At 57.2% G+C, this 114,979-nt stretch carries 102 protein-coding genes and 4 pseudogenes; 36 read left to right on the top strand and 70 right to left on the bottom strand.

The features are described 5' to 3' along the window. Positions 1 to 233 precede the first annotated feature (233 nt). Positions 234 to 1,121, top strand: a complete 888-nt coding sequence (gene htpX / locus GNF76_RS17405) for a protease HtpX (RefSeq protein WP_155584360.1) — start codon at positions 234 to 236, stop codon at positions 1,119 to 1,121. Between the two features lie 57 nt (positions 1,122 to 1,178). Here the strand turns inward: htpX and GNF76_RS17400 are convergent, their stop codons facing one another. Further along, positions 1,179 to 1,835, bottom strand: coding sequence for a thiopurine S-methyltransferase (locus GNF76_RS17400; protein WP_155584359.1), 657 nt, complete (start codon positions 1,833 to 1,835; stop codon positions 1,179 to 1,181). Positions 1,836 to 1,939: 104 nt separating this feature from the next. On the opposite strand from GNF76_RS17400, the gene GNF76_RS17395 reads away from it, so the two are divergent. Beyond that, complete coding sequence (locus GNF76_RS17395; protein WP_155584358.1) at positions 1,940 to 2,707, top strand: DODA-type extradiol aromatic ring-opening family dioxygenase; 768 nt, start codon at positions 1,940 to 1,942, stop codon at positions 2,705 to 2,707. 332 nt (positions 2,708 to 3,039) lie between these two features. On the opposite strand, the gene GNF76_RS29605 is transcribed toward GNF76_RS17395, so the two are convergent. Together GNF76_RS29605 and GNF76_RS17385 are read right to left on the bottom strand one after the other, a co-directional pair. Further along, on the bottom strand, positions 3,040 to 4,059 hold the full coding sequence (locus GNF76_RS29605) for a hypothetical protein (protein ID WP_246211935.1): 1,020 nt from the start codon (positions 4,057 to 4,059) through the stop codon (positions 3,040 to 3,042). A gap of 688 nt (positions 4,060 to 4,747) precedes the next feature. Then, positions 4,748 to 6,421, bottom strand: a complete 1,674-nt coding sequence (locus GNF76_RS17385; RefSeq protein ID WP_155584357.1) for a DEAD/DEAH box helicase — start codon at positions 6,419 to 6,421, stop codon at positions 4,748 to 4,750. Between the two features lie 423 nt (positions 6,422 to 6,844). Here GNF76_RS17385 and GNF76_RS17380 point away from each other — a divergent pair, with 423 nt between their 5' ends. Then, a complete protein-coding gene (locus tag GNF76_RS17380; RefSeq protein WP_155584356.1) occupies positions 6,845 to 7,636 on the top strand; it encodes a crotonase/enoyl-CoA hydratase family protein in 792 nt (263 codons plus the stop codon). A 9-nt stretch (positions 7,637 to 7,645) separates the two neighbouring features. On the opposite strand, the gene GNF76_RS17375 is transcribed toward GNF76_RS17380, so the two are convergent. Next, entirely contained in the window at positions 7,646 to 8,401 is a 756-nt protein-coding gene (locus GNF76_RS17375; protein ID WP_155584355.1) for a spermidine synthase, read from the bottom strand. Between the two features lie 143 nt (positions 8,402 to 8,544). Between GNF76_RS17375 and GNF76_RS17370 the strand changes: the two genes are divergently transcribed. Then, entirely contained in the window at positions 8,545 to 9,891 is a 1,347-nt protein-coding gene (locus GNF76_RS17370; protein WP_155584354.1) for a class II 3-deoxy-7-phosphoheptulonate synthase, read from the top strand. Here the strand turns inward: GNF76_RS17370 and GNF76_RS17365 are convergent. Next, on the bottom strand, positions 9,871 to 11,100 hold the full coding sequence (locus tag GNF76_RS17365; protein WP_155584353.1) for a winged helix-turn-helix domain-containing protein: 1,230 nt from the start codon (positions 11,098 to 11,100) through the stop codon (positions 9,871 to 9,873). The two genes, GNF76_RS17370 and GNF76_RS17365, sit on opposite strands and share 21 nt — an antisense overlap. 64 nt (positions 11,101 to 11,164) lie before the next feature. Beyond that, positions 11,165 to 11,371, bottom strand: a complete 207-nt coding sequence (locus GNF76_RS17360; RefSeq protein ID WP_321210584.1) for a DUF1127 domain-containing protein — start codon at positions 11,369 to 11,371, stop codon at positions 11,165 to 11,167. 70 nt (positions 11,372 to 11,441) lie between these two features. Here GNF76_RS17360 and GNF76_RS17355 point away from each other — a divergent pair, with 70 nt between their 5' ends. Next, positions 11,442 to 12,323, top strand: coding sequence for a LysR family transcriptional regulator (locus tag GNF76_RS17355; protein WP_155584351.1), 882 nt, complete (start codon positions 11,442 to 11,444; stop codon positions 12,321 to 12,323). On the opposite strand, the gene GNF76_RS17350 is transcribed toward GNF76_RS17355, so the two are convergent. Next, positions 12,313 to 13,062: a TSUP family transporter gene (locus GNF76_RS17350; protein ID WP_178123387.1), complete on the bottom strand. Its 750-nt coding sequence runs from the start codon at positions 13,060 to 13,062 to the stop codon at positions 12,313 to 12,315. The two genes, GNF76_RS17355 and GNF76_RS17350, sit on opposite strands and share 11 nt — an antisense overlap. A gap of 109 nt (positions 13,063 to 13,171) precedes the next feature. Between GNF76_RS17350 and GNF76_RS17345 the strand changes: the two genes are divergently transcribed. The 3 genes from GNF76_RS17345 (at position 13,172) to GNF76_RS17335 (ending at position 15,224) form a co-directional block, all read left to right on the top strand. Continuing rightward, complete coding sequence (locus tag GNF76_RS17345) at positions 13,172 to 14,122, top strand: LysR family transcriptional regulator (protein ID WP_155584350.1); 951 nt, start codon at positions 13,172 to 13,174, stop codon at positions 14,120 to 14,122. A 77-nt stretch (positions 14,123 to 14,199) separates the two neighbouring features. Beyond that, positions 14,200 to 14,652, top strand: coding sequence for a MarR family winged helix-turn-helix transcriptional regulator (locus GNF76_RS17340; protein WP_155584349.1), 453 nt, complete (start codon positions 14,200 to 14,202; stop codon positions 14,650 to 14,652). A 152-nt stretch (positions 14,653 to 14,804) separates the two neighbouring features. Then, positions 14,805 to 15,224 (top strand): organic hydroperoxide resistance protein, encoded by a 420-nt coding sequence (locus GNF76_RS17335; RefSeq protein WP_155584348.1) that lies wholly within the window; start codon positions 14,805 to 14,807, stop codon positions 15,222 to 15,224. Between the two features lie 86 nt (positions 15,225 to 15,310). Here GNF76_RS17335 and GNF76_RS17330 read toward each other — a convergent pair whose 3' ends face one another. Both GNF76_RS17330 and earP read right to left on the bottom strand, forming a co-directional pair. Continuing rightward, positions 15,311 to 15,883 carry an elongation factor P gene (locus tag GNF76_RS17330; protein ID WP_003172723.1) on the bottom strand — a complete coding sequence of 191 codons (573 nt, stop codon included), beginning with the start codon at positions 15,881 to 15,883 and terminating at the stop codon, positions 15,311 to 15,313. 49 nt (positions 15,884 to 15,932) lie between these two features. Next, positions 15,933 to 17,066, bottom strand: a complete 1,134-nt coding sequence (earP, locus tag GNF76_RS17325; RefSeq protein WP_155584347.1) for an elongation factor P maturation arginine rhamnosyltransferase EarP — start codon at positions 17,064 to 17,066, stop codon at positions 15,933 to 15,935. Positions 17,067 to 17,197: 131 nt separating this feature from the next. Here earP and GNF76_RS17320 point away from each other — a divergent pair, with 131 nt between their 5' ends. Continuing rightward, positions 17,198 to 17,569, top strand: coding sequence for a hypothetical protein (locus GNF76_RS17320; RefSeq protein ID WP_155584346.1), 372 nt, complete (start codon positions 17,198 to 17,200; stop codon positions 17,567 to 17,569). Positions 17,570 to 17,584: 15 nt separating this feature from the next. After that, positions 17,585 to 18,067 carry a GreA/GreB family elongation factor gene (locus GNF76_RS17315; protein ID WP_155584345.1) on the top strand — a complete coding sequence of 161 codons (483 nt, stop codon included), beginning with the start codon at positions 17,585 to 17,587 and terminating at the stop codon, positions 18,065 to 18,067. Between the two features lie 5 nt (positions 18,068 to 18,072). On the opposite strand, the gene cysB is transcribed toward GNF76_RS17315, so the two are convergent. The 5 genes from cysB to GNF76_RS17290 form a co-directional block, all read right to left on the bottom strand. After that, on the bottom strand, positions 18,073 to 19,047 hold the full coding sequence (gene cysB, locus GNF76_RS17310; RefSeq protein WP_155584344.1) for an HTH-type transcriptional regulator CysB: 975 nt from the start codon (positions 19,045 to 19,047) through the stop codon (positions 18,073 to 18,075). A 104-nt stretch (positions 19,048 to 19,151) separates the two neighbouring features. Next, complete coding sequence (locus GNF76_RS17305; protein ID WP_155584343.1) at positions 19,152 to 19,652, bottom strand: universal stress protein; 501 nt, start codon at positions 19,650 to 19,652, stop codon at positions 19,152 to 19,154. 70 nt (positions 19,653 to 19,722) lie between these two features. Further along, positions 19,723 to 20,640 carry a 5'-nucleotidase gene (locus tag GNF76_RS17300; RefSeq protein ID WP_155584342.1) on the bottom strand — a complete coding sequence of 306 codons (918 nt, stop codon included), beginning with the start codon at positions 20,638 to 20,640 and terminating at the stop codon, positions 19,723 to 19,725. A gap of 14 nt (positions 20,641 to 20,654) precedes the next feature. Continuing rightward, entirely contained in the window at positions 20,655 to 21,617 is a 963-nt protein-coding gene (locus tag GNF76_RS17295) for a putative 2-dehydropantoate 2-reductase (protein ID WP_155584341.1), read from the bottom strand. Next, the gene (locus GNF76_RS17290) at positions 21,614 to 22,000 is read right to left on the bottom strand and encodes a YbbN family protein (RefSeq protein WP_155584340.1); all 387 of its coding nucleotides are present in this window, start codon (positions 21,998 to 22,000) and stop codon (positions 21,614 to 21,616) included. Before GNF76_RS17290 ends, GNF76_RS17295 begins: the two co-directional genes overlap by 4 nt. On the opposite strand from GNF76_RS17290, the gene GNF76_RS17285 reads away from it, so the two are divergent. Then, positions 21,999 to 22,445: a PilZ domain-containing protein gene (locus GNF76_RS17285; RefSeq protein ID WP_155584339.1), complete on the top strand. Its 447-nt coding sequence runs from the start codon at positions 21,999 to 22,001 to the stop codon at positions 22,443 to 22,445. The two genes, GNF76_RS17290 and GNF76_RS17285, sit on opposite strands and share 2 nt — an antisense overlap. A 132-nt stretch (positions 22,446 to 22,577) precedes the next feature. After that, positions 22,578 to 23,654, top strand: coding sequence for a 3-deoxy-7-phosphoheptulonate synthase (locus GNF76_RS17280; RefSeq protein ID WP_155584338.1), 1,077 nt, complete (start codon positions 22,578 to 22,580; stop codon positions 23,652 to 23,654). 78 nt (positions 23,655 to 23,732) lie between these two features. Here the strand turns inward: GNF76_RS17280 and GNF76_RS17275 are convergent, their stop codons facing one another. Then, the gene (locus tag GNF76_RS17275; protein WP_155584405.1) at positions 23,733 to 24,014 is read right to left on the bottom strand and encodes a GNAT family N-acetyltransferase; all 282 of its coding nucleotides are present in this window, start codon (positions 24,012 to 24,014) and stop codon (positions 23,733 to 23,735) included. 614 nt (positions 24,015 to 24,628) lie between these two features. Here GNF76_RS17275 and oprI point away from each other — a divergent pair. Continuing rightward, complete coding sequence (oprI, locus tag GNF76_RS17270) at positions 24,629 to 24,880, top strand: outer membrane lipoprotei OprI (RefSeq protein WP_003172710.1); 252 nt, start codon at positions 24,629 to 24,631, stop codon at positions 24,878 to 24,880. A 134-nt stretch (positions 24,881 to 25,014) separates the two neighbouring features. Here the strand turns inward: oprI and GNF76_RS17265 are convergent, their stop codons facing one another. The 3 genes from GNF76_RS17265 to GNF76_RS17255 all read right to left on the bottom strand — a co-directional run bounded on the left by GNF76_RS17265 (position 25,015) and on the right by GNF76_RS17255 (position 27,012). Next, a complete protein-coding gene (locus GNF76_RS17265; protein ID WP_155584337.1) occupies positions 25,015 to 25,983 on the bottom strand; it encodes a L,D-transpeptidase family protein in 969 nt (322 codons plus the stop codon). A 71-nt stretch (positions 25,984 to 26,054) separates the two neighbouring features. Continuing rightward, positions 26,055 to 26,348 (bottom strand): hypothetical protein, encoded by a 294-nt coding sequence (locus GNF76_RS17260; protein ID WP_003218723.1) that lies wholly within the window; start codon positions 26,346 to 26,348, stop codon positions 26,055 to 26,057. A 58-nt stretch (positions 26,349 to 26,406) separates the two neighbouring features. Next, on the bottom strand, positions 26,407 to 27,012 hold the full coding sequence (locus GNF76_RS17255; RefSeq protein ID WP_178123386.1) for an arylesterase: 606 nt from the start codon (positions 27,010 to 27,012) through the stop codon (positions 26,407 to 26,409). Positions 27,013 to 27,022: 10 nt separating this feature from the next. Between GNF76_RS17255 and GNF76_RS17250 the strand changes: the two genes are divergently transcribed. Together GNF76_RS17250 and GNF76_RS17245 are read left to right on the top strand one after the other, a co-directional pair. Further along, a complete protein-coding gene (locus tag GNF76_RS17250) occupies positions 27,023 to 27,706 on the top strand; it encodes an ABC transporter ATP-binding protein (protein WP_155584335.1) in 684 nt (227 codons plus the stop codon). Beyond that, a complete protein-coding gene (locus tag GNF76_RS17245) occupies positions 27,706 to 30,216 on the top strand; it encodes an ABC transporter permease (RefSeq protein WP_155584334.1) in 2,511 nt (836 codons plus the stop codon). The genes GNF76_RS17250 and GNF76_RS17245 overlap by 1 nt, the downstream gene beginning before the upstream one ends. 39 nt (positions 30,217 to 30,255) lie before the next feature. Here GNF76_RS17245 and greB read toward each other — a convergent pair whose 3' ends face one another. Together greB and GNF76_RS17235 are read right to left on the bottom strand one after the other, a co-directional pair. Next, the gene (gene greB / locus GNF76_RS17240; RefSeq protein ID WP_155584333.1) at positions 30,256 to 30,732 is read right to left on the bottom strand and encodes a transcription elongation factor GreB; all 477 of its coding nucleotides are present in this window, start codon (positions 30,730 to 30,732) and stop codon (positions 30,256 to 30,258) included. Positions 30,733 to 30,874: 142 nt separating this feature from the next. Further along, on the bottom strand, positions 30,875 to 32,128 hold the full coding sequence (locus tag GNF76_RS17235) for a hypothetical protein (protein ID WP_246211933.1): 1,254 nt from the start codon (positions 32,126 to 32,128) through the stop codon (positions 30,875 to 30,877). A 313-nt stretch (positions 32,129 to 32,441) separates the two neighbouring features. Here GNF76_RS17235 and GNF76_RS17230 point away from each other — a divergent pair, with 313 nt between their 5' ends. From GNF76_RS17230 to GNF76_RS17220, 3 genes are read left to right on the top strand one after another with little or no spacing between them, the layout of a single operon-like run. Then, entirely contained in the window at positions 32,442 to 33,368 is a 927-nt protein-coding gene (locus GNF76_RS17230; protein ID WP_155584332.1) for an ABC transporter ATP-binding protein, read from the top strand. Then, the gene (locus GNF76_RS17225) at positions 33,365 to 34,090 is read left to right on the top strand and encodes an ABC transporter permease (protein WP_155584331.1); all 726 of its coding nucleotides are present in this window, start codon (positions 33,365 to 33,367) and stop codon (positions 34,088 to 34,090) included. The genes GNF76_RS17230 and GNF76_RS17225 overlap by 4 nt, the downstream gene beginning before the upstream one ends. Positions 34,091 to 34,105: 15 nt before the next feature. Continuing rightward, a complete protein-coding gene (locus tag GNF76_RS17220) occupies positions 34,106 to 35,908 on the top strand; it encodes a Gldg family protein (RefSeq protein ID WP_155584330.1) in 1,803 nt (600 codons plus the stop codon). Positions 35,909 to 35,914: 6 nt separating this feature from the next. On the opposite strand, the gene GNF76_RS17215 is transcribed toward GNF76_RS17220, so the two are convergent. The 3 genes from GNF76_RS17215 to GNF76_RS17205 form a co-directional block, all read right to left on the bottom strand. Then, on the bottom strand, positions 35,915 to 36,223 hold the full coding sequence (locus GNF76_RS17215) for a class I SAM-dependent methyltransferase (RefSeq protein ID WP_155584329.1): 309 nt from the start codon (positions 36,221 to 36,223) through the stop codon (positions 35,915 to 35,917). 248 nt (positions 36,224 to 36,471) lie between these two features. Beyond that, positions 36,472 to 36,906, bottom strand: coding sequence for a DoxX family protein (locus GNF76_RS17210; protein WP_155584328.1), 435 nt, complete (start codon positions 36,904 to 36,906; stop codon positions 36,472 to 36,474). A 104-nt stretch (positions 36,907 to 37,010) separates the two neighbouring features. Continuing rightward, on the bottom strand, positions 37,011 to 38,432 hold the full coding sequence (locus GNF76_RS17205) for an MltF family protein (RefSeq protein WP_155584327.1): 1,422 nt from the start codon (positions 38,430 to 38,432) through the stop codon (positions 37,011 to 37,013). Positions 38,433 to 38,667: 235 nt separating this feature from the next. Between GNF76_RS17205 and GNF76_RS17200 the strand changes: the two genes are divergently transcribed. The 3 genes and pseudogenes from GNF76_RS17200 to GNF76_RS17190 all read left to right on the top strand — a co-directional run. Further along, positions 38,668 to 39,474: a TatD family hydrolase gene (locus tag GNF76_RS17200; RefSeq protein WP_155584326.1), complete on the top strand. Its 807-nt coding sequence runs from the start codon at positions 38,668 to 38,670 to the stop codon at positions 39,472 to 39,474. A gap of 96 nt (positions 39,475 to 39,570) precedes the next feature. Beyond that, complete coding sequence (locus GNF76_RS17195; RefSeq protein WP_155584325.1) at positions 39,571 to 41,052, top strand: methyl-accepting chemotaxis protein; 1,482 nt, start codon at positions 39,571 to 39,573, stop codon at positions 41,050 to 41,052. Positions 41,053 to 41,141: 89 nt separating this feature from the next. Then, positions 41,142 to 41,399, top strand: a pseudogene (locus GNF76_RS17190) (terminase); the annotation flags it as partial. A 19-nt stretch (positions 41,400 to 41,418) separates the two neighbouring features. Here GNF76_RS17190 and GNF76_RS17185 read toward each other — a convergent pair. The 3 genes from GNF76_RS17185 to GNF76_RS17175 all read right to left on the bottom strand — a co-directional run bounded on the left by GNF76_RS17185 (position 41,419) and on the right by GNF76_RS17175 (position 43,458). Next, entirely contained in the window at positions 41,419 to 42,216 is a 798-nt protein-coding gene (locus GNF76_RS17185) for an acyl-CoA thioesterase (protein WP_155584323.1), read from the bottom strand. Positions 42,217 to 42,313: 97 nt separating this feature from the next. Further along, positions 42,314 to 43,087: a CHAD domain-containing protein gene (locus tag GNF76_RS17180; RefSeq protein WP_155584322.1), complete on the bottom strand. Its 774-nt coding sequence runs from the start codon at positions 43,085 to 43,087 to the stop codon at positions 42,314 to 42,316. Between the two features lie 92 nt (positions 43,088 to 43,179). Next, complete coding sequence (locus GNF76_RS17175) at positions 43,180 to 43,458, bottom strand: hypothetical protein (protein WP_155584321.1); 279 nt, start codon at positions 43,456 to 43,458, stop codon at positions 43,180 to 43,182. 217 nt (positions 43,459 to 43,675) lie between these two features. Here GNF76_RS17175 and GNF76_RS17170 point away from each other — a divergent pair, with 217 nt between their 5' ends. Beyond that, positions 43,676 to 44,713, top strand: a complete 1,038-nt coding sequence (locus GNF76_RS17170) for a patatin-like phospholipase family protein (protein ID WP_155584320.1) — start codon at positions 43,676 to 43,678, stop codon at positions 44,711 to 44,713. 140 nt (positions 44,714 to 44,853) lie between these two features. Here GNF76_RS17170 and GNF76_RS17165 read toward each other — a convergent pair whose 3' ends face one another. The 6 genes from GNF76_RS17165 to kdpF all read right to left on the bottom strand — a co-directional run bounded on the left by GNF76_RS17165 (position 44,854) and on the right by kdpF (position 52,842). Further along, a complete protein-coding gene (locus GNF76_RS17165) occupies positions 44,854 to 45,549 on the bottom strand; it encodes a response regulator (protein ID WP_155584319.1) in 696 nt (231 codons plus the stop codon). Between the two features lie 37 nt (positions 45,550 to 45,586). After that, positions 45,587 to 48,238: a sensor histidine kinase gene (locus GNF76_RS17160; RefSeq protein WP_155584318.1), complete on the bottom strand. Its 2,652-nt coding sequence runs from the start codon at positions 48,236 to 48,238 to the stop codon at positions 45,587 to 45,589. A gap of 128 nt (positions 48,239 to 48,366) precedes the next feature. Next, a complete protein-coding gene (gene kdpC, locus GNF76_RS17155) occupies positions 48,367 to 48,912 on the bottom strand; it encodes a potassium-transporting ATPase subunit KdpC (protein WP_155584317.1) in 546 nt (181 codons plus the stop codon). A gap of 67 nt (positions 48,913 to 48,979) precedes the next feature. Continuing rightward, positions 48,980 to 51,037: a potassium-transporting ATPase subunit KdpB gene (gene kdpB / locus GNF76_RS17150; RefSeq protein ID WP_178123385.1), complete on the bottom strand. Its 2,058-nt coding sequence runs from the start codon at positions 51,035 to 51,037 to the stop codon at positions 48,980 to 48,982. Positions 51,038 to 51,049: 12 nt separating this feature from the next. Then, positions 51,050 to 52,744: a potassium-transporting ATPase subunit KdpA gene (gene kdpA, locus GNF76_RS17145; RefSeq protein ID WP_155584315.1), complete on the bottom strand. Its 1,695-nt coding sequence runs from the start codon at positions 52,742 to 52,744 to the stop codon at positions 51,050 to 51,052. An 8-nt stretch (positions 52,745 to 52,752) separates the two neighbouring features. After that, positions 52,753 to 52,842 carry a K(+)-transporting ATPase subunit F gene (gene kdpF, locus GNF76_RS17140; RefSeq protein ID WP_003218754.1) on the bottom strand — a complete coding sequence of 30 codons (90 nt, stop codon included), beginning with the start codon at positions 52,840 to 52,842 and terminating at the stop codon, positions 52,753 to 52,755. Positions 52,843 to 53,235: 393 nt separating this feature from the next. Here kdpF and eat point away from each other — a divergent pair, with 393 nt between their 5' ends. Both eat and GNF76_RS17130 read left to right on the top strand, forming a co-directional pair. After that, on the top strand, positions 53,236 to 54,600 hold the full coding sequence (eat, locus tag GNF76_RS17135; protein WP_155584314.1) for an ethanolamine permease: 1,365 nt from the start codon (positions 53,236 to 53,238) through the stop codon (positions 54,598 to 54,600). Between the two features lie 109 nt (positions 54,601 to 54,709). After that, entirely contained in the window at positions 54,710 to 54,877 is a 168-nt protein-coding gene (locus tag GNF76_RS17130; protein WP_155584313.1) for a DUF2897 family protein, read from the top strand. A gap of 6 nt (positions 54,878 to 54,883) precedes the next feature. Here GNF76_RS17130 and GNF76_RS17125 read toward each other — a convergent pair whose 3' ends face one another. After that, entirely contained in the window at positions 54,884 to 55,732 is an 849-nt protein-coding gene (locus tag GNF76_RS17125; protein ID WP_155584312.1) for an urea carboxylase-associated family protein, read from the bottom strand. Next, entirely contained in the window at positions 55,699 to 56,391 is a 693-nt protein-coding gene (locus tag GNF76_RS17120; RefSeq protein ID WP_155584311.1) for a GntR family transcriptional regulator, read from the bottom strand. The genes GNF76_RS17125 and GNF76_RS17120 overlap by 34 nt, the downstream gene beginning before the upstream one ends. 157 nt (positions 56,392 to 56,548) lie before the next feature. Here GNF76_RS17120 and GNF76_RS17115 point away from each other — a divergent pair, with 157 nt between their 5' ends. The 5 genes and pseudogenes from GNF76_RS17115 (at position 56,549) to GNF76_RS17095 (ending at position 60,189) form a co-directional block, all read left to right on the top strand. Continuing rightward, positions 56,549 to 57,142: a TetR/AcrR family transcriptional regulator gene (locus GNF76_RS17115; protein ID WP_155584310.1), complete on the top strand. Its 594-nt coding sequence runs from the start codon at positions 56,549 to 56,551 to the stop codon at positions 57,140 to 57,142. 69 nt (positions 57,143 to 57,211) lie between these two features. Next, a complete protein-coding gene (gene tnpB / locus GNF76_RS17110; protein WP_052966798.1) occupies positions 57,212 to 57,571 on the top strand; it encodes an IS66 family insertion sequence element accessory protein TnpB in 360 nt (119 codons plus the stop codon). 18 nt (positions 57,572 to 57,589) lie between these two features. Further along, a pseudogene (gene tnpC, locus GNF76_RS17105) lies at positions 57,590 to 59,043 on the top strand (IS66 family transposase). Positions 59,044 to 59,112: 69 nt separating this feature from the next. After that, positions 59,113 to 59,373 (top strand): DUF6429 family protein, encoded by a 261-nt coding sequence (locus GNF76_RS17100; RefSeq protein ID WP_155584309.1) that lies wholly within the window; start codon positions 59,113 to 59,115, stop codon positions 59,371 to 59,373. A gap of 294 nt (positions 59,374 to 59,667) precedes the next feature. Then, positions 59,668 to 60,189: a GNAT family N-acetyltransferase gene (locus GNF76_RS17095; protein WP_155584308.1), complete on the top strand. Its 522-nt coding sequence runs from the start codon at positions 59,668 to 59,670 to the stop codon at positions 60,187 to 60,189. Positions 60,190 to 60,298: 109 nt separating this feature from the next. Here GNF76_RS17095 and GNF76_RS17090 read toward each other — a convergent pair whose 3' ends face one another. The 24 genes and pseudogenes from GNF76_RS17090 to mtnA all read right to left on the bottom strand — a co-directional run bounded on the left by GNF76_RS17090 (position 60,299) and on the right by mtnA (position 89,089). Further along, the gene (locus GNF76_RS17090; protein WP_155584307.1) at positions 60,299 to 60,631 is read right to left on the bottom strand and encodes a ComEA family DNA-binding protein; all 333 of its coding nucleotides are present in this window, start codon (positions 60,629 to 60,631) and stop codon (positions 60,299 to 60,301) included. A 111-nt stretch (positions 60,632 to 60,742) separates the two neighbouring features. Continuing rightward, a complete protein-coding gene (locus GNF76_RS17085; RefSeq protein WP_155584404.1) occupies positions 60,743 to 62,737 on the bottom strand; it encodes a polysaccharide biosynthesis protein in 1,995 nt (664 codons plus the stop codon). Between the two features lie 93 nt (positions 62,738 to 62,830). Continuing rightward, on the bottom strand, positions 62,831 to 63,844 hold the full coding sequence (locus GNF76_RS17080; protein ID WP_155584306.1) for an MraY family glycosyltransferase: 1,014 nt from the start codon (positions 63,842 to 63,844) through the stop codon (positions 62,831 to 62,833). A gap of 191 nt (positions 63,845 to 64,035) precedes the next feature. Beyond that, positions 64,036 to 65,040 carry a WaaS/CpsH family glycosyltransferase gene (locus GNF76_RS17075; protein WP_155584305.1) on the bottom strand — a complete coding sequence of 335 codons (1,005 nt, stop codon included), beginning with the start codon at positions 65,038 to 65,040 and terminating at the stop codon, positions 64,036 to 64,038. Between the two features lies 1 nt (position 65,041). Beyond that, positions 65,042 to 65,587, bottom strand: a complete 546-nt coding sequence (locus GNF76_RS17070) for a serine O-acetyltransferase (protein WP_155584304.1) — start codon at positions 65,585 to 65,587, stop codon at positions 65,042 to 65,044. A gap of 27 nt (positions 65,588 to 65,614) precedes the next feature. Next, positions 65,615 to 66,751, bottom strand: a complete 1,137-nt coding sequence (locus tag GNF76_RS17065; RefSeq protein WP_246211932.1) for an NAD-dependent epimerase/dehydratase family protein — start codon at positions 66,749 to 66,751, stop codon at positions 65,615 to 65,617. Positions 66,752 to 66,770: 19 nt separating this feature from the next. Continuing rightward, positions 66,771 to 67,964, bottom strand: a complete 1,194-nt coding sequence (locus tag GNF76_RS17060; RefSeq protein WP_155584302.1) for a hypothetical protein — start codon at positions 67,962 to 67,964, stop codon at positions 66,771 to 66,773. A 69-nt stretch (positions 67,965 to 68,033) separates the two neighbouring features. Continuing rightward, positions 68,034 to 68,999, bottom strand: coding sequence for a glycosyltransferase family 2 protein (locus GNF76_RS17055; protein WP_155584301.1), 966 nt, complete (start codon positions 68,997 to 68,999; stop codon positions 68,034 to 68,036). A 69-nt stretch (positions 69,000 to 69,068) separates the two neighbouring features. After that, positions 69,069 to 70,337, bottom strand: coding sequence for an O-antigen translocase (locus tag GNF76_RS17050; protein WP_155584300.1), 1,269 nt, complete (start codon positions 70,335 to 70,337; stop codon positions 69,069 to 69,071). 7 nt (positions 70,338 to 70,344) lie between these two features. After that, positions 70,345 to 71,469, bottom strand: coding sequence for a DegT/DnrJ/EryC1/StrS family aminotransferase (locus GNF76_RS17045; RefSeq protein WP_155584299.1), 1,125 nt, complete (start codon positions 71,467 to 71,469; stop codon positions 70,345 to 70,347). Between the two features lie 94 nt (positions 71,470 to 71,563). Beyond that, positions 71,564 to 71,962 (bottom strand): sugar 3,4-ketoisomerase, encoded by a 399-nt coding sequence (locus GNF76_RS29600; protein ID WP_246211937.1) that lies wholly within the window; start codon positions 71,960 to 71,962, stop codon positions 71,564 to 71,566. 30 nt (positions 71,963 to 71,992) lie between these two features. Next, positions 71,993 to 72,547 (bottom strand): annotated as a pseudogene (gene rfbC / locus GNF76_RS29595) (dTDP-4-dehydrorhamnose 3,5-epimerase); the annotation flags it as partial. Next, positions 72,544 to 73,437 (bottom strand): glucose-1-phosphate thymidylyltransferase RfbA, encoded by an 894-nt coding sequence (gene rfbA / locus GNF76_RS17035; protein WP_155584297.1) that lies wholly within the window; start codon positions 73,435 to 73,437, stop codon positions 72,544 to 72,546. The gene rfbA and the pseudogene rfbC, both read right to left, overlap by 4 nt. 813 nt (positions 73,438 to 74,250) lie before the next feature. Beyond that, complete coding sequence (locus tag GNF76_RS17030) at positions 74,251 to 75,591, bottom strand: Wzz/FepE/Etk N-terminal domain-containing protein (RefSeq protein ID WP_178123384.1); 1,341 nt, start codon at positions 75,589 to 75,591, stop codon at positions 74,251 to 74,253. 287 nt (positions 75,592 to 75,878) lie between these two features. Continuing rightward, entirely contained in the window at positions 75,879 to 76,118 is a 240-nt protein-coding gene (locus tag GNF76_RS17025; RefSeq protein ID WP_155584296.1) for a lipopolysaccharide assembly protein LapA domain-containing protein, read from the bottom strand. Between the two features lie 25 nt (positions 76,119 to 76,143). Continuing rightward, complete coding sequence (gene ihfB / locus GNF76_RS17020) at positions 76,144 to 76,440, bottom strand: integration host factor subunit beta (RefSeq protein WP_032888918.1); 297 nt, start codon at positions 76,438 to 76,440, stop codon at positions 76,144 to 76,146. 325 nt (positions 76,441 to 76,765) lie between these two features. After that, positions 76,766 to 78,454: a 30S ribosomal protein S1 gene (gene rpsA, locus GNF76_RS17015; RefSeq protein ID WP_155584295.1), complete on the bottom strand. Its 1,689-nt coding sequence runs from the start codon at positions 78,452 to 78,454 to the stop codon at positions 76,766 to 76,768. Between the two features lie 121 nt (positions 78,455 to 78,575). Further along, the gene (cmk, locus tag GNF76_RS17010) at positions 78,576 to 79,265 is read right to left on the bottom strand and encodes a (d)CMP kinase (RefSeq protein ID WP_169353705.1); all 690 of its coding nucleotides are present in this window, start codon (positions 79,263 to 79,265) and stop codon (positions 78,576 to 78,578) included. Continuing rightward, positions 79,262 to 81,472, bottom strand: coding sequence for a bifunctional prephenate dehydrogenase/3-phosphoshikimate 1-carboxyvinyltransferase (locus tag GNF76_RS17005; protein ID WP_246211936.1), 2,211 nt, complete (start codon positions 81,470 to 81,472; stop codon positions 79,262 to 79,264). The genes cmk and GNF76_RS17005 overlap by 4 nt, the downstream gene beginning before the upstream one ends. A gap of 28 nt (positions 81,473 to 81,500) precedes the next feature. After that, the gene (gene hisC / locus GNF76_RS17000) at positions 81,501 to 82,613 is read right to left on the bottom strand and encodes a histidinol-phosphate transaminase (protein ID WP_155584294.1); all 1,113 of its coding nucleotides are present in this window, start codon (positions 82,611 to 82,613) and stop codon (positions 81,501 to 81,503) included. Positions 82,614 to 82,622: 9 nt separating this feature from the next. Next, the gene (gene pheA / locus GNF76_RS16995) at positions 82,623 to 83,717 is read right to left on the bottom strand and encodes a prephenate dehydratase (RefSeq protein ID WP_099169125.1); all 1,095 of its coding nucleotides are present in this window, start codon (positions 83,715 to 83,717) and stop codon (positions 82,623 to 82,625) included. Then, entirely contained in the window at positions 83,717 to 84,802 is a 1,086-nt protein-coding gene (serC, locus tag GNF76_RS16990; protein WP_178123382.1) for a 3-phosphoserine/phosphohydroxythreonine transaminase, read from the bottom strand. Before serC ends, pheA begins: the two co-directional genes overlap by 1 nt. Before the next feature lie 243 nt (positions 84,803 to 85,045). Then, complete coding sequence (gyrA, locus tag GNF76_RS16985; protein WP_155584292.1) at positions 85,046 to 87,709, bottom strand: DNA gyrase subunit A; 2,664 nt, start codon at positions 87,707 to 87,709, stop codon at positions 85,046 to 85,048. Positions 87,710 to 88,012: 303 nt separating this feature from the next. After that, positions 88,013 to 89,089: an S-methyl-5-thioribose-1-phosphate isomerase gene (mtnA, locus tag GNF76_RS16980; RefSeq protein WP_155584291.1), complete on the bottom strand. Its 1,077-nt coding sequence runs from the start codon at positions 89,087 to 89,089 to the stop codon at positions 88,013 to 88,015. A gap of 109 nt (positions 89,090 to 89,198) precedes the next feature. On the opposite strand from mtnA, the gene GNF76_RS16975 reads away from it, so the two are divergent. From GNF76_RS16975 to GNF76_RS16955, 5 genes are all read left to right on the top strand, one after another. Beyond that, positions 89,199 to 90,530, top strand: coding sequence for a TRZ/ATZ family hydrolase (locus tag GNF76_RS16975; protein ID WP_155584290.1), 1,332 nt, complete (start codon positions 89,199 to 89,201; stop codon positions 90,528 to 90,530). A gap of 62 nt (positions 90,531 to 90,592) precedes the next feature. Beyond that, a complete protein-coding gene (gene ubiG, locus GNF76_RS16970) occupies positions 90,593 to 91,291 on the top strand; it encodes a bifunctional 2-polyprenyl-6-hydroxyphenol methylase/3-demethylubiquinol 3-O-methyltransferase UbiG (protein WP_155584289.1) in 699 nt (232 codons plus the stop codon). 4 nt (positions 91,292 to 91,295) lie between these two features. Beyond that, complete coding sequence (gene mupP, locus GNF76_RS16965) at positions 91,296 to 91,967, top strand: N-acetylmuramic acid 6-phosphate phosphatase MupP (RefSeq protein WP_178123381.1); 672 nt, start codon at positions 91,296 to 91,298, stop codon at positions 91,965 to 91,967. Positions 91,968 to 91,994: 27 nt separating this feature from the next. Next, positions 91,995 to 92,735: a YciK family oxidoreductase gene (locus GNF76_RS16960; RefSeq protein ID WP_155584288.1), complete on the top strand. Its 741-nt coding sequence runs from the start codon at positions 91,995 to 91,997 to the stop codon at positions 92,733 to 92,735. Positions 92,736 to 93,110: 375 nt separating this feature from the next. Next, positions 93,111 to 94,037 carry a GGDEF domain-containing protein gene (locus GNF76_RS16955; protein ID WP_155584287.1) on the top strand — a complete coding sequence of 309 codons (927 nt, stop codon included), beginning with the start codon at positions 93,111 to 93,113 and terminating at the stop codon, positions 94,035 to 94,037. A gap of 21 nt (positions 94,038 to 94,058) precedes the next feature. Here the strand turns inward: GNF76_RS16955 and GNF76_RS16950 are convergent, their stop codons facing one another. The 7 genes from GNF76_RS16950 to GNF76_RS16920 all read right to left on the bottom strand — a co-directional run bounded on the left by GNF76_RS16950 (position 94,059) and on the right by GNF76_RS16920 (position 101,878). Then, on the bottom strand, positions 94,059 to 94,817 hold the full coding sequence (locus GNF76_RS16950) for an iron-containing redox enzyme family protein (RefSeq protein WP_155584286.1): 759 nt from the start codon (positions 94,815 to 94,817) through the stop codon (positions 94,059 to 94,061). A 78-nt stretch (positions 94,818 to 94,895) separates the two neighbouring features. After that, on the bottom strand, positions 94,896 to 97,358 hold the full coding sequence (locus GNF76_RS16945; RefSeq protein WP_155584285.1) for an EAL domain-containing protein: 2,463 nt from the start codon (positions 97,356 to 97,358) through the stop codon (positions 94,896 to 94,898). A 187-nt stretch (positions 97,359 to 97,545) separates the two neighbouring features. Continuing rightward, complete coding sequence (locus GNF76_RS16940) at positions 97,546 to 99,366, bottom strand: ABC transporter ATP-binding protein (RefSeq protein WP_343037831.1); 1,821 nt, start codon at positions 99,364 to 99,366, stop codon at positions 97,546 to 97,548. Beyond that, positions 99,359 to 99,961 (bottom strand): DsbA family protein, encoded by a 603-nt coding sequence (locus GNF76_RS16935; RefSeq protein WP_178123394.1) that lies wholly within the window; start codon positions 99,959 to 99,961, stop codon positions 99,359 to 99,361. Before GNF76_RS16935 ends, GNF76_RS16940 begins: the two co-directional genes overlap by 8 nt. 36 nt (positions 99,962 to 99,997) lie before the next feature. Continuing rightward, positions 99,998 to 100,939, bottom strand: coding sequence for an oxygen-dependent tRNA uridine(34) hydroxylase TrhO (gene trhO / locus GNF76_RS16930; RefSeq protein ID WP_155584283.1), 942 nt, complete (start codon positions 100,937 to 100,939; stop codon positions 99,998 to 100,000). Between the two features lie 117 nt (positions 100,940 to 101,056). Next, positions 101,057 to 101,353 carry a BolA family protein gene (locus GNF76_RS16925; protein WP_155584282.1) on the bottom strand — a complete coding sequence of 99 codons (297 nt, stop codon included), beginning with the start codon at positions 101,351 to 101,353 and terminating at the stop codon, positions 101,057 to 101,059. Positions 101,354 to 101,359: 6 nt separating this feature from the next. Next, positions 101,360 to 101,878 (bottom strand): DUF2059 domain-containing protein, encoded by a 519-nt coding sequence (locus GNF76_RS16920; RefSeq protein ID WP_155584281.1) that lies wholly within the window; start codon positions 101,876 to 101,878, stop codon positions 101,360 to 101,362. 194 nt (positions 101,879 to 102,072) lie between these two features. On the opposite strand from GNF76_RS16920, the gene GNF76_RS16915 reads away from it, so the two are divergent. Beyond that, positions 102,073 to 103,449: a class II fumarate hydratase gene (locus GNF76_RS16915; protein WP_155584280.1), complete on the top strand. Its 1,377-nt coding sequence runs from the start codon at positions 102,073 to 102,075 to the stop codon at positions 103,447 to 103,449. 127 nt (positions 103,450 to 103,576) lie between these two features. On the opposite strand, the gene GNF76_RS16910 is transcribed toward GNF76_RS16915, so the two are convergent. The 4 genes from GNF76_RS16910 to GNF76_RS16895 all read right to left on the bottom strand — a co-directional run bounded on the left by GNF76_RS16910 (position 103,577) and on the right by GNF76_RS16895 (position 112,486). Then, positions 103,577 to 104,530, bottom strand: coding sequence for a DMT family transporter (locus GNF76_RS16910; protein ID WP_155584279.1), 954 nt, complete (start codon positions 104,528 to 104,530; stop codon positions 103,577 to 103,579). A 212-nt stretch (positions 104,531 to 104,742) separates the two neighbouring features. Next, on the bottom strand, positions 104,743 to 105,927 hold the full coding sequence (locus tag GNF76_RS16905; RefSeq protein WP_155584278.1) for a thiolase family protein: 1,185 nt from the start codon (positions 105,925 to 105,927) through the stop codon (positions 104,743 to 104,745). Between the two features lie 100 nt (positions 105,928 to 106,027). Then, the gene (gene pap, locus GNF76_RS16900) at positions 106,028 to 107,548 is read right to left on the bottom strand and encodes a polyphosphate:AMP phosphotransferase (protein WP_155584277.1); all 1,521 of its coding nucleotides are present in this window, start codon (positions 107,546 to 107,548) and stop codon (positions 106,028 to 106,030) included. Positions 107,549 to 107,650: 102 nt separating this feature from the next. Continuing rightward, entirely contained in the window at positions 107,651 to 112,486 is a 4,836-nt protein-coding gene (locus GNF76_RS16895) for an NEL-type E3 ubiquitin ligase domain-containing protein (RefSeq protein WP_155584276.1), read from the bottom strand. Between the two features lie 220 nt (positions 112,487 to 112,706). Here GNF76_RS16895 and mnmC point away from each other — a divergent pair, with 220 nt between their 5' ends. Further along, positions 112,707 to 114,710: a bifunctional tRNA (5-methylaminomethyl-2-thiouridine)(34)-methyltransferase MnmC2/FAD-dependent 5-carboxymethylaminomethyl-2-thiouridine(34) oxidoreductase MnmC1 gene (gene mnmC / locus GNF76_RS16890; RefSeq protein ID WP_155584275.1), complete on the top strand. Its 2,004-nt coding sequence runs from the start codon at positions 112,707 to 112,709 to the stop codon at positions 114,708 to 114,710. A gap of 10 nt (positions 114,711 to 114,720) precedes the next feature. Here mnmC and GNF76_RS29590 read toward each other — a convergent pair. After that, a pseudogene (locus GNF76_RS29590) lies at positions 114,721 to 114,979 on the bottom strand (hypothetical protein); the annotation flags it as partial.

Raw genomic sequence — 114,979 nt, 5'->3', positions numbered from 1 at the left:
ACCTTCGGCCCTGCCGGCCTCAATCTTGGTAACCTGCCACTCAATGATTACAGGACTGTAAGGCCACGGGGCGAGCGTAACGACCAGTATCCGGGATCGGAATATCCCTTCAAGGCTCTACATTCAGGCTGTAGGACACAGTTTGAAATAGTCGCTCGGTTGAATAGCCCCGTGCCGCACCTTATATACCCCGCAGTACGCGACATATTAAGCATGAGGAGAACTCTACAACCATGATGCGCATCCTGCTGTTCTTGGCCACTAACCTGGCGGTCGTGCTGATTGCCAGCATCACCCTGAGCCTTTTCGGCTTCAACGGGTTCATGGCGGCCAACGGGGTTGATCTCAACCTCAATCAGCTGCTGGTTTTCTGTGCGGTCTTTGGTTTCGCCGGCTCGATTTTCTCGCTGTTCATCTCCAAGTGGATGGCGAAGATGAGCACCAGCACCCAAATCATTACTCAGCCACGCACCCGGCATGAGCAATGGTTGCTGCAAACCGTCGAGCAATTGTCCCGTGAAGCCGGAATCAAGATGCCCGAGGTCGGAATCTTCCCGGCGTATGAAGCCAACGCTTTTGCCACCGGCTGGAACAAGAACGATGCTCTTGTAGCCGTTAGCCAGGGTTTGCTGGAGCGTTTCTCACCCGATGAAGTCAAGGCCGTGCTGGCCCATGAAATCGGCCACGTGGCCAATGGTGACATGGTCACCCTGGCGCTGGTTCAGGGCGTGGTGAACACCTTCGTGATGTTCTTCGCACGAATCATCGGCAACTTCGTCGACAAGGTGATCTTCAAGAACGAAGGTGGCCAGGGTATCGCCTACTATGTAGCAACGATCTTCGCCGAACTGGTATTGGGCTTCCTCGCCAGCTCGATCGTGATGTGGTTCTCACGCAAACGGGAGTTCCGCGCTGACGAAGCCGGTGCGCGCCTTGCAGGCACCAACGCGATGATCGGCGCCCTGCAGCGCCTGCGCTCCGAACAGGGGCTGCCAGTGCACATGCCCGACACCCTGAACGCCTTCGGCATCAACGGTGGCGTCAAGCAAGGCCTGGCTCGCCTGTTCATGAGCCACCCGCCGCTGGAAGAGCGGATCGACGCCCTGCGTCGTCGGGGCTGATAGTCCGCAGCAATACAGAAAGGGGCGATTGAATCGCCCCTTTTTTGTGGGCGCGTTTCAGGTCTTGGTCAATCGATAAACCCGCTCTTCCAGGCTCGTGACGCCGTCCTGCACAAACTTCCAGCTCTCTCCAAGAATATCCCGCTCATCCACTACAGACATTTGCCAACTCCCTCCAAAGAGCAACCGGACTTCTTGATCGGTCACGGCAAACGGCGGGCCTGCCTTCCGAGCCTGGTCATAATCAAGGGTGATCAACATTCCCTGACAACCCGAGACCAGGATCCTATTCAGGTGCGCGGCATACTGCTCCCGCATCAAGGGTGGCAAGGCAATCAGCGCTGCGCGATCGTAAAGCGCGGTGCAATCGGCCACCATCCCCGCCTCCAGGGCGAAGAAATCACCGCACCACAGCTCGATAAACCCCGCCTGATAAACCTTGAAAACAGCCTGCCGGCTGATCTGCGGCGTCAGCCCCTGCTCGCTGAAGAACTCCTCGATGGCTTTTTCCGATAGCTCGACACCCAGAACCCGGTGCCCTTGACTGGCCAGCCACAACAGATCCAGGCTTTTTCCGCACAGCGGCACCAGCACCCTGCTCCCTCCCGCCAAATCCAGGCCGGACCAGTGTTGCAGCAAATAGGGATTAACCTCGGGCAGATGAAAACCAATCTGATTGCGCGACCAACGCTCATGCCAAAATTTCGGCTCCATGATTCCACCCTGAAAATTCGATCAAATAGCGCTAAAACTTATATTAGATTTAGATCAATGATCTGATTGAAGATAGGTCCATCTTACTCCTCAGGACCCTGCCCATGCTTCCCAGCCTGTTTATCTCACACGGTTCTCCCATGCTCGCCCTGCAACCTGGCGCCAGCGGCCCGGCACTCAAGCGATTGGCTGCCGAGATGCCACGCCCCAAAGCTATTGTGGTGGTGTCCGCACATTGGGAAAGTCAGGAACTGCTGGTCAGCGGCAACCCGGCTCCAGAGACCTGGCACGACTTCGGCGGCTTTCCACAGGAGCTGTTTGCCGTGCAATACCCTGCCCCCGGCCAACCACAACTGGCCGCGCAAATCGTCGAACTGCTGACGGCAGACGGCTTGAGTGCGCGTATCGATAACCAACGCCCATTCGACCATGGCACCTGGGTGCCGCTGTCGCTGATGTATCCGGACGCCGACATCCCCGTGGTGCAAGTGTCGTTGCCCAGCCGCATGGGACCCGCACTGCAAACCCGAGTCGGGCGAGCACTCGCCAGCCTGCGCGAACAAGGCGTACTGCTGATCGGCTCAGGCAGCATCACCCACAACCTTGGCGAGCTGGACTGGCGCGCCGGCCCGGAAAGCATCGAGCCTTGGGCTCGGGACTTCCGGGACTGGATCGTCGACAAACTCACGGCCCTGGATGAAGCCGCCTTGCACGACTACCGGCGTCAGGCCCCCCATGCGGTGCGCAGCCATCCCAGTGATGAGCATTTGTTGCCGCTGTATTTCGCCCGAGGCGCGGGTGGCCCCTTCAGCGTGGCGCACCAGGGCTTTACCATGGGTGCGCTGGGCATGGACATTTACCGCTTCGGCTGACGCAGATCCGAAAGCGAATGAAGCTCAAAAAATCGAAAATACTCACTTGCGCGGGCCTTCCAGACTTTCTAAATCGCCAAGGAATGGGGGGTCGCGCCGAACCAGAAGAAAAACCGACACGCTTACGTGCAGCTTGCCATCTGCTAGATCTTGCTGAGTGTTTACGCTAAAAATCTGGAAGTGCTAACAGCGTTCACGCTATTGATCGGAAGGGATCTGCGATGTGCACGACTCTAACAAGCTCAGAATTGAAACTGCCACCCAAGATCTTATTAACTCCATTGGTATCAGATTATGCAGCCGTCTCAAAATAGCTTCTATAGCTCCATATTTCAGATCTTCTTCTCATAACCAACCCCCTGAAAAGAAAAACTTACCTCCTTACCTTTACCCGCCTCCTTGATGACCAGTTGCTTGCCAACCATCGAATTCCTATATCGGCCATATAACCCATTACTCTTTATTTCACCAACCTTAACATCACCCTTATCATCTCGAGTAAATGGTGCAAAAAAACCACCACTAGTAGGAGCAATCTGCGAGCTTCGGCTTATTTTCGATCCGTAGTGTTCGACAAACCCTGATTCACTACCGGACAACGCAACCTTCTGATCGACATAAATATCTTTGACATGCTGCTTTGGCCCAAGGTTATCAGGGTCCGTGACATCCTGAACAAATCCCTTCAGTTTATGGGGGTCCTCAGAATCTAGTTCCACTGTAAGGTTATATTTATTCCCAAACTTAAAATCTACCAGTGTGCTATTGCTGGCTCCCTTTCCTCCATCAAACTCGGAGCGACCTTGTGGCGCGTTAAAATGCGAGCCACTTCCAGAAAACACAATCAGCGCCTTGCCATCCTCGCGTGGCTGCATCCCAATATAACCGCGAGCAAGAGGTTTACCCTCCTCATTATTAACGCCAAACTGCATTGCGTAATAAATCCCCGCATCCTTGCTACTCTTTCTTTGAAGGCCTTCATCGATACTCATCGGAAACGTGATGTTGCTCAACCCAGAGCCAGGCGCGGAAAGTGAGTAAGTCACACCATACAGCCCATTGGGCGACGTGGCCTCTTTCTTAATTTCGAGTTTTGGATCACTTACCCTATCAAGCCTTGAGGTCTCGGTGGTGTTCGCAGACGAAATAGGTACTGATGGTGCATTTCTTCTTGAGCGACTGACCGCAGCATCCGAACCGATTGTGTGCGCCCTCAACTGCGGGCTACTCCTATGCTCTTCGCTCTGGCCGCTCCGTTGTTCTCCAGTTACATTCACTGACGGCAGCATTGGAGGTTCAACAAAAAATTCAGGAATTTTTTGTGGAAAAAACTGCGAACATTCAATAGACATAACAGGCACAAACCTCTTCTGGAAAAATTAATCAATAGCCGTCAAATCATGTGCCTATCCATTGGTATAATTACAAGCGAACCATTCCATTTTGAACAACAAAAACGTGAGATACATTAGATAGATAGTAGGTATTTTACGCCTAAGCAGGCTGCCGGAAAGTCCGCTCAGACGTTCGGACTTTTCCTAAAACCAATAAGGTCAGTAGCTGACAGTTGCGGCTGATATTGCTGAAAATACCCCATCACTCTCCTCCCCATATTGACGTCCTCTGCCGCCAACACCACTGCGTCCTCAGAGGACTGCATGCTATCTACCCCTTCAATCGCAATCGAGTAGGAGGCGGATTCATAGGCGTCCTCCTCTCACACCACCGTACGTACGGTTCCGTATACGACGATTAAAATTATGCGGATAAACCGTTTACCGTTTTACCCCCGCTCAGCGTACCCGGCTCCGCGCCCGTACACGCCACAGACTCCGTCGATGCCTTCGCACTGCCAATCACAAACCCCGCTACACCACCTCATCCGGCTTCCTGCTCATCAGGCCAGCATTTTGCCTCCAGCATCTTCCAAATTCGCAGCCCCCCCCACGAGACCACCACCGGTAAGCGAGTTGCACGGCAAAAAAAATCCCCGAACCAGTCGGGGATTTTTTATGTTCGATCAATCAGCCCGAAAGCGGATCAATCTTCGCGATAGCGACGCAGCTTCAGCTGCTTACCGGCAACACGAGTGTCCTTCAGCTTGGTCAGCAACTTCTCCAGGCCATCTTCCGGCAGCTCTACCAGAGAGAAGCTGTCACGGACCTGGATACGACCGATCGCTTCACGTGCCAGGCCACCCTCATTGAGGATTGCGCCCAACAGGTTCTTGGCAGCGATACCGTCACGCGCGCCCAGCGCGGTACGGCAGCGAGCACGACCTTCGGCCAATGGAACCGGAGCGCGGCGCTCACGATCACCACGGTCCGGACGATCACCGGAACGCTCTGGACGATCACCGCGCGGAGCGTTGTTCGGCACCAATGGGCGTTCTTTCTCGATTGCAGCCAGGGTCAGTGCTTGACCGTTGGTAGCCTTGCGCAGCAGGGCTGCCGCCAGGGCACGCGGGGTGCAACCGATATCGGCGGTCAGGCGATCCAGCAGGTCGCCGTGGGTCGATTCAGCATCAGCTACCAGTGGCGCCAAGCTGTTGGTCAGTTTCTTGATGCGGGCATCGAGAACGGCCTGGGCATCCGGCAGGCGAACTTCGGCAACCTTCTGACCGGTAACACGCTCGATCACTTGCAGCATGCGGCGCTCACGTGGAGTCACCAGCAGCAGGGCACGGCCTTCGCGACCGGCACGGCCAGTACGTCCGATACGGTGAACGTAGGACTCTGGATCGTAAGGCATGTCAACGTTGAACACGTGAGTGATACGTGGAACGTCCAGACCACGAGCAGCAACGTCGGTCGCCACAACGATGTCCAGACGGCCATCCTTGAGGGAGTCGATGACGCGCTCACGCTGGTTCTGGGCAATGTCACCATTCAGCGCAGCGGCTTTGTAGCCTTTGGCTTCCAGGGCACTGGCCAGGTCCAGGGTCGCTTGCTTGGTGCGCACGAACATGATCAGGGCGTCGAAGTCTTCGACTTCCAGCAGGCTCAATACAGCCGAGGTCTTCTGGTCAGCGTGAACCAACAGGTGAGCCTGTTCGATCGCAGTAACGGTCTGAGTCTTGGTCTGGATCTTCACGTGTTGCGGATCGCGCAGGTGGCGTTCAGCAATGGCACGGATCGACTGCGGCAGGGTGGCCGAGAACAATACGGTCTGACGGGTCGCTGGCAGTGCCTTGAAGATGACTTCCAGGTCGTCCATGAAGCCCAGCTTGAGCATTTCGTCAGCTTCGTCGAGAACCAGGTGGTTCACGGTCGACAGGACTTTTTCGTCGCGACGCAGGTGGTCGCACAAACGGCCCGGGGTGGCGACAACGATCTGTGCACCATTACGGATTGCTTTCAGTTGTGGGCCCATAGGCGCGCCGCCGTAAACGGCCACAACGGTAACGCCTGGCATTTGCTTGGCGTAGGTTTCGAAAGCAGTTGCTACTTGCAGCGCCAACTCACGGGTTGGCGCCAGGATCAGGGCTTGCGGCTCGCGCTTGGCAGGATCGATGCAGTGCAGGATAGGCAGAGCGAACGCGGCGGTTTTACCGGTACCGGTTTGCGCCTGGCCAATCATGTCCTGGCCGGCCATGATGATCGGGATCGATTGCTGCTGAATAGCCGAAGGCTCTTCGTAGCCAGTCGCGATGACGGCTGCAAGAATATTCGGGTTAAGATTAAAAGCGGCGAAGCCGCCGGTTTCCTGGGTCATGGGTCTGCCTCTAAGTGCATCCGCAAAGACCCATGCTCCAAAGCTGCGCATGCCGTGTTGAGACTCAAGAGTCGCCCTGGCTGCTTTGTCGGCGGGGATTTGCGAAAACGAATGAATGGAAAAGATTCGTCAAGGAAGAGTCCGCTGTGCGGACGAGCAGCCGAAGCTGGCTTCGGGGAATTGCACTACCTAAACGCGGCCCGGTTAAAGGCCGGCGCGCACTATACCGGAAATCGCTGAAAAAGGGAGCTTTTTTTATCGGAAAGACCCGATAAACAGCTCTGTATCAAAGGCTTTGCACATCCTGATAGCAACGTCTATTTTTCAAAGGCCCGGCCCTGTTGGTCATGACACTTAAACGGTTCACCTTTCGCAGCGGGCCCTTCGGTCCGAACGCCCCCTTTGCGCCCGAGGACACACCCCATGAATCAAGCCAGCAGCAGCCGTGTCAGCCGTGAACAGCAAGGCCATGTCCTGTTGCTGGGGCTGGACCGGGTGGCCAAACGCAATGCCTTTGACCTGGAGCTGCTCAACGAACTGAGCCTGGCCTATGGCGAATTTGATCGTAATGATGAAGCACGGGTGGCGATTGTCTTTGGCCACGGCGATCACTTTACCGCCGGACTGGACCTGGCAAACGTCGGACAGGCGATGGCCCAGGGCTGGCAGCCGCCGCTGGGAGGTTGCGATCCCTGGGGCGTATTCGCAGGCCCCAGGGTCAGTAAACCGGTAATTGTCGCCGCCCAGGGTTATTGCCTGACCATCGGCATCGAACTGATGCTGGCGGCGGATATCAACCTGTGCGCCAGCAATACTCGCTTCGCGCAGATGGAAGTGCAGCGTGGGATCTTTCCCTTTGGCGGCGCAACCTTGCGCTTTCATCAGATTGCCGGTTGGGGCAATGCCATGCGCTGGCTGCTCACCGGGGATGAGTTTGATGCTCACGAAGCCCTGCGACTGGGCCTGGTGCAAGAAGTGATGGCCAGTGAAGACCTGCTGCCGCGCGCGCTGGAGCTGGCCAATCGTATTGCCCGGCAGGCACCGCTGGGCGTGCAGGCCACCTTGATGTCGGCACGCCAGGCCCGAATCGAAGGTGAAACCGCCGCTGCGGCCGGCTTGCCCGTGCTGGTGGAGAAACTGCTGAACAGTGAAGACGCCAAGGAAGGTATCCGGGCCATGATTGAAAAGCGGCCCGGTGTATTCAAAGGACTTTGACGCCACGCCTTACGTTGCCGGCCGAATCGCCTTGATCAACGATTGCAGCGAATACCCCAATCGTGGCGCAAGGCTCTCGGCCCGGGCGGACAGCGCCACCAGATCGAGTTCCTGATCCAGGTCCGCCGGCACAATCAGGATCACATTGCCCTCTTTCACCGGCAACTCCCAATAATGCCGGTGATACAAGCCGCGCAATAAGGCAGCGCCCAACGGTTTGCCATCATCGGTCGCCCACTGATTGATCACCAGCCAGCCACCGGGGTTGAGCTTTTTCTGGCAGTTCTCCAGGAAGGTCCAGGCCAGATGACCGACACCCGGGCCGACGTCGGTATAAAGGTCGACAAAAATCAGGTCCGCAGGCTCGGCCGTTTCCAGCAACTGCAGGGCGTCGCCGACACGGATATACAAACGTGGATCGTCATCCAGCCCAAGGAATTCGATGGCCAGGCGCGGCACATCGGGGCGCAGCTCAATGGCTTCGACATCCTCCAGGGGCAGGAACTTGAGGCAGGCCTGGGTCAAGGTGCCAGCACCCAACCCAAGGAACAGCGCGCTTTCCGGCTGTTCATGGCACAACGCGCCAATGAGCATGGCGCGGGTATAGTCATACTCCAGCCAGCTCGGATCAGCAGTAAACACGCAGCTCTGCTCGATGGCGTCGCCAAACTCAAGAAAGCGGTAATCAGCCACTTCCAGCACACGGATCATGCCGAAGTCATCATGGACCTCGGCCAGCAGGCGCTCGACGCGCTCCTCAGTCATGACTACTCCTAACGTCCACCCACAAAATCCAGCCGCCTGTTCCCAAGCGGGAAAGGCGCGATTGTCCGCGAACCGACCGCAGCAGGTCACGCACTAAATTGCTGCTAACATGGCCCTCCGACTATAAATCACTTGAGTTCATGATGAGCCAACCCTGGAGCCCCGATAGCTGGCGTGCCCTGCCGATCCAGCAGCAACCCCAGTACCCTGACGCCGCACACTTGTTGCAGGTCGAGCAGACCCTGGCCAGTTATCCGCCCCTGGTATTCGCCGGGGAAGCCCGCGAGTTGCGCCGTCAGTTTGCCGAGGTGAGCAACGGTCGGGCCTTCCTGCTGCAAGGCGGTGATTGCGCGGAAAGCTTTGCCGAATTTTCGGCGGCGAAAATCCGCGATACCTTCAAGGTGTTGCTGCAGATGGCCGTGGTCATGACCTTCGCCGCCGGCTGCCCGGTGGTCAAAGTCGGGCGCATGGCGGGTCAGTTCGCCAAGCCGCGCTCGGCCAACGATGAGATCATCGACGGCGTGACCCTGCCGGCTTACCGAGGCGACATCGTCAACGGTATCGGCTTCGACGAAAAAAGCCGGGTGCCGGACCCTGATCGCCTGTTGCAGTCTTACCACCAGTCCACCGCCACCCTGAACTTGCTACGGGCCTTTGCCCAGGGCGGCTTTGCCGACCTGCACCAAGTGCACAAGTGGAACCTGGACTTTATCGCCAACTCCGCCCTGGCCGAGAAGTACAGCCAACTGGCCGACCGCATCGATGAAACCCTGGCCTTCATGCGCGCCTGCGGCATGGACAGTTCACCACAACTGCGCGAGACGAGCTTCTTCACCGCCCACGAAGCCCTGTTGCTCAACTTTGAGCAAGCGTTCGTGCGCCGGGACAGCCTGACCAACGACTACTACGACTGCTCGGCCCATATGCTGTGGATTGGCGATCGCACCCGTCAGTTGGACGGTGCCCACGTCGAGTTCCTGCGCGGGGTGAACAACCCGATCGGGGTCAAGGTCGGCCCGAGCATGAAGCCGCAGGACCTGATTCGCCTGATCGACATCCTCAACCCGGACAATGATCCGGGCCGTCTCAACCTGATTGCGCGCATGGGCGCCAACAAGGTCGGCGACCACTTGCCCAACCTGATCCGCGCCGTACAGCGCGAAGGCAAGCAGGTGCTGTGGAGTTCCGACCCGATGCATGGCAACACCATTAAGGCCAGCAGCGGCTACAAGACCCGCGACTTCGCGCAGATCCTCAGCGAGGTGAAGGAGTTCTTCCAGGTGCATCAAGCCGAGGGCACCTACGCCGGCGGGATTCACATCGAGATGACCGGGCAGAACGTGACCGAGTGCATCGGTGGTGCGCGACCGATTACCGAAGATGGTTTGTCGGACCGCTACCACACCCATTGCGACCCACGGATGAACGCCGATCAGTCACTGGAATTGGCCTTCTTGATTGCGGAGACGTTAAAACAGGTCAAGCGCTGAGAGCGCCACTCGCAACCGCGCCGCACTGGCCCGCGGGCAATTGAGTTGTATCCGCTCAAGCCCCAGCCAGTCGGCCATCTGCCGCAAATTCAAAGCCAACGCCAACATCCCCTCCTCATCCAACCCCGGTTCCTCTTCGTGCACCGCATGCACCGCCAATCGCCCGGCCGCACGCTCGGCTCGCAGGTCGACCCGCGCGGCGATTCGTTCATTGTGCAAAAACGGCAGCACGTAATAGCCATACACCCGTTTGTGCTGTGGGGTGTAGATCTCCAGCCGGTAGCGGAAATCGAACAGGCGCTCGGTGCGGCTGCGCTCCCAGATCAGCGAATCAAAGGGTGACAGCAACGCACTGGCGGGCACCTTACGCGGGACTTTCGGCTCAGGCGCGCAATAGGCCAATTGCTTCCAGCCCTGGACCTGACACGGGACCAATAGCCCCTCCTCCACCAACTCTGCCAGGCGTGTGCGACTGTCGCCGGGTTCCAGGCGGAAATAATCGCGCAGGTCTTTTTCAGTCCCCACACCCAACGCACTCGCCGCCTGCAACAACAAACCTCGCTGCGCCTGAGCCTCACTCAAGGGCGCCTGCTGGAGAATTTCGGCGGGAATCACACGCTCCGGCAGATCATAAAGCCGCTCAAATCCACGACGTCCGGCGACCGTCACCAAGCCGGCCGCGAACAACCATTCCAAGGCATGCTTTTCATCGCTCCAGTCCCACCACGGGCCGGCGCGCTCCTCACGCGTCGACAAACTGCCAGCCCCCAAGGCACCCCGCTGCTCAACGACCGCCAGGACTCGGCGAATAGTGGCCTGTTGTTCACGTCCAAAGCGCGCCATTTGCTGATATATCCCTTCACCCTGCTCTGCCCGCGCCATGCGCCAGCGCATCAACGGATAAAGCGCCATCGGCAACAGCGAGGCTTCATGCCCCCAATACTCAAACAGCGAGCGCCGTCGGCCCTGGCTCCAGGCTGCTTGCTCAAGAATGGAAGGGGCATAGTTGCCCAAGCGGGAGAACAGCGGAAGGTAATGGGAGCGCACCACGGCATTGACCGAGTCAATCTGCAGCACGCCGAGGCGCTCGATCAGACGATTGACCTGCGCAGCCTTGATCAGCGCTGGCGGCTGGCGCCCGGAAAAGCCTTGGGCCGCCAGCGCCAGACGCCGGGCTTGCTTGAGGGAAAAGGACAGTTCTGCAGGCATGTGCATCTCCTTGTATGCTCGCAAACTACCCTACTGCATCCCGTGTTGTGTAGAGACATCCGTGTCATTTTCGCAGCGGGTCCTCCCAGAAGTGACGATGGGTTTCCAGCTCGACATCGGCGCGGCTCAGGCCGATATCCTTTAATGCATCGTCGCTCATGCCGGCCAACTCCACACGCTCGCGGCGCAGCGTCTGCCAACGAGCCATCCTCTGAAACAGACCACGAAACGGCTGCTTCACCATCAATACGTAACCTTTTTGACCTTTCATCATTTCGCCCTCCAGTGGGGATGACTGAAGTCTGTGCCTGGGGCTATGATCAATCCAACGAATGTTTCTTATGCAATACATCTCGGAGATTGATCGATTGTCCAGCTACCCGAGTATTGACACCGAAGTGCTGCGCACCTTCGTTGCCATCGCTGATCAAGGCGGCTTTACCCGTGCGGGCGAGCAGGTCAACCGCACCCAGTCGGCGGTGAGCATGCAGATGAAGCGCCTGGAAGAAGATGTGCTGCAGCGCAAACTGTTCGAACGCGATGGTCGTCAGGTCAGGTTGACGCCAGAGGGCCAGGTTCTACTGGGCTATGCCCGCAGGATCCTGAAATTGCACAGTGAGGTGTTCAATACCCTGCGCGAGCCGCACATGGTCGGGCTGGTGCGCATCGGCACACCCGATGACTACGTGATGCGGTTTTTGCCGGGCATCCTCAAGCGCTTTTCCAAGGCTTACCCACTGATCCAGATTGAAATGCATTGCGAATCGTCAACGGTGCTGATGCAACGCCGAGACCTGGACCTGACCGTTGTCAGCCGCGAACCGGGGAATGAAATCGGTGAATTGCTTCGCCATGAACGCATGGTCTGGGTCGCTGCACCCTGCTTCTGTGTGGATGAACACACCGCGCTGCCCCTGGCCGTTTCCGGCATGGACGGCTTCTGCACCCAATGGACGCGCGCGGCTCTGGATGCTGATGGGCGCGAATATCGCCTGGCCTATCACAGCTCAAACGGCGCCGCGATCCAGGCCGTGGTGGGTGCCGGCCTGGCAGTCACGGTCACCATGGAAAGCCTGGTGACCGAAGACCTGCGGATATTGGGCGCTGCCGAAGGTTTCCCGCCTTTGCCATCGGTCAATCTGCGGTTGCTGCGTAATGCGCGCACAACCTCCCCGATTACCGAGTGCCTGGCCGAGTACATCATCGACGGCTTCAAACTTTAAAGGTCAGCATCACCGCACAAACCACCAGAAAGCCGCAAAACAGGCCACGCAGCAACCGTTCTGGCATGGCATGGGCAACCTTTACGCCCCAACTGATACTGAGCAGGCCACCAACCGCCAACGGCACACCAATCGCCCAGTCCACCTCATGGTGGTAGGCATAGGTCACCAGGGTCACACCGGTACTGGGCAGGGCCAATGCCAGCGACAAACCTTGTGCAACCACCTGGCTGGTACCGAAAATACTGGTCAATACCGGCGTCGCAACCACCGCACCGCCCACGCCAAACAAACCACCCATGGACCCGGAAGCCGCGCCCAACACGCCGAGCCACGGCCACGAATAACGCATCTGCGCCGAGGGCGGCGTATTGCTGGTGAACATACGCAGCAGGTTGTAGGCCGACAACGCCAACAAGAAGCCAATAAAACCGACCCTCATCACGCCCGCATCAATGCCCACCGCCCATATCGACCCCAGCCAGGCAAAGCAGAATCCCATCACACCCAGCGGCAGCGCATGACGCAGTTCAATCCGGTTGCGCTGGTGGTAGCGCCACAATGCGAGCATCACATTGGGTACAACCATCACCAGCGCCGTGCCTTGGGCGATTTGTTGATCCAGGCCAAACAGCACGCCCAGCACAGGGATGGCGATCAATCCGCCACCAATGCCAAACAAACCGCCAACCGTGCCCAACAGCGCACCCAGCAGCCAATACATTGCTAAATCTGCCACCACTTGCTCCTTCGCAATCCAGTGTCTTGCATGCTACGCAGTCCACTCTGGCGCGGAAACGCACAGCAACGCACAATGGCTATGCCTATTTCGCACAAGCAGCACTGCCATGAACCCCAATACCCTGACCGATCAGTTAAGCCTGTTTCTTGACGTGCTTGAGGCGGGAAGCTTTTCCGCAGCGGCTCGACGTCATCCGCTGACGCCTTCCGCCGTCGCCCGCCGGATCGACAGCCTGGAGACTTCAGTGGGCAGCCGCCTGTTTTTGCGCAGCACTCACGCCGTGCTACCAACGCCAGCCGGGCTAGCCTTTGCCGAGCGGGCACGGCGGATCGTCAGCGAACTGCAACTGGCGCGGGCGGAAGCGGTGTCGTTGAGTCATGCACCAGAAGGTTTGATTCGTGTAGACGCTCCGGCGGCTTTTGGTCGACGCCACCTTGCACCGGTGATCGCTGACTTCCTCAATGTCTACCCAGGCCTCGATGTGCACCTGCACTTGATCGACAGCTTCGTCGATATGCAAGGAGCCCACCTGGGTAAAGTTGACCTGGTGTTGCGTGCCGGGCATATCGTCGATACCCGGTTGATCGCCACGCCCCTGGCCAGCATCGTACGTATCGCCTGCGCCAGCCCGGCCTACCTGAAAAGTCGCGGCACACCCACTCACCCCCGCGAGTTGAGCAAGCATGACGGGCTGGATTGGGAGGGCCTTGCGCCGTTGTTCGCCTGGCGCTTCGAGCTGGACGGACGCAAGACCACCTATCGGCCACAACGCATCCGCATGAGTGCCAACAATGCCGAAGCGTTGCTTTCGGGCGCCCTGGCAGGGTTGGGTATCGCGCACTTGCCGACCTGGCTGGCCAGCGAATACCTGGTGCGTGGGGAATTGGTGCCGCTGTTCTGCGAAAACGGCCTGCCCTCCCCGGAAACCGCCGGGATTTATGCGCTGCGCCTGGAACAGCATGCCAACGCCCGCAGCCGGTTGCTGCTGGAATACCTCAAGGCACGTTTCAGCCCCGTCCCGCCATGGGATCTGGCCTTGCAGAGCGGCTTGGGCTGACCGCCCGGGCAGAATTGTCTGGCGCGTTAAAGGTTTGCCCGCTAGATTCCTGATCAGACACGTTTTAAGGCATTGCCATGACCCCCCTCCCCGACACCTGTGAATCCTTGCTGCTCGACAACCAACTGTGCTTCGCCTTGCACTCCACCTCGTTATTGATGACCAAGGTGTACAAGCCCTTGTTGCAAGCCCTTGGCCTGACCTACCCGCAGTACCTGGCCATGATGGTGCTGTGGGAAGAGGACGGCTTGACCGTGGGCGAAATCAGCAGCCGTCTGCTGACCGATCCTGGATCACTGACGCCGCTGCTCAAACGCCTGGAAGTGGAGGGCCTGTTGAGTCGCACCCGTAGCCGGGAAGATGAACGGGTGGTGGTAGTTGAACTGACCGACACCGGGCGTGCCCTTCGGGACAAGGCCATGGATATTCCTCAGTGCATCCTCGGCGCCAGCGGGCTGGACATTGAGCAGTTGCGCAAGCTGCAGGTCGATTTGCTGGCGTTGCGGGGCCATTTGCAGGCCAGCGTGTAACCCTTTGACTCCACTGTAGAAGCAGGCTTGCTTCGGCAGTGGATGGTTTTTTTTGTAATTTTATCTTGTGCACTAAATATTAGCGCGATACATTTATGTCGCAAATTACTTAGCGCGCAAACTTTTAGCGCATAACCCGCGAGGAATACATCATGCAAACTCTCTATACCGCAGTAGCCACCGCCACCGGCGGCCGTGATGGTCGTGCCGTTTCCAGCGACAACATCCTTGATGTCAAACTCTCCACCCCAAAAGAACTGGGTGGTGCCGGTGGCCAGGCCACCAACCCGGAGCAACTGTTCGCTGCCGGTTACTCCGCCTGTTTCATCGGCGCCCTGAAATTCGTCGCCAGCCAGACCAAACGCAAAATCCCGGATGACGCTTCGATTACCGCCCACGTCGGCATCGGTCAGGTCCCTGGCGGTTTCGGCCTGGACATCGACTTGCATGTGAGTCTGCCAGGCCTGGCCCAGGATGAAGCTCAAAACCTGGTTGATGCCGCACACCAGGTTTGCCCGTACTCCAACGCCACCCGTGGCAACGTCGATGTACGCCTGCACGTCATCGTGTGACGCCAGTCACGCCCGAAGTAAAAACTGACGCGCACAAAAAAGCCCGACTCATGGTCGGGCTTTTTCTCGTATCGGTGTCGCCAGAATTACTTCTTGGCGCGACCTTTGTACGAACCACCTTCGCGGGTGTCGATCTCGATCAGGTCGTCGATTTCGATGAAATCGGCTACTTGCAGTTCGGTACCGTTGCTCAGCTTGGCAGGCTTCATCACCTTGCCCGAAGTGTCGCCGCGAGCGGAACCTTCGGTGTAGGCAACCTTACGCACGATAGTGGTCGGCAGCTCTACGGAAACCAGACGCTCTTCGAAGAAAATGGCTTCGCAGACGTCTTCCATGCCTTCTTCGATGAACGGCAGAACGGCTTCGATGTCTTCAGCGTTCAGCTCGTACATGGTGTAGTCGGTGGTGTCCATGAACGTGTAGGTGTCGCCGCTGATGAAGGACAGGGTCGCTTCTTTGCGGTCGAGGATCACGTCGTCCAGTTTGTCATCGGCGCTGTAGACGATCTCGGTCTTGTAACCGGTCAGCAGGTTCTTCAGCTTGGTCTTCATGATGGCGCTGTTACGACCAGACTTGGTGAACTCAGCTTTCTGAACCAGCCAAGGGTCGTTTTCGAGACGGATCACTGTACCGGGTTTCAGTTCTTTACCAGTTTTCATTGCGTATATCCGAAATTTGGATGGGATTTACAAAAATCAAGGTCGCGTATCATATCCAATTTACATAAAACTGTACCAGCGCCGTCGCAAGATCGGGCCGGGAGCCTTGTTCCAGACACCATTTTTCAGCGTGAACGGTCAATTCTGGCCAATGCTCCAGGAGCTTTTTCCAGCTATGTGCCATATTGCCATCAGCGTTCCACGCCTGCCAAAGGCTGACCAGCGCGGTTCTCGCGGGCGCTGACAAGCCCTCGGTGTACAGCTCGAGGAAGGCGTCGAGCTTGTCCAGGTGGATGTCTTCATCCTGACGGTAGATGTGCCACAAGAATGGGCGACCGGCCCATTGCGCCCGTACAAATGAGTCTTCGCCACGCACTGCGTTGAAGTCACAGCACCACAGTAGGTGGTCATATTGCGTCTGAGGTACGAACGGCAGTACTTGCACGGTCAAGGCACCCCGTTGCTGCACATCGCCCACACTCAACGACTCAATACCCAGCCAGCGCTGCACATCACCCAGGATCCGCCCTTCCGGAATCAGCAGATGAGTTGTGCACCCGTCGGCTGCCAGCACATCGAGCCAACTGGCCAACCCGGCGTTTTCATAGGCAAACAGCGACATCAACCGCGCACCCGCCGCCGGAAAAACCCCGAGTGTTTGCAGAAACTGTTGCTGCCAGGCGGCGTTCCGCTGAAAGGCCAAGCGCCGGCCCAGCAACCCTGCCTCACGCAACAAGCCACCTGTACCCGCACGAAAGCCCGGAAAGAAGAAGTACTTTTGTACGCCCTTGAATTTCACTGACGGCAGACCGTGGCAGCCGACCACCCAATCCTCGGCGCTTAGATAGTCCAGATTCATCCACAGCGGCGTGCGCGCGCGCGCGGCCATTGCTTCCATATAGCCAGGCGGCAATTGGCAGGCGAATGCGGCGATCACCACGTCTGCCGCCTCGGTCGCTGGCCAGTCCGCAGGCCAGCGACGCACATCGACACCCTCTTGCACCTGTCGGTCCAAGCGTACATCCACCTCGGGACACAGGCGCTCGAATGCACGTAGATCATCCACCCACAGGCGCACCCCACAGCCGTGCTCCGCGACCAGTTGCCGGGCCAGGCGCCAGGTCACGCCGATGTCACCGTAGTTGTCGACGACGCTACAAAAAATATCCCAGCGGGCTTTCATTCCGGGCTCCAACGCTCAAAGGCTCGATTGTCCGCATAAATGCACCGATGCAGAAGAGTTGATCGCGATTATTCTGCCCGCTGCTGTGGGACAATCGGCGCCATGCCGCAAATGCCCGCCAGGAGGCCATCATGTCTGATCGTCCGCTCTCGCTGTTCAAACTCAGTATCGCCGTGGCCTTAGGGCTGTGGCTGGGGTTTATCGCCATAGTGCTGACCGTATGGCTGGCGTCCCGTTATTTACCGCAGCAAACCATAGCGCCGGTAGCTCGGGTCGTGCAGCAGCAGTTGGACAAACCTGTGGTCGTTACACCGCAACCACCGAACCGTATGTTCGAGCAATACCAGGAGAACCTGCGCAAACAGGAGCAACAACAGACGCTGGACCAGGCGCGCAACAACCCGCGCAACCTGTCCAACCCCAAATGCCAGTTCTGGCTGCAACAAGACCAGAACGCCCCCAGCGACAAGAGCCGGGCCAACGTCCTGCAATTTTGCGACTGATGACCAAGCAGACCCATGAATAAACACGCCGTCCACCAATTGATCCTGGAAAAGCTCGCGATCGATCTTGATATCGCCCAGCGCGCCGCACAAACCGCTTACGAAACCGCGACCCATGAAGAAAACATCGCGGAGAACAAATACGACACCCTCGGGCTCGAAGCGTCTTATCTGGCGGCCGGCCAAGCCCGGCGGGTCGAGGAAATCAAGCTGGCACTGACACTCTGTCAGAACATGAACCTGCGTGCTTACGATGAGCAACGGGGCATTGAGGTGGGTGCATTGCTGGGGCTGGAGGATGACAACGGTCGCCAGCAATGGCTGTTTTTAGCAGCGGACGCTGCTGGCTTGAAGGTCGAAGTCGTCGGGCAACCGGTAACCGTCATTACCCCCCGCTCGCCCCTGGGCAAAAGCCTTCTGGGCAAGTTCGAGGGCGATGAGGTGGAGATTCTGGTGGCTGGCACTCGGCAACAGTTTGCTGTTACCGAGGTCAAGTGAGCCGATCAGTGAACCGGTAGTTCAACGCCATCGAACAGCTCTTCCAGTTCCTGCTTGTTGTGGCACTGGATGGCCTTGGCCATGACTTCGCGGGTCAGGTGCGGGGCGAACTTCTCGATGAAGTCGCACATGAACCCACGCAGGAAGGTACCGCGACGGAAACCGATCTTGGTCACGCTGGACTCGAACAGTTCACTGGCGTCGAGCACCACGAGGTCTTTATCGAGGGTGGCATCGACTGCCATCTTGGCGACGATACCGACGCCCAACCCAAGACGCACGTAGGTTTTGATCACGTCGGCGTCGGCGGCAGTGAAGACTACTTTCGGTGTCAGGCCACGATGGCTGAACGCCTCGTCAAGTTTCGAGCGGCCGGTAAAACCGAACACGTAGGTAACGATCGGGTATTCAGCCAGGGCTTCCAGCGTCAGCTTCGCCAGCTTGGCCAGCGGGTGGCCTTGCGGGACCACGACGCAGCGGTTCCAGCGGTAGCACGGCATCATCACCAGGTCGCCAAACAACTCCAGGGCCTCGGTGGCGATGGCGAAATCGACGGTGCCGTCTGCGGCCATCTCGGCGATCTGCATCGGCGAACCCTGGTGCATGTGCAGGGCAACGTCCGGGTACTGCTTGATAAAGCTGCTGATCACCGGCGGCAGCGCATAACGAGCCTGGGTGTGGGTGGTGGCGATCGACAGGGTGCCCTTCTTCTCGTTGGAGAATTCCTGGGCGATCTGCTTGATGCTTTCGACTTTGCGCAGGATTTCGCCTGCGGTGGTGATGATGCGCTCGCCGGCCGGAGTGACGCGGGTCAGGTGCTTGCCACTGCGGGCAAAGACTTCGACGCCCAACTCATCTTCGAGCAGGCGGATCTGCTTGCTGATACCCGGTTGCGAGGTGTAAAGGCTTTGAGCAGTTGCGGAAACGTTGAGGTCGTGGTGCGCCACTTCCCAGATGTAGCGCAGTTGTTGAAGCTTCATATGTGTCCCTCAAAGCAGATAGACGCCACGGGTATCAGCGACGGTATATAACTATATTAAAGGTTGAACAGATAAATCTAGAACTTTTTATCCTTTTCCACCAATCACACGTCATCATTGCGTCGACGCTGCAACAGCGGCACCAGGTACACCGGCACCAGCGACAGCTGCAGCACCCGTGCAGCGGTTCGCCCCAGGGGCGTTGCCACACCGACGGCCTGGCTATGACTACCTACGATCAACAAATCCACCGAGAGTTTCTGCGACTGGTCGAGAATCACCTCGCAGGGATCGCCTTGAATCACTCGCACCGACCGGATCAACTTGAGGTCCTGCTCGCCATCCCCCAACTCCTCGCGAAAACTGTCCAGTACCCGCTGCTCGATATTGGCCATTACCGTCGCCAGCCCCTGGCTCTGCCACTCACTCATAGCCTGCTCATCAAGGTAGCTCTGCAACACCGATTCAGCGAACAGGCCGATGGGCTCCACCACATGAATCACATACAGCTCGGCATTGAATGTTCGCGCCAGCGCCAGCGCATGCTGCATCACATAAGGCGCATACAGGCCGAGATCAGTGGCATACAGCATCGAACCAATCATAGGACCTCCTGGGCTGCCAGGATGGCGAGGATTGATTCAGCTTAGCAGCGCCTTCGGGAGTTCGATGGACTTAGCTCTCTGTGTGTATTTTCAGCTCATTGCTGATGCCATGAGGAACGTGACCCGTGGCCACCACTTCCCTGGCTTTCTCGCAATGACCGGCCTGATCATCGAAAAAAACGTCGGCAGCAAAGGCCTCGAGAAACGCCGATTTTTCCAGGCCTCCGAGGAACAGCGACTCATCCAGCCGGATATCCCACTCGCGCAACGTGCGAATCACTCGCTCGTGAGACGGTGCCGAACGCGCCGTCACCAATGCCGTACGGATCGGGCAAGCATCATCAGGGAATTCACGCTGCAACAGGTTAAGTGCCGCCAGGAAGCCCTTGAACGGGCCTCCGCGCAAAGGCTCCCGCGCCGATTCGCGCTCGCTGGCCTGGAACGCTTCCAGACCCGCCGATTGATAGACTCGCTCCGACTCGTCGGAAAACAGCACCGCGTCGCCATCAAAGGCGATCCGCAATTCCGCGCTGGACGCTCGGCGGGCGCCACCCGACAGAATGGTTGCCGCAGCAAACCCGGCGTCCAGGGCGCTGCGCACATCATCAGCGTGAGTGGAGAGAAACAGATGACACCCAAAGGCAGCCAGGTACGGATAGGGACTACGCCCACCGACGAACGCAGCACGGGAAATATCCAGGCCGTAGTGCTGGATCGAGTTGAACACGCGCAAACCGGTGTCGGCGCTGTTGCGTGACACCAGCACCACCTCGACCCGGGCACGACCCAGGCTGGCGTTGAGGCTCAATAGTTTTTTGACCAGCGGGAAGGCGTCGCCCGGTTCGAGGGTTTCCTCTTCATGGTCAATCTGGTACTTGCGGTAAGCCTCGACGCCTTGCGCCAGGTAGACCTTGTGGCTTTCGCTCAGGTCAAACAGTGCCCGCGAGGAGATCGCCAGCACCAGTTTGTCGCCCATTCCCTTAGCCATGTTGTTTCCCCCGATCAGCTGTTACGTCGATCAATAAAGCTCAAGGCCTGGTAGAGCGCCTGCATTCGCGGTAATTCGCAACCTGCGGCCCTGGCAGCGGCCAAGGGTCGAGCGTAGATGGCGGCCAGTTCCAACGGGCGCTTGTGCAGATAATCGTGGTACATGCTTGGCCAGTAGTCAGTCAGGCTCTCGGTCATGGTGAACATCTGCTCAGCATAACTGGCAGCAATTTCATGGCCACACGCTCGCGCGCCTTGCACCACTTCGGCCATCAACGCCTGGATCAGTTCACGGCTGGACTCGTCGGCCATCAATGCCGTGGTGCCTGCCCCCAGCAAGACCGAAAGACCGTTATACGGCACATTCCACACCAGCTTATGCCAGCGTGCCTGATGCAGGTTGGGCATTGCCTGGGAATCGATGCCCGCCTGATGAAACAGCGCGGCGCCCTCCTCGACAATCGCTTGTCGCCTGACCTCATCATTCGCGGCGGTGCCACTGTGATAACCGAGATTGACCCGGCCCATCGCCTGATGCTCGACGACACCGGGGCCCGAGCGATGGACACAGATATAACAAAGGCCGCCGAGCAAATGCAGCGAGTCCGGCAGGTGCTCACGCAGGCTGTCTTCGACATCCAGGCCATTTTGCAGTAGCACCACCTTGGCATCCGGCGCCGCAACTTGCGCAATAGTGGGTGCCAACTCGACGTTACCGGTGGTTTTCGTACCCACCAGCAGCCAGTCGCACGGCGGCATGTCCGCCGCATTGGCATAAGCCTGCACCGGGTTCAGGCTCAACGCGCCATGCACCGCACTATTGAGTTGCAGGCCTCGATCACTCACCGCCGCGTATTCGCTGCGTAACAAAAAGTGCACGTCAAACCCGGCACGCGCCAGCATCAACCCGTAAAAGCCCCCGATAGCACCGGTGCCGATAATCCCGATCCGTGGCGACTGCGTGATTGCTCCGCTCATGGTAACTCCTCTGGTGTACGCGTAAACGCCTGATGCACGGCGGCGTCAAGATCATGAGCCGTCAGACGTGCCTGTAACTGCCCGTAGAATTGACCCTCGCACACCACAAACAACGCCGGCAAATGAAAAATCCCATAGCGCGCGACCGCTCCGCCATTGCGGCCGGCATCAACCCAGCACACTCGGTCCACCGAGAGGTTCCAGCCTGGCAGTTGCTGGCGCGCCCAGCGACAGCTGGAACAACCAACACTGGTGAACACCAGCAGCGACGTGCCTGGCAGCGCCAACAATTGCTGATCGACATCCAGATCGGTCAACTCCAGTTCCTTCACTATACTGCTGCCACCGCCGTCAATTGGACGGTGCTCGGAGTCCGTGTGCATGGGTCGTTTCTTGCCTCACCCTGATGATGTTTCTGTTGAGCTGACACAACGCCCCTACCCCGGCATTACCCGCCAACGGCTGCACACTATCGGCCTGGGCGGCGTCGCATGCAATTACCCGCGTGCCTGGCGCCAAGGCACTGCCATTGAGATGCACATTCCCTCACTCGGTGAAGCGGCGCGCTATCGCGGCTATGTCGCCTGGTGCCGTAAACATGGAAATGGCTATCGGATCGGCATTGCCTTTACCGATGAACAAGCCTTGTTCGGCGCACGAATGGGGGAACAGGTGTGCCAGATTGAACGCTACTGCCGCCTGCATCAAGACGCCGAAACGACCCCGCAATGCGTAGAAGCCTTAGCCCGGGAATGGGTCGCGCGCCATGCCGGCGAGTTCTCCCACGACACCCTCCACCAAGCCCTTGTGCAGCCAACGCTGGATTAAAGCGGCCTTTGCCCATTGTCGAGCAGGCTTGTTACGCGCTAAGGTTCCTCCCCCCTTGCACTTAAATCATGCTGTGCTCCGCCGCACGGGGATCGCTGGCGGCCGGCACCCGTGACCCTGACGAGTAACACGATGGCTGATTTACCGATCAACGACCTTAACGTCGAATCCAACGAGACCCTGATCACACCCGATCAGCTCAAGCGCGAAATCCCTTTGAGCGACGCTGCCCTGCAGACCGTCACCAAGGGCCGCGAAGTCATTCGTGACATTCTCGACGGCACCGACCACCGCCTGTTCGTGGTCATCGGGCCTTGCTCGATCCACGACCTCAAGGCCGCCCACGAGTACGCCGAGCGCCTTAAGGTACTGGCAGCGGAAGTGTCCGACACCTTGTACCTGGTCATGCGCGTCTATTTCGAGAAACCGCGCACCACCGTCGGCTGGAAAGGCTTGATCAACGATCCGTACCTGGACGACTCGTTCAAGATCCAGGACGGCCTGCATATCGGCCGTCAGTTGCTACTGGACCTCGCAGAAATGGGCTTGCCGACAGCGACCGAGGCCCTGGACCCTATTTCGCCGCAGTACCTGCAAGACCTGATCAGTTGGTCGGCCATTGGTGCTCGTACCACTGAATCCCAGACTCACCGGGAAATGGCCTCCGGCCTGTCCTCGGCCGTGGGCTTCAAGAACGGCACCGATGGCGGTCTGACCGTGGCGATCAACGCCCTGCAGTCAGTTTCCAGCCCACACCGGTTCCTGGGGATCAACCAGGAAGGTGGCGTATCCATCGTTACCACCAAGGGCAATGCCTACGGTCACGTGGTATTGCGCGGCGGCAACGGCAAGCCCAACTATGATTCGGTCAGCGTCGCCCTGTGCGAACAGGCGCTGAACAAGGCGAAGATCAAGCCGAACATCATGGTTGACTGCAGCCACGCCAACTCCAACAAGGACCCGGCCCTGCAACCGCTGGTGATGGAAAACGTTGCCAACCAGATCCTCGAAGGCAACCAGTCGATCATCGGCCTGATGGTCGAGAGCCATCTGAACTGGGGTTGCCAGGCGATTCCAAAGGACCTGGCCGACCTGCAATACGGCGTGTCGATCACCGATGCCTGCATCGATTGGTCTGCCACCGAGAACACCCTGCGCAGCATGCACGCCAAGCTCAAGGACGTGCTACCCAAGCGCACGCGCGGCTGAAGAGATTGCGGACACAAAAACGCCGGGCTCTTAGCCCGGCGTTTTTTTGCCGCTCACTGCATGATGGCTCTATGGAGCTCAGAGCTTTGCGGCATGACGCTGGTGACGCTCCATGTAGCGCTCTACATAGGAGCAGGATGGGATCACCGTGTAGCCTGCCTCTTCGGCATATTTCAATGCTTCCTCGGTGAGCGCAGCGGCAATGCCGCGACCTCGCAAGGCATTCGGCACGAATGTCCGATAGATATCCAGGGTCTGCTTCCCGAGGTCCATATAGGTCAGGTAGGCACGATGACCGTCCACATTGGTCTCGAACTGATGACCAGCCTGGTCATGGTGGATGGACAACGCCTCGCTCATCACTACTCCTCGCGGGTCTTGGTTACTGACCCCTACCTTACCGATGTTTTTCCGGCGAAGGAACATCTACGCCACCCGGTGCCGGTTTCGACAACGAGAAAAGCCTTACAGCGCTCACAACCCGCACGTAGGAATAGTAGGCGCCAATCGCGCAATTGCTCAAGGCAAACTCGTCATCCTCCCGCGCTGGCGGACATAGAAACGGCCAATCGAGCATCCTTAGGTCGATGGCCTGAACATTGCCGGCAGTTGAAGCTTGAGACGAACACTCGCTCTTAAAGTCACCTCAACATGCACAAAAGATACCGGCTGACGCAAAGAGAATCTGAACAAAAGTGTCAACGCTGATATATAAATTGACTTGTGTTTACAAGGCTTAACACATGCTGGCTGGCCCTTTCAGCCTGGATCCAATTTTTGCCAGAGTGCAAAAAATTGGATAATTTTTATACAAAGTCTCAAAAGATTAGCCAAAATAGATTCAGCACAAGAATTTTTTTTGCTTCTTGCGCTACGTCAGTTTACTTACTACAAGTAATGGGTAGTATGTACGCCGGCTATTAGCTCACTCTGAGAAAGTAGCCCTTAATAGAAAGTCCTTGAAGGGGAACACGATGAACAACGTTCTGAAATTCTCTGCTCTGGCTCTGGCCGCAGTTCTGGCTACCGGTTGCAGCAGCGTCTCCAAAGAAACCGAAGCTCGTCTGACTGCAACTGAAGACGCAGCAGCTCGCTCCCAGGCCCGTGCAGACGAAGCCTACCGTAAAGCTGATGAAGCTCTGGCTGCTGCTCAAAAAGCACAACAGACTGCTGACGAAGCTAACGAGCGCGCTCTGCGCATGCTTGAGAAAGCAAGCCGCAAGTAATAGTCCTTCGGGGTTATTATCAAGCCGATCCATTTTTGGATCGGCTTTTTTATTGCCCGCAATCTCGTATCAAATAGGGGCAATAAAAAACCCGTCATCGCGCAAGGCCATGACGGGTTGTTGATCCTGTGGCGTTACTGCTGCAAGTCGACCGGCGCGCTCGAAGCCACCGGCGCCCCACCCGGCACACCAATTTCCGTCGGCAGGCCATCTTCCGCCGCGACCACGTCACGCACCTGATCCCAATTGACCCGAAGCTTATTGGACAGGTCTTCACGCTTGAGCAACGCGTTGATCACTGCAGTGTGCTTGTCCACTACCGACGGAGTGCCATCGTCGTTCAATGGCGTGTGCGCTTCCAGATAGACCTTGCCACCGGCCGAGCCAAACTTGTACGCGTCGTTGATGATCCGCACAGAAGTACCCACCGGCACCATGCCGGCCATTTCCAGCACGTTATTGTTGAACATGCGGAAACAGCCGTGACTGGTGCGGGTACCGATGCCAAATTTCATGTTGGAACCGTGAATCAGGTAGCCCGGCGTGCCCAAGGTAAACTTGAAAGGTCCCAGCGGGTTGTCAGGACCAGCTGGCACCACGTTGGGCAGCGGGTCACCGTTGGCGGCGTGCTCAGCCTTGATCGAAGCCGGAGGGGTCCAGGTCGGGTTAGGCGTCTTGGCGATGATGCTGGTGTGGGCAATCGGCGAGCCCCAGCCTTCACGGCCAATCCCCAGTGGGAAGGTGTAAACCACGTTCTGGCCCTTGGGGTAGTAGTACAACCGGTACTCCGCCAGGTTGATCACAATGCCTTCACGGGGACCCGGCGGCAGGATGAAGCGCGTCGGCAGTACGATTTCGGTACCCGCGCCCGGCAACCAGGCATCAACGCCGGGGTTGGCCGCGACCATCTCCGAGTAGCCCAGGTCGTAAGTGGTACCCAGATCGGCAAAGGTATCTTCGTATTTGGCCTTGATCACCTGGACCTGGCCGACAATGTCTTCACCCGGTGGCGGTAAAGGTAACTGCAGGGCAGCAGCAGGACCGGCTGCGCAAAGCGCGGCGAGGGACAGGCAGCAGGTGACAGCGGAAAGGCGAGACAACATCCGGGAATACCTTCGCAGATCGACGGGTAGTAAATATTGATTGTACACGGGTGCCCGGCGGGCACCCACATTCAAAGCTCGAAGCGCAGCTCCGGCCAGATCGGCGGAGTGCCGCGCTTCTGGGATTCGAGGATCGCCCGGCACAACGGGCACAAACGCTGGTCCTGGAAGATCGAGCGATCCACCGATGACCAACGTGGCTGGGCAGGCAACAACGTGCCACAGAGGGTGCGATCGATCGAGCCGCCCAACTCCAATTGACGCGTCACCAAATGCACCCGGACTTCCTGGCAGGCGAACAGATCCAGCTGCTCGTCAGGCTCGATCAGTTGATAGGCAAACAGGGACCAGGCAGGGCGCGACATCGAGGGCTCCAAATCGGGGGGGCGCCACCTTAGCCGAAAGACCGCTGCTAGAAAAGCGTCATAGCAGCGGTTTTAGCGTCGGCCAGACATTTTCCAGCAACTTGCCCTGGGCACCGACCGCCGGATGCAGTTGATCGGCCTGCATCAGCTCCGGATGGCCGCCGACTCCCTCGAGGAAAAACGGCACCAGCGGGATCGCTTTTTCCTTGGCTAACGCGCCATAGACCTCGGCAAACGCCGTGGTGTATTTAGGACCGTAGTTGGGCGGCAACTGCATGCCCAGCAGCAGCACTTTGGCACCACCGGCCCTGGACTGGTCGATCATCGACGCAAGATTTTGTTTCAATTGAGCGGGCGGCTGCCCACGCAGCCCATCATTGCCTCCCAGCTCAAGGATCACCAGGTCCGGCTTATGCTCTGCAAGCGCCGCCGGCAGCCGCGCGAGGCCGCCCGCGCTGGTGTCACCGCTGATGGAGGCATTGACTACCTTGTCGTCAAAACCTTCGCTCTTGAGCCGCTGCTCAAGCAATGCGACCCACCCTTTGCTGGTATCCAGGCCGAAACCGGCACTGATACTATCGCCAACGATCAGGACTGTACCCGCCGCTGCGTTCTGGGCCATGCACATCAAGGCCAGGCCAGCACTCAAAAACCACATTCGCATCGGATTCTCCATGGGCGCAAGCATTCTCACCGCGCGAAACCTTAGCAAAGTGGTTCCCAGCGCGGAAGGTGAACTGACCATCCTGCACCAACTCAGCCTGGAACTGAACAAGGGCGATAGCCTGGCCATCGTCGGCAGCTCCGGTTCCGGCAAATCCACACTCCTGGGCCTGCTGGCCGGGCTCGACCTACCCAGCAGCGGCGAAGTCACGCTCGCAGGGCAAGCCCTCAGCACCCTCGACGAAGACCAGCGCGCGCGAATTCGTGCCGAACACGTCGGCTTCGTCTTCCAGTCCTTCCAGTTACTGGACAGCCTCAACGCCCTGGAAAACGTCATGCTGCCCCTGGAGCTGGACGGCCGCAAGGACGCCCGCGAGCGTGCCAAACACCTGCTTGAACGGGTCGGCCTGGGCCAGCGCCTGACCCACTCACCGCGCCAGCTCTCCGGTGGCGAGCAACAACGGGTGGCCATTGCCCGGGCCTTCGCCGCCGAACCGGACGTGCTGTTTGCCGATGAGCCCACCGGCAACCTCGACAGCCACACCGGCGAGCGCATCAGTGACCTGTTGTTCGAACTTAACCAGGAAAACGGCACGACCCTGGTATTGGTGACCCACGACGAGCGCCTGGCCCACCGTTGCCGACGCCTGATCCGTCTTGAAGCCGGCCTGATGGTCGCGCCCCTGGAGCCTTGATGGCACGTTTGCCGCTGTTGCGCCTGTTCAGCCTTGCCCTGCGCCAATTGTTGCGTGACGCCCGCGCCGGCGAGTTGCGCGTGTTGTTCTTCGCCTTGCTGGTGGCCGTCGCCGCCAGCACTGCCATTGGTTACTTCGGGGCACGCCTGAATGGCGCCATGACGTTGCGCGCCACCGAGTTTCTCGGCGCCGACCTGGTACTGGAGGGCAGCTCGCCAGCCCGGCCCGAGCAAATCAAAAGCGGGACCGAACTGGGCCTGGAACATGCCAGGGTCGTGGAGTTCTCCAGCGTCATTGCCACCGACAACGGCATCCAGCTGTCCAGTATCAAGGCCGTCAACGAGCAGTACCCGCTGCGGGGCCAGTTGAAAAGCGCCGCTGAGCCCTTCGGCGAGGAAACCCCCGGGGGCGGTCCGAAATCCGGCGAGGCCTGGGTTGAAGCACGCCTGCTGACCGCGCTGGACCTGAAGGTTGGTGACAGCATCGACGTCGGCATGAAGACGCTGCGCATAAGCCGCGTGCTGACCTATGAGCCGGATCGCGCGGGCAATCTGTATAGCCTCACCCCTAGGGTGATGATCAACCTGGCCGACCTTGAGGCCACCGGCGTGGTTCAGCCTGGCAGTCGGGTCAGCTATCGCGAGCTCTGGCGCGCGCCGCAAGTGGGCACGGCCCTGCAAACCTATCGAGACCTGGTCAAACCCGGTCTCGCCGCCAACCAGCGCCTGCAGGATGCGCGAGACGGTAACCAGCAAATCGGCGGCGCCCTGGGCAAAGCCGAGCGCTACCTGAACATGGCCAGCCTGGTGGCCGTGTTGTTGTCCGGAGTAGCCGTGGCACTCTCGGCAAATCGCTTCGCCAGCAGGCGTTTTGATGCCAGCGCGCTACTGCGCTGCCTCGGCTTGTCGCGTCGCGAAACCATGCTGTTGTTCAGCCTGCAACTGACCGTGCTGGGACTGCTGGCCAGCCTTGCAGGTGCCCTGCTCGGCTGGCTGGCGCAATTGGGCCTGTTTTATCTGCTGCATGACCTGCTACCGGCAGATGTTCCGCCGGGTGGCCTGTTACCTGCTGTCGCAGGGATCGGCACCGGGCTGGTTGCCCTCGCCGGCTTCGCTCTGCCGCCGTTGGCGGCATTGGGTCGAGTGCCGCCGCTGCGGGTATTGCGGCGCGACCTGCTGCCAATCCCTTCCAGCACCTGGATGGTCTATGGCGCGGCACTGTTCGCCCTGGGCCTGATCATGTGGCGCTTGAGCCTGGACCTGGTACTGACCTTCGCCCTGCTCGGCGGTGGCGTGGTGGCTGCATTGATCCTTGGTGGCCTGCTCCTGTTGCTATTGCAGAGCCTGCGGCGGTTGCTGGCCCGTGCATCCCTGCCCTGGCGCCTTGGGCTGGGGCAGCTGTTACGCCATCCTCTGGCGGCGGCGGGACAGTCCCTGGCCTTTGGCCTGATCCTGCTCTCCATGGGATTAATCGCATTGCTGCGGGGCGAACTGCTGGACACCTGGCAAAACCAGCTCCCCAAGGACGCTCCCAACTACTTTGCCTTGAACATCCTGCCAGCAGACAAGGACGCCTTCGGCGCTCGCCTGCTGGAGTTACAGGCACAGTCGGCGCCCTTGTATCCCGTGGTGCCCGGCCGTCTGATCAGTATCAATGGCGAGCCGGTCCAGGAACTTGTCAGCAAAGACTCCAGCGGTGATCGCGCAATCCAGCGCGACTTGAGCCTCACCTGGGCCGCCGACCTGCCACCGGGCAACAGCCTGACGGCCGGTTCCTGGTGGTCGGCGCAACCGAGCGACGATATTCCCGGTGTTTCGGTGGAGGCCAAGGTTGCCGAAAGCCTGAAGCTGAAACTCAACGATCACCTGATCTTCACCGTTGGCGGGGAAAACCGCGAAGCGCGGGTCACCAGCCTGCGAGAAATCAACTGGGACAACTTCCAGCCCAATTTCTTCATGATCTTCCAGCCGGGCACCCTGAAAGACCTGCCCGCCACCTACTTGACCAGTTTTTACCTGGCTGCCGGCCATGACCAGCAGATCGTCGACCTGTCCCGGGCCTTCCCGGCAGTGACTATCCTGCAAGTCGAAGCCCTGCTTGCCCAACTGCGCAGCATTCTGGCCCAGGTCACCCTGGCGGTGGAGTATGTGCTGTTGTTTGTACTGGCGGCGGGAATGGCAGTGCTGTTCTCCGGCCTGCAAGCCACCCTGGATGAGCGTATCCGACAAGGTGCCCTGCTGCGTGCCCTGGGGGCCGAGCGTAAGTTGCTGGTCACGGCTCGGCGTATCGAGTTCGGATTGCTGGGGGCTGTCAGTGGCTTGCTGGCAGCGCTGGGAACAGAGCTGGTAACCCTGGTGTTGTACCGCTACGCCTTTGACCTGCCCTGGCACCCTCACCCATGGTTGCTGGCTCTTCCCGTCATCGGTGCGGTGCTGATTGGGGGTGCTGGCGTATTCGGTACGCGGCGGGCCCTGAACGCCAGCCCGTTGACTGTTCTGCGCGAAGGCTGAATAAGCTGATGGCCCGCCGTCCACACTGACCGCAGGCCATCACTGCTTCACGTACTCGATAGCGGTAATCCACCAGCACACCTCACCACCGGGGGTCTGCACCATGGCCTCATCATCCACTTCCTTTCGGAGCAACGCCCTGGCCATGGGTGAATCAATGGAGATGTAATCCATGCGCTCGTAAATCTCGTCGTAGCCGACGATGCGAAAGCGCTTGGTCTCACCCTGCTCGTTCTCAATGTCCACCCAGGCACCGAAAAACACCCGCCCCTCTTGCTCCGGCATGTACTCGACCACGCGCATGTCTTCCAGGCGCTTGCGCAAGTAACGCACGCGACGATCGATCTCGCGCAACAGTTTCTTGTTGTACTGATAATCAGCGTTCTCGCTTCTGTCCCCCAACGAGGCAGCCCACGTCACTTTACGGGTGGTATCGGGGCGTTTTTCTCGCCACAGGTAATCAAGCTCTTTCTTTAACGCTTTATGACCTTCTTTGGTAATCAGCTTGGTACTCAAAAGCTATACACCCCCCTGGGAATTTCCATTTATCAGGCCACATTGCGACGCCAGGCATAAGGCCGCAACTGCCCCACTTCAACTGACTGACATGGAGGATAAATGAACGGGGAAAAGTAGCCAGGCCTGCTTCACCCAGCCGTTACACAGGCACCTCCCCATCAGCTTGAGATTGCCGCCATACAACCTCTTCCGGGCCATAAGCAGGGCCGAGTACTTCGTCCATATTATGGAGCACCCCCCTGAGGCCAATCCTGAGACGGGATAACTGCGACAGCCCTACGGCCAGTTGCTCCTCCCTATGCCGAACTGCCAGGTCATGGCTGTGTAACTGAATGGCCTGACGCTCCAGATCCTGCGCCCACTCCTCTAGCCGGTGCTGTTCTGCCTGTTGCCCCTCTGCACGCCCCAGCAATTGCTCCTCACGAGAATTCAACGTCTGGGCCTGCCGCTGCAGGGCGAGCTCTTTTTCGCCGGCCCGTCCGTCCTCCTGCTGCTTCGTCAGCTCCCAATTGGCTTTTTCCTGCTGTAACAGACTGCGAGACTGGCCAAGCTCCTCCTCCTGCTTGAGCACGGCATTTTTCTGCTGCGTCAACTCTTGAGCCACCCGAGCAAGATTGGTCAGCGTATCGTCCACCTCAAAGCGCGAGACCCGCTCCTCCTTGATAAGAGAAGCCGATGCAGCTTCACGCTCAGGAGCTTCCCGCACCTGCGGGTCCGGCACAGGATGCAAGATAACTGGAAAGGGTTCATCCAGAACCGTTTCAACCATGGGTTCAACCTGTGCTTGCTGCTGCACCGACTCAGCAGGTTGCTGCGCTATAGGTGCAACCACAGGTGCCTGTAACAGCCTCTCACGCGGTTCCGGCTCGGCTTGTCTCACTGCCTTGGGCGGAGCCACCATTTGTGAGGAAAATCGAATCGAAGGGACAATCAGCGAGGTACTTTCGATAGCTGGCAAACCCGGTACCGAAGTCCCCAGCGTGATGACTTTCATCACCAGCGTCTTTTTGATCGTCAACGAGTGGTGCTCCTCTGGACGCGCCGGCGGCAGCTTGCACCCCTTCAAATCAACAAAGTGGTAGGGAATCTGGGGCTCCGACGCACCTCCCGACTTACTGCCTGCCCCGGCAGCCAACGTGAGAATCTGCTTGAACACTGACATCGCTACCTGTAAGTCGCTCTTGGAATCAACTCTCCCCAAAAAATACCGTTCAGACTTCTTACGTAACTCTGCAACGTATACCCGAGAACTGCCGGGCTCCATCTCTTCATCCAGGCTATAGGCCAGAAAGTTCGAAGACACCTGGGCCACGGAAAAGCTACAGAGCAATGCACCATTCACCGGCGTGTCATGACCAGAGCGTTCAAGAACAAGAGTACGTAGAAGCATCATGAAAATCAGGTTCCCTTTTGAATTATTAGAACTTAAAACCCATATAACACACCAAACAAACAGCAAAGATCAGCCGAAACATCCTAATCACTTCATTAATTAACCGGCCTACACGTAGGAGTTATCCTATTTAGCTTTCCCGGCATATCCAACAGCGGGTTTTGAACGTACCATTTTTATACTACCGGCACCTCACATCACCTGATCACAACCTTTAAATCTTTTATACCTCATAACACTACCGCCTCATCCGGACCGTTAAAAAATCAGCCAACCCAGCGCCCCCACTCGTACCAACCCAACAGAAAACATAATGATCGAGATAACAAATCTAACAAAAACCACCAATGGAACAGCCATCATCCGAGATATTTCTTTTCGTAGCGAACACAAAGAAATCCTAGGACTTCTTGGGCATGACGGAGCAGGCAAAACAACACTAATGAAAATACTATCAGGAGCAATAACGCCCTCATCAGGCCAGATAAAAATATCTGGAATCGATATAGGCATTGAAGCGCTACAAGCGAAAAAAATAATCGGCTACCAACCAGAAACTCTGAGCACCCATCACACAATTACGGTGAAGACCTTTCTTGACTTTATTGCTGACGTTCGCGGATTCCGTGGCAAGAACAAACGAAAAATGGTGGATCGCGCCGTTGATCGACTGGACCTCAGGCGCACCCTCAAATACTCAATTGATACCCTGCCCACGGGACTGAAACGCCAAGTGGCGATTGCCCAAGCCATCCTTCATGACCCTGTCTTGCTGCTGCTGGATGAACCCACCGAGGGTCTTGCCCCTCATCAAAAACACAACATCAGATCCCTCATCGACTCGCTGAGGAGTGAGATGAGCATCATCATTGCCTCCCGTAATCCTGATGAAGTTGCCTGTGTCTGCGACCGCGCACTGATCATCGCTGACGGTCGCTTAATGGCAGATCTGCCTGTGTCAGCACTGAAGCACAGCTCCCGTCATTTTCAAGCAGTCACCCTGACAGCCGAGGGTCCGCTCGACCTGCTCGCGCTGGCCGTGCTACCGGGAGTTGCTGGAATCGAGGAGCACCGGCAAACACCAGACACCGTGACCGTGCTGGCAATGCCAGGGCAAATCATCTATCCCCATATCAACGCCCTGATCGCCAACCGTCGCTGGAAAATCAACTCGCTGCAGGTGGAGTCTGGGCGCCTGGATGATGTGGTTCACCACCTGAGCCAAGAGGTGCCACATTGAGACTGTTACCCGTTATATTCAAACGCCAACTCGGCAGTTATTTTTCCTCACCTGCCACTTATCTCTGTCTTGCCGTGTTCTTGCTGGTGTCCTCTATTGCTGGCTTTCAGCTAGGTACGTTTCTGGAACATGACAGCACCGACCTGTATCATTTTTTCCGCTTTCACCCCTGGCTTTATCTTTTCCTTACGCCTGTACTTTGCACACAGCTTTGGTCAGATGAAGGAAAAGAAGGTGCACTCGACTTCCTGAACACCTTACCCATAAACGTTTTCGAACTGGCACTTGGAAAGTTTCTCGCTGCATGGGCGATTTCAGGAGTGGCCCTATTATTGACGTTTCCGATAGTAGCCACCGTCAACTATTTAGGATCTCCCGAAAATACAACCATTGCAGCGCAGCTCTTCGGGAGCTGGTTATTAGCAGGTGCTTATCTAGCGGGAGGTTGCTTTATCTGTGCGATAACCGGCCACCGCTTTATCATCTTCACTTTAACTTTCTTCTTATTACTCGCCGCCAGTGGACTGTCATCCGTTCTCGACGCCCTTGACTATCACACCCCCGCCTGGGTCATTGACAATTTAATTTCACTAAGCCCATCAGTTCGCTTCGACACGATCGCCAGCGGCGCTCTAACACTGCGAGACTCTTCCTATTTCCTCAGTATGATTCTTGCATTTCTTGCTGCAACAATCGCCACCCTAAAATTTAGAAAAGGCTGAGAAGGAAAGACCTCAATGAAACCGCTCATAAGTGTCGGCGTAAAACTGATCGTCATACTATTACTCTTTCTCGCTTTCAATCTGGTATGGGTGCAGAAACTCCCCAATATCCGGCTGTACCTGTCAGAACAAAAAAACCACACGTTATCCGAACCCACAAAAACCATGCTCGACACACTCGAGAGTTCCATGGAACTGTACTTTTTCAACTCTAGAAAACACCCTCAAAAGAGCGCCGTGATGGAGCGCTACGGCAGGGATGTCGAGACACTGCTCAAGGAATACGAAAAAGCCGCAAACGGCAAAATCAGATTGCACCTCATCGATCCCGTACCTTTTTCCGAAGATGCATACAAAGCCGGGCTGCTGGGTCTGGACGGCAAACACGGGTTCTTTGGCCTTGTCGGGACCAATGCGAACAATGGTGCACAAAAAATCGAGTCATTCAGCCCCGACCAGGAGCCGTTACTGGAATATGAGATCAGCCACCTGATCTATAAGGTGGCCCATCCTGAGCAGCCCGTTATAGGCCTGATATCAGGGTTGCCGATGGACGGCGAACGGAATGGGCATAACCTGACCATTTCTCCTCCCTGGCGATTACTGCAGGAAATTCGTCGGCACTTCAATCTGATGAGCCTGGGGAACAATATTGAACATATTCCCGACCATGTTAAAACCCTGATGCTGGTTCATCCCAAACAATTACCCGATCAGACTTTGTATGCAATTGACCAGTTTGTACTGGGTGGTGGCAAGCTGATGTTATTTATTGATCCGTTGAGCGAACTGGATTCCAGCCCGCAAATATCAGACAAATACTCTAACCTGCCGGGAATGTTGACCGCGTGGGGGGTGCAGATGCCTGCCGATAAAGTACTTGCCGATCGCCTCTACGCCACCTCGGTCATTCTCACCGATGGGCATCCACCCATCCGCCACCCGGCAGCGCTTACCTTGCCGCGCCAGGCAATGGCACAGAACGACGCCAGCACCTCGAAGCTGGGCACTGTGACCGTGTTAAGCAGTGGTGCACTGAATGCGATTAAAAAGAGCCGTACCACCTTCACGCCCCTGCTCCAAAGCTCGGGCCAAGCCGCTTTGTTTGATGTTGGCCGCGTCGTCAGCCCATCCGAATTTGACTCATTGAGCAGCGAGGCCGTAGCCCGCGGCCAACGCCATGTCATTGCCGCCCGTATTCAGGGGCCCGCGTACTCGGCGTTTGCGGACGGTATCAACGACCAGAATACCGGTTTGCAAAAGGCAGCCCATATTCATGTGGTAATAGTCGCCGACACCGACCTGCTCACCGACCGCGTATGGAGTTCGATACAAGACAGCAATGGGAAAAAGAGCACGTACTCAGATAACGCGAGGTTTGTCCTCAATACACTGGACAACCTTTCCGGCCCCGATACGCTGATGAACATTCGGCCCCATGCAGGCATCCGCCGGCCACTGCAGGTACTGGAAAAATTACGCAACGACGCTGCGCAGGATTACTGGGAAAAGTCCGCCGCACTGGAACTGCGCCTGAACCAGACGGAAAAGGAATGGCAGTCCTTGCAACAACCCTCGTTCGGCACAGAGTTCGTCACATCCAACCCGGTGCTGCAAGCGCTCAACAAAGAACGTCTGCGCTTGCCCATGGAGCTTCACGCGTTGAGGACTCAAGCCTATGCGAAGGTCTACACTCTGGAACGAAACGTGAAGCTGCTCAACATCGTTACGCTACCGCTGATACTGAGCCTGATTGCCTTGGGTGTTTTCCTGTCCCGCCGATTTCGCCGGTTCCCACCCTCGGCCATTCATTACTGAGACAGCTCAACGCCGGGTAATCAACCCTTGCCGTGAGATACGGGTCAATTGCAGGATAACTTCGCCAGCCTCGCTGGCACTGGGCGCTTGAATGACCGCCAGGTCAAAACTGTCGGTGGCAAAGCGGGAAAGAGAATCACCGTCGTCGACAAACTGGATCAGAAAGGCCGAGGGCCTGCCGGTGCGGCGTGGCCAACCATCCAGATAACGCAACAGCGTAGGCTGATGTTTGCCACCCAACAGGATTTTCGGATTGCGCTGAGTAAGCCCCGCAGTGATCGGGGCCAAGCGTATGAGAGGGCGTAGTGCATTCATCGTGTCGTGTCTCTGCCTCAAAAGTCTGCGGGCAGGTGAGAGGCAACACCGAACCAGCGCTTTAGCGGTATTTCGAAACCTGGATCAGGTTTCTGTCGGGACTGTTCTCAGTCACCTGTGGCGCCCCGCAATTAGCTGTTTAAATCGGCGCATGAACAACATCCTAGAGAAGGCTGTGGGGCAGTGTCAAGAATCCCGAGCAACGAAAAGGCCCGCACGGGCGGGCCTTTTAAGGGATTTGCAAGATCTCAGTTGGCGATTGCGCGGTCGGCAGACAACTTGCCAGCACCTTCCAGCATCACGGCGATCGTGCCGCCCAGCAAGGCCAGTGCAAACTCATAACCGTTGTTGGCCATGAACAGCCCGTTATGGATGTGCACCGAGAAGATCGCCACCAGCGAAATAATGCTCAGGCCCAGTGCCGCAGGCCGCGCCAACAAACCGATGATCAGTGCCAGGCCCGCGAAGAATTCCGTACCACCCGACAACAGCGCCATCAAGGTGCCCGGCGCCAGACCAATACTTTCCATCCACTGCGCCGTACCGGCCAATCCGCCACCACCGAACCAACCGAAGAGTTTTTGCGAACCATGGGCGGCGAAGATAATGCCGACAAAAATCCGCAGGACGGTCAGGCCGTAGCCGGCGCGGGTGGACAGAAGGCTTTTGATCATTGGGCTCATGCTGGTAAATCCTTTTCAAGACAGGGGTTGGTTGGCCGCTATATTAATCAGTTTAGATAATGATAAAAGCCGAAAAAATGCCGAATTAATATCGATTTAATCGATTATTTTCGTGAGGCGATCTTCGGCGCCGACGGTTCAAGGGAGCCCCGCTCCCGATCAAACGCCAAGTAGTATTTGTTGACGCTATTAACATAGCTGACCCCGCCCATTCCCACCTGCTCCATGGCAATGCGCTCGACCTGGAAGAACCACTGGTTGGGATTCAAACCCCGGCGCCGGGCCTCGGCGCGCATGCCTTGTACCCGTTCCGGCCCCATGTTGTAGGCCGCCAGGATAAACGCCATGCGCTCACGCTCGTTGAGTTTGGGGCTGGCGAAGAACTTGCGACGGATCAGCGCCAGATAACGCGCGCTCGCCTGCACATTACTGTCCAGGCTCTGGATATTGTTGACCCCTACACGCTGAGCTGCCGACGGCGTGATCTGCATCAAGCCGGTGGGGCCGCTGCCGCTTTTGGCATTGGGGTCAAGGGACGATTCCTTGAACGCCAGCGCGGCGAGGTTCAGCCAGTCCATCCCCTGTTCCCGGGCATGTTTTTGCAACACCGGCCGCAGCTTTTCCAGGCGCTGGCGGTCGGCTCGGGCCAATGGATAACGCACTTGATACAGGCGCCGATAAACACGCTGGAAAGCAACGTCCTGATCGGGCGGGGTCTTGTAGGTCTTCAGGAAGCGGTCAATGCTGGCTCGCAACATTGCGGCATCCTGGCGTACAAACCAGTACTCTTCGCCCGGCTCCTTGATCGTCACTTGCCGATCAAAACGCAACTTGGGCAGAACCTTCGACCAGCGCTCGGCAATCGGGCGCTCGACGATAGTCAGGTGGAAAATCCCGGCCTGAACCATCTCCAGCACATCCTCCACCGCTAAACTGGGATCGACCCATTCCACTTTCACCGGTGGCAACTTGCGCAACGCCAGCTTCTGGTTGATCTGGTTCACGGCCTCCCCCGCCGCACTGCCAGTGGTCAGGGCCAGGGTCCGGCCGGACAACTGCTCCAGTCGGGTAAACCGTCGCTCACCCTTGACCCCGACAAGCCACAGCGGCACATCACTGACAATCGGGTCGCTGGCGCTGATCTTGTGCGTGGCCTTCACATCCAGCAGTTCGCCGGGCGCTACCAAGTCCCCTTCGCCACGCGCCAGCGCGCCCAACAATTGATCCTTGGCCTTGGGAATAATCTTAAGGTTGATTGCCTGGCCGTCACGGGCGTGGCCGTTGAGGTATTGCTCGAAGGCGCGCAAGCGATGGTATTCGGCACCGATGGCCTGGCCCTGGACTTCACCGGAACTGTTGCGGCTCTGGTTGACCAATACACGCAAGGTACGGCTGTTGCGAATTTCGGCCAGGTCGCGGACCTTGCCCGGCTTGGCTGCTTCCGGCGGCCCGGCCAGACGCGCAACCGCCGCCGTAGGCAGCAGTAACGTCAGGCACAGCATGAGCAACACCGAGGGTCGGATCATCCGCTCTCCGGAAAGAATACTGCCCAACCGCTCATCGACGACAAGGCGTTGGGGAACAGAAACAGAGCGCCATGAGCGCTGGCAAAGTTCGTAAGGAAAGCACAGCAACAGGCACTCGACCCACCACGGCGTTACTCACGACATTCAAAGACAGCTTCAACTGGTTGTAGTTCTTGGCTTTTCTTATAAATCTACAGCTCTGATATGCTTTCCGACCGCAGGCGGAGATAGCACCATGCAACTCATTGATATCGGCGTCAACCTGACCAACCCAAGTTTCGACGACAAGCACCAGGCCGTACTGGACCGTGCGTATGCCGCCGGGGTCAGCCAATTGGTGCTCACCGGTACCAGTGTGGAGGGCAGCGAACAAGCCCTGGAACTCTGTCATCGACTGGATGAAACTGACCAACGGTTATTCGCCACAGCAGGCATTCACCCCCATAGCGCCAGTGATTGGAACGCCGATAGTGCACAACGCCTGCGAGCACTGCTCAAGGAAAACCGCGTACGCGCCGTGGGTGAATGCGGGCTGGATTTCAACCGGGATTTCTCGCCGCGCCCACAACAGGAAAAAGTCCTCGAAGAACACCTGGCCCTGGCCGTGGAGCTCAAGTTACCGGTGTTTCTCCATGAGCGGGATGCCAGCCAGCGCTTACTGGAGATCCTGCGGGACTATCGTGATCACCTGTCCGCCGCCGTGGTGCACTGCTTCACCGGCGAACAGCGCGCCCTGTTCAGCTACCTCGACCTGGACCTGCATATCGGCATCACCGGGTGGATCTGTGATGAGCGTCGCGGGACACACCTGCACCCGTTAGTCCGGGAAATTCCCCGAGGCCGCCTGATGCTGGAAAGCGATGCGCCATACCTGCTGCCGCGCACCCTGCGCCCCAAACCAAAGAACGGCCGCAATGAACCCGCCTACCTGCCGGAAGTGTTGCGCGAAGTCGCCTTGCATCGAGAAGAAAGCACAGACGATCTGGCCCAACACAGTACCGCCTGCGCCCGTGCCTTTTTCGGATTGCCTGTGCCGGATTGACGCGGCACATTGACCCATATCAAGACCCTTTCCCTGAGTAGCGGCACAATAATGGCACCTTGCCAATGCTGTTTCCGCTATCAGAGAAAACCTTCCATGGGTGCCTGGCTTAGCAACATCTCACTGAAGTACAAATTCTGGGCCGTCAATGCGGTCGCCTTCATCACCACCCTGCTGCTGGTGCTGTATGCCGTGCAGCTCGAACAACAGGCCCGCAGCCAAGCCTCCCAAGCCTCTGCGCAGGCTCAGGGGCAGTTGCTCGGTGCATGGCCGGCTGGCCAGGCGCTGCCCAAAAGCGGGCAATGGCTGACGTTCGCACGAGGCCAAGTCCCACAGCTGGCAGACGAGGATCTGTCAGCCCTGAGTACGGCCAGCGGTTGGGTCGAGTTCAATCACATGCCGCTGTTCGGTGAAAACCCGTTGATAGGCGCCGAAGTAATCGCCCGACTCGACGGCCAGCAGGTGGCGGTACTGGCTTATGCGCCGAGCCTGAGCCAGCTGTTCACCGAACGTTTCGCCCACTACGCCGTGGCGGTGCTGATTCTGATGCTGGCCATGCTCGGTGCCTCGCAGTTACTGATCCGCTTCCTGCTCAGCCAGCTCAACACCTTGAAAGACGTGATGCTGCATGTGGAAAAAACCGGCGACTTGTCGGCCCGTGTTCCGCTGGCCTGTACCGACGAGGTCGGGCAGATGGCCAGTGCGTTCAACGCCATGCAAGCCGGCTATCAACGCGTGGTCAATACTGTGGCGCGCACCGCCAGGCAACTCGATGAAGGGGCCGCACGCCTGGCCAGCAGCATGAATGAAGTCCAGCACGGCATGCTTGGCCAGCAAAGCGAAACCGACCAGGCCGCCACGGCGATCAATGAGATGACCGCCACCGTGTATCACATTGCCCAACATGCCGGCGCCACCCGTGACCTGTCACAGACCGCCGACACCTTGGCCGGCAGTGGCCAGGAAGTGGTAGGCCGTGTGCAACGCTCGATTGCCGGGCTGTCCACAGGCGTTCAACAAACCGCCGAGATGATCCAGAAACTGGCCGAGGACAGCCAGAAAATCAACGGTGTAGTTGGGGTGATTCACAGCATCGCTGAACAAACCAACCTGCTCGCTCTCAACGCCGCCATCGAGGCCGCCCGTGCCGGGGAAATGGGACGAGGGTTTGCAGTGGTCGCCGACGAGGTGCGTCACCTGGCCAAGCGGGTACAAAGCTCCACCGACGAAATCACCCGTATGGTATCGGACCTGCAGGCCGGTACCCGGGATGCGGTGGACTTTATGCAGGAAAGCTCGTTCAAGGCCGACGACTGCGTGCAGCAGGCCCAGGAAGCTGGCGCTGCACTCGTGCAGATCACCGGTGCGGTCGCGCAAATGCGTGAAAGCAACACCCAGATCGCCGTTGCCGCCGAACAGCAAAGTCACGTGGCCGAAGAGATGAACCGGGCAGTGGTGAGTATTCGTGACGTCACCGAAAACACCGTACAACAGACCGTGAACTCGGCAACCACCAGCAATGAGCTGGCCACGTTGGCCGGGGAATTGAGCCGGGCAATCGGTCAATTGAAGTTATAGCTATAACCTCGATAGCCAGCCTTGATTCGCCTGGCTATCCAGCCCAACCTAAACTCTGCTCAAGTTGTTTCAGAACAGAGGATTCGATCATGGGCAAACGTCATCCCAACATTCCCGCCTGGCAATGGCGCAATCACCCACAGAGCCATCAGCATTCGGCCAACCAGGTCCTGCAACTGATTGCACTGCCACTCTTGATCATCGGTTTTCTGCTGGTGGCTTCTGGTGTGTTCAGCTTGAACCTGGCCAGCGTCGCTGTCGGCGTTGTCGGGTTGCTGGCGGCCATGGCCCTGCAACACCATGGCCGCAGCCTGGAGGCACGTAAAACCGACGCCTCCAGCGATCAACATCTGTGGGTCTGAGGGCCTAAGCGAACACCACCACAGTCTGTCGACTCAGGGCTATCAACTGACCGTCAGGCCCCCAAAGCGCAGCGGCGGCATGACCATAGCCATCGCGGGCATGTTCGATCTGCACCCGGTACTGGCACCAGTCCAGCGTGGTGAGGTCCTGCAAGGGTTGAACGAATTCGATGGTCCAGGTCAACGTGCTGCCCGGTGCAGGCTTGGTCAGATGCGGTATCAGGGCGGGCGGCCACGCATCCACCAACGCAAGAATGTGGGCCTCGGTCAACGGCTCTTCTTTCACATCTCCTCGCAACCGCACCCAGCCACCCATTTCGCGAGACTTGTTACCGGTGAATGGCAGGCCACCCACACTCCAGCGCATGGCCAGATGGCGCATGAACTCGGGGGTCACGCCTTTGATATAGGGCAGTTCCTGGCACTCGTCCCAATGTTTGAAGACAGGGGCCGGTTCGGCCACGACGTTAACCTCTGAAGGCCGCGAGGCACCGAAGCTGGCTTGCACCAGGGTCATCACTTCGCCATTTTGCACCACCCGGCCCAGCAACTGGCTGACGGCCTTGCCTTCACGCAGCACTTCGACTTGATAACTGGCCGGCACATCCGGCGCCACCGGCCCGACAAAAGTAATGGCCAACGAACGCAGCGGTCGATCCGACGGCACCCTGGCACGCAAGGCTTCGTACTGCAAGGCGGCAACCAAGCCACCAAATGTGGCTCGCCCCTGGGCCCATTCGGCCGGGATCGTCACGTCCAGGGGATGGCTACGGGCAGCGTCGAGCAAATCACAAAAGCGCATGGCGACCTCAATTCAACGAAAAACGATTGAAGGATCTTAACCAGCACACGGCAACGGCACACCACCTATTCCGGCCAAACACGCGGACAGATAAGCCTCAGGCCTTAGTCGTGAAACAGTCGGTGCTCAATTTATCCAGCACTCGATCCGCCCGCCCTTCAGCTTCGGACATGGTCCGATGCCACACGGCGACGCAGGGTTGCAAGTCCGCCTGGTGTTCAGCCTGGGCCAGCCATTGCCAGCAATCGTGCCAGTCACCCAGCGCGCCCTGAGCAGCTTTGAGCCGCGACATGGCTTTGTCCGGTAACTTGCCCAGTTGCGGATAGGCCTCCGCCGCGTAGCGCACCCGCTTGATCAACAAGCGTAAGCGATGACGGTCATGGTCGGGATCGTGTAACGCTACATCCAGTTTCTGCCATTGCTTGGCCAAGCGTTTTTCAATGCGCGCACGCAATCCATTGAGCAGCTTTTGCCGCTGGGACGCACGGATAAATCGCGGGAATGCATCGAGGATCAACAACAGTTGCGCCAGTTCCGGCCCTTTGGCCACCTGGCGATACGCATCCGGCTGTTGAGCCATACGGCGGGCAGCGGCCTCACGGTGGCCGTGCTGGTGAAGATAGGCCGCCAGGACTTCACGGTCCCGCAGCGGCGTGGTCAGTTGACCGACACCACTGGCGGCGGCTTCCAATTGCTCTACACCGGGTAATCCGCGCAACGGGCGTAACAGGCTGCGCAAGCGGCGCACGGTGGTGCGCAGGTCGTGCAGGGCTTCATCATCGGTAACCGCTGCAAGGCGAGCCTGGCAGTTCAGCAACCCAACTTCCAGGCCAATGACCTGAGCGACTAACTGATCCACCAAGGCAGACATGCAGACTTCCCCTGTTCATCATCGGGGCGCCTGATGAGGCCAGCGCCACGAGCCACCTTAACGACTACCACTCCATGACACGGTGACCGGGATCAACGCCCGGCGCGGGACTCACGAATGTAGAAGCGGGCTTTCTCGGCCTTGTTGGAGCAGCCTTCGAAGGCTTCGAATTGCTGCTGGGTCTTGGCGCCGGTCAGCAGGGACAGCGCCTTGGAGTAACTCACGGTGCCAGCGAACCCTTCAGCCTTGGCCAAGTCCAGCTCTTTCCAGGCCGAATCCAACTGCGAGGCGCAGCTATCACGATAGGCAGTTTTTCCTGCACAACCGGCCAACGCCAACACGATCACAGGCAAACACATCCAGGCTTTCATCAATGACACCTCAAAAAAAGAAAAACAGTCGTGGTAAGTAGACGTTGCCTACAACAAAAAGTGCCTTGTCAGGCGGCCTGAAATCCAAAGACTCTATTGCCAGAGCATACCCGAGCAGAATGGTACCTTCGCAAAAATAATCCACCCGGGCGGCGAAGATTGAAGCCACTCCTTGATGAGTGCATTGTGGGCAACTGTTTTGCGGAGAACTCAGATCATGAAGAAACGTGTTGCATTGGTGCTGGGCTCCGGCGGTGCCCGGGGCTACGCCCATATCGGCGTGATTGAAGAGATCGAAAAACGCGGCTATGACATCGCCTGTGTCGCGGGTTGCTCCATGGGCGCGGTGGTGGGTGGGATCTACGCGGCGGGCAAGCTGGACGAGTACCGAAACTGGATCGAAAGCCTGGATTACCTGGATGTGCTGCGCCTGGTGGACGTGAGCTTTCGCCTCGGCGCCATACGCGGCGAGAAGGTCTTCGGGCAGATTCGCAAAATCGTCGGCGAGATCAATATCGAAGACCTGCGTATCCCCTACACCGCCGTGGCCACCGACCTGACCAACCAGCAGGAAATCTGGTTCCAGGAAGGCTGCCTGCATCAAGCCATGCGCGCTTCGGCAGCCATTCCCAGCCTGTTCACCCCGGTGATGCAAGGCAACCGCATGCTGGTGGACGGCGGCCTGCTTAACCCGCTGCCCATCGTGCCGGTGGTGTCGAGCCATTGTGACTTGATCATCGCGGTCAACCTCAACTCCACCAACCAGAAACAGTACCAACTGCCGGTGATCCAACGTCCACCGGCGTTCAAGAGCCGCTTTGACAATTTGGTGCGCTCACTGGGTTCGCACTTGCCGTTTCGCCGCAAGCAGGCCGAGCAGTTGTTGTTGCTGGAGCAAGAAGCGCTGCAGGCCCAGGCCGCCGACATCAACCCATGGCTGGAGTCTGCCGAACCCGAAGCACAACAGCCTGCCGCCGCACCGGAAAAGGCCGGGGCGCCGAAGTCCGCCACCGGTTCATTCATCATCGACAACGTTGGCCCCGCATCGCTGCTGGACTTGATCAACCAGAGCTTCGAGGTGATGCAGACTTCACTGGCGCAATACAAGATTGCCGGTTACCCGCCGGACATTCTGATCAATGTGCCGAAGCGGGTGTGCCGATTTTTCGAGTTCTACAAGGCGCCGGAACTGATCGCCCTGGGGCGGGAGATTGCCAGCGATACGCTGGACCGGTACGAGAGTGAGCAATCTTAAAATTTCTGTGTCGCTACTGACGCCTTCGCGAGCAAGCCCGCTCCCACATTCGATCGAGTTCCATCGTTGTAATGCGGTCGAATGTGGGAGCGGGCTTGCTCGCGAAGGCGCCCAGACAGGCACCACACATCTATCAGGTATCAGCCCTCGGTGTTCAACAACCTATAACCCACCCCCGCCTCGGTCACGATAAACCGCGGCTGGGTGGGGTCGTCCGCCAGCTTCTGACGCAAATGCCCCACCACAATCCGCAGGTAATGGCTGTCTTCGGTATGGGTCGGGCCCCAGATATCCTTGAGCAATTGCTGCTGGGTGATCACCCGTCCCGGGTGCCGTGCCAGTTGCGCCAGCACCGCATATTCCTTGCGGGTCAGCGCCACTTCGGCCCCATCCAGCAGCACCCGGCGATAGGCGAGGTCTACGGTCAGCAGCCCGAACCGCAATGCTGCTTCCTGGGCCTCCCCCGCCGGAGCCTGACGTAACAAGGCCCGCACACGAGCAAGAAACTCCTGGATGCCGAAAGGCTTGGTCACGTAGTCATTGGCGCCGTTATCCAGCGCTTCGACCTTCTGTACTTCACTGGCGCGTACCGACAGCACCAGCACCGGCACCGTCGACCATTCGCGAAACTCACGCAGCACTTGCTGGCCGTCCATGTCCGGCAGGCCAAGGTCGAGGACCAGCAGGTCCGGTTTACTCAAGGCAGCCTGGGCCAGGCCTTCGTTGCCGGTCCCGGCCTCGATTACTTTGTAGCCCTGGGAGGCCAGGCTGATGCGCAAGAACTTGCGGATCTGCGGTTCGTCGTCAATGACCAATATCGTCGCAGTCTGGCTCATGGTGTCCAATCAAAATCCGTGAAAAAAAGAGGGTAGCTCAAGGTTCGCTTTCCAGGCCAGGCTGGGCCTGCAAAGGTAGAAATAAGGTAATGCACGTGCCTCGCCCGTCAATGCCCTCGGTCACACTGATATGCCCGCCGTGGGCACCGACCATCCCTTGGCAGATCGCCAGGCCAAGCCCTGTGCCCTGCCCGCCACGATCACCACGGGCGGCGGTGTAGAACATGTCGAAAATCTTTGCCCGCTCGTCCTCGGGAATTCCCGGACCTTCATCGCTGACCGCAAAAAACAGCTGCTGGTCGACGACCCCGGCGCGTAATTGCAAACGGCCGTGGGGCGGCGAGAAGCGCGCGGCGTTTTCCAGCACATTGACCAGGGCCTGTTCGATCAATGCGGCGTGCACGTACAACAACGGCAGTTCGGCCGGCACATCGGTCCTGACTTGCAACGGTGCCAGCACCGCGCGCAAACGGCCCAACGAGCTGCCGACGATATCGCCGGGTGACACCCAATCCCGCGCCAGTTTCAAGGCGCCGTGGCCCAGGCGTGTCATGTCCAGCAGGTTCTGGATATAGCGGTCCAGGCGCTCGGCTTCGTCGCGGGTACCTTCCAGCAACTCCCGGCGGTCTTCCAGGGGGATGGCCTCGCCGAGCGCCAGCAGGCTGTCGATGCTGCCGCGCATGGAGGTCAGCGGCGTACGTAAATCATGGGAGACCGAGGCCAGCAAGGCACTGCGCAATTGTTCGGTTTCACCGTGCAGGCGAGCGGCCTCCAGCTCCTGGGCCAATTGCGCCCGGGCCAGTGCCTGGGCCAGTGGCTGGCTCAACGCAGTAAGCAAGCGACGGCGTTGGCCGCTCAACTCCAGGCCGGCTTTCGGGCTGACACCCAACAAGCCCAACGGACCTTCTTCGCCGGACAATGGCCACCACCACCAGCGCCCAAACGGCAAGGTGCCGGTGCCCATGCCCGCGGGCTGATCGTGCTGCCAGGCCCAATCGGCAGCTGCGCGCTCAGCCTCGGTGAAGGTGATCGGACCGCCGGTCTCTACCTTCCAGTCACCCTGCCCGTCGCGATTGACCAGGCACAGTTGCAGGTCGTTCCAGTCTTCAAGGTGGTGGGCCGCCGCACTGATCACCGCCTGGCGGTCAGTGGCGGCAGTGAGTTTTCGCGACAGGTCGAGCAGTTCGCTGGTTTCTTCCTGGGTGTCACGCAAGGCCTGCAATTGCCGGCGTTGGCGAGCGGCCAGGTTACCCGTCAGCGCGGCCATCAACAGGAAGAACAACAGGGTCAGCACGTCCTCTTCACGCTGGATGGCGAAGGAGAAGTTCGGTGGAATAAACAGAAAGTCGTAGGTCAGGAATGACAACGCTGCACACGCCAGCGATGGGCCCAGGCTGCTGCGCACCGCGACCAGCAACACGGCGGCGAGGAACACCAACGAGATATTGGGCAATGGCAAGACGCTGGACACCGCCCAGGCAACGCCAGCGGCCAACACCGTCGCCAGCACCGCGAGGGCATAGTCAAACCACACCAGGCCGCGTACGTCCGGCATCCTCGGCGGGGCCGGTGCTTCGTCGCTGTCGAGAACGTTGATTTCCAGGCCACGCGCATTGCGCAGCAGCCGCGACGCCAACCCGCCACCGAACACTGCACGATGCCAGCGCGGCCGCGATTGACCCACCAACACCAGGCTGGCACGTCGTTCGGCGGCATGCTGGATCAGGGTCTTGGCCACTTCTCCCGCCCGCAGTAACACCACCTCACCGCCCAGACGTTCGGCCAATTGCTGGGCGTTTTGCAGGCGCAGTCGCGATTGCTCATCCCGCACCCGGCCGTTGTCCACATGCACCAGGCTCCAGGGCAAATGCCGACGCTGAGCCACGCGGCTGGCGTGACGCACCAGGCGCTCGGCCTGGGCATCGCCGTCCACGCCCACCAACAAGCGTCCGCGCACCGTCGGCGCAGCCTGGCCCAGTTGCCGATAGCCCTGGGTCAAATCGTCATCGACGTGGGCCGCAGCGGTCTGCATCGCCAGCTCGCGCAAGGCCATGAGATTGGTCTGGGTGAAGAACGCATCGATGGCCGCCCGAGCCTGTTCCGGCACGTAGACCTTGCCGTCTCGCAGGCGCTCCAGCAGCTCACGGGATGGCAGGTCGATCAGCAGCAGCTCATCGGCTTCCTGCAAGACCCAATCCGGTAGCGTCTCGCGCACCTGCACGCCGGTGATGCCACGCACCTGATCGTTGAGGCTTTCCAGGTGCTGGACGTTGACCGTGGTGAACACATTGATACCGGCGGCCAACAGCTCCTGGATGTCCTGCCAGCGTTTTTCGTGGCGGCTGCCGGGGGCGTTGCTGTGGGCCAGTTCATCCACCAGCACCAGCTTGGGCTTGGCGGCGAGCAGGCCATCAAGGTCCATTTCCTCCAGCATCACACCGCGGTACTCCGAACGCACCAACGGCTGTTGCGGCAGGCCGCTGAGCAAGGCTTCGGTCTCGGCACGGCCGTGGGTTTCCACCACGCCGGCGATCAGTCGCACGTCTTGGCGCAGCTGGGTGTGGGCGGCCTGGAGCATGGCGTAGGTCTTGCCGACTCCTGGGGCCGCACCCAAGAACACTTTGAGTCGGCCACGGCCGTCCCGAGGCAGATCGGCTAACAGGGCATCGGCGCGGCCGGAGTCGCTCATGCGGGCACTCTTCCTTCAGGTGTTGATGTGGATTTCTTGAGTCCGTCATCGCGGGCAAGCCCGGCTCCCACACTGGAATGCATTTCCCTGTGGGAGCCGGGCTTGCCCGCGATTGGCGGTGCCACTGCTTACAACTTTTCCAAAGCCATGTTCAATGCCAGCACATTCACCACCGGCGGGCCCACCAGCGGGCTTTCGATGTGCTCATCCATCAAGCGCTCCAGGGTCGACACCGGCAGATTACGCGCCGCCGCAACCCGCGCCAGTTGATAGGCAATTGCTTGCGGTGGCAAGTGTGGATCAAGACCGCTGCCAGAGGTAGTCAGCATTGCCAGAGGCACGGGCCCCTGACTCGATACCAGCAGTTTATTGGCATCGTCGAACACGCGAGTAGCCAACGCCGGGTTGCTTGGCCCCAGGTTACTGGCGCTACTGGAGACCGTGGCAAATGCCCCGGCAGATGGCCGTGGATGGAACCAGCTGTCACCGGTGAAATCCTGGGCAATCAAGCTGGAACCGCGAACCTTGCCACTGGCATCGCGTACCAGGCTGCCGTTGGCTTGATCAGGGAACGCCACTTGCGCCACGCCGGTGACGACCAAGGGATAAGCCACGCCGGTGATCAGGGTCATCAACACCAGCAGGCTCAGGGCCGGGCGGATCATGTTGGACATTTCATACTCCTCAATTCGGTCATTGCAACCTGCAGGCATCGGCATGCCGGCGCCTGCAGGGATCGGATTACACCAAGTGCAGTGCGGTCAACAGCATGTCGATCGCCTTGATCCCCACGAACGGCACCAGAATCCCGCCCAGGCCATAGATCAGCAGGTTGCGTCGCAGCAACGCCGCCGCACTCGCCGCCTGCACACGCACACCGCGCAGCGCCAGTGGAATCAGCACCACGATGATCAGCGCGTTGAACACGATGGCCGAGAGGATCGCGCTCTGCGGGCTTTGCAGGTGCATCACGTTGAGCACACCCAACTGCGGGTAGATCGAGGCGAACAACGCCGGCAGGATCGCGAAGTACTTGGCCACGTCGTTGGCAATGGAAAAGGTCGTCAGGGCGCCACGGGTTACCAGCAATTCCTTACCGATCTGCACCACGTCCAGCAGCTTGGTAGGGTCGCTGTCGAGGTCGACCATGTTGGCCGCTTCACGGGCGGCCTGAGTGCCGTCGTTCATGGCCATGCCGACGTCAGCCTGGGCCAGCGCCGGGGCATCGTTGGCGCCGTCGCCGCACATCGCCACCAGACGACCGTCGTTCTGTTCATGGCGAATACGTGCCAGCTTTTTCTCCGGTGTGGCTTCGGCCAGCACGTCATCGACACCCGCTTCAGCGGCAATCGCAGCGGCGGTCAATGGGTTATCGCCGGTCACCATCACCGTACGAATCCCCAGCTTGCGCAGCTCGGCGAAACGCTCACGGATGCCGGGCTTGACCACGTCCTTGAGGTGAATCGCCCCGAGCAACTTGCCATCGGCGCACACCAGCAACGGGGTGCCGCCACTCTGGGCGATCTTGTCGATTTCACGGGACAGCGCCGGTTGCAGATCACTGCGTTGCAGGCCGATAAACGCCAGCAGCGAATCCACGGCGCCTTTACGGAACACACGGCCTTGGTAATCGACACCCGACAACCGCGTTTCGGCGCTGAACGGCACCACAGTCAGCTCTTCACCCGACGGCTCGGCCTGAGGATGCAGGGCCCGCAGGTACTCGACGATGGATTTGCCTTCAGCGGTATCGTCGGCCAGCGAGGCAAACAACGCCCCCTCGGCCAGTTCCTTGCCGCTGACACCGGGTGCTGCAACTACCGCCGTGCAACGACGGTTACCAAAGGTGATGGTGCCGGTCTTGTCCAGCAACAGCACGTGCACGTCCCCCGCCGCTTCCACGGCGCGGCCGGATTTGGCGATCACGTTCAAGCGCACCAGGCGATCCATGCCGGCGATGCCAATGGCCGACAACAGGCCGCCGATAGTGGTAGGAATCAGCGTGACCAACAGCGCCACCAGGAACACCAACGGCAGGCTGCCATTGGCGAAGTGGGCGAACGGCTGCAGGGTCACCACCACCAGCAGGAAGATCAGCGTCAGGCCGATCAGGAGGATATCCAGCGCGATTTCGTTGGGGGTTTTCTGGCGCTTGGCGCCTTCCACCAGGGCAATCATGCGGTCCAGTGTCGACTCACCTGGGTTGGCAGTGATCCGGATCATCAACCAGTCCGAAACCAGGCGAGTGTTGCCGGTAACGGCCGAGCGGTCGCCGCCGGACTCACGGATCACCGGCGCAGACTCGCCGGTGATCGCCGCTTCGTTGACCGCAGCAATACCTTCGATGACCTCGCCATCACCGGGGATCATTTCCCCGGCGGCAACCCGCACCACATCGCCTTTACGCAGGCTGGTGGCCGGCACGACCTTGAAGCTGCCATCGGCTTCCTTGCGGCGCGCACTGAGGCCTTCGCTGCCGGCCTTGAGGCTATCGGCACGGGCCTTGCCGCGACCTTCGGCCAAGGCTTCGGCAAAGTTGGCGAACAGCACGGTGAACCACAACCACACGGCGATTTGTACGGCGACGTAGGTTGGCACTGCGGTGTCCGGTACAAAGCACAGCACGCTGGTAAGGATTGCGGTCAATTCGACCACCAACATCACCGGCGAACGTTGCAACTGGCGTGGGTCCAGCTTGACGAACGCCTGGATCATCGCCGGCCGCCACAGGGCCGAGATTGCGGTTTTAGCCGGCTCCTGAGCTTTCACGGGAGCTGCGTTTTTTGCAGGCATATTCATTTTCATATCCCTTTAGAAGCCCATGCTCAGGTGTTCAGCGATAGGGCCCAGTGCCAATGTCGGCAAGAAGCTCAGGCCGCCCACCAACAAGATGGTCACGGTCAACAGGGTCACGAACAGCGGGCCATGGGTCGGGAAGCTGTTCTGGCCAATCGGTGCGGTTTTCTTCATCGCCAGGCTGCCGGCCAGGGCCAGTACCGGGAGGATGTAACCGAAACGACCGATCAACATGCCAAGACCCAGCATCAGGTTGTGGAACGGGGTGTTGGCGCTGAAGCCGCCGAACGCCGAACCGTTGTTGGCACTGGCCGAGGTGTAGGCATAGAGCAACTGGCTGAAACCGTGCGGGCCGGGGTTGCTGATGGCACTGGCCGGGCCAGGCAGGCTCGCGGCGATGGCGCCCAGCACCAGTACACCGACAGGCATCACCATCAAGGTCACCACCAGCAATTGCACCTCCTTGGCCTGGAGTTTCTTGCCCAGGTATTCCGGGGTGCGTCCGATCATCAGGCCGGCAAGGAATACCGCAATCAACACGTTGAGCAGCATGCCGTACATACCGGCACCAACGCCGCCGAAGATCACTTCGCCGACCATCATGTTGACCAGCGCAACCATCCCGCTCAGGGGATTGAGGCTGTCCTGCATGCCGTTCACCGAGCCGTTGGACGCGGCGGTGGTAGTGACCGACCACAACACTGTGCCAGTGGTACCGAAGCGTGCTTCCTTGCCTTCCTGCGATGCAGCCTGTTCGACAACCGGGTTGTTCAGGGTCGGGTTGGGCTGGTATTCGGCCCACAACGAGGTCGCGCCGCCGATCAGGAACAGGGCCAGCATGCAACCGAGAATCGCCCGGCTCTGACGCAGGTCTTTCACGTAGTGGCCGAAGGTGAACACCAGCGCCACCGGGATCAGGATGATGGCCGCCAGCTCAAACAGGTTGGCCCAGGCGGTCGGATCCTCGAACGGATGCGCCGAGTTGACCCCGAAGAAACCACCCCCGTTGGTGCCCAGTTGCTTGATCGCAATCTGGCTGGCGGCCGGGCCCAGGGGGATCACTTGATCCACGCCCTGCATCGTCACCGCATCAACGTAATGGGCGAAGGTTTGCGGCACGCCCTGCCACACCAGGAACAACGCAAACACCAGGCACAACGGCAACAAGCCGTAGAGGGTGGCGCGGGTCATATCGACCCAGAAATTGCCCAGGGTCTTGGTGGACTTGCGACCGATACCACGGCACAACGCAACCAGAACCGCCAGACCGGTGGCGGCACTGACGAAGTTCTGCACGGTAAGGCCGGCCATCTGGCTGAGGTAGCTCAGGGACGCTTCACCGCTGTAGGACTGCCAGTTGGTGTTGGTCATGAAACTGATTGCGGTGTTGAAGGCCAGGGTCCATTCCTGACCCGGCAATTTCTGCGGGTTGAGGGGCAGGTAGTCCTGGAACAACAGAATCGCGAACAGCAATACAAAACCGGCGAGGTTGAAGGCGAGCAAGGCCAGGGCATATTTCTGCCAGCTCTGCTCTTCCTGCGAGTCAACGCCTGCAACGCGATAGCACGCGCGCTCCACCGGGCCTAAAACCGGCGTCAGCCACGTGCGCTGGCCTTCCATGACCTTGTAGTAAAACCGTCCCAAAAAGGGCGCCGGAATCAGTACCAAGGCAAAGAAGGCGATGATCAGCCAATAGTCATAACTGTGCATAGCCGCTCCTAGTTCCGATCCGCGCGTAACAGCGCAACCAGCAGATAAATGAACAGCGCCACGGCTAACAGCAGTGACACCCCGTCCAGAACGCTCATGGAAGTTTCTCCGTCGTACGGCGATTGCCGCGTGTAGGGGCATTGTCCGCAGGTGCGCCGTAAAGGAACGAGAGCGAGGGTATGGGCGGGGCGTAAAGAGCGCGTAAAGAGTGGGTTTATGCGGGGTTTACACTGGGGTTTTGGGGGACTTTGAGGGCCTCATCGCGGGCAAGCCCGGCTCCTACATTGGAGTGCTGTCACCTGTGGGAGCCGGGCTTGCCCGCGATGGCGCCGTCAGCATCACCACCGCACTTATCTGGTGCAGCAAGGAACGTATTCAAACGCAAAACCGTCCCCCAGGCGACAGCGGAACCGCTTTACGACACCGTTGCCGGGAATGGCATGACCACTGCAACGCCCTGAAACATTCCACACCGTTCAGGGAGCAATGCGATGAACACACAACTCAAACCAACCTTGGGCACCTTGCATTTATGGGGGATCGCCGTCGGGCTGGTGATTTCCGGGGAGTACTTCGGCTGGAGCTATGGCTGGGGCGTGGCCGGTACGCTGGGTTTTCTGGTGACCTCGTTGATGGTTGCCGCCATGTACACCTGCTTTATCTTCAGCTTTACCGAGTTGACTACCGCTATTCCCCATGCCGGAGGCCCTTTTGCCTACAGCCGACGGGCCTTCGGAGAGAAAGGCGGCTTGATCGCCGGGTTGGCAACGCTGATCGAGTTTGTCTTCGCCCCACCGGCCATTGCCCTGGCCATCGGTGCCTACCTGAATGTGCAGTTTCCGGCCCTCGACCCGAAACACGCGGCCGTGGGCGCCTACATCGTGTTCATGGGCCTGAATATTCTCGGAGTCAAACTGGCAGCGACCTTTGAGCTGGTGGTGTGCGTGCTGGCCGTCGCCGAGCTATTGGTCTTCATGGGGGTAGTCGCACCCGCCTTCAGTTTCAGTCACTTCGCCCTCAACGGCTGGGCCGGCTCCGATACCTTCGGCGCGCCCGCGATTGCCGGAATGTTTGCAGCGATTCCATTTGCCATCTGGTTCTTCCTCGCCATCGAAGGCGCCGCCATGGCCGCCGAAGAAGCCAAGGATCCGAAACGCACAATCCCCAAGGCCTATATCAGCGGCATCCTGACCCTGGTGTTCCTGGCCATGGGGGTGATGTTCTTCGCTGGCGGCGTGGGCGACTGGCGCACCCTGTCGAACATCAACGATCCGTTGCCACAAGCGATGAAAACCGTGGTCGGTGACAGTTCAGGCTGGCTGCATATGCTGGTGTGGATTGGCCTGTTTGGCCTGGTGGCCAGTTTCCACGGCATCATCCTTGGCTACTCCCGTCAGTTCTTCGCGTTGGCACGTGCCGGTTATTTGCCCTCTTTCCTCGCCAAACTGTCGCGCTTTCAGACACCTCATCGGGCAATCATCGCCGGGGGTGTCGTCGGTATCGCTGCGATCTACAGCGATGGCCTGATCAACCTGGGCGGCATGACGCTCACCGCAGCGATGATCACCATGGCGGTGTTCGGCGCCATTGTGATGTACATCATGAGCATGCTCAGCCTGTTCAAACTGCGCAAAACCGAACCGCTGCTGGAGCGTACCTTCCGTGCACCGGGTTACCCCATCATCCCCGGTATCGCGCTGGTACTGGCCATGGTGTGCCTGGTGGCCATGGCCTGGTTCAATACGCTGATCGGGCTGATTTTCCTCGGTTTCATGGCAGTAGGTTTTGTCTACTTCCAACTGACTGCGCAAGATCGCGCCGACGCGCCGGCTGACGCAATGTTGACCGGGCTCTGAGTCTCGAGGCATAACGGGGCTACAATGGAACCACTGATAAACCCCGTAGCTCAAAGATGTTATTGCCGTGGGAAACCCTCCCACAGCAAGCTGCCTCAAGGAGAGTGTTATGCCCTGGTATGCCTGGTTGATTCTGGTGGTTGCGATCGGCTCGATCGTCGGTGGGTTGTTAATGCTGCGTGACAGCGCCAACAAGGTGGAGTTGACGGACGAACAACGCAAACGTGTGGCCGAGCGCAATGCCCAGGCGGATGCCAAGGACACGCAGGATCGCTGATCAGGATTATTCCCAATCCGCCTTGGCGATATGCAACCCGTGCTGGCCATTATAGGCAGCACGTTCGGGCTGGCTCCAACCCGCGAGCAACCCGTCTTCCAATCGATAAATTTCCACTCCCAACGGACGGCACACGGTCAGCGGATCCTGTGCATCCGGCCCCCACATCGGCAACGACAGGTCCCCGCCCGGGCACGTCGACAAGGCACACAACAAATCAATCTCGGCAAAGAACTCCAGGTAATCACCTTTCTGCGCCGGGCAGGCCTTCATGAAGTACATGTCGTCGTGATTCAGGCCGGTGCACTGGAAGATATTCAGCACGTCATGCACATCGAACTCCGTCAGCCCATGGGGCAACACAGCGCGGGTCAGGTTTGAATGGCAATGATGGTGGAAGTCCTCCCCCGTCAGCATCTTGTTCACATAGGGATCGCAGCGCGTGCCCAGCAAATCGTGCAAACGCCCACCGTGTTCATCAATGCCATAGCTGGCCAGGCTGTCATCCGTGATCGTCACCAATGGCCGCAAGAACGGCAGGTTCGACCAAAGTCGATCGTGGGTACTGACATGGGCACCCTGCAACTGCCGGGTACGGGCTGCCCATAAACGTTCGCGGGGGTCGTTGGCATTCCACACGTTGAAATCACCGACCTGCGGCCCCACTGGCGTGGTCACCCGAAACACGTGACCGGCCGGGACCTTCCAGGCCCGCCCGGTGCGGATCGGCACTTCAAACTGCTCGATCAACGTGCGTTGATCAACAGCATCGCGAATCCGCTCGTAGAACGCCTTGTCGACCTGCAAGGCCGAGCCTTTGCTCACCTGGTAAGCGGCGGGATAGTCTTTATACATGGTGAACGTCCTCCATCAGAATGAGTAAACAGGGCCAACGACAGGCGCTCCGAGTCGTCCAGGTACAAGCTCATCGCCTCCCCTGCCGCCGGCTTATCGTCTTGTGCCAATAACGCGTAAATCTCTCGATCCCGTTCCAGCCAGGGTGACTGGAAACGTTGTTCATCCGGGGCTGCACAAAACACCAGGCGTAACTGCGCGATCACCTGGGCAAAGAACTCATCGAACAACGGGCTGCACATCAAGCCAACAATCTGCTGGTGAAAGCCCAGGCTGTGAGTTGCCACAGAGCGCCAGTCCTCACGCTCCCGAGCCAGGGTGGTGGCTTCTATCGCCACCTGCATGCGGTCAGACTGCTCACCCGACAAAGGTCGACCCACAGCAATGGCCTGCAACTCCAAGGTACGGCGGACGACAAACAGGTCACGCACTTCCTTGAGCTCGAGTCGCCGGACCATCACCCCTTTGTTACGCACATAGCGGGTCAAGCCCTCTTGGCCGAGGCGATGCAACGCCTCGCGAATGGTATTGCGTGAGACGCTGTACGCCTTGACCAGTTCTGCCTCAACTAACGCCATGCCAGGCAACAGTCGCCCACCGGTGATGTCGGCTCGAAGCTCCAGCGCAATCTGATCAGCCAACGACAATGTGATACCCATGGCTACCTTTTGATTGTTCAACAATCGTCGTGTCAGAGGTAATCACTATTCGTGCCAACCCAGGTACCGATGAACGCGGGCCGACACATATTTGTAAAGAGCAGCGAACGTTCAGCCAAGCTTGGATAATATGGCCCGATGTTTCGGAGGCAGTCCCATGCGCTACTCACAAGACCACAAAGCTCAAACCCACCAGCGCATCATCAAGGAAGCTTCAGTACGATTTCGTCGTGACGGGATTGGCGCCACCGGCCTGCAACCGCTGATGAAAGCGCTGAACCTGACACACGGTGGGTTCTACGCGCATTTCAAGTCCAAGGACGAGTTGGTGGAAAAGGCGCTGCATGCAGCGGCAGAGGAACTGGACGCCCATTGCGCCATGCTGTTTAGTCAGGAGCGACCGCTGGAAGCGTTTATTGACAGCTACCTTTCCGAGTGGCACCAGACATCGCCAGACCAGGGTTGCCCATTACCGACCATGTCTTCGGAGTTGGGACAGCGGGGACAAAGCAGCCCAACGACCGATACCGTGCTCACCGCCCGGCTCAAGCAGGTTGAAGCCGCACTGGCCAGCCCGAATGCCGAAGAGCAAAGCCTGGTAATGATGTCGACACTGGTGGGAGCGCTGGTGTTGGCGCGCAGCGTCAACAGCGCAGAGCTGGCAACGCGAATTCGGGACGTAGTGAGCCGTAACCTGAAAACACAAGTAGACCTGCAAATCAGAGACAAAAAGAAGGTAAGCGCTCCATGAACCCCACATTCAAAGCGCTTAGCTGATCCCGGATGCTGTGCTCCCGATTCCCTCAGGAGCCAGCCCGCCATGATGCGACCCGATGCTAAAGTCGAAAAAGTCTATCTCTACCCCAAGCCCGTCGACTTTCGAAAATCCATTGATGGCCTGGCGGCGCTGGTCGAACTGGATATCAAAGTCGCGGTATTCGACCCAGTGCTTTTCGTCTTCCTCAACAAGCCACGCAACCGCGTGAAGATTTTGTATTGGGAACGCAACGGCTTCTGCCTCTGGCTCAAGCGCCTCGAATCCGAACGATTTAAAACATCGCCCGATGCCAACGATGAAGCGATCATCCTGACCGTCCAGGAACTGAACTGGCTACTTGATGGTTTTGATCTGTGGCGTAACCGTCCTCATCAAGTTTTGACGCCTCGATACGTGGCCTGATTCGGTATAATCCAGGGCATGATTTCCATGCCCGAAAACCTCCCCGATGATCCTGAATTGCTCAAGCAGATGCTTGCGAAAATGCAGTCCAGAGTCGGTTTCCTCGAAGAAGAAAACGTACTGCTGCGTCAGCGCCTGTTCGGACGTAAGTCCGAGCAAGCGGCTGATCCGGCAACGCCGCAGCTGGCCCTGTTCAATGAGGCGGAAAGCGTCGTCGAGCCCATTGATGAAGCCGCAGAAGAGGAGGCTGTTGCGCCGACCCAGCGGCGTGGCAAACGCAAACCGTTGCCGGCCGATCTCCCCCGCATCGAAATCATCCACGAACTGCCCGAACATGAACTGACCTGTGCCTGCGGCTGCCGCAAACACGCCATCGGCGAGGAGGTCAGCGAGCAGCTTGAAATCGTGCCGATGCAAATCCGCGTGATCAAACACGTCCGTAAGGTCTATGGTTGCCGTGCCTGTGAAACGGCTCCGGTCACTGCGGACAAGCCCGCTCAGTTGATTGAAAAAAGTATGGCCAGCCCAAGCGTGCTGGCGATGCTGCTGACCACCAAATACGTGGACGGTTTACCGCTTTACCGTTTTGAAAAAGTGCTGGGCCGCCATGGCATCGATATCCCGCGTCAGACCTTGGCCCGCTGGGTTATCCAGTGCGGTGAACACTTGCAACCACTGCTGAATTTAATGCGCGACCCGTTATTGGAAAGCCGCGTCATCCACTGCGATGAAACCCGCGTGCAGGTGTTGAAAGAGCAGGATCGGGAGCCCAGCAGCCAGTCCTGGATGTGGGTGCAAACCGGCGGCCCACCCGACAAACCAGTGATCCTTTTCGACTACTCCACCAGCCGGGCTCAGGAGGTGCCGACGCGCCTGCTTGATGGCTATCGCGGCTACGTGATGACCGATGATTACGCCGGTTACAACGCGCTGGGCGCGCAGGAAGGAGTGGAGCGTTTAGGCTGCTGGGCGCATGCACGGCGCAAATTCGTCGAAGCGCAAAAAGTGCAGCCCAAAGGCAAGACGGGTCGTGCGGACATCGCGCTGAACCTGATCAACAAGCTTTATGGCATCGAGCGCAACCTACAGGCCGGCAACGACGGCGAGCGAAAAACCGGTCGTCACGCGCACAGCCTGCCGGTGCTGGCTCAGTTGAAAAGCTGGATGGAAAAGACCCAACCCCAGGTCACCGCTCAAAACGCCCTGGGCAAAGCCATCAGCTACCTGGCGAGCAACTGGAACAAACTTGAACGGTACGTCGAGGAAGGTTACTTGCCGATCGACAACAACGCTGCCGAACGCGCCATCAGGCCCTTCGTGATCGGAAGAAAGAACTGGCTGTTTAGCCCCCCCAAAAGGTGCGACGGCCAGCGCTCAACTTTATAGCTTGGTCGAGACTGCCGATGGCTTCTTCGGTTAAGGATTATGAAGCTTTACTCCCCTGGCACTGCTCATCGGTATCGCGTAGTTAAACACGCTATCCATCTTGAAGGCTGGTAGGGTTTACGGTGAGCTTAAAGAATACGAGCGGAGCAACGATCATGAAATACAACGATAAACTGATTCAAGAAGCCGTGCTGGCCCTGTTGGCAACCTTCAGTTTTGATAACGGCAATGCTTGGAAAGGGTTCGACTTCGAGACCATGAGCCGATTACATGAACATGGTTTCATCAGTAATCCGGTGAACAAGAACAAATCGATTTGGTTGACGGTTGAAGGGTTGGAGCGAGGTCGGCAGATAGCCGACCGGTTGTTTGGGGTAAGAACTCAAGTGGAGCATGTATCCGACTCGGATATCTGACTTCATACCGCGGCCATATGGTAGGTGGGGTTTATGGATCGCATACGTTGCTCCACGAGCAGACAGCAGACCAAAAGTAGAGTTGGCTCATCACGCCGCTCCTTAATATCGGAAGGTCTTGGCGACACGTGAGGCCAGCTTGATATAAACTGCCCGGCACCAAAGAGTATCAGCCAGGCTGGCCTGGTAACGCCATCGCTAGATATCAACACTATTTAATCCCTGCCGATGGCTTTTCAGGCCCCATCGAAGGCAGGCATCATACTTCGCCACACAGCCCGATAGGAGAACAGCATGGATTTGAAATCAAAGACTATAGGACTTCGATTGATTGATGAAAGTGATGCTGAGTTCGTTCTGACTCTACGTCTCGATGAAAAATATAACCAATTCTTGTCTTCAGTAAACCCAAGTATCGAAGCACAAAGAGAGTGGATAAAAAAATACAAACTTGATGAAAAAGCGGGAACTCAATATTACTTTATCATTGAGAGAAACGATGGGGTCCCTTGCGGAACAGTCCGAATATATGATTTGACAGAAGACTCATTCTGCTGGGGAAGCTGGATACTCAATGAAGACAAAACAAAATACGCTGCCCTAGAAAGCACATTCCTAGTATATAAATTTGCATTTGAGTACCTCAATTTCAAGCAATCACATTTCGATGTGAGAAAAGGAAATGAGCGGGTTATATCTTTCCATGAAAAAATGGGAGCTATTAAAACAGGAGAAACTGAACTGGACTTCCTATTCACTATTACGAAAGAGGCTGTAGAACTGACAAAGCAGCGTCTATCAAGCAAAATTTCGTAACCTAAAATAGCATTTCAAACAGAAACCTAACATCATAGTTTGATAAGCGAATATTTCCATAACTCTTAAAATAGCCAGTCAGATGACTGGCTATTTTTGCATCTCTCTATCAGTGAACACTCAACTTATTACGATTTTTCTCCAAGAGTGACTTCCCAATACCGTTGACCTGAAGTAACTCGTCTACCGAAGCGAAAGGTCCATGGTTGTCACGATAGTTAACTATTGCCATCGCCTTGGCGGCACCAACTCCCGATAGGTCACGCTTTAGTGTTTCAACGTCCGCCGTATTGAGATTGACATTGCCGACTTGCTCGTTCGAAAACACCGGCACTACAACAGTCGCCGGAACAGGCGGTGTGACAGCAGGTGCGGCACCAACCATTGCCGAACTTCCAACCAGAAAAGCAAAAAACAACGAGGAAAAAATAGTGTTATGCATGCTAGAGACACTCCATGACATCAATAAAGGAAAGCAGCTTTCCAAAGCTGCTTTCCAAACTTAGACGATGTAATAGATATGTCAAAGATGAACATATTACAACATATGAATTCAGGGTTCTGAACGGCGCTGTTGATAAATCCAGTCAACGATTTCATCATCGGGTGTATAACCACTGACCGTCTCACGTAACAATTGCCGAACCCGCACGTAGTCGTCCTGGTCGACAGCGAGCAGTAACTCATTCAACTTAGCCTTTAGCACCTCCCAGGGCAAATGATCCTCGTTGGCGCTCATGATCATCGGGTGCTGGGTCGCCACAACGTTGTCACCAATCAGTAATTCCTCGTAAAGCTTTTCACCAGGACGAAGGCCACTGAATTCGATGGCAATATCGCCATGCGGGTTCTTGTCAGTACGTACACTCAGCCCGGAAAGATGGATCATCTTCTCGGCCAACTCCACAATCTTTACCGGCTCGCCCATATCCAAAACAAACACATCTCCGCCCAACCCCATAGAGCCGGCCTGGATGACCAACTGCGCGGCCTCTGGAATGGTCATAAAGTAACGCGTAATCTTCGGATGGGTCACTGTCAAGGGCCCCCCAGACTTGATCTGCTTGTGAAAAAGCGGAATTACCGAACCCGAAGAACCGAGAACATTGCCAAAGCGCACCATAGTAAAACGAGTCTTGTTGACCCGCGAGACATTTGACTTATCGCCAAACAACACGGGGGCCAATTCTCGACTCAGGGCTTGTAAGGTTAATTCGGCCAACCGTTTGGTGCTACCCATTACATTAGTTGGACGTACTGCCTTGTCTGTGGAGATCAATACGAAGTTATCAACCCCGGCCTGCAGCGCAGCTTGGGCAGTATTCAACGTACCGATCACGTTGTTCAATACACCTTCAGCGATATTGTGCTCAACCATAGGGACATGTTTATAAGCAGCAGCATGGTAGACCGTATCCACATGCCACATCTTCATGACATCCAGTAACTTGTCCTGATTGCGCACCGAACCCAGTATCGGGAGCAAGCGAACAGGCAACGACTCACGACCAATGCGTTGTTCCAGCTCAGACAAAATGCTGTAAAGATTGAACTCGCTGTGCTCAAACAACAGCAGTGCTTTGGGACGAAGAGCCAGGATCTGTCGACAAAGTTCAGAGCCGATAGAACCGCCCGCACCTGTCACCAGGACAGTCTGGTCCTTGATGCAATGTTCGAGCAAATCTCCTTGCGCCGGAACGGCATCACGACCTAGAAGATCGGCAATGTCTACTTCCTGAATATCATCGACCTTGACTCGGCCGCTGGCAAGATCCATGAATCCCGGGACGCTACGCACGTGCAACGGAAAACCTTCGAGAAAGCCGAGTATTTCACGACGACGACCGCGATTGGATGATGGGATCGCCAGGAGGATTTCCTGAGCTCCCGTCGCATCTATCATGCGTTGAATATGTTTGGGCTTATAGACCTGAAGACCCGAAATCACACGATCAGAGATACTCAGGTCATCATCGATAAAAGCGACGGGCCGCATCACCCGTCCCATTCGCAATGCGGCTACCAATTGGTTGCCAGCAGCACCTGCACCATAAATAGCAACCCGGGACAATCCATCGTCACGACTGGTAAAGGGGACGTGCTGAGTGGCCGAGAACCAGTCACCCAGAAAGTACTGACGCATGGCCAAGCGTAGGCCACCGATCATGATCAGGCTGAGCCACCAGTAATTGAACACAATGGACCGTGGAACAATATTTTGATGATTGCTGTACCAGTAGACGACGACACCCAGTATCAACGATGAAAGACTGACAGCCTTAATGATGGCTATCAGCGCATCATTGCCAAAGTATCGCATCACGGCACGGTACATGCCGAAGCGGATAAACAAAGGAATGGCAACCACGGGCGCGGCCAGGAAGAGCCAAAGGTGAAGCTGCAACGGGTTGACCATTTCGTCAATGCCAAGGCGCACTACAAACGAAAGCCAAAGCGCCAGCCAGACCAGAACGACATCAGCCGAAACCTGTATCAATCGTTTCTGCCGCCTTGGAAGCTCAACCAAAAAAGCTCGTAACCTATCCATATACATCTTGAGCACCTAGTCCCATTTTTTCGTGTACACCGTCAACACTTCAACCTGAAGGCTCATATTGCTACAAACCCAAGGACAAACTGCTTAACGCACCTCAGCCTCTCCAGCCCTGAACTTTAAGGCCAAGAGCACCAAAGGTACATAAGCAATCAACACCCCAGTCAAACCATCTAAACCGGTCTTTACAACCAGGTAGGCTATAGGCAACAGCCAAACGACGTTGATCAGTCCGGTCACCAATGTTACCGGCAGGTGCCTGCCATATCGACGAGATGCAAATTGGTAACCGTGGCTACGGTGCGCCTCATAAACTTTCTCCCCCCGAATGAGCCGGCGCACAAGCGTGACGGTAGCGTCGACAATAAAAACGCCCAGCAAAATCAACCAAGCCCAGAAGTATACGGAAGAGCTCCAGCCTCCCTGCAAAGAAAGTGCAGCGAGGGTAATGCCTAGAAATCCGCTTCCCGCGTCTCCCATGAAAATCTTCGCTGGAGGGAAATTCCAGTAAAGAAAACCCAGGACAGAGAACGCAAGCAACATCGGCCCCCACAGTAAATCAAAAGCCCCGCCAATACTGTAGAGCAGCGCAATGCTCAAACACACACAAACAGCCTCGACGCTTGCAATGCCATCAATGCCATCCATAAAATTATAAAGATTGAGCATCCACACCAGATATAAGGCTGCCAGCGCATAACCCAGTGGGCCTAGCTCGAGAATGAATCCGAAGATAGAAACAGGCGCCAAACCACCCAACCAGAACAAAACCCAAAATGCAGCAGTGAAATGCCCGAGCAGCCTCCAACGAGCGGCGATGTGACCGTGATCATCCAGGAACCCCAAAACGGCTACCAGTGCACCCGCCCCAAGAAATGCCCACACTCCCTCCCACGGCATTCTGTCCATAAGCCCCAAAACAGGCAGTGCGGCCAGAAAGCTCAGAACGATCGCAACGCCCCCCCCCCGCGGAGTCGGAACGGTATGGGAACTACGTGCATTCGGCACATCAATTAAACTGCTGGCCAGCGCGTAACGGCGAAGCATCCAAGTCAGCCCCAGGGAGACCACGGCCAGAACAGGCAGAAACCACCACAACATATAAAACTCCATTACGTTCGCCCTAATACGCCCGGAACAAAAAAACAACTCTGACCGGTCTTACCGCCTGGGGCCACTAAACGCTCCCCGAGCAAGGGTTTATGAGTCACCTTCGATAATGTAGCCGAAAATGAAAAAAACGATCCAATGCCCTACTGCTGCACTCCCAAGACTTACTGGAAGATGGACCGCTATTCGTCTGCATCGGCAGACCCAAATATCTCATCGACCCAACCTGCCAATCGGTAGCGATTATATACCTGAGGTGGGACATCGACATAAGGAATACTGAAGAAGTCTTGAGGTATCCTAGGCTGTTTTCGGTCGACAACACATATATTTCCTTCAAAATAGAAGTCATAGTTTTTCACGTTTTTATTAGTCGTGACCAACTTCTTTCTAGCCCCTAATGTTTCTAGGGTCCGCATAGTCAACCCTGTCTGCTGCGGGTGTTCAATATCCAATATCGCATCAGATGCATTGAAGACGGACTGAACATCAGCTTTGGAAATCGACTCAAACTTAAAGTCGGAACGACGTGCACTCCGGAATCCCGAGTTGATTACTCGATACAACCAGAACACCCAAGGTGCTTGCAAATATAAGTACCAAAACCTTTTTGCTGTAACGTCCAAACCATTGTCAATCTGTCTAACAATTGAAAAACGATCGGAGTGTGCCGTGCCGATAAAGCTAATATCGTAGCGTTTTTCATGGGGCACAACTGATTCGAATCCTGCTGAGAAAAATAGAGGCCTAAAATTCAAAGAGTACTTCTCAGCGTCATCTCGATCAAACGAAAAAACATGGTCAAAATAAGGTACATTATTCAAAATCAAGCGACGATTACGGAACGAATCCCACATATAAAGAATAAACTTCGCACGAGGATAAAACGAACGCCATTGTGCGAGAGTTTCTGTCGACAACGTTTGTCCATTTACTACAAAAACATAATCGAAGTCACGGTCCGCCAACGACTTCATTTCCTCTGCATAATATCGATCTGCTGCTCCCATGACCCAACTCCGGCGAACGCGAGTTACCGCTTTCAGGAGTGCGGACTCAAAGGGACGGTCAAGCAGGAAGGTAACGTCAGCCCCGCGTCGGGTCAGTTCGTCGCGGATCTCGTTCTCATAGCCAAAAAACCGAGGAGCCACATATAGGATTTTTTTATTGCCCAGTGAAAAACTCATGCTATTTTTCCGTCACTTTTACAACTTTTGCAGGGATACCGGCCACCGTCACGTTGTCCGCAGCAGACGTTAACAAAACAGCGTTAGCACCCACGGTAACATTGTTACCAATGAACAACCCGCCCAAGACCTTAGCACCTGCCCCCACCAATACATTATCCCCAATTACAGGGCGATGATCCGCCGTATAAGTAAAGTCTAAATCCCTCGCTCCAAGGGTTACACCTTGGTAAATAACAGCATTTTTTCCAATACTCACAGCACCAATAACGGTGCCTTGGGTGTGGGGAAAAAACAGTCCAGGTCCAATCTTGCAAACCGTTGCTATTTCAATACCGAATACTAAAAAATTAAGTAATGAAAACAACTTTGCAAACGGCCTCAACCCATTCATCTGGCACTTGTAGGCCAGTCTATAGAGCAGAACGGGGGCAAACCTTGGAGAAAACATACTCAACAGCAGTTTTACTCTGGACTTGAGAGGCGGAGCGCCAAATAATTCTCTTTGCCGTTGGATATCGGCACGTAATAACGAGCAGATACTCATCCCGTTCTGTCCCATTGAAATATCGCCTTAGTTCATCAATTTACGAGCACGAAGCTCTTGATTAGCTTTCTCAAGCTGGTCTTCCGGCAGAGGTTGCGACAACACCCAGGTGGCAAAACGCTTCAGTCCCTCTTTCAAACTAACTTTAGGGACAACACCTAGCAGAGATATCAGTCGCTCAATATCTGCGTAGTTATGACGAATATCACCAATACGGAATTGCCCCGTCACTGTTACATTAGGCTCTTTACCAAAAGCTTTAGTCAGTTCCTCAGCGACCTCCTTGACTGAAGTCGCCACTCCACTACCCACGTTGATAATGGCATTCGGAGACTCCGTGACCGTCAGGCCGGCGAGCAACGCGTCTGTCACATCATCCACGTGGACAAAATCGCGACTTTCAAGCCCGTCCTCGAATAATGGCAGGACGCTGTCCCGGCGAATCTTTGTTGAGAAGATCGACAGGATCCCGGTGTAAGGGTTGTTCAAAGATTGGCGCTCGCCGTAGACGTTCTGCAAGCGAAAAATTGTATAGCCGATGCCCATCGACTGGCAGCCGATACGAACAAGATCTTCCTGCGCATACTTAGTCGCTGCATAGAAAGAAGACGGTGCAATCTGATCAGTTTCTTTCGTAGGGACCAATTGCAACTGAGCCCCCGAAAGTGGGCAAACTGGCTCCCATTGTTGCAAGTTCAGCGCATCAGCCGTTCGTGCAGAAGGGCAAACACGCATACCACTTTCAGGATTTACATAAGCGCCCTCTCCATACACCGAACGGCTCGAAGATAAGACGATACGCTTGACCTGATGCGTCGTCATCCTGCTGAGGACTTCAAACATCAATGCCGTCCCCTGAGAGTTGACCTCATTGTACTTGGCAATTTCATACATCGACTGACCAGTACCAGTTTCGGCCGCCAGATGGACAACCGCATGCACACCCTCCAGACTACGGGTCCAGTCTTCCTTGCTCGTCACGCTACCGCGGATAAATTCAATACCCTCGCCAGCCAACCAATCGAGGTCTTGAGGAAGGACACCATGCACTTGAACAGTGAGCGGATCCAGAACTCTGATTCGATACCCATGAGCCTGCAGCTTTGGTATCAAATGCGACCCTATGAACCCAGCACCGCCGGTAACCAAAACAATTTTAGACATACTCATCTCCTAATTTTCCCTACGCCAAATAGGCGGGCCTTTTCCCTTTAAAGAAAAGGGCAATAAAAACCAAAAATGCCAACCCACCACTAAATAGAACCGCTGGAAGCGCATTCAGAGTCAGAGTGCAAATGGAGATACCCAAGCATGCACACAAAGCAGTATTTCCAGAGCGTATGCAAATTCTCACAAACAGCGCCAAGATTGCCGAATAAAGAATAACGCCAAAGTAACCAAAATTCAGAAATGCATCGACATAAAATACTGTATTCGCCGATCCCGTCCCTGTTTCATTCTGTCCCCATTCGAAAGCAAACACTTCCTGCTCAAGATTAATCTTAGGCTCGCCCATTAAAAAAGCAATAAGGCCGATGGATCGACCCGAGACACTTTCGCCTGAGAGAACCTCATCCTTATAACGAAGCCAATCGATAGCTGTAAGATAGGGGATATACATAACCCGATTGATCAAATAGTAGAACTGGGATGTCTCTTCAGGAAATAGATTGTATTCAACCGGCACCGAAGCCATTGGGCTCTCTTCAGCGGGCGCTGCATCAGCGGAAGTTAAGGCCCCGCGCGCCAACACCGAAACAGTCGCGATTACAATTACCAAATAAAAAACTGATAAATAAGCCTTATTCTTCTTCCCTACGTTTACAAACAAAATAATCAACGGGATCATCGCCACCAATGCCCGGCCCTTCTCCAGCGTCAGCAATAAAGTAAAAATAAAAGCGAACAAGACCCAAAAACGACGTCGTGCTTTATCCACGAACATTTGAGTAATCACAAGCGGAACTAACGATGTAACACCTATTGCGTAAATATATGTCAGTATTCGCTCAGAACCTTCGCGCGTCCTCAGAAACTCCTCACGCAGACCAGATAACTCCGCGAGCCCCACCCCCTTGAACGCTGCAAACAAGGCTATTCCTGGCGCAGTTAATGAGGCGTAAAGAATGACAGCAAAATAAATCCCAAGGATAGTTAGATTAAACACCCTCCAACTCATAGGAAGTTTCGGAATCGTATTAAGTAATCGCGAAAACCAATAACCTGAAAACAATATATAAAACAATAAGTAAGACAGAATACTCAACACCGAGAGGAATAGTAAAACCGGTGCTTGATCACGCTCACCAAAGAAAACACCCAATAGTGATGGAAGGATATAAAATATCGCCATTGCCAGTACTGGCAGCAGATACATGTTCCTAAACTCTAAAACCTTAAACATATCCCACCCGACCTATGTGAGCCACATTAAACTATCATCATACTACGCACGCTTTTTGAGAAAATTTTTAAAATGTGCCAGCGGTACCGACGCGACCGTCAAGAATATCTTGTTTTTGAGGAAGACAAATACAAGCTTTACAAATAAATATCGACTCGATTTAGTATAGGTAAGCATATAATTTTCGAGGCGCGCAACATTAGCTACGTCACCCTTTATTACCTGGCGAAAAAGCTCGCCTGCGATATAACGCTGACCACCCCGAGCACATGCTGCTTGCATCCGAACATCCTCTGGATACTGTTTGGAAATGATTTCCAATGTTCGGAGAGACTCATCCAATAGCTCTAACGTCCGATCACTCGCACCTAAGCCGTGCTTTCTGTATTTGCCGTAGACGCCCGCCAACTCCCTCACCTGGCCCGTCGCAGCCACCTCAATACAAAAAATCCAATCGGATACAACAGGAAACGCAGGATGGAAGCCGTGTGCAGGGCAATTGCTTTTTCGAACCATGACAGATGAAGCGCCCGGGATACCACCCTTCGAGATCAACTCATAGACATCTTTAATTTCTTCTTTCTTTGTCGAGTTAGTGATAAATATCGTTTCATTAGTATGATGATCAAATATCTCAACAGGATGGTAAGACAACACTACTGCGGGATCATTAAAAACCTCGACTTGTGACGAGATTTTTCCCGGTAGGAATAGATCATCTCCCCCCAGCAAAGCAATTAGCTCTCCAGTGCATGCAAAAAAAGCCGCATTGGAGTTACCAGTAATTCCCAAATTTTTTTTATTCAGTACTGGCTTAACTATTTCAGGATATTTACACTGAAACTCGAGAATGACTTTTGCGGTTCCATCCGTGGAAGCATCATCTGCTACCACAATCTCAAGATTTGGATAGTCCTGATCCAGCACGCTCTGTATTGTTTCTGCAATCAAATTTTCTTGATTATATGTAATTATCATTACAGAAACTTTTGGGCTATACGCAGTCAAAAATTCGCTCCTCACCTGTTACTAAAAACATCCGACAAATAAAAATTCACCGACAGCCAACACCGTCAATCACTCTGACGTCGAAAGCTTCATCCCTTTGAGCTCCCTGGTAATAAAAACAATCATGACAGTCCAATAAAGTGCGTAAGTCAGGGCATGTGCTATTGTGACCCCTTCCAACCCGTAAATCCCGGACAGCCAGATCGAAAACACATAAAACCCTACCGATCCTAAAACTTCCGTGACGATGAAAAGCTTGAACATCGCCTTCCCCAACATCAAATAAGCCAGAATCCAACTGCCAATTTTCAATGTGTCACCGAACATCTGCCATGCAAAAAGATCCCGCATTGGAAGAAAATCATCGGTGAACAACAAATTGATAATCAGATCGCGGAATAGATAAATCACAAGGCCACAAATTGCAGCGCAGGGCAGAATCATCTTATATCCTTGGATTATTTCTTGCTTGATGCCCTCATAAGTCTTCAGCTCTGACAGTTTTGGTAGGTAATAAACACTCAGCGTCGTGGTCACCAGCATCAAATAGGCGGAACTCAATCGCCAGATAGCCTCCCAATAACCGGCGGCAGCCCAACCAAGTGTATCCCCCAAATGATTCCGCACCAAAATATGACTAATTGGAACGCATGTCGCTGAGGTTAACGCCATGGCCGTAAACTTGGTAAAGTTGATAAGTACACCCCGATCAACTTCTCCGAACAAGTACTTTACTTTGAACCAGGGCGCTTCCCAGCAAACTAACAATGTCACGAAAAAATTAATCGATTGATAGACTGCCAGTGCAACCAGTGCACCATACAGCCCATAATAGATCGACATACCCGTTGTTACCACGAATGCCAGTACACTTCCGGCGATATTCGAAAGCACGTAACGAAGAAGCTCCTTCTTTCCGTTCAATATCGCAAGTAAAAGAGCGTTGAGTGTAAACAGCAATAGCGTCGCTGCAAACCAAACAAACACCCCACCCAGACCTTCTTTGCCGAAGACCCATGATGCTAGCGAATCGCTAAATAGAGCAATTATGACGCTGGTAAACAGTGAACCTACCACCACGATAGTCCCTGCCGTTCGCCAAACAGCTTGCTGCTTTAGTTCATCATCGTGATATTCCGCGGTGTATTTGGTGACGCCAGTATTGATAGCGCCACTGGCGAAGGTAGTAATCATCTGGATCGCATTCTGGAACTGTCCCAGTGATGCGTACCCAACGGGCCCTACATAAACGGCAAGCACTTTATTCAGGCCAAGAAGAGTAAGCATCTTGACCAGTACTGCAATACCGTTCAGCAAGCTTGTCTTTATCAGCGTCATTTAAGTATCAACCGCGCCCGACAAAACTATTGCAAGCATCAACCACTACCTTCGCATCAGCCAGACTCATAGTCGGGCCGATGGGCAGACTTAGAATTTGATCGTGAATTTTTTCTGTCAGTGGAAACGAAAGACTATTCCAGTCGCTGTACGCTTTTTGTTTGTGGGGGGGAATAGGATAATGAATGAGAGTTTGAACCCCTGCATTCGCGAGATACTGATGTAGCTCGTCTCGAGCCTCACAGCGAATGACAAACAAATGCCAAACATGACTTTCCAAGGTAAGAGCCGAAGTTTTTTTATCCAACGGCAATGTTATAAGCGGATTATTTATACCTTTCATATACACATCCGCAACAACCCTACGACTCCCCGTGTTAGACTGAAGGTAGTTCAACTTAACACTCAACATCGCCGCCTGAATTTCATCCAGACGACTATTTACACCTGGGTAGATATTCTCGTATTTCTTATGAGAGCCATAGTTTCGCAATGCTTTGATCACATCAGCCAACTCATCATCGTTGGTCGTCACAGCACCAGCATCACCCAATGCTCCCAGGTTTTTGCCTGGATAAAAACTAAACGCTCCGGCATCTCCCCAACTTCCCGCCGGTGTAGCATCTATGCTCGCGAGGTGGGCCTGCGCAGCGTCTTCGAGTACAAGTAACTTATGCTCGGCCGCGATATCCTGAATCTCTTGCATGTCAGCCAGTTGACCATACAAATGAACAGGAATAATCACTTTTGTGCGCGGCGTTATCGCTGCCCTCACTAATGCAGGAGAAATGTTCAGCGTTTTCTCATCGGGCTCGACCAATACAGGGGTCAACCCATTTTCGGTGACTGCTAAAATACTGGCAATGTAAGTGTTGGCAGGAACGATAACCTCATCGCCTTCCTGCAACTTTCCAAGTATTTTCCAAGCCCGTAAAGTCAGCGATAGTGCATCAAGACCATTAGCAACACCCAAGCAATGCTTGACGCCGCACATCTGAGCAAAGCGTTTTTCGAAAGTAGCTAGCTCAACGCCTTGCACATACCAACCCGAGTCAATGACTCGGGCGCACGCTTCTTTCAACTGAACTGCATACTCAGCATTAACGTCTTTCAAACTCAGAAATTCAATCATCGCACCACCAAATTAAAACTGATTAGAAAAATCGCCGCTGACTAGAAGAAATTTGAGCCGGCTACTTGGCGACTTACCTGATAACCAAAAAAATTCAACTCTCGGCTTGAGCTTTCACAATCCGAATAAAATCATCATAGTTTCGAATGTAATCCGACTCTGCGTACTTTTCACTGGCAAAAACAACCAGAACGCAATCTTCACTAAAGTCGTGCATCTCACGCCATATCAGATTATTAATGAATACGCCTTTGGATGGTGAGTCCAACCAAACATCCTCGGTGTGGGTACCATTATCCAGCACCATGCGGCATTTTCCCGAGACACAGACGGCCAACTGCAATAGGTTTTTATGGGCGTGGAAACCACGACTTACTTCCGCCAACGTGCCAAATATGTAATAAACACGTTTGACATCAAAAGGCAGAATATTGCCCGCCTCAAGGGAAATCAGGCTACCACGTTCATCACCAATAATTTTCAGGTCGACCAACCGGGTAGTTCCCGGCAGATAGAACGTCGGTAATTCAGCATCTCGAAGGCTGACGGCACTCGCATCTTTTTCACTGACAGAAAAATCATCACACCTAGGCCACTGGATATCGAGATCACTATCATTCCAAACGATACTACGCTCCAGCTCCTTACAGTAAACGTCTGTGGTTTTGTATAAGAAATGGGTATCATCTTCTAAAGCTACAAAACCGTGAGCAAAGCCTTCAGGAATCCATAAGCACTTTCTATTCTCTGCACTCAGTTCAACACCTACCGACATCCCGAAGGTTGGGGAGTTGCGTCGAATATCGACAGCGACGTCGTATGCCGCGCCTTTCGTCACCCTGACTAGCTTTCCCTGAGCATGAGGGCCCATTTGATAATGTAGGCCCCGCAGCACACCTCTTTTAGAGCACGAATGATTATCCTGAACGAATGATCTCGGCACGGGAAGGCCAATTTTTTTCAGTTCAGCATGAAAACTAAACTCATTGAAGCTTTCCATAAACCATCCACGGCTATCTTCATACGCCTGCGGTTCGAACACTACAACATCAGGAATTTTTGTCTGAGTAACTTTCATGCTGACGGTGTCTCATTAAGTAGTTGCGACAAGTACTGACCATATCCGGTTTTTTTCAGCTTTTCAGCTTGCGAAGCAAGCTTCTCTTTGGAGATCCAGCCATTACCAAATCCTATTTCCTCCAAGCAAGCAACTTTGAGCCCTTGGCGATGCTCGATAGTGTGTACAAAATGGCTCGCCTCGAGAAGGCTTTCGTGGGTTCCAGTATCCAACCAGGCAAAGCCACGCCCTAACACTTCAACAGTGAGAGCGTTTTTTTCCATGTAACAACGATTGACATCCGTGATTTCCAACTCGCCTCGACTTGAAGGCTTGATACCTTTTGCAATACCAATCACTGTATTATCGTAAAAATACAGTCCTGTAACAGCATAATTTGACTTCGGTCTTTCCGGTTTCTCTTCGATGCTTAACGCATTTCCCTCAGCGTCAAACTCAACAACACCGAAGCGTTCTGGATCGGAGACGTGATAACCAAAAATCGTTGCACCTGTCGTCTTGGACATGGCTGACTTCAAGTTATCGGAGAAATGCTGCCCATAGAAAATGTTATCACCCAAAATCAAGCAACACAGATCATCGCCAATGAATTCTTCACCGATAATAAACGCTTGGGCCAACCCATCAGGGCTAGGCTGCACGGCATAGCTCAATTCAATGCCATATTGGCTACCATCACCTAGTAATTTCTGGAAGCAAGGCAAGTCTTCCGGTGTAGAAATAATAAGAATCTCTCGCATTCCCGCCAGCATCAACACAGATAGCGGATAGAAGATCATAGGCTTATCGAAAATCGGTAGCATTTGCTTAGAGACCCCCAGCGTGAGGGGGTGAAGCCGCGTACCTGAGCCACCGGCTAGAATAATGCCCTTGCGTTTACTGACCGTCATTTTTAAAACTTCCTTTACTATTCTGGCTATAACCTAGCATTGGTCTAGCTAATGGCTATAATTCTACTGTCCGGAATTGAGTAATCTAGAGATGGATTCTAGCCAAAACATAGCTCAAACGTTTCAGGTACGCAGCCGCTATCATCACTCTTAGCATTCTTTTTCCGCGGCTATGGTCAATAGTCACGACGTACGCCTCTTACAAGCAGCTCAAATTCAGGTGCCCAGCACCTGGAGCGCTACCACCCCAAAAGCCTTGACTCAAGGGCGCAAACCTTAACCCCCATTTTTCGTAAATAGCCCTACAAAAAACTAAATTTTCTGCAAGCATATGGACAAATATCTCACTTCTACCGATCCAACGCCACGAAAGCACCAGAAATCCCCAAAGAGCCACTACAATGAAGTGCGTTAAGCCCATCATGTAACCAATTGTATCCTGCCCAAAACACACGAACCGCAATAGCTCTCACCTTTTAACAGAGCTCTAAAGCGGGATAGATGCAGGACTTTCGGGCTCTGTGCAAATAGGACGCTCCCTTTCTGCAACGTCTTTGCCCCGGTAGGATGAGTGGTAATGAACCACGCCTGACGTTCATTATCCGCCTCTTGCCATCACAAGAGAGGACGGCAGCTGACATGAAGTCAAAAAAGTGCCTCTCCCTAGGACCCGCCTTGCTGGAAACCAACATAAAACAAATCGATGACTAAGGGCTACCCCAAACTCCATGGGACTTTAGAGACACGCACCGGGGCCGTAGTTCCATTCCAGCACCGTCATTGCTGCGGTGCTCCGTAAACATCTGCGACCTCTTAATTAGTGGTGATAGGCTTACGCTGATCCGACATGAGAATGGTAGTAGAAGTGACATCTGTACCGCCAAAACCCTCGCGCCTCAAGACAATAACATGCCGAAATAGAGCAATCAGGGCACCAAGAATGATCCCGAAAATCAGGCCGGATACCAAAATCAGCATTTTCTTCGGTTTGATAGGACTCAACGGCTCCAGCGCCAGCTTGTCAATTGTCACTAGTTTCAGCCGACTCATATCGATACTCAGATTGAGAAGACGAGAAACCTCTGCGCGCAATGGCTGCACCCCACTCAAAAAGAGGTCTTCATTTTCGCGTCTTTTCAGTATCTCAATCTCTCTATTTGACTGGAGCAACTGGAGTTCTTTCGCGATCTGGGCGATGCGCCCTTCCGTGAAGTCATCCGTCTTGCGCTGAGTCAAAGCCGCGCGTTCTGCCTCAAGCGCTTCTACCCCCATAAAGTACAGTGGTATCTGTTGGTTATTGACCTCAGTTCGCATGACGCTACCGGATCCGCGCTCGTTATCTCCTAACGATGAAGGAGTAGTCGGTTTTCGGATCCCCAATGATTTGGCTATACTGATCGCTTCGTTTAGCTGAGCGATCCGATCTACACGCTGAGTTTTGAGCTGGCTCCGCAGCGCTTTCAATTCATCTTGTAGTTGGGCGCGCCGCAGACTATCAGATTCAGACAAGGAGGCGATTTTGGCTTCCTTTTCAGTGTCGTAATTTGAGCGAGCTGCATCCAGCTTTCCCTTCAGTTCATTTAGGCGGTTCTTAACGATCACATTCAAGTCTGCGGCTAACTGTTCGCGCTCAGAGGCAATCGCGTACTCGATAAAATTATTAACGATCGCAACGCCATCTACTCCTTGGGGGTAGTTCATTTCGAGCTTGATATTAGCGCTGATAGAGTCCGCCTTCTTGGGATCAGGCAAGACTAGGTTGATCGAGTTTCTATTGAACTCCTCAAAACTCTGTTCAAGAGTCCGGCCTGGACGCTCAAACTCTTTGAATAGTTTCTGGTTTGCTCTGAAAAAGCCCAAGCGTGTGTCGTATGACTCAAGGGATGCACCGACCTTGATCAAGGCTTCGCTGGGAGGAAGCCTGTAGACCTCTGAGCGATTCAGGGCATCGAGCTCATTGATCGCTGCTGGTCGCAGCACACTGCTGACTTGATATTCGGGAGTTACCAAGAAAGCGTATGCGGTCGCCGCAAGCACTACACTGCCCGCGACAACGGCGATGAGCTTTTTCTGGCGCCAAATAGCATGAGAAAGCGCGAAGATATCGATTTCATCGGATGGGGGTACCGGGGGAGCGCGGAAGCTACTACTCACAACAAAAACCTGCCTTCAAAGAGAAACTGCGGGCTCGTTATGCAGACGATTTGTGGATTTTCTTGTTTTTATAGTAATTAGCCGACAAAAACCTGCGTCGCTGCTGGCTTTGGGGCACACAAAATGCCTGTTCTCGAGAACAGAATGCATTTTGCCATCTACGCGCTACATTACAAGACTTGACTTATCTGTAAGGAATTTCCCAATCTCTATAAGGGATTATCCGAAATAGCCTTCTGGGCGGGCAAAAACCCTGATCACCCCATGAATAAGGGGACTCAAGCCCGTTATTCGATTCCATGCTTCTGCCGCCTGGGTTTACGGATCGTTAAAAACCCGATAATCGGCCCCACAACCATCCCAACAATCAAAGCAACCGCAACAAACACTGAAACCGGCATCTGCGGCGTAGACCACCCCAGGAACGACAGGGCAACGTCCTGCTGGTTTTCCAATACAAACGCCAGGATCACCAAGGCGACAACCAGCACTATCAGCACCAAGGCAACGCGCTTAACACCGCGCATAAGTTTCTCCCTTCACCAAAAACACTCAGACGCCATCTTCTTCGTCTTCGTTCACCCGATCCCGCAATTCCTTGCCCGGCTTGAAGTGGGGCACGAATTTACCGTCGAGGCTAACGGACTGCCCGGTCTTCGGGTTACGACCAACACGCGGTGCTCGATAGTGCAGTGAGAAGCTGCCAAACCCGCGAATTTCTATGCGATCCCCAGTGGCAAGGCATTGGGACATTTGTTCAAGCATAGTCTTGATGGCCAACTCCACATCCTTGGATGAAAGCAGCCCTTGATGGGTGACAATTCGTTCGATCAACTCCGACTTCGTCATATTTTTCCCTTCTTTTTCAAGCAGCTAGGAAAAGCGCTTCGAAGGTTTTAGCATGACCAGAGCAGTTTGAACAGCCCGAGTATTGACTTATCTTTCAGAAGTTGGAGCTTGAGGCGGACGGCCGGTGCTTAGAGCCTCACCTCCTCAGGAGCCGCAGGAGGCACTCAATGACCGGCCTCAGGAGATAGAGCCTGCCGTAGCCAATCATCAACCAAGGCGACCACAAGATCGCAGAAGGCACAGCAACAATAGCCTGCCCGCAAAAACGAAATTCGAGGTATAAAAAAGGGCGACCGAAGTCGCCCTTTTTACAGCCTTACAGAACTTAGTTCTGTTTAGCCATTGCTTCGCGCAGCAGTGCAGCCATGGTGGTCTCACCAGGAGCAGCAGCGTCCGGGGCCGATTTCAGGCTCTGGATTGCTTCTTTCTCTTCAGCATCATCTTTCGACTTGATGGAGAGTTGGATTACGCGGCTCTTGCGGTCAACGCTGATGATCTTGGCTTCTACTTCTTCGCCTTCTTTCAGAACGTTACGCGCGTCTTCAACGCGGTCACGGCTGATTTCGGAGGCTTTCAGAGTCGCTTCGATATCGTCGGCCAGAGTGATGATGGCGCCTTTAGCGTCAACTTCCTTCACGATGCCTTTAACGATGGCGCCTTTATCGTTCTCTTGAACGTACTCGGAGAACGGATCGCTTTCCAGTTGCTTGATACCCAGGGAGATGCGCTCGCGCTCTGGGTCAACCGACAGGATAACGGTGTCCAGCTCGTCGCCCTTCTTGAAACGACGAACAGCTTCTTCGCCCACTTCGTTCCAGGAGATGTCGGACAGGTGAACCAGGCCGTCGATGCCGCCGTCCAGACCAATGAAGATACCGAAATCGGTGATCGACTTGATGGTGCCGGAGATTTTATCGCCCTTGTTGAACTGGCCAGAGAAATCTTCCCATGGGTTAGATTTGCACTGCTTGATGCCCAGGGAGATACGACGACGCTCTTCGTCGATGTCCAGAACCATAACTTCCACTTCGTCGCCGACTTGTACGACTTTCGAAGGGTGGATGTTCTTGTTGGTCCAGTCCATTTCGGAAACGTGTACCAGGCCTTCCACGCCTTCTTCCAGCTCAGCGAAGCAGCCGTAGTCGGTCAGGTTGGTAACACGCGCGGTTACGCGAGTGCTTTCTGGGTAACGAGCCTTGATAGCGACCCATGGATCTTCGCCCAGCTGCTTCAAGCCCAGGGAGACACGGTTGCGCTCACGATCGTACTTCAGAACCTTGACATCGATCTCGTCGCCAACGTTGACGATTTCCGATGGATGCTTGATACGCTTCCAAGCCATGTCGGTAATGTGCAGCAGGCCATCGACGCCACCCAGATCGACGAATGCGCCGTAATCGGTGAGGTTTTTGACGATACCTTTGACTTGCTGGCCTTCCTGCAGGGATTCCAGCAGAGCTTCACGCTCGGCGGAGTTCTCTGCTTCCAGGACGCTGCGACGGGAAACGACAACGTTGTTGCGCTTCTGGTCGAGCTTGATGACCTTGAATTCGAGCTCTTTGCCTTCCAGGTGCGTGGTGTCGCGCACTGGACGAACGTCGACCAAAGAACCTGGCAGGAACGCACGGATGCCGTTAACGTCGACAGTGAAGCCGCCTTTAACCTTACCGTTGATAACGCCCTTGACCACTTCTTCAGCTGCGAAGGCTGCTTCCAGAACAATCCAGCATTCAGCGCGCTTGGCTTTTTCACGGGAGAGCTTGGTTTCACCGAAGCCGTCTTCAACCGAGTCCAGCGCAACGTGAACTTCGTCACCGACATTGATAGTCAGGTCGCCAGCGTCGTTGTAGAACTGCTCAAGCGGGATGAGTGCTTCAGACTTCAGACCAGCGTGAACGGTTACCCAGCGAGCTTGGTAATCGATATCAACGATAACACCGGTGATGATGGAGCCAGCCTGAAGGTTCAGGGTTTTTAGGCTTTCTTCAAAGAGTTCCGCAAAGCTTTCGCTCATTTTAATTCCTGTTGATAAGGGCGAAGAATACGCCCATCTGCCACACCCCAGACGGTGTGGGTTACGTTCATATAAAAGAAGGAATGCAGGACTAAGACTGGTCCCCTGCGCTCCTTCTGAGTCACCCGGTGATATCGCGAATGGCGATTTCACTCAAGATGCGTTCCAGCACCTGCTCGATGGACAACTCCGTGGAATCCAGCTGTATGGCGTCAGCCGCCGGCTTTAGCGGGGCTACCGCACGCTGGGTGTCACGCTCATCGCGTGCACGGATCTCATCTAGCAGACTCGACAGACTAACACCATCGACTTTTCCCTTCAACTGCAAGTAACGGCGACGGGCCCGTTCCTCGGCGCTGGCGGTCAGGAAAATCTTCAGCGGTGCCTCGGGAAACACCACCGTGCCCATGTCGCGGCCGTCCGCCACCAGACCCGGCGGCTCCTGGAAAGCCCGCTGGCGCTGCAGCAAAGCATCGCGTACAGCCGGCAATGCTGCCACTTGGGAAGCCCAGGCCCCCACCTGCTCATTGCGCAGGTCGTCGGTGACATCATCCCCTTCAAGAATGATGCGCTGCGGATGACCTTCCGTCGCCCCAAGGAACTGCACGTCGAGGTGCGCTGCCAGCAGCTTGAGGGACTCTTCGTTGGTCAGGTCGACACCATGGTTACGCGCAGCGAACGCCAACAGGCGGTACAACGCCCCGGAATCCAGCAGGCACCAGCCCAGGCGCTTGGCCAGAATGCCGGCAATCGTGCCTTTGCCCGAGCCGCTTGGCCCGTCGATGGTAATCACCGGTGCTTTGATATTCACAATTGAGCCTCTTGGGCAACACGAATGCCGACTTGGGCACACAGTGTAAGAAAATTCGGAAAAGACGTAGCCACGTTGGCACAGTCATGGATACGAATCGGCGCAGCCGCTCGCAGGGAGGCCACGCTGAAGGCCATGGCAATCCGGTGATCACCATGGGCATGGATTTCACCACCGCCCATCACGCCACCATCAATAATAATCCCATCAGGTGTCGGTTCACACTTCACGCCCAGGGCGAGCAGACCGTCGGCCATGACTTGGATCCGGTCGGACTCTTTGACCCGTAGCTCCCCTGCCCCACGCAATACCGTTCGGCCTTCGGCGCACGCCGCAGCCACGAACAGCACCGGAAACTCATCGATAGCCAGAGGAACCAAGGCTTCGGGAATCTCGATCCCCTTCAAGGGCGCCGCGCGAACACGCAAATCAGCAACAGGCTCGCCACCCACTTCGCGCTGGTTTTCCAGGGTGATATCCGCGCCCATCAGACGCAGGATATCGATCACCCCGGTACGGGTCGGATTGATGCCCACATGCTCAAGCAACAGCTCGGAGCCTTCGGCAATAGAAGCCGCCACCAGGAAAAACGCCGAGGAGGAAATATCCCCCGGTACTTCGATATGCGTCGCGGCAAGCGAGTGACCGGACTCGACCGAAGCCGCAGCTCCCACCACCTCCACCGGATAACCAAAACCACGCAACATCCGCTCGGTATGGTCGCGGGTCGGCGCCGGCTCGGTAATAGAGGTTTTACCCTCGGCATACAACCCCGCCAGCAGCAGGCAGGATTTCACCTGAGCACTGGCCATCGGCAGCGCATAGCTAAACCCTTTAAGCGCCTGACCACCATGAATGGTCAGCGGCGGCCGCCCTTCCGGCCCGGTCTCGATGACCGCCCCCATTTCCCGCAATGGCTTGGCCACACGATTCATTGGGCGCTTGGACAGCGAGGCATCACCGGTCAACACGCTGTCGAAGCTCTGGGCTGCCAGCAAACCGGACAACAACCGCATGGAGGTGCCAGAGTTACCCAGATAGATCGGACCTGGCGCCGGCTTCAGGCCACGCAGGCCAACCCCGTGAATGGTGACGCGCCCATGGTGCGGGCCTTCAATCACCACGCCCATGTCGCGAAACGCCTGCAAGGTTGCCAGGGCATCTTCGCCCTCCAGGAAACCTTCCACCTCAGTGACACCGTCCGCCAGGGAGCCCAGCATGATCGAACGATGGGAGATCGATTTATCCCCAGGCACCCGAATCTTCCCGCTCAAACGGCCACCCGGGCTGGCGAGAAATACCAGGTCATCCGCATTTACAGCGGCATCCATATAAGCCCGACGAGCCAGAATCTTGCTGAAATGCTCCCGCGCCACGCGCGCACGGGTGAACACGCCCAACAACTGATGCCCGTCGCCGGCATCGACCGCGTCGCGCAAGGCGTCGAGGTCGCTGCGGAACGTGTCCAAGGTGCGCAACACTGCATCGCGGTTGGCGAGGAAGATGTCGTGCCACATCACCGGGTCGCTGCCGGCGATCCGGGTAAAGTCACGGAAGCCACCGGCGGCGTAACGGAAAATCTCGAGGTTCTCGTTACGCTTGGCCAGCGAATCCACCAGACCAAACGCCAGTAAATGCGGCAAATGGCTGGTCGCCGCCAACACTTCATCGTGGCGCTCGACCTGCATATGCTCGACATCTGCCCCCAGCTCACGCCAGAGCCGATCCACCACGGCCAATGCCGCCGGATCGGTTTCATCCAGCGGCGTCAGAATCACTTTATGGCGACGGAACAGCTGCGCATTCGACGCCTCCACCCCGCTCTGCTCGGAACCGGCAATCGGATGCCCAGGCACAAAGCGCACAGGCATGCCCCCAAAAGCCATCCGGGCGGCACGTACGACATTGCCCTTGGCACTGCCGACATCCGTCAGGATTGCTTGCCCCAGGTCCATGCCAGCCAACAACGCCAGCAATTTCTCCATGGCCAGGATCGGCACCGCCAACTGAATGACATCCGCGCCCTGACAGGCAACGGCGAGGTCCGCCTCACAGCGGTCCACTACACCCAACTCCACCGCCAGCTTGCGCGATTGCGGGTCCAGGTCCACACCGACCACTTCGCCACACAGGCCACTTTCCCGCAGGCCCTTGGCGAAGGAGCCGCCGATCAATCCCAGACCGACCACCACCAGGCGACCGATCATAGGCACAGCAGGTTGCAGAGCAGTGACATCAACCACGAGCCAGAACCTTGGCCAGCGCCTCAAGGAAGCGGCTGTTTTCAGCAGGCAAACCGATGGTGATACGTAGATGGTTCGGCATGCCGTAGTTGGCCACCGGACGCACGATCACGCCTTCACGCAGCAGGCCCTGGAACACCGGAGCAGCCTCTTGGCCAAGGTCGACACAGATGAAGTTGCCCTTGGACGGAATCCAGCCCAGGCCCAACCCACGGAAACCTTCCTGCAACTGCAGCATGCCGCTTTCGTTCAGGCGACGGCCTTCTTCCAGGTACTCGGCATCCTGCACCGCAGCGCAAGCCGCCGCCAGCGCGAGGCTGTTGACGTTGAATGGCTGACGAACGCGGTTCAACACATCGGCCACCACCGCGGTGGACAGGCCGTAGCCGACCCGCAGCGACGCTAGGCCGTAAGCCTTGGAGAAGGTGCGCGAGACCAGCAGGTTCGGATAAGCCGCAAGGAAGTCCAGGCCATCTGGCAGGTCGCTGCCTTCGGCGTACTCAATGTACGCCTCGTCCAGGACCACCAGCACGTGCTCCGGCACGTCTTGCAGGAAGTTGTCCAGCACCTCGGCGCTGAACCAGGTGCCGGTCGGATTATTCGGGTTGGCGATAAACACCACGCGGGTCTGCTCATCAATGGCCGCCAGCATGCCCGGCAGGTCATGACCCCAATCCTTCGCCGGAATCACGCGCGCCTCAGCGCCAACAGCCTGAGTGACGATCGGATAGACCGCAAACGCATGCTCACTGAACACCGCATTCAGGCCCGGCGCCAGATAGGCACGGCCGACCAGCTCAAGGATGTCGTTGGAACCATTACCCAGGGTCACCTGGTTCAGGTCAACGCGGCAGTTTTCCGCCAGCAGCGACTTGAGCGCAAAGCCATTACCATCGGGATAACGAGTCAGCTCAGCCAGCGCATCACGAATCGCGGACAATACCTTGGGGCTTGGGCCCAGCGGATTTTCGTTACTGGCCAGTTTTACGATCTTCGACGGGTCCAGATTCAACTCACGCGCCAGCTCGTCCACAGGCTTGCCCGGAACGTAAGGCGACAGTTGTTGCACGCCCGGCTGCGCCAAGGCGAGGAAGTTGCCACTCATGTTAAAGCCTCACAAAACCGCTTTCGGGTAAGAGCCCAGCACCTTGAGTGCCACGGCTTCCTGACTGATTTTTTCCAGCACACTCTTGACCAGCGGGTCGCGGTGATGGCCGACGAAGTCGATAAAGAACACATATGTCCATTTACCGCTGCGCGAAGGACGAGTTTCGATGCGCGTCAGGTCAATCCCGTTGTCATGGAACGGCACCAACAGCTCATGGAGCGCGCCAGGCTTGTTGCTCATCGAAACGATGATCGAAGTCTTGTCGTCACCGGTAGGAGGGACTTCCTGGCTACCGATCATCAGGAAGCGCGTGGAGTTATCCGGGCGATCCTCGATTTTCTCGGCCAAGCGGGTCAGGCCATACAAGCCAGCCGCCATATCCCCGGCAATCGCTGCCGAGTTCCACTCACCCTTGACCCGCTTCGCCGCTTCGGCGTTGCTGGAAACCGCCACGCGCTCCACATTCGGGTAATGGGCGTCCAGCCACTTGCGGCACTGGGCCAGGGACTGGGCATGGGAGTAGATGCGGCTGATGCTGTCGGTCTTGGTGTTTTCACCGACCAACAGGTGATGGTGGATACGCAACTCGACTTCGCCACAGATCACCATGTCGTGCTCAAGGAAGCTGTCGAGGGTGTGGTTGACTGCGCCTTCGGTGGAGTTTTCCACCGGGACTACGCCAAAGTTCACCGCACCCGCCGCCACTTCGCGGAACACTTCATCGATCGCCGCCATCGGCTTGCTGATCACGGCATGGCCAAAGTGCTTCATGGCCGCAGCCTGAGTGAAGGTACCTTCAGGGCCGAGGTAAGCCACTTTCAGTGGCTGTTCAAGAGCCAAACAGGAAGACATGATTTCGCGGAACAGCCGCGCCATTTCTTCGTTACCCAAAGGCCCCTGATTACGCTCCATCACGCGCTTGAGCACCTGGGCTTCACGCTCCGGGCGGTAGAAAACCGGTACTTCGCCTTCAGCCAGGGAGGCCATTTTCACCCGTGCAACTTCCTGGGCGCACCGCGCACGCTCACTGATCAACTCCAGGACTTTGGTGTCCAGAGCGTCAATGCGTACGCGCAGAGCCTTGAGTTCTTGCTCAGACATTAGCCGTGTTCCTTTTCGAACTCTGCCATGTAGGCCACCAGCGCCTTGACGGCGTTGAGGTCGACAGCGTTATAGATGGAAGCGCGCATGCCACCCACCGAGCGGTGGCCCTTGAGGTTCAGCAGGCCGCGCTCGTCGGCACCGGCCAGGAACGGCTTGTCCAGGCGATCGTCAGCCAGACGGAATGGCACGTTCATCCACGAGCGGTCGGTCAGGTTGATCGGGTTGCTGTACAAGCCGCTCGCGTCGATGAAGCCGTACAGGGTACGTTTCTTCTCTTCGTTAAGCTTGCCCATGGCGGCCACACCGCCCTGCTCTTTCAGCCATTCGAACACCAGGCCCGACAGGTACCAGGCGAAGGCCGGCGGCGTGTTGTACATCGAGCCGTTATCGGCCGCGACCTTGTAGTTGAGCATGGTCGGGCACAGCGAACGCGCACGCCCCAGCAGGTCTTCACGGATGATATTGACCAGGATGCCACTCGGGCCGATGTTCTTCTGCGCACCGGCGTAGATCATGCCGTAACGGGACACGTCAATCGGGCGCGAAAGAATGTCCGAAGACATGTCGCACACCAACGGAACATCACCCACTTCCGGCACCCAGTCGAACTCCAGGCCGCCGATGGTTTCGTTCGCTACGTAGTGAACATAGGCCGCGTCTTTCGAGAGTTCCCACTCGTTTTGACCGGGAATGGCGAAGTAGTCATAAGGCTTGGCAGTGCCCGCCACGTTGACGTGACCGTAACGGGAGGCCTCTTCAATGGCCTTCTGACCCCAGATACCGGTGTCGATATAGTCGGCAGTACCGCCTTCCGGCAGCAGGTTCAGCGGGATCTGGGCGAACTGTTGGCTCGCACCACCCTGCAGGAACAACACTTTGTAGTCAGATGGGATGTCCAGCAAGTCGCGCATATCCTGCTCGGCCTTGGTGGCAATGGACACGAACTCATCGCTGCGATGGCTCATTTCCATCACGGAGAGGCCTTTTCCATGCCAGTCGAGGAGTTCACCCTGCGCGCGCTGCAGGACTGCTTCAGGAAGCGCCGCGGGACCGGCACAGAAGTTATAGGCTCTCTTGCTCACATCCAATCTCGCTCTGATCTGGTGGGGTCTGCAATCATGTTCGGCAATGTTCCCGTTCCGGAGCGGGACCTTGTGGAGGCCGGCTTGCCTGCGATACAGATGCCTCGGTAGCTCAGTGATACCGCGGCGCTGCTATCGCAGGCAAGCCAGCTCCCACAGGGACCGCGTCCAGACAAAGGACGTGTATTTCACAACGGACAAACAACAAGGGGGCGAATCTTCATCCGCCCCCTGTGTGTCCGCTTATTCCTGCGGCTCTTCTTCGTCTGCGGCAGCGTCGAGTGGTTGCTCGTCGACGCCGTCATCAGCGCCACCGATCACCTGCCCCTCGAGCTCAATCCCTTCCTCGCCTTCCAGCTCTTCGCCTTCGACTTCCGATGGCTCCTGGACACGCTCCAGGCCCACCAGGGTTTCGTCGCTGGCCAGCTTGATCAAGGTCACGCCCTGGGTGTTACGCCCCAGGCTCGACACTTCATCAACCCGCGTACGCACCAGGGTGCCCTGGTCGGAAATCAGCATGATTTCCTCGCCATCGAGCACCTGGACCGCACCGACCAGACGGCCGTTACGATCATTGCTGACCATGGCGATAACGCCTTGGCCGCCACGTTTGTACTCAGGGAACTCGCTGATGGCCGTACGCTTGCCGTAGCCACGCGCCGAAGCGGTGAGGATCTGGCTGCCTTCTTCCGGGATCAGCATGGAAATCAGCTTCTGCCCTTCCGGCAGACGCATGCCGCGCACACCACGGGCGGTACGGCCCATGGCACGAACGTCGGACTCCTTGAAGCGGGTGACCTTGCCACCGTCGGAGAACAGCATGACTTCACGCTCGCCATCGGTAATGGCAGCGGAAATCAGTACGTCGCCTTCGTCCAGCTCCAGGGCGATCAGGCCCACGCTGCGTTGACGGCTGAAGGACTCCAACGGGGTCTTCTTCACGGTGCCGTTGGCGGTGGCCATGAAGATGTAGTGGCCTTCGGTGTATTCCTCGACCGGCAGCATGGTGGTGATGTACTCACCCTCGCCCAGCGGTAGCAGGTTGACCAACGGACGACCACGGGCCGCGCGGGATGCTTCCGGGATTTCGTAGGTTTTCAGCCAGTACACCTTGCCTTTGCTGGAGAACAGCAACAGCGTGGTGTGACTGTTGGCAACCAGCAGGTGAGCGATGTAGTCCTCATCCTTGACGCCGGTAGCCGATTTACCTTTACCGCCACGACGCTGAGCCTGGTACGCAGCCAGAGGCTGGGTCTTGGCATAGCCACCGTGGGAGATGGTCACGACACGTTCTTCTTCCGGGATCATGTCACCCAGGGTCAGGTCGAGACGCGCATCCAGAATTTCAGTACGGCGCACGTCGCCATATTCGGCACGGATTACTTCCAGCTCTTCGCGGATCACTTCCATCAGGCGCACAGCGCTATTGAGGATGCGGATCAGCTCACCGATCTGGTTGAGAATCTCCTGGTACTCGGCCAGCAGTTTCTCGTGCTCCAGACCGGTCAGGCGGTGCAGACGCAGCTCCAGGATGGCCTGGGCCTGCTCTGGCGACAGGAAGTACTTGCCTTCACGCAGACCGTATTGCGGGTCCAGGGTCTCCGGACGGCACGAATCGGCACCGGCACGCTCAACCATCGCAACCACGGCACTGGATTCCCAGGCGGTGCTGATCAGCGCTTCCTTGGCTTCCGACGGAGTCGGCGAGGCCTTGATCAAGGCGATAACCGGATCGATGTTCGACAGCGCAACCGCCTGGCCTTCCAGGATGTGGCCGCGTTCGCGGGCCTTGCGCAGTTCGAATACGGTACGACGGGTAACCACTTCGCGGCGGTGACGTACGAAGGCTTCCAGAAGATCCTTGAGATTCAGGATCCGTGGGCGGCCGTCGATCAGTGCAACGACGTTGATACCAAACACGCTTTGCAGCTGGGTCTGGGCGTAGAGGTTATTGAGGATCACCTCAGGCACTTCGCCACGACGCAGCTCGATCACGACGCGCATACCGTCCTTGTCGGACTCGTCGCGCAGTTCGGTGATGCCTTCAAGCTTCTTCTCTTTAACCAGCTCGGCGATCTTTTCGATCAGACGTGCCTTGTTCAACTGGTAAGGAAGCTCGGTGATGACGATCTGCTGACGACCACCGACCTTGTCGATGTCTTCGATCATCGAGCGGGCGCGCATGTAAATGCGGCCGCGACCGGTGCGGTAGGCTTCGATGATACCGGCGCGACCGTTGATGATCGCGGCGGTAGGGAAGTCCGGACCGGGGATGTATTGCATCAGCTCATCGACAGTCAACTCAGGGTTGTCGATAAGGGCCAGGCAACCGTCGATGACTTCACCGAGGTTGTGTGGCGGGATATTGGTGGCCATGCCCACGGCAATACCGCTGGAGCCGTTGACCAGCAGGTTGGGAATACGGGTCGGCATGACCGCCGGGATCATTTCGGTGCCGTCGTAGTTCGGCACCCAGTCCACGGTTTCTTTGTGCAGGTCAGCCAGCAGCTCGTGCGCCAGCTTGGTCATGCGCACTTCGGTGTATCGCATGGCTGCTGCGTTATCGCCGTCGACCGAACCGAAGTTGCCCTGGCCATCTACCAGCAGGTAGCGCAGGGAAAACGGCTGGGCCATCCGAACGATGGTGTCGTACACCGCAGTGTCGCCGTGAGGGTGATACTTACCGATCACGTCACCGACAACACGGGCAGATTTCTTGTACGGCTTGTTCCAGTCGTTACCCAGCTCGCTCATCGCGAACAGCACACGCCGATGCACGGGCTTCAAGCCATCGCGCGCATCAGGCAGTGCCCGACCGACAATTACGCTCATCGCGTAGTCGAGGTAGGACTGTTTCAGCTCGTCTTCGATATTGACCGGGAGGATTTCTTTGGCCAGTTCGCCCATGAGAAGCCTGATTCCTTTTTCGGGTGAAACCTCGTCACATCCATATGGGACGAACGAAGCTCGTCGCTGCTGGCATGGTGCCTGGCAACGACTTACGACAAATCAACGAGTTATGACACGGATCTGCGCATTAAAGGCCACCCCTTGGGGTGACCCTGGAAACCGCCGAATGTTATCACAATCGCCGCCACGCACCTATCCCCCTGATGCGCATGGAGCATAGTTAGTTGACCGGTGACAGGCTTAAAGGGGACGAGAGGGGCTTAGAGCTGGATCCAAGCCGGATTTAGAGGGTGAAAACCCTCAATGCAGCCGCTTACGACACATCAACTGCGCCAGTTTCGCCGTATCAGGTCGCTCGACGATGCCTTTTTCCGTGACGATGACATCAATCAAGTCCGCCGGCGTCACGTCAAACACCGGGTTGAACGCCCCTACATCAGCGGCAAGCCGCTTGCCATCGACCTCCAGCAATTCGCGCTCGTCACGCTCTTCGAGGGGAATTTCATCGCCGCTGGCCAGCATCATGTCGATGCTGGAGCTCGGCGCCACCACCATGAAACGCACGCCGTGATGCATGGCACACACCGCCAGCTGATAAGTACCGATCTTGCTGGCCACGTCACCATTGGCCGCGATGCAATCAGCCCCGACGATCACCCAGGTCACGCCTTTGGTCTTGAGAATATGGGCGCCGGCAGAATCGGCATTCACGGTGACCGGAATGCCTTCATTGGCCAATTCCCACGCCGTCAGCCGCGAACCTTGCAGCCACGGACGGGTTTCGTTGACGTAGACGCACTCCACCATGCCTTCGAGGAACGCGCCGCGAATCACCCCGAGGGCGGTGCCGAAACCGCCGGTCGCCAAGGCGCCAGTGTTGCAATGGGTCAGAATGGCCTGGGCATTGCCTTGGTGCTTGCGGATCAGGTCGACCCCAAGCTGTGCCATGGTCAGATTGGCTTCGCGATCACTTTCATGGATCGCTACCGCTTCCGCCTCCAGCACCGCCAGAGGATCGGCATGCTTCTTGAGGCGGTCCAGGCGATCACGCATGCGATTCAGGGCCCAGAACAAATTCGCCGCCGTCGGACGGGAGTCGGCCAGGAGCGCCAAATCTTCTTCCCATGCCGCCTGCCAATCACCGCCCTCGACAAGCCGCGCACGCGCGGCTAGCACCAGGCCATAGGCGGCACTGATACCAATGGCCGGTGCGCCACGCACCACCATCGAACGAATGGCCTCGGCCACGGCCGCCGCACTGGTGCAAGCGACCCAGGTTTGCTCGAATGGCAACCTGCGCTGATCAAGCAGGTACAGGGCGCCATCACGCCAATCGATGGCCTTTACCTTCTCCGCAGCCAACAGTCGGTCGCGCATCCCTCACCCCGCACTCATGAACAAAAGCCGCCGATTATAGCGATCCGCCAGCCAAGACGCTCGGGTATACTTCGCCACTTCTTAATAACAGCCTTGGACGACGCTCGCGATGACCCCAACTGCCGCCCCGCTTGACGTGTTGCTATTGCCAACCTGGCTGGTACCGGTCGAGCCTGCTGGCGTGGTGCTCAAGGAGCACGCCCTGGGCATTCGCGACGGACGCATTGCCTTTATCGGACCGCGGGAACAAGCACTGAAACTGGCCGCCAGCGAAGTCCGGGAATTGCCGGGCATACTGCTCAGCCCCGGCCTGATCAATGCCCATGGCCATGCGGCCATGACATTGTTTCGCGGCCTCGCCGACGACCTCCCCCTGATGACCTGGCTGGAAAACCACATCTGGCCCGCCGAGGCCAAGTGGGTCGATGAAGCCTTCGTACGGGATGGCACCGACCTGGCCATTGCCGAGCAAATCAAAGGTGGCATCACCTGCTTTTCGGACATGTACTTCTTTCCGAAAGTTGCCAGCGAACGGGTGCACAACAGCGGCATTCGTGCACAGATCGCCATCCCGATCCTGGATTTCCCGATCCCCGGTGCCGGCACTGCCGACGAGGCCATTCGCCAAGGCGTCGAGCTGTTTGGCGACCTCAAGCATCACCCGCGGATCAAAGTCACCTTCGGCCCGCATGCGCCCTATACCGTCAGCGATGAGAACCTGGAGAAAATCCGGGTGATCGCCGAAGAACTGGACGCCGGCATCCACATGCATGTCCACGAAACCGCCTTCGAAGTGCAGCAGTCGATGGAGCAACACGGCGAGCGACCGCTGGCGCGCCTTGGGCGCCTGGGATTGCTCGGGCCGCGCTTCCAGGCCGTTCACATGACCCAAATCAGCGATGACGACCTGGCTTTGCTGGTAGAAAGTAACAGCAGCGTCATCCATTGCCCGGAATCAAACCTGAAACTGGCCAGCGGCTTCTGCCCGGTGGAGCGTCTGTGGCAAGCTGGCGTCAATGTGGCAGTAGGCACCGACGGCGCCGCCAGCAACAATGACCTCGACCTTCTGGGTGAAACCCGCACCGCAGCGTTGCTGGCCAAAGCCGTAGCCGGCTCGGCCACCGCACTGGATGCCCATCGCGCCTTGCGCATGGCCACCCTCAATGGTGCACGGGCGATGGGCCTGGAAAACGAAATCGGCTCACTGGAAGTCGGCAAGGCCGCAGACATAGTGGCTTTCGACCTGTCAGGCCTGGCGCAACAACCGATTTACGATCCGGTCTCGCAGCTTATATATGCCACCGGACGCGATTGTGTGAAACACCTTTGGGTCGGCGGCAAGCAATTGCTCGACGACCGGCAACTGACCCGTCTGGATGAGCAACAGTTGTGCGCTACGGCCATCGCCTGGGGCCAACGCATCAGCGGACACACCGAATAACGCTGTGCCTGAGCCCTGTCTCGGGCCCCGCAAACCGTTTTATCAGATTTAGAGGATGACCCATGAGCAACGTCGACCACGCTGAAATCGCCAAATTCGAAGCCCTGGCCCATCGTTGGTGGGACCGCGAAAGCGAGTTCAAACCCCTGCACGACATCAACCCGTTGCGCGTCAACTGGATCGACGAACGGGTCAATCTGGCCGGCAAGAAGGTGCTCGATGTCGGTTGCGGCGGCGGTATTCTCAGCGAAGCCATGGCCCAACGCGGCGCGACCGTGATGGGCATCGACATGGGCGAAGCACCTCTGGCCGTAGCCCAACTGCACCAGCTGGAATCGGGCGTCAGCGTCGAATACCGGCAGATCACCGCCGAAGGCCTGGCAGAAGAGATGCCCGAGCAATTCGACGTGGTCACCTGCCTGGAAATGCTGGAGCACGTGCCCGACCCTTCGTCGGTGATTCGCGCCTGTTTCCACATGGTCAAACCAGGTGGCCAGGTGTTTTTCTCCACCATCAACCGTAATCCGAAGGCTTATCTGTTCGCGATCATCGGCGCCGAATACATCATGAAGCTGCTACCTCGCGGCACCCATGACTTCAAGAAATTCATCCGCCCCTCCGAGCTGGGCGCCTGGAGCCGTCAGGCCGGCCTGACCGTCAAGGACATCATCGGCCTGACCTACAACCCGCTGACCAAGCATTACAAACTGGCCAACGACGTTGACGTCAACTACATGATCCAGACCCTGCGAGAGGAGTGAGCCTGTGAAGTTGCGAGCGGTTCTTTTCGACATGGACGGTACCTTGCTGGACACCGCGCCGGACTTTATCGCCATCTGCCAGGCCATGCGCGCCGACCGCGACCTGCCGCCGATGAACGATCAACACATTCGCGATGAAATTTCCGGCGGCGCCCGGGCAATGGTTGCCGTGACCTTCTCCATGGACCCCGAATCCCCAGGTTTTGAAGCGTTGCGCCTGGAGTTTCTGGAGCGCTACCTCAAGGGTTGCGCGATTCACAGCAAGCTGTTCGATGGCATGGCCGAGCTGCTGGCCGACATCGAAAAATCCAAGCTGATCTGGGGCGTAGTCACCAATAAGCCACTGCGCTTCGCCGAGCCGATCATGGAGCAACTGGGCCTGGCCGAGCGCTCGGCGCTGCTGATTTGCCCGGACCACGTAAAAAACAGCAAACCGGACCCGGAACCGCTGATCCTGGCCTGCAAGATGCTCGACCTGGACCCGGCCAGCGTGCTGTTCGTCGGCGATGACCTGCGGGATATCGAATCGGGACGCGACGCCGGGACTCGCACCGCCGCCGTAACCTACGGCTATATTCACCCAGACGACAACCCGCGTAATTGGGGGGCCGATGTCGTGGTGAATCATCCGCTGGAGTTGCGTCAGGTGCTGGATAACGCGCTGTGCAGCTGCTGAACCCTGTGAATTCTGTTGAGGTCGTTTATGTTTGATTACTCCGCACGCCCAGAGCTGCTCAAAGACCGGGTCATCCTGGTGACCGGTGCCGGTCGCGGGATTGGCGCAGCAGCGGCAAAAACCTATGCCGCCCATGGCGCCACTGTGCTGTTGCTGGGCAAGACCGAAGCCAATCTGGCCCAGGTTTATGACGAGATCGAAGCGGCCGGCCATCCACAACCGGTGGTGATTCCATTCAACCTCGAGACCGCCCTGCCCCACCAGTACGACGAACTGGCGGCAATGATTGAACAGGAATTCGGCCACCTCGATGGCCTGCTGCACAACGCCTCGATCATCGGCCCTCGCACGCCGGTCGAGCAATTGTCCGGCGAGAACTTCATGCGGGTGATGCACGTCAACGTCAACGCCATGTTCATGCTCACCAGCACCCTGCTGCCACTGCTCAAGCTGTCCCAGGACGCCTCGGTGGTGTTCACCTCCAGCAGCGTAGGCCGCAAAGGCCGCGCTTACTGGGGCGCCTACGGCGTGTCAAAGTTTGCCACTGAAGGCCTGATGCAGACCCTGGCCGACGAACTGGACACCGTCGCACCCGTGCGCGCCAACAGCATCAACCCAGGCGCAACCCGTACCAGCATGCGTGCCCAGGCCTACCCGGGGGAAAACCCGACCGACAATCCGACACCTGAAGAAATCATGCCGGTGTACCTGTACTTGATGGGCCCGGACAGCACCGGCATCAACGGCCAGGCGTTCGACGCACAATAAAGCGTGCTCGCAGGAGCTGTCGAGTGAAGCAAGGCTGCGATCCCCTGAGGATCCAGCTGACATTCAACCAGCAGCTCCTACGCCAACTTACTGCCGCCCCCTTGCCATCCTCATTTCCCGCCAACAATCCAACCAACTGAATTAAAAGCACTTTCATTCAGCCAAGACAAATGGCACGAATTTCGCTTTGACCTCTTTCACACAGGTGGCACAAAGACACGACGTGCGGCACTGAAACAGGGGTTATAACCCCAGGCAAAGCGGTCTAGACTGTCGCCATGTCCTACGGAACTGACGGAACAGTAAGACGCTTGGCACTCGCCGCTCTCATCCAGCCTGTAAGACAGCATTAAGTGCTTAGAGGCCTATCAGTTTATGAAAACACCGACCCAGACCAACGCAATTGACTTCGATAGCGCCAAATTGCAACGCCTGGGCTTTGGTCAACCTTCTCTTCTCGCGAGGCGTCCCGCCACCGCCACCCAACTTCGCCAGCAACTGAGCCTGCAATTGCAGACCAGCCTGGAGCCCGAGCGCATCCTGGGCCTGTTTTTTCGGGAAATCCAACGCCTGGTCCCCCTCGATGCCTTGCAATACCGTCATGAAACCAGCGATTTACGCCTGGAATACGGTCAGCGAGGCCACCACTCAATAAGCTATACCCTCAGTCACGAAGGCGAGCACCTGGGCGAGCTGGTCTTTCGGCGCAACCAGCGCTTCCTCGACGACGAGCAGGGCAAACTGGAGTCTCTGCTGGCGACGCTGCTCTACCCGATGCGCAACGCCCTGCTGTACCGCGCCGCAACCCGCAGTGCCCTGCGTGATCCACTGACCGAAACCGGTAACCGCATCGCCATGGACCAGACCCTGCAACGGGAAATCGACATGGCCAGGCGGCACCTGCATCCGCTGTCATTGCTGATGTTGGATATTGATCACTTCAAGCGCATCAACGACAGCCACGGCCACACCGCTGGAGACAAGGTACTCAAGGCCGTCGCCGCCTCGATCAAGAGCCAGTTGCGTAATGTGGATATGGTGTTCAGGTTTGGCGGGGAAGAGTTTCTGATCCTGCTGTCCAACACCGGCCGGGACGCCGCAGCCATGGTCGGGGAGCGCCTGCGCCAGGCAGCACAGGCCCAGGATTATTGGGCGGATGGGACATGTATCGAGTTGACGGTAAGCCTGGGATGCTCGACGTTGTTGGCTGGAGAGTCCGCCGAGAGCGTGTTGCGTCGGGCGGACAACGCCTTGTATGTGGCCAAGCGTGAAGGCCGCAATCGCTTGGCAATGGCGGGGTAATTACACCCCGCCATCCTCGCATCAGGCCTCGCTGGCGACCAGCATCGGACGTTCACGGGCAGACGGCGCTTTCTCCAACTGCATGCAGCGTTCCAGGAACAGGTACATGTAGTCGTAGCTCTTGCACACCGCCTGGCGCAACTCGACCTGCAGCGCCTTGCTCGGGTTCATCCCAGCCAGGGTGCAGATGATTTCCAGCGCTTCCCAGGGGTGGGCATCATCGTACTGGGCATGCATCTTCAGCCACTTCATCGCGCGCTTGCGGTCTTCCTCAGGGAAGGCCGCCGCGTAGACGCCAGTCGAACACACCACAGCGGACCACTCCCCAGTGGCCCCCTCGATGGCGTAGTTGGTGGCAGCGATGGCGACGATCAGCGAATCAGCCGAACTGGTGTGCCAGCACCAATGACTCAGCGCGTGCAACTCAGGCGGCACGTTCTGCGCCTGCAACTCTTCGAGGCTGACGCCATGGGCACGGGCCCAGTGCACCCAATAATCAGCGTGGTTCAGCTCCACGCGAATATTGCGCATCAACCAGCGTCGCGCCATGTCTTCTCCAGGATGACGGGCAAACTTGGTCTTGGTGAGGTTTTGTGCCATGTACAACGCAAACTGTTCCACCACCGGCCAGCCACCAATCAGGTAGTGACGCATGGTCTTGGCACTGAGCTTGTTATCGCGCATACGCTGGTACAGTTCGTGCTCGACAACTCGGCGCTTGCTCTCGCTACAGTCCTGGATCAATTGCTGAGCCCAGGCGGGGTAACTTGAGGCTTCCATAAGCGGACCGGTTCTGTTGAATGTGTCGATCACTGTCGGGCTCCTTTTGATGTGTGATTGTACAGACCAGCAAATGTTTCAGCGGAACGTGCCAGGCGCCTTGAATAACAAGGGCTGTGGTCGTACAGGTCGACACTGCAAGCTGTCAAAGGTCAGCAACTGCGGGCGCTCAATCAGGTATCCCTGAGCGTAGTCCACACCAATCTCAAGCAGAGCCTGTTCGATCTGCGGTGTTTCGACAAATTCAGCAATTGTGCGTTTACCCATGACATGACCGATGTGATTGATCACTTCGACCATCGCGCGGTTAATCGGGTCGTCCAGCATATCCTTTACGAAACTTCCATCGATCTTCAGGAAGTCTACAGGTAAATGTTTAAGATATGCGAATGAGGACATTCCTGCACAGAAGTCATCTAAGGAGAAATGGCAACCTAACTCTTTGAGTTCATTGATAAAGCGAATTGCACTGCCCAAATTCGAGATCGCACTGGTTTCAGTAATTTCAAAACAAATCATTTCCGCAGGTATGCTGTACGCACTGAATTTCTCACGTAAAAAACCGAGAAACGCATCATCGCCAATGGTGGTACCTGACAGGTTGATCGCACACATAGCCATGGGCCGGCCCGGGCGCTCGAGCATGCACCGGGCAATGATCTTGAACACATTCTCCACTACCCAGCGGTCCAGAGAGGTCATTAACCCGTAACGTTCTGCGGCCGGAATAAAACTGTCGGGCAAGATAATCCGACCGGCCTCGTCGTGAAGGCGTAGCAGGATCTCGATGTGCCCATTGCCATGCTCGGTATGCCCCAGGGGCGCAATTTCCTGGGCGTATAGGCAAAAGCGGTTCTCCTCCAGGGCCATGTGCAACCGCTGCACCCAGGCCATTTCGCCAAAGCGCAGAGACAATTCCGAGTCATCAGCATGATAGACCTGCACCCGGTTGCGTCCTTTTTCCTTGGCCATATAGCAGGCCATGTCGGCGGCCCGCAGCGACGTCTCAAGGGTGGTGGGGGTTTGCGAGATGTGCACCAGGCCGATACTGACAGTGGTCACAAAAGGCCGGCCCTTCCACACAAAGTGCAGGCTTTGCACGGTATGGCGCAGGCTTTCGGCGATCTTTTCCGCTACCGGGGCCGGACAATTCTCCAGCAGAATGCCGAATTCATCGCCGCCAAGACGGGCCAGGGTGTCACCCTCGCGCAGGTCAGACTGCAGCAACGCACAGATGTGCCGTAGCAGTTCATCGCCCGCCGCATGCCCACAGGTGTCGTTGACCAGCTTGAACTGATCCAGGTCGAGGAACATCAGTGCATGGCGCCCTGTTTGCTGGCGCCCTGAATTGTGCAGCGCCTGCTCCAGGCGATACTCAAACTCACGGCGATTGGCCAGCCCGGTCAAGGCATCATGGGTCGCTTGCCAGGACAGGTTGGCAATGTACTGACGCTCCTGGGTCATGTCATGCAGCACCAACACCGCGCCACTCACCTTGCCGGCACTGCGGATCGGCGCGCCCACCAGGGTCACGGAAACCGTACTGCCATCCACCCGCTGGATCAACTTTGAATGCTCGCTGCCGCCACTGAGCTGGCCGCCAAGGATGTGCTCGATCAGGGTAAAACCATCGGACTGGGCGTTTTCATCCAGCAAATTGAACAGGGCCGCCAGCGGTAGCCCCTGGGCCTGGGAAGCTTTCCAGTGAGTCAGAACCTCGGCCGCCGGGTTCATATAGGCAATGGCACCCTCGACATCCGTGGTAATCACCCCGTCGCCAATGGACTCCAGGGTGATCTGCGCCCGCTCTTTCTCCAACTGCAGGGCGTCGGCAAAGGCATGTCGCTGGGCCAGCAACTTGTGGGTACGCAACAGCGCCAGGGCGATCAAACCCAAGGCCGTGGCCAGGTTGGTCACCAACAGCAGGCGCAAAATCATGCGCGAGCCTTCGCCCAAGGCATCGCTGAACGCCTTGGCGGCCGGCGTCACACCGTCGTTGATGGCAAAGATGCGCTCTTTCCAACGGCTCACGTCGCCGCTGTTCACCTGATTACTGACAATTGCCCGGTGCATCTCCTGTGCCAGGTCATCCAATTGCACCAGGTAGGCGTCCCCCACCGTCCACAACTCGATGGCTTTTTCCAGGTAACTGAAATGGCGAAAGTTGAGGTACAGCCAGATCAGGCTGGAGACGTCATCGCGATGGTTGCCTCCCTTGAGAATGCCCAGGCGCGCCGCCTCCAGATCCGGCGTCGGACGATCCAGCGCCACCCGCAGTTCATGCCCGCCCTGGGGCACGGCAATAGCGTTCTGGTATTTAAGGTAGGTGGCTTCGTTGCGGTTATCCGCATACAGCGTAAGGTAGTAGATGGCATCTTTCTGGCCCTTGGACCAGAGGCTCTCACCGGCCACGTAGCCGCGCACCGCTGAAAGCACGTAAAGACTGACACCCCCCATCAATGCCTGAAACAGCACGACGGCGATAAATGGCCAGACAATGCCCAACAACCGAGGTGTTCCGAGAGTCCGCTTTTGCTTCATGAGGTCCCTTGCACAAGCACAGGCCAGTGGATAACCGCTCCTGACAGCGCAGCCCAAGCTAAATGCGGTCAACCCACATGGATATTCCGGATCGATTTAGCGCCCACTTCACGAAACGAAGCAGGAAAGCCGCTTTCCCCATGGGGAACTCACGTACTAAGCACAGAAATTCGTTTGAAACTCAACCTCAGCGCACCTGCTGCAAATGTCCGTAGAGCTTGGCGTAGAGCCCACCATCGGCAATGAGCTGCTGATGGTCGCCATCTTCGGCAATATGCCCGCCATCGAACACCAGCACGCGGTCAGCCTGTTTTACCGCCGACAGCCGGTGGGCAATGATCAGTGTAGTACGACCACTAAGAAACCGCGCCAGCGCCTGGTGCAGGTTGTACTCGGTAGCCGCATCCAGGGCGGAAGTGGCTTCATCGAGTATGACCACTTTCGGCTCGGCCAGGACCATCCGCGCAATAGCCAGGCGCTGACGCTGCCCGCCGGAAAAACGCACGCCGGAGCGCCCCACCACACTGTCCAGTCCCAAAGGCAGCGCCTTGACGGTAGCCTCCAGTTGGGCGATCTCCAATGCCTGCCAGCAGGCCTGGTCGCTGCGTTCACGGCCCATGGTCAGGTTGGCGCGCACGGTATCGTTGAACAACGCCGGGTGTTGCAGCACCACCGCAACGTTCTCGCGAATCGTCGCAAGGCCAATTTCCTGCTGGGTCGCACCACCAAAACGAATTGTGCCTGCCTGAGGTGTATAAAGCCCCAGCAGCAGTTGCACCAAGGTGCTTTTACCGCCACCGCTGGCACCGACAATAGCCACCTTCTCACCCGGCGCAATGACCAGGTTGAGCTGGTCGAGTACCAGCTCTTCGCCATACCCGAAATCAAGGCCACGCACCTCGATCCCCACCGTTTCACAATCAACGAAGGGATCAGCGCCGCCAGCGTATTGCGGTTCGTCAGCCCGGGCCAGCAGCTCGTTGATCCGCGTCAGCGCTCCGCCTGCCGCGTAATAGGCATATTGCAGGTTCAGCAGTTGCTCCACGGGACCGATCATGAACCACAGGTAGCTGAACACCGCGAGCATCTGCCCGATGGACAGGTCGGAAAACAGCACTGTGAGCATCGCCGCCGCACGGAAGATGTCGATACCAAACTGGAACAGCAAGCCACTGGCGCGACTGGAGGCATCGCTTTTCCACTGGGAATTGACCGCAAAATCCCGCACTTCCTGGGCTCGTCGACCCAGGCGACCGAGGAAAAATCCCTGACGGTTACCGGCGCGGACTTCCTGAATCGCATCGAGGGTTTCGGTCAGTGCCTGGGTAAACCGCGAGGTGCTGTCGTTTTCCAGCTTTTTCAGGTGTTTGACCCGCTTGCCCAACTGCACCGTGGCGTAAATCACCAGCGGGTTGAACAGCAGAATCAACAACGCCAACTTCCAGTGCATCCACATCAGAATCCCGGAAGTACCCACAAGGGTCAGCATGGCCACCAGGAACCGGCTGAGGGTCTCGCCGACAAACTTGTCGACGGTATCCAGATCAGTGACCAAGTGGGTGGTCACGGTACCGCTGCCCAGGCTTTCGTATTCACTCAGTGAAATCCGCTTGAGCCGTTCGATCAACCGCACGCGAATGCGGTAGACGATGTCCTTGGCCAGCCGCGCGAACAACCGCGCCTGCAATACGTTGAACACCAGCGCACCGCAGCGCAGGGCCAGGGTCACCAGCAACATCAAGCCGATATAACCCGCCGCTTTCTGCCAGCCCAGCGGCAGCGCATGGTTCATCACCTTCAGGGCCGCGTCGCCATGCCCCAGCAACACCTCGTCCACCAACAGCGGCAGCAACAGGGGAATGGGCACGCTGCACAAGGTCGCCAGCACGGCGACACCATTGGCGATCCACAGGGATTTTTTGTGATGCAGGGCCAGGCGACGAATTTCCGCCCAGGTCAGTCGATCGATACGCGGGGATTGCACAGTACTGTCGGGCTGATCAGGCACAGGCGACACGCTCCAGCCAGCGACCGAGCAAGGGAGACAATTCGGACAGCGGCTGGTAGCCGTTGGTCAGCAGGGCCAACTGGCCATTGCGTTCGGCCAGCAGTGTGGGAAAGCCGGCAATGCCCAAGTCCTGAACCCAGGTGAAATCGGCGGCGGTGGCCACATGCTGGTCGGCACGGTCAAAGGCGGCGGCAAACTCGATCCGTGGCACGCCGGCGGTTTCGGCCAGTTCCACCAGGACGCTGGCCTGGGTGACGTCCCGGCCCTGCATATAAAACGCACGCTGGATCAAACCCAACAACTTCCAGGCGCAATCCGGGGCCAGGCTGCGAGCGGTGACCAAGGCGCGGCAGGCAGGCTCGGTGTCGTAGACAAAACCGTCAGGCAAGGCACCTTCCAGCTTGAACGGCTGACCGGTGGCTTCGGTGACTGCCTGCCAATGCTCAAGGATGTAGCGCCGGGTCGCCGGCTCCAGCGCCGCACCACTGCCGGTACGCAAGCCGCCCACCACCAGATGCAACTCGACGCCAGCAGCCTGCGCCTGCTCCACCAATGCCTCGACTACCGGTGCGAAGCCCCAGCACCAGGAACACATCGGATCCATTACATAGAGCAGGCGTGCGGACATGGCTCAAGCCTCGGAGGATGATTGCTTGTAGTTGTAACCAATCGGGTGCGGCATATTGCGGGCCTTGGCCAGCTCAATCTGCTTTTGCCGGTCGATGGCGCTGCGACGGGTCTTCTCGGAAAGCTTATCCCAGCAGTGCGGGCAACTGATGCCGGCCACATAGTGCTCGGACGCGCGGTCCTCGACACTGATCGGTGTGCGGCAAGCATGACATTGATCGTAGTCGCCTTCGCTCAAGTCGTGGCGCACGGTCACGCGATTATCGAAGACAAAGCAGTCGCCCTGCCATTTGGTTTCTTCCTGAGGCACCTCTTCGAGGTATTTCAGGATGCCACCCTTGAGGTGATACACCTCGTCGAAACCCTCGCTGAGCATATAGCTCGAGGCTTTTTCACAACGAATGCCACCCGTGCAGAACATGGCGACTTTCTTGTGTTTGGCCGGATCGAAGTTGGCTTTGATGTAGTCGGGAAACTCGCGAAAACTGGTGGTCTTCGGGTCGATAGCGCCCTCAAAGGTACCAATCGACACTTCGTAGTCATTGCGGGTGTCGATCAGCAGTACTTCCGGATCGCTGATCAGCGCATTCCAGTCTTGCGGGTCAACGTAGGTACCGACATTCTTGTTGGGGTCGACGCCTTCGACGCCCAGGGTCACGATTTCTTTCTTGAGCTTGACCTTGGTGCGGTAGAACGGCTGCTCATCGCAGTACGACTCTTTATGGTCGATGTCGTCCATGCGTGGGTCGTTCTTGAGCCAGGCCATCAGGCCATCAATGCCTTCACGGCTGCCGGAGACCGTGCCGTTGATGCCTTCTTCGGCGATCAGCAAAGTGCCTTTGATGCCGTTGTCGACCATCGCCTTGAGCAAGGGCTCGCGCAAGGCAACGTAATCTTCCAGGGTGACGAACTTATACAGTGCCGCCACGACAATAGGGTGTGTCATGGGTATCTCTCCAGGTGGCTACCCTCGCAAAGGGTGAACCGGATGCAAAAAAAACGCGCCGACTAAGCGGCGCGTTGCGGATTCTAGCAAATGCCAGGTGTCAGAGACACCTTCTGATCAGCCATGACCGCCAGCGCAGGTCGGCGAGGCCGGGGCTGCGTCGATTTTCGCCCATTCTTCAGGCGTATAGGTATGCAGCGCCAACGCATGAAACTCGCTCATCAGGTCACCCAGGGTGGCGTAGACCTTCTGGTGGCGCTTGACGCGGTTGAGCCCGTCGAACTGCTGGCTGACCAGCACGGCCTTGAAGTGGGTCTGCAACCCACGGCTGTGCATATGGCTTTCATCCAGCACGCTCAGGTGTTCCGGGTCCAGGGCGACAAGTGCCGCTTCAATACGCTGTTGCATGCTCATTCCTGATTACTTCTTTTTGGCCGGTGCTGCGGTTTTCGGTGTCAGCTCGTTGGTCATGTCTTCCAACAGCTTGTTCACCACAGGGACCGCGCTTTCCAGCTTGGCCTGGGTCATCTGGGCCGACTGCTGGGTCAACTGAGGCATTTTTTCCAGGACTTTCTTGCCCAGGGGCGACTGGTAGAACGCAACCAGGTCCTTGAGCTCGGATTCGCTGAAGTTAGTGGTGTAGAGCTTGACCATGTCCGGCTTGAGCTTGTTCCAGCCGATGGCCTGGTCCAGGGCAGCGTTGGCCTTGGCCTGGTAGCTGTCCAGCACGCTTTGCTTGGTAGCAGGCGCCTTGGTCTGCTCGAAACGCTGAGCGAACATTTGCTGCACTTGCATGTACACCGGGGTACCCAGCTTGTCGGCATGGGCCAGCGTAAGGAAGGCTTCGGCACTGGCGTTGTGGCTGGCGGTATCGGCAAAAACCTGGCCGCTGGCACATACCAGAGCAACCGCGGTACAGATGGCACGAAGACGAGTCATCGAGTTTCCTTTTCTAGCAGGCGAGGTAAGACCCCAAGGGCGACCATTCTGCGCCTAAAAAACCTCGGCGCTCAACCCCACCCCTTATAGAGCCTGCATTTGCGCGACGAAAGTCGATAAACAGAACACAAAGGAACCCCTCGCGGCGATCACGGCCTAAACTGCGAAATCATGTCTTGGAAGGAGTGTGCCCGATGAGCCGTATCGAAACCGACAGCCTGGGAGAAGTGCAAGTCCCGGACGACGCTTACTGGGGTGCTCAGACCCAACGCTCGCTGGTCAACTTCGCCATTGGCGACCAGCGCATGCCCCTGGCGGTATTGCACGCCCTGGCCCTGATCAAGAAGGCCGCCGCCCGGGTCAACGACCGTAACGGCGACCTCCCGGCCGACATCGCCCGGTTGATCGAACAGGCTGCCGATGAGGTGCTCGATGGGCAGCACGACGACCAGTTCCCCCTGGTGGTCTGGCAGACCGGCAGCGGCACCCAGAGCAACATGAACGCCAACGAAGTGATCGCCGGTCGCGCCAACGAGCTGGCGGGCAAGCCCCGCGGCGGCAAAGTCCCGGTACACCCCAACGATCACGTCAACCGCTCCCAGAGCTCCAACGACTGTTTCCCCACTGCCATGAGCATTGCGGCAGCCCAGGCGGTCAACCAGCACTTGTTGCCGGCCATCCGCGAACTGTCCGGCGGCCTGGCGGAATTGTCGGCGCGTCATATGAAGCTGGTGAAGACCGGCCGCACCCACATGATGGATGCCACGCCGATCACCTTCGGCCAGGAAGTCTCGGCGTTCATCGCGCAACTGGACTACGCCGAACGAGCAATTCGCAGCGCCCTGCCCGCCGTCTATGAACTGGCCCAGGGCGGCACTGCCGTCGGTACCGGGCTCAACTCACCCCATGGCTTTGGCGAGGCGATTGCCTCCGAACTGGCGGCGCTGTCAGGCCTGCCGTTTGTCACTGCGCCGAACAAATTCGCCGCACTGGCCGGGCATGAGCCGTTGACCACGTTGTCTGGCGCGCTGAAAACCCTGGCGGTGGCCCTGATGAAAATCGCCAATGACCTGCGCCTGCTGGGGTCCGGGCCACGTGCGGGGCTGGCAGAAGTCAAGCTGCCTGCCAATGAGCCGGGCAGTTCGATCATGCCTGGCAAGGTCAACCCGACCCAGTGCGAAGCCCTGTCGATGCTGGCCTGCCAAGTGATGGGCAATGACGTGACCATCGGCTTTGCCGCCAGCCAGGGCCACTTGCAGTTGAACGTGTACAAGCCGGTGATTATCCACAACCTGCTCGAATCGATTCGCCTGCTGGCCGACGGTTGCCGCAACTTCCAGGAGCATTGCATTGCAGGGCTGGAGCCTGACGCCGAGCAAATGGCCCAGCACCTGGAGCGCGGCTTGATGCTGGTGACCGCGCTGAACCCGCATATCGGCTACGACAAGTCGGCAGAGATTGCCAAGAAGGCGTATGCCCAAGGGCTGACGCTACGGGAAGCGGCGCTGGAGTTGGGTTACTTGACCGATGCAGAGTTTGATGCATGGGTGAGACCGCAGAGCATGGTGTAGCGGCTGTCGAGGCACGAAGCTGTGATGTGTGTCTGCAGGGCCGCCCTCGGGGTCGCTTCGCAACCCATCGCAGCCTCGTACCTCGACAGCGGCTACAGCCCATCGCAGCCTCGTGCCTCGACAGCGGTTACATCAACCGTACCCGCCGGGCCCTGAGCCCGGCGAGCAACGAAGGCGCCAATGCCACCGTCGCAGACCCCAGCACCACCAACACCGCACCGCCATAGCCCAACGCATTGATTTGCTCGGCCTGCACATACTCGGGCCACAGTGACGCCGCAACGGCTACGGCGGCAAAGGTGACCAGGGGCGTCATCGCCAGGGTCGCACTGACCCGCGACGCTTCCCAATGAGCCAGCGCCTCGGCAAATGCGCCGTAGGCAATCAACGTATTCAGGCAGCAGGCGAGCAACAACCAGCCTTGCAGCGGGCTCAGTTGCAGCGCTTCCAGAGGATGCGCCCAAGGTGTCAACAACACGGCGCACGACAGGTAGATCACCATCATCACCTGCAAGGAATTCCACACCGTCAGCAGTTGCTTCTGGCCCAGGGCATAAAAGGTCCAGATGGTGGTCGCCAGCAGGATGGTCAACACTCCGGCGGTGTAACTACCCAAGGAGGTCAGCAGTTCTTCCAGACGCTGATTGAAGAACAATCCGAAACCGATAATCAGCACCAGCAACCCCATACCCTGCCCCAGGCTGAAGCGTTCCTTGAAGATGAACACACTGGCGATCATCAGAAAGATCGGCCCCACTTGCACCACCAGTTGCGCGGTGCCGGGGCTCAGCAGGTTCAGCCCCACCAGATACAGCACGTAGTTGCCCACCAACCCGCATACAGCCATCGCTACCAGCCAGCCGCCGCGCGGCCCCAATACGCGTCGACTGGGCAAGCGTTTGACCGCGGCGAGGTAGACGAACAGGCAAAGGCCGGACACGGTCAAGCGAAACCAGGTCACGGTGATCGGGTCCATCACCTGCAGGACTTGCTTGAGCTTGATGGGCAGAATGCCCCAGAGCAGCGCGGTCAGCAGGGCCAGGGATAAGCCGTAGACCCAGCGGCCGGATGAGATGTGCATGAATGCCCCAAAAAGCCAGAGGTGGAGGAACCAGCATTCTAGGGGGATCAGGCGGGACTTGGGCGAGGTTTTTTGTAGGACACACCATAAATCAAATGTGGGAGCTGGCTTGCCTGCGATGGCGGAGTATCAGTCAGCATCCATTCAGATGACAATCCGCCATCGCAGGCAAGCCAGCTCCCACACTGATCGGGTTTACAAGGCAAGATCGGCTAACGCACAGCCTCAAACAACCCGGTCGCACCCATCCCGCCACCCACGCACATGGTGACGATCCCATAACGCAAATGGCGCCGCTGCAGCTCCCGTACCAGATGCCCGACCTGACGTGACCCGGTCATGCCAAACGGATGACCAATGGAGATCGACCCACCGTTGACGTTGTATCGGGTGTTGTCGATTTCCAGCCGATTACGCGCATACAGGCACTGGGACGCAAATGCCTCATTGAGTTCCCACAGGTCGATATCCGCCACTTGCAACCCCCGCGCCTTAAGTAATTTGGGCACTGAAAACACGGGGCCGATGCCCATCTCGTCCGGCTCGCAGCCGGCCACAGTAAACCCACGGAAAAACGCCTTGGGTTTAAGCCCCAGTTCCAGGGCTTTTTCCAGGCTCATCACCAGGGTCATCGACGCACCATCGGACAACTGCGACGAGTTGCCCGCCGTCACCGAACCGTCCTCGGCGAACACCGGTTTCAACCCGGCGAGACTGGCCAGTGTGGTGTCCGGGCGGTTGCAGTCATCCCGATCCACCACGCCGTCGAGGATCTGCACCTCACCGGTGCTTTTGTCCTCGACCTTGTACTTGACCGCCATCGGCACGATTTCATCGTCAAACAAACCGTCTGCCTGGGCTTGCGCCGTGCGCTGCTGACTTTGCAGGGCATACAGGTCCTGATCTTCGCGGCTGACGTTATAGCGGCGAGCGACTATTTCGGCGGTCTGGCCCATGGGGAAGTAGATGCCCGGCACCTGCTCCTTGAGGAGCGGGTTGATCAGGTTATCGGTGTTGACGCTCTTCATCGTCAGGCTGATGGACTCGACACCACCCGCGACAATGATGTCGCTGCAGCCGGACGCAATCTGGTTGGCCGCAATGGCAATCGCCTGTAACCCAGACGAGCAGAAACGGTTGAGGGTCATCCCTGCCGTACCCGTGCCCAGCCGCGACAGCACCGCGACGTTGCGGCCGATATTGTAGCCCTGCGCCCCTTCGTTGGAGCCGGCGCCGACAATGCAATCCTCGACACTGGCCGGATCGAGCCCATTGCGGGTCAGTAGCGCATTGACGCAATGGGCAGCCATGTCATCAGGGCGGGTCTGGTTGAACTTGCCGCGAAAGGACTTGGCCAGGCCGGTTCGCACGCTGTCGACGATCACTACTTCACGCATGGGCTTGCCTCTTGTTGTGGTGGTAGAGAGATGGATCGAGCATAGATCCGGCTCTCTTCAACCGCGACAATCATTCATCCCGCGTATGCGCGAGCATCGCTTACTTTTTCTTCTTGCCCTTTTTGTCATGCTTGTCGGACTTGTCGAACGCCTCTTCCAGCGCCCGGTTGATGGTGCGCAACACCTTGACCCGCGCCCAGCGCTTGTCGTTGGCTTCCACCAAGGTCCACGGCGAAACCTCGGTGCTGGTACGGTCGACCATATCGCCCACCGCCGCCCGGTAGGCGTCCCACTTGTCGCGGTTGCGCCAATCGTCTTCGGTGATCTTGAAGCGTTTGAACGGGATCTCTTCCCGGGCCTGGAAACGTTCCAGTTGGGTCTGTTTGTCGATGGCCAGCCAGAACTTGACCACGATCACACCGGCGTCGCGCAATTGCTCTTCGAAGTCGTTGATCTCGCCGTAGGCGCGCATCCAGTCCGCTGGCGTGCAGAACCCTTCGATCCGCTCCACCAACACCCGCCCATACCAGGAGCGGTCAAACACGGTGAACATGCCCCGCGCCGGAATCTGCCGCCAGAAGCGCCACAGGTAAGGCTGGGCCCGTTCGTCTTCGGTGGGCGCGGCAATCGGCACGATGTGGTATTGGCGCGGATCGAGCGCCGCCGCAACCCGGCGGATCGCCCCGCCCTTGCCCGCCGCATCATTACCCTCAAATACGGTTACCAGGGCGTGCTTGCGCATGCGCTTGTCGCGCATCAAACCCGAGAACCGCGCCTGCTCGGTAATCAGTTGCTCTTCGTAATCGTCCTTCTCCAGCCGCTGGGTCATGTCCAGGCTGTCGAGCAGGCTCAGTTGGTCCACGGCAGACGGCAACGGCGCCGGGTTCATGCCACTGGCTTTGCCTTTGGACACTTTCAAGGCATTTTGCAGGCCTTCCAGCAGGATCTTGCCGACGGTCAGCCCACGGTAGTGGGCATCAACGCCTTCGATCACATGCCAGGGCGCGTAGTCCCGGCTGGTACGACGCAATACGCGCTCGCCGAAATGCACGAACTTGTCGTAAGTCTCGGACTGCTGCCAGTCCAACGGGCTGATGCGCCAGCTGTGCAGCGGGTCGTCCTGTAACGCCTTGAGCCGCGCCTTCATTTGTTTCTTGGACAGGTGGAACCAGAACTTGAAGATCAAGGCACCTTCATCGCACAGCATCTTTTCCAGGCGCTCGGCGCCGGCGATCGCCTGGTCCAGTCGCGCGTCCTTGATCTGACCGTGGACCCGGCTCTGGAGCATCTGGCTGTACCAGTTGCCGAAGAAGACGCCCATGCGGCCCTTGGCCGGCAGCTGGCGCCAGTAGCGCCATGCCGGCGGGCGGGCCAGCTCTTCATCGGTCTGCTGGTCGAAGGTGCGCACCTCGATCAGGCGCGGGTCCATCCACTCATTGAGCAGCTTGACGGTTTCACCCTTGCCGGCGCCCTCGATGCCGTTGATCAGCACGATCACCGGGAACCGCCCTTGTTGCTGCAATTCGTACTGCACTTCCAGCAGAGCCTCGCGCAACGCCGGAACCTCGGCGTCGTAAGTCTCTTTATCGATAGCGTGACCGATTTCGGCAGATTCAAACATGGGCGGCTCCCTTCCAAGATGGACCAAGACTAGCGGATTGGGCAGCACGGCGGGCAAGGAATTCCAAGGAACTTGCCGTGGATCAATCGCCGGGCCTGATGGCTATCCCTCGGGGACATGACAGACGCCCATGTCCTGGTGCGTCATCATTTGCTGGGTCAGGCGTTCCATCACCTCGGTTACTGCCTGCCGGCGAGGTGAGCGCAGGGCCTCCATTTGACTGAGATATTCGCCGTCAGTGAGGTGCTGACTGCCCTCGAAGAGTGTCTGCTGTTGCGTATCAAACGGCTCTGTTGCCAAGCTGAATGCATGGGGAGATTGCTGCCTGAGATGAGTTTTCCAGAAGGACAGCTGGGCGATGAAACGCATTAATGCAGGAGACAGCTCTGTGCTGATAACCTGTTCGTGCGCCCTCTCCAGCGCCTCGTTGGTCAAGTCGGCCAACGAGGCAAATCGCATATGCCTGGGCTGCCCAGGCAGTTCCAAGACCCTGGCCAACCCAACTCTGTAAGCCAGGCTGACCTCCAGCGGGTCCTCGGAGGAATGCTCGGCGGCGTAGGTCGCGGCAATTTTTTCCAGCTCACTGAGGCGAAACAAACCTCTGCCCAAGTTCAACAGCGCTCCGGAGTTGCCTTGGGCACGCCCCGCCTCGCGGGTCGCGTTCTGGACCGCCCTCAAGACTTCCATCTGACTGAAGATCTCTGCCGCACCGTCCGCACAGTTCGCCGGGTGGGCCGTCAGTTGAAAGACCTGCTCGCGCAACTCGACGCTGTCATGGGTTGACTGCAACACGTCCCAGACCCGTCGAGTCAAATCCTCATGCACATGACGGCTGTCGGCGCTGCCGGACAATTGAGCCAACAACATGAACAGCGGTGCTGACTCTGGGTCATCGCGCAGGTTGGCCCAGACTGCACGTTTGTTGGCGTCTCGGGCGGACACTGCTTCCGGCAACCACACGGCCCTGGCTCTCAACTCGGTGAAACGAGTCTGATCGTCCTCCACATAACCCATGCCAATACCGACTTCGTCGCGGTAGCGAATCAATTCAGTCATCGTCGTGGTAGACAGTGGGTTACCCGCCAAGTTGATCGCCTGACTGAAGCTGCGGGTTGCGGTGAATAACCAGTCGGGCAACACGGTGATCCAGTTGTTGCGCAGGTCCACATGATCCAGATGAGCCAGGCGCCCGAGCCCTGTGGGCAGATCAACGAGCTTGGCGTCTTGTAACAGCAGCGTACGCAAGTCGTGCATTTTGCTGATATCCAGATGCTCCCCAATAGGGTTGTGGCTCATGTCCAACAGGCGCAACGTGCTCATGTCGGCCAGTTTTCTTCGGGTGTGTTCGGTCAGTGCAATCTGGTTATGGGGCAACGACAAACTCTCGAGCTCGGGCATGCGAGAAAGGTATTCCGGTAGCCGGGTCAGCTTGTTGTGGCCCAGATCCAGACGGCGCCCGCCCTTGAAACACTTGAGAAAATAGGCGACATCATCGTCCAGCCGCATATTTTTGAGTGACACCTGCCGGACATGATCGAAACGAATCTCGGGAGGCAGGTTCGGCAATGAACCCACACGCATCCCGTCCAGGGTCAGGCCGTAAACAGGCGCCTGCCACTCATCGAGCACAAAGCTCTGGCGCCGCCAACAGGCTTCAATGCGTTCGGCCACTTGCTGGCGGCTGCGACGAATGTCTCTGAGCCCCGGCTGTTTATCCAGATCCCCGACGTTGGCTTTCCAGTGTTTGAGGACTGCCCGCAGGTGGTTCAACTCACCCTTCATCCTGTCCACGGCCTTGGCCTGGGATAGCTCATCAACACCTGATACCTTCAGCAACAGATCAGAGGCTTGTGCATCACTGAGCAGTGGATAAATCTTCTTCACTTTGCGCACTAACGCAGAGGGTGGTACCACCGAACCGGTCGGTGAATCCGCCATTCTGCAAGGCACTTCCACCGTCAGGGGTTCGTGAGCCTGATTAGAAAAAGCCTCGGCCGCCACATCATGTTCACTCTGAGCCCGGGCAGCAACCATACGGCGCAGCCTCCAACCGCCTTCGGTCCCCTTCAGAGGCAGCCCCAGCGCCGTCCGCTGCCCATCCGCCAGCGTGTGCTGAACCGCCTCAAACAGCCCGTCCGGGCCAACCTGGACAGCCCCCAGGCTCACGCCGTTGGCATCGAACACTTCAAAACCTGCCGGGGACCTGACGACCACCCGACGTACGCTGGCGCCAGCGATCGCACCCAGGGCTAATAACTCACCGTGTCGCGAGTCCTGACGCAACTCAAACCGCAGCGTGTTATCCCAGCCCTCAACACGCGGCAACATTCGAACCGCTACACACTGGGTGTCGAGGCCTGCCAACTCCGGCTGTTCAAAACCGGCAAGGGCGCGGTCCAGGCGTTGTGTCTCAAGTGCGTACCGCACCGACTCGGCCAGCGCCATGGGAACACGCTGATGGTCGCGCAGGGATTCCCACTCCACAGAGGATGCCTCAGCCATCACCTCCCGCATGACCCGATACGGCAATTGCGGGTACGTCTTCCTGAGCAACGCCCACTCGTGCGGCACCGGCCCGTCATAGGACTGATACAACTGCTCAAACAGCGGTTTGCGGTCAGTCTTGAGAGACGCGAGCAATTGACGCGCCAATACAGCGTGTTCCTGATTGGTGGCAATCCCCTCCCCCAACAGGCCGATCTTTTGTTGCTCATCCAATCGGGACAACAACACATCAAATACTTGTCCGTTACTCACCGCGTGCTCGGTGATGGTCACTCGCTGACTGAGATCATCAAAAGAACCGAGGGAGGGATAACGCGCCTTGACGCTCCCCTGGGCATCCAGCACTTCGAAATAGCGCCCCTTGGGCCAACCTGGCAACAAGGGCAAGGCGTGCATCTGCAAGGTCGCGCTTTCAGAGTTGAGGTACACACCGCGTTCCAGCAGCCAGATCAGATCGTGGATGGACTGCTCCAGCCTGAAACGCTCGTACAAATCACGAAACCGCGCGGGGAAAGGCAGGCATTCCTGAGCCAGGTGGTAACCCCAACGGTGGGGCTTATCCATAATGTCCTTGACCAGCCGCAATTTGCGGGAGTCCAACGCGGGGTGACGGCTCGCCGGCTCCAGACGTGAAAAGAGATAATCCTGGTCTTCCCAGTCCTCAGGGTTTTCGAATGAGAAGCGCCAAGCACCTTCGCCATTGTGCAGCATGGCCGGACGATAGGCCGTCTGCCGCATGCGGTGGTGAGCCCGCCACTGGCCCAGCTTGGAGTCGAACGAAACCTGATGAACGAAGCCATCCACCTTTACGTATGAATGGCCAGCCACTTTGTAGACGCCCTCTGCATCCGCCACCACGTTGTCGACGAGACGTTGATCGTGGGAATAAGGGTTCATGTCAGGACGCCACAGTCGCGGATTGCCGTCATTTGAGCGCACCGCCTCCAGTTCCTGGAAGTAATTCAGCCGGGCCCGCTTCAATACATTACCAACTACCTTGGCGCCCGCCGCGAACAACACCATCGAGGTGATACTTTCCGCCACGGCACCCAACTGCTTGAGTGCCTCATCCTTATCACCACGGCGCCAGTCCTCAATGCCGTCATACACCTCACCGAGCATCTGTCCCACCGCCACACTCGTCATCAGTAATCCCAACGCCGGGACGACAAAACCGGCGAGATTGAGCAGTGTCAATCCAGCATCCAGATACTCCAGCACGCGCTGCTTGCGGGCTTCCTCATCGACATCCGCCACCGGTACCGCCAGTGTTCGCGCGTCGATTTGCAGCTTGCCCACGTAAGTGCCAAAAAAGTGGACTGCCAGGCTGGCCGTTATGGGTTTGGCTTCCAGCACACCCACCGAGCGGTGCAGGTCAAACCGACTGAAAAAACCGAGCCGGTCAACCTCTCCCAGGTAACCGGTAAAGAACGTGCGGTACGTGGCCACTTCCAGCTTCAAATCCAGGTAGGCCTTGAAGTCATTGAGCGAGGGGTACTCAAAGAACGGGCGTTTGGGCTCATTTGGCATATAGACCACGCAGGGTTCCTGCGGGTAGTCAGCAATCGGCCGTCCAGAGAACACCACGACGCTCCACAGGCAACAGTCGAGTGCATTCAGACCTTGCCAGATGACCGGGCGCCCCTGAAACAACAGGTCCTTGGCCTCGACTGGGGTCATATTCCGGTCGAGCAGCGCACTCACCATGGCATAGGTGTCCTGGGTGATATCGCCACGCATGCAGGCGATATGCGCGTCGATTTTTACATCCAGGGTTTTCATCCTGCCGATATCCACCGCGGCATCGTTGACGTAGGGCTCATTATCGGTTTCGCCAATATCCAGATGGAATACTTCAGCGATGTGCTGCTGATACAACCGGCCAAGGTCCAAGTCCCTGCACCCCTTGGCGAATTCGTGCGGGGTGACCGCGATGACTGCACCGGTGGCTGACCCGGACTGCAGCCGCGACTCCCCTGGATAACGCTCCGCTCGCTCCTCATCCTCGGAAAAGTTTTGCAGCGCCATGTGCAACAAGCTCTGTCGTTCCAGCTTGATGGTTCTCACATATTCCAACGGAAGAACATCTTTCTGGAATTCATAGATGGCACGGACAAAAAGGTCCTTTTTCGGGTCCACTGTTACCTGCCATTGCCTCCGGCAGTACGCCTTCAAATGCTCACTGCAAAACTCATCCAGCGACCGTAATCGCCTCAAATGCCCCTCAACCGCAATCCTGGCGTCTTCAACCCGCGAAGCATCCTTTTCCAGCGCCTCCAGCACCCCTTTCGGGGCATTGATCATCCAGCCCGGAAGGCGCTTTTGCAGCACCTCGGCCTTGGCCAGGTCGCCCGTCATTTCCAACAAGGCAGCTTGCAACTGTTGCTGCGTCAATTGAGTACATGTCTTGGTCAAATCATCCTGAGCCTGCATCTGCAAAGTTCCTTATTGCCCGTCAAATCAGGCTTTAACGATACCCCGATGCAAGCCATTGAATTAACGCTGATAGTTGATCATTCAGCGTGGTATTTCAGCGGCTTTCTCCATGCAAAAACTAATGGGTTACCGCCACATTTTCGACATGAGAAACCGTGGATCAATCGCCTGCCCCGTGATCGGCTAGAATGGCCGCCTTGTCTTTGCCGAGTTGCCCATGAATCCCGTACAGCCCAACGCCCAGCTCGACTGGGACGACCAGGGACGCCCACGCTCGCGGGTGTTCGACGACGTGTATTTTTCCGACCAGTCGGGCCTGGAAGAAACTCGCTACGTGTTCATCGAACAGAACCGCTTGCAAGCGCGCTTTGCGGCCTTGCCTGCGGACGGCCGACTGGTGATTGGGGAAACCGGCTTCGGCACCGGGCTGAACTTTCTGTGCGCCTGGCAGTTGTTTGAACAGCACGCGGTACCCGGTGCACGCCTGCATTTTGTCAGCGTGGAAAAATACCCCCTCAGCCGCCCCGACCTGCAACGCGCCCTCGCCCTCTGGCCGGAACTCAAGGTGTTTGCCGACCAGTTGCTGGCGCAGTACGTCGCCATTCATCAGGGCTTCCAGCGGTTGGTCCTGGATAACGGTCGAGTGATACTGACGCTGCTGATCGGCGACGCCCTGGAGCAATTGCCGCAACTGGACGCACAGATCGACGCCTGGTTCCTCGACGGTTTTGCCCCGGCGAAAAACCCCGACATGTGGACCGCCGAGCTGTTTGCCGAACTGGCCAGGCTGGCGGCGCCGGGCTCGACCATCAGCACCTTCACCAGTACTGGCTGGGTACGACGCCTGCTCAATGGCGCCGGGTTCAAAATGAAGCGCACACCGGGCATCGGCCACAAGTGGGAAATCCTGCGGGGTGAGTTCCTCGGTTGGCCGGCCGAGACGCCGGCACCTACCGTCGCCAAACCCTGGTTCGCCCGACCGCCCGTGTTCAACGGCGAACGTCGAGCCCTGGTGATCGGCGGCGGCCTGGCCGGTTGCGCCAGCGCTGCCAGCCTCGCAACACGGGGTTGGCAGATCAGCCTGTTGGAGCGGCATGACGGTCTGGCCCAGGAGGCCTCAGGTAATCCGCAAGGGGTGCTCTATCTCAAGCTATCGGCCCATGGCACGGCGCTGTCGCAGATGATTGTCAGCGGCTTCGGGCATACCCGACGCCTGCTGGAGCATCTGCAACGTGGGGTGGATTGGGACGGTTGTGGCGTCCTGCAACTGGCGTTCAATGCCAAGGAAGCCGAACGGCAGGCGCAACTGGTCGAGGCGTTTGCCCCGGACTTGTTGCACCTGCTGGACAGAGACCAGGCCCAGGCTCGAGCCGGGATCGCCTTGGAGAATGGCGGGATGTTTTTCCCGGAGGGAGGCTGGGTCCACCCCCCCGCACTTTGCCAATGGCAAGCACAGCATTCCGGCATCGATGTGCTCGTCCATCACGATGTACTTGAACTGCGCAAAGTCGACGATCAATGGCAGGCCTGGGACGGTGACACGTTACTGGCCAGCGCGCCGGTGGTGGTGTTGGCGGGAGCCGCCGAGGTCAAGCGCTTTGCCGCCAGCGCCGACTTGCCCCTCAAGCGCATCCGCGGGCAAATCACCCGGTTGCCACAGACAGCAGACAGCGAAGCGTTGGCCACCGTGGTATGCGCCGAAGGTTATGTCGCGCCGGCACGCCTGGGAGAACACACCCTGGGAGCCAGTTTTGACTTCAAGAGCGATGACCTGACCCCCACCGCCGCCGAACATGCCGGTAACCTGGCCCTGCTGCACGAGATCTCCCCAGACCTGGTGCAGCGCCTGCACGCCGACACACTGGCCCCCGAAACCCTTGAAGGACGCGCCGCCTTTCGCTGCACCAGCCCGGACTATTTGCCGATTGTCGGCCCCTTGGCCGACAACCCCGCCTTTGCCCAGGCCTATAACGCCTTGCGCAAGGACGCCCGCCACACGCCGGAGGCCGCCTGCCCGTGGCTGGACGGCCTGTACGTCAACAGTGGCCATGGCTCGCGCGGGCTGATCACCGCGCCGTTATCCGGTGAGTTGCTGGCGGCGTGGTTGAACAACGAACCATTGCCCCTGCCTCGAAGTGTGGCCGAAGCCTGTCATCCGAATCGCTTCGCCGTGCGGGCGTTGATCCGCAGCAATGTCGCCAAAGCGGAAAATAATCTGTAGCGAAGGGTATTTATCGGGACGTTGAGGCACTGGCCTTGCTCAACCCCTTATCGTTGTGATCGCCTGGCGTAATGGCTGAGATCGCGGTGGCCTTTGACAGCCCTCGTGTTGCTTTAGAGTGCGCGACATCCGACGTTGCGACCCCATGACCACGATCAGTTTTGTGGTCACGCCCAATGTGATTACCACTCAGGCCATGATCTCGAACGGCCTTGCCGTCATGATCGGTCTCATGGCCTTCGGCGAGGCCTTTGCTGGTAGAGCCAGTT

It is taken from the genome of Pseudomonas spelaei (assembly GCF_009724245.1).
Taxonomy (GTDB): Bacteria; Pseudomonadota; Gammaproteobacteria; order Pseudomonadales; family Pseudomonadaceae; genus Aquipseudomonas; species Aquipseudomonas spelaei.
Note: the sequence above shows the minus strand (reverse complement) of the source record. Positions and strands in the feature narration are given on the sequence as shown.

What these genes read in the sequence shown, in the direction of transcription:
- GNF76_RS16945 (WP_155584285.1), bottom strand. Translation starts at nt 97,358, where the DNA reads ATGAAGCAAAAGCGGACTCTCGGAACACCTCGGTTGTTGGGCATTGTC.
- gyrA (WP_155584292.1), bottom strand. Translation starts at nt 87,709, where the DNA reads ATGGGCGAACTGGCCAAAGAAATCCTCCCGGTCAATATCGAAGACGAG.
- GNF76_RS17045 (WP_155584299.1), bottom strand. Translation starts at nt 71,469, where the DNA reads ATGATTGAATTTCTGAGTTTGAAAGACGTTAATGCTGAGTATGCAGTT.
- GNF76_RS17265 (WP_155584337.1), bottom strand. Translation starts at nt 25,983, where the DNA reads ATGTTGTCTCGCCTTTCCGCTGTCACCTGCTGCCTGTCCCTCGCCGCG.
- GNF76_RS16975 (WP_155584290.1), top strand. Translation starts at nt 89,199, where the DNA reads ATGACCCCAACTGCCGCCCCGCTTGACGTGTTGCTATTGCCAACCTGG.
- GNF76_RS17095 (WP_155584308.1), top strand. Translation starts at nt 59,668, where the DNA reads ATGGATTTGAAATCAAAGACTATAGGACTTCGATTGATTGATGAAAGT.
- GNF76_RS17125 (WP_155584312.1), bottom strand. Translation starts at nt 55,732, where the DNA reads ATGTATAAAGACTATCCCGCCGCTTACCAGGTGAGCAAAGGCTCGGCC.
- GNF76_RS17205 (WP_155584327.1), bottom strand. Translation starts at nt 38,432, where the DNA reads ATGATCCGACCCTCGGTGTTGCTCATGCTGTGCCTGACGTTACTGCTG.
- GNF76_RS17210 (WP_155584328.1), bottom strand. Translation starts at nt 36,906, where the DNA reads ATGAGCCCAATGATCAAAAGCCTTCTGTCCACCCGCGCCGGCTACGGC.
- GNF76_RS17245 (WP_155584334.1), top strand. Translation starts at nt 27,706, where the DNA reads ATGGCACGTTTGCCGCTGTTGCGCCTGTTCAGCCTTGCCCTGCGCCAA.
- mtnA (WP_155584291.1), bottom strand. Translation starts at nt 89,089, where the DNA reads ATGCGCGACCGACTGTTGGCTGCGGAGAAGGTAAAGGCCATCGATTGG.
- pap (WP_155584277.1), bottom strand. Translation starts at nt 107,548, where the DNA reads ATGTTTGAATCTGCCGAAATCGGTCACGCTATCGATAAAGAGACTTAC.
- GNF76_RS17275 (WP_155584405.1), bottom strand. Translation starts at nt 24,014, where the DNA reads ATGAGCGAGGCGTTGTCCATCCACCATGACCAGGCTGGTCATCAGTTC.
- mnmC (WP_155584275.1), top strand. Translation starts at nt 112,707, where the DNA reads ATGAATCCCGTACAGCCCAACGCCCAGCTCGACTGGGACGACCAGGGA.
- GNF76_RS17385 (WP_155584357.1), bottom strand. Translation starts at nt 6,421, where the DNA reads ATGACCCAGGAAACCGGCGGCTTCGCCGCTTTTAATCTTAACCCGAAT.
- GNF76_RS17230 (WP_155584332.1), top strand. Translation starts at nt 32,442, where the DNA reads ATGATCGAGATAACAAATCTAACAAAAACCACCAATGGAACAGCCATC.
- GNF76_RS17120 (WP_155584311.1), bottom strand. Translation starts at nt 56,391, where the DNA reads ATGGGTATCACATTGTCGTTGGCTGATCAGATTGCGCTGGAGCTTCGA.
- rfbA (WP_155584297.1), bottom strand. Translation starts at nt 73,437, where the DNA reads ATGACGGTCAGTAAACGCAAGGGCATTATTCTAGCCGGTGGCTCAGGT.
- GNF76_RS17085 (WP_155584404.1), bottom strand. Translation starts at nt 62,737, where the DNA reads ATGGATAGGTTACGAGCTTTTTTGGTTGAGCTTCCAAGGCGGCAGAAA.
- GNF76_RS17065 (WP_246211932.1), bottom strand. Translation starts at nt 66,751, where the DNA reads ATGTCTAAAATTGTTTTGGTTACCGGCGGTGCTGGGTTCATAGGGTCG.
- GNF76_RS17060 (WP_155584302.1), bottom strand. Translation starts at nt 67,964, where the DNA reads ATGTATCTGCTGCCAGTACTGGCAATGGCGATATTTTATATCCTTCCA.
- GNF76_RS17355 (WP_155584351.1), top strand. Translation starts at nt 11,442, where the DNA reads ATGCAATACATCTCGGAGATTGATCGATTGTCCAGCTACCCGAGTATT.
- GNF76_RS17305 (WP_155584343.1), bottom strand. Translation starts at nt 19,652, where the DNA reads ATGATTGGTTCGATGCTGTATGCCACTGATCTCGGCCTGTATGCGCCT.
- earP (WP_155584347.1), bottom strand. Translation starts at nt 17,066, where the DNA reads ATGAAAGCCCGCTGGGATATTTTTTGTAGCGTCGTCGACAACTACGGT.
- oprI (WP_003172710.1), top strand. Translation starts at nt 24,629, where the DNA reads ATGAACAACGTTCTGAAATTCTCTGCTCTGGCTCTGGCCGCAGTTCTG.
- kdpC (WP_155584317.1), bottom strand. Translation starts at nt 48,912, where the DNA reads ATGTCCAACATGATCCGCCCGGCCCTGAGCCTGCTGGTGTTGATGACC.
- GNF76_RS17380 (WP_155584356.1), top strand. Translation starts at nt 6,845, where the DNA reads ATGAATCAAGCCAGCAGCAGCCGTGTCAGCCGTGAACAGCAAGGCCAT.
- htpX (WP_155584360.1), top strand. Translation starts at nt 234, where the DNA reads ATGATGCGCATCCTGCTGTTCTTGGCCACTAACCTGGCGGTCGTGCTG.
- GNF76_RS17160 (WP_155584318.1), bottom strand. Translation starts at nt 48,238, where the DNA reads ATGAGCGACTCCGGCCGCGCCGATGCCCTGTTAGCCGATCTGCCTCGG.
- hisC (WP_155584294.1), bottom strand. Translation starts at nt 82,613, where the DNA reads ATGAGTGGCAACTTCCTCGCCTTGGCGCAGCCGGGCGTGCAACAACTG.
- GNF76_RS17180 (WP_155584322.1), bottom strand. Translation starts at nt 43,087, where the DNA reads ATGTCTGCCTTGGTGGATCAGTTAGTCGCTCAGGTCATTGGCCTGGAA.
- GNF76_RS17100 (WP_155584309.1), top strand. Translation starts at nt 59,113, where the DNA reads ATGAAATACAACGATAAACTGATTCAAGAAGCCGTGCTGGCCCTGTTG.
- GNF76_RS17050 (WP_155584300.1), bottom strand. Translation starts at nt 70,337, where the DNA reads ATGACGCTGATAAAGACAAGCTTGCTGAACGGTATTGCAGTACTGGTC.
- GNF76_RS17220 (WP_155584330.1), top strand. Translation starts at nt 34,106, where the DNA reads ATGAAACCGCTCATAAGTGTCGGCGTAAAACTGATCGTCATACTATTA.
- eat (WP_155584314.1), top strand. Translation starts at nt 53,236, where the DNA reads ATGAACACACAACTCAAACCAACCTTGGGCACCTTGCATTTATGGGGG.
- GNF76_RS17235 (WP_246211933.1), bottom strand. Translation starts at nt 32,128, where the DNA reads ATGATGCTTCTACGTACTCTTGTTCTTGAACGCTCTGGTCATGACACG.
- GNF76_RS17250 (WP_155584335.1), top strand. Translation starts at nt 27,023, where the DNA reads ATGGGCGCAAGCATTCTCACCGCGCGAAACCTTAGCAAAGTGGTTCCC.
- ubiG (WP_155584289.1), top strand. Translation starts at nt 90,593, where the DNA reads ATGAGCAACGTCGACCACGCTGAAATCGCCAAATTCGAAGCCCTGGCC.
- GNF76_RS16905 (WP_155584278.1), bottom strand. Translation starts at nt 105,927, where the DNA reads ATGCGTGAAGTAGTGATCGTCGACAGCGTGCGAACCGGCCTGGCCAAG.
- cysB (WP_155584344.1), bottom strand. Translation starts at nt 19,047, where the DNA reads ATGAAGCTTCAACAACTGCGCTACATCTGGGAAGTGGCGCACCACGAC.
- GNF76_RS17130 (WP_155584313.1), top strand. Translation starts at nt 54,710, where the DNA reads ATGCCCTGGTATGCCTGGTTGATTCTGGTGGTTGCGATCGGCTCGATC.
- GNF76_RS17285 (WP_155584339.1), top strand. Translation starts at nt 21,999, where the DNA reads ATGGGTCGTTTCTTGCCTCACCCTGATGATGTTTCTGTTGAGCTGACA.
- GNF76_RS17195 (WP_155584325.1), top strand. Translation starts at nt 39,571, where the DNA reads ATGGGTGCCTGGCTTAGCAACATCTCACTGAAGTACAAATTCTGGGCC.
- GNF76_RS16950 (WP_155584286.1), bottom strand. Translation starts at nt 94,817, where the DNA reads ATGGAAGCCTCAAGTTACCCCGCCTGGGCTCAGCAATTGATCCAGGAC.
- GNF76_RS17395 (WP_155584358.1), top strand. Translation starts at nt 1,940, where the DNA reads ATGCTTCCCAGCCTGTTTATCTCACACGGTTCTCCCATGCTCGCCCTG.
- GNF76_RS17360 (WP_321210584.1), bottom strand. Translation starts at nt 11,371, where the DNA reads ATGAAAGGTCAAAAAGGTTACGTATTGATGGTGAAGCAGCCGTTTCGT.
- GNF76_RS17280 (WP_155584338.1), top strand. Translation starts at nt 22,578, where the DNA reads ATGGCTGATTTACCGATCAACGACCTTAACGTCGAATCCAACGAGACC.
- GNF76_RS29605 (WP_246211935.1), bottom strand. Translation starts at nt 4,059, where the DNA reads ATGTCTATTGAATGTTCGCAGTTTTTTCCACAAAAAATTCCTGAATTT.
- GNF76_RS17075 (WP_155584305.1), bottom strand. Translation starts at nt 65,040, where the DNA reads ATGAGTTTTTCACTGGGCAATAAAAAAATCCTATATGTGGCTCCTCGG.
- GNF76_RS17090 (WP_155584307.1), bottom strand. Translation starts at nt 60,631, where the DNA reads ATGCATAACACTATTTTTTCCTCGTTGTTTTTTGCTTTTCTGGTTGGA.
- GNF76_RS17175 (WP_155584321.1), bottom strand. Translation starts at nt 43,458, where the DNA reads ATGAAAGCCTGGATGTGTTTGCCTGTGATCGTGTTGGCGTTGGCCGGT.
- GNF76_RS17320 (WP_155584346.1), top strand. Translation starts at nt 17,198, where the DNA reads ATGTCTGATCGTCCGCTCTCGCTGTTCAAACTCAGTATCGCCGTGGCC.
- GNF76_RS17345 (WP_155584350.1), top strand. Translation starts at nt 13,172, where the DNA reads ATGAACCCCAATACCCTGACCGATCAGTTAAGCCTGTTTCTTGACGTG.
- GNF76_RS16895 (WP_155584276.1), bottom strand. Translation starts at nt 112,486, where the DNA reads ATGCAGGCTCAGGATGATTTGACCAAGACATGTACTCAATTGACGCAG.
- GNF76_RS16925 (WP_155584282.1), bottom strand. Translation starts at nt 101,353, where the DNA reads ATGAGCATGCAACAGCGTATTGAAGCGGCACTTGTCGCCCTGGACCCG.
- GNF76_RS16935 (WP_178123394.1), bottom strand. Translation starts at nt 99,961, where the DNA reads ATGTGTTCCTGGTGCTGGGGCTTCGCACCGGTAGTCGAGGCATTGGTG.
- GNF76_RS16910 (WP_155584279.1), bottom strand. Translation starts at nt 104,530, where the DNA reads ATGCACATCTCATCCGGCCGCTGGGTCTACGGCTTATCCCTGGCCCTG.
- kdpF (WP_003218754.1), bottom strand. Translation starts at nt 52,842, where the DNA reads ATGAGCGTTCTGGACGGGGTGTCACTGCTGTTAGCCGTGGCGCTGTTC.
- GNF76_RS16920 (WP_155584281.1), bottom strand. Translation starts at nt 101,878, where the DNA reads ATGACTCGTCTTCGTGCCATCTGTACCGCGGTTGCTCTGGTATGTGCC.
- GNF76_RS17215 (WP_155584329.1), bottom strand. Translation starts at nt 36,223, where the DNA reads ATGAATGCACTACGCCCTCTCATACGCTTGGCCCCGATCACTGCGGGG.
- kdpB (WP_178123385.1), bottom strand. Translation starts at nt 51,037, where the DNA reads ATGAATATGCCTGCAAAAAACGCAGCTCCCGTGAAAGCTCAGGAGCCG.
- GNF76_RS17315 (WP_155584345.1), top strand. Translation starts at nt 17,585, where the DNA reads ATGAATAAACACGCCGTCCACCAATTGATCCTGGAAAAGCTCGCGATC.
- GNF76_RS17005 (WP_246211936.1), bottom strand. Translation starts at nt 81,472, where the DNA reads ATGATCGGTCGCCTGGTGGTGGTCGGTCTGGGATTGATCGGCGGCTCC.
- GNF76_RS17330 (WP_003172723.1), bottom strand. Translation starts at nt 15,883, where the DNA reads ATGAAAACTGGTAAAGAACTGAAACCCGGTACAGTGATCCGTCTCGAA.
- GNF76_RS17400 (WP_155584359.1), bottom strand. Translation starts at nt 1,835, where the DNA reads ATGGAGCCGAAATTTTGGCATGAGCGTTGGTCGCGCAATCAGATTGGT.
- GNF76_RS17165 (WP_155584319.1), bottom strand. Translation starts at nt 45,549, where the DNA reads ATGAGCCAGACTGCGACGATATTGGTCATTGACGACGAACCGCAGATC.
- GNF76_RS16915 (WP_155584280.1), top strand. Translation starts at nt 102,073, where the DNA reads ATGAGCCGTATCGAAACCGACAGCCTGGGAGAAGTGCAAGTCCCGGAC.
- GNF76_RS17255 (WP_178123386.1), bottom strand. Translation starts at nt 27,012, where the DNA reads ATGCGAATGTGGTTTTTGAGTGCTGGCCTGGCCTTGATGTGCATGGCC.
- GNF76_RS17200 (WP_155584326.1), top strand. Translation starts at nt 38,668, where the DNA reads ATGCAACTCATTGATATCGGCGTCAACCTGACCAACCCAAGTTTCGAC.
- GNF76_RS17115 (WP_155584310.1), top strand. Translation starts at nt 56,549, where the DNA reads ATGCGCTACTCACAAGACCACAAAGCTCAAACCCACCAGCGCATCATC.
- GNF76_RS17025 (WP_155584296.1), bottom strand. Translation starts at nt 76,118, where the DNA reads ATGCGCGGTGTTAAGCGCGTTGCCTTGGTGCTGATAGTGCTGGTTGTC.
- GNF76_RS17365 (WP_155584353.1), bottom strand. Translation starts at nt 11,100, where the DNA reads ATGCCTGCAGAACTGTCCTTTTCCCTCAAGCAAGCCCGGCGTCTGGCG.
- GNF76_RS17300 (WP_155584342.1), bottom strand. Translation starts at nt 20,640, where the DNA reads ATGGCTAAGGGAATGGGCGACAAACTGGTGCTGGCGATCTCCTCGCGG.
- rpsA (WP_155584295.1), bottom strand. Translation starts at nt 78,454, where the DNA reads ATGAGCGAAAGCTTTGCGGAACTCTTTGAAGAAAGCCTAAAAACCCTG.
- GNF76_RS17340 (WP_155584349.1), top strand. Translation starts at nt 14,200, where the DNA reads ATGACCCCCCTCCCCGACACCTGTGAATCCTTGCTGCTCGACAACCAA.
- GNF76_RS16960 (WP_155584288.1), top strand. Translation starts at nt 91,995, where the DNA reads ATGTTTGATTACTCCGCACGCCCAGAGCTGCTCAAAGACCGGGTCATC.
- GNF76_RS17260 (WP_003218723.1), bottom strand. Translation starts at nt 26,348, where the DNA reads ATGTCGCGCCCTGCCTGGTCCCTGTTTGCCTATCAACTGATCGAGCCT.
- GNF76_RS17335 (WP_155584348.1), top strand. Translation starts at nt 14,805, where the DNA reads ATGCAAACTCTCTATACCGCAGTAGCCACCGCCACCGGCGGCCGTGAT.
- GNF76_RS17080 (WP_155584306.1), bottom strand. Translation starts at nt 63,844, where the DNA reads ATGTTGTGGTGGTTTCTGCCTGTTCTGGCCGTGGTCTCCCTGGGGCTG.
- GNF76_RS17185 (WP_155584323.1), bottom strand. Translation starts at nt 42,216, where the DNA reads ATGCGCTTTTGTGATTTGCTCGACGCTGCCCGTAGCCATCCCCTGGAC.
- kdpA (WP_155584315.1), bottom strand. Translation starts at nt 52,744, where the DNA reads ATGCACAGTTATGACTATTGGCTGATCATCGCCTTCTTTGCCTTGGTA.
- ihfB (WP_032888918.1), bottom strand. Translation starts at nt 76,440, where the DNA reads ATGACGAAGTCGGAGTTGATCGAACGAATTGTCACCCATCAAGGGCTG.
- GNF76_RS17295 (WP_155584341.1), bottom strand. Translation starts at nt 21,617, where the DNA reads ATGAGCGGAGCAATCACGCAGTCGCCACGGATCGGGATTATCGGCACC.
- GNF76_RS17375 (WP_155584355.1), bottom strand. Translation starts at nt 8,401, where the DNA reads ATGACTGAGGAGCGCGTCGAGCGCCTGCTGGCCGAGGTCCATGATGAC.
- GNF76_RS16955 (WP_155584287.1), top strand. Translation starts at nt 93,111, where the DNA reads ATGAAAACACCGACCCAGACCAACGCAATTGACTTCGATAGCGCCAAA.
- trhO (WP_155584283.1), bottom strand. Translation starts at nt 100,939, where the DNA reads ATGACACACCCTATTGTCGTGGCGGCACTGTATAAGTTCGTCACCCTG.
- GNF76_RS17290 (WP_155584340.1), bottom strand. Translation starts at nt 22,000, where the DNA reads ATGCACACGGACTCCGAGCACCGTCCAATTGACGGCGGTGGCAGCAGT.
- tnpB (WP_052966798.1), top strand. Translation starts at nt 57,212, where the DNA reads ATGATGCGACCCGATGCTAAAGTCGAAAAAGTCTATCTCTACCCCAAG.
- GNF76_RS17170 (WP_155584320.1), top strand. Translation starts at nt 43,676, where the DNA reads ATGAAGAAACGTGTTGCATTGGTGCTGGGCTCCGGCGGTGCCCGGGGC.
- GNF76_RS17070 (WP_155584304.1), bottom strand. Translation starts at nt 65,587, where the DNA reads ATGAGTATCTGCTCGTTATTACGTGCCGATATCCAACGGCAAAGAGAA.
- pheA (WP_099169125.1), bottom strand. Translation starts at nt 83,717, where the DNA reads ATGTCTGAGCAAGAACTCAAGGCTCTGCGCGTACGCATTGACGCTCTG.
- GNF76_RS17370 (WP_155584354.1), top strand. Translation starts at nt 8,545, where the DNA reads ATGAGCCAACCCTGGAGCCCCGATAGCTGGCGTGCCCTGCCGATCCAG.